At 36.0% G+C, this 115,343-nt stretch carries 121 protein-coding genes, 2 pseudogenes and 1 riboswitch (1 of these 124 running past the window's edge); of the genes and pseudogenes, 18 read left to right on the top strand and 105 right to left on the bottom strand.

Annotated features, from left to right (window positions below):
- Positions 1 to 115 precede the first annotated feature (115 nt).
- The 4 genes from Bccel_RS20150 to Bccel_RS20170 form a co-directional block, all read right to left on the bottom strand.
- Positions 116 to 556 carry an NUDIX domain-containing protein gene (locus tag Bccel_RS20150; RefSeq protein ID WP_036937544.1) on the bottom strand — a complete coding sequence of 147 codons (441 nt, stop codon included), beginning with the start codon at positions 554 to 556 and terminating at the stop codon, positions 116 to 118.
- Between the two features lie 53 nt (positions 557 to 609).
- A complete protein-coding gene (locus tag Bccel_RS20155; protein WP_050753668.1) occupies positions 610 to 1,080 on the bottom strand; it encodes a GreA/GreB family elongation factor in 471 nt (156 codons plus the stop codon).
- Between the two features lie 658 nt (positions 1,081 to 1,738).
- The gene (locus tag Bccel_RS20165; protein ID WP_036937541.1) at positions 1,739 to 2,449 is read right to left on the bottom strand and encodes a YiiX/YebB-like N1pC/P60 family cysteine hydrolase; all 711 of its coding nucleotides are present in this window, start codon (positions 2,447 to 2,449) and stop codon (positions 1,739 to 1,741) included.
- A complete protein-coding gene (locus Bccel_RS20170; protein ID WP_050753669.1) occupies positions 2,446 to 3,693 on the bottom strand; it encodes a macrolide family glycosyltransferase in 1,248 nt (415 codons plus the stop codon). The genes Bccel_RS20165 and Bccel_RS20170 overlap by 4 nt, the downstream gene beginning before the upstream one ends.
- 116 nt (positions 3,694 to 3,809) lie before the next feature.
- Here Bccel_RS20170 and Bccel_RS20175 point away from each other — a divergent pair, with 116 nt between their 5' ends.
- A complete protein-coding gene (locus Bccel_RS20175) occupies positions 3,810 to 4,415 on the top strand; it encodes a TetR/AcrR family transcriptional regulator C-terminal domain-containing protein (RefSeq protein WP_242853062.1) in 606 nt (201 codons plus the stop codon).
- Here the strand turns inward: Bccel_RS20175 and Bccel_RS20180 are convergent.
- The 9 genes from Bccel_RS20180 to Bccel_RS20220 form a co-directional block, all read right to left on the bottom strand.
- Positions 4,362 to 4,997 (bottom strand): hypothetical protein, encoded by a 636-nt coding sequence (locus tag Bccel_RS20180; RefSeq protein WP_036937540.1) that lies wholly within the window; start codon positions 4,995 to 4,997, stop codon positions 4,362 to 4,364. The two genes, Bccel_RS20175 and Bccel_RS20180, sit on opposite strands and share 54 nt — an antisense overlap.
- Positions 4,981 to 6,126: an ABC transporter permease gene (locus Bccel_RS20185; RefSeq protein WP_036937538.1), complete on the bottom strand. Its 1,146-nt coding sequence runs from the start codon at positions 6,124 to 6,126 to the stop codon at positions 4,981 to 4,983. The genes Bccel_RS20180 and Bccel_RS20185 overlap by 17 nt, the downstream gene beginning before the upstream one ends.
- Before the next feature lie 2 nt (positions 6,127 to 6,128).
- Entirely contained in the window at positions 6,129 to 6,995 is an 867-nt protein-coding gene (locus tag Bccel_RS20190; protein ID WP_036937535.1) for an ABC transporter ATP-binding protein, read from the bottom strand.
- Complete coding sequence (locus Bccel_RS20195) at positions 6,976 to 7,284, bottom strand: hypothetical protein (protein WP_036937532.1); 309 nt, start codon at positions 7,282 to 7,284, stop codon at positions 6,976 to 6,978. Before Bccel_RS20195 ends, Bccel_RS20190 begins: the two co-directional genes overlap by 20 nt.
- On the bottom strand, positions 7,277 to 7,810 hold the full coding sequence (locus tag Bccel_RS20200) for an RNA polymerase sigma factor (protein WP_081926770.1): 534 nt from the start codon (positions 7,808 to 7,810) through the stop codon (positions 7,277 to 7,279). Before Bccel_RS20200 ends, Bccel_RS20195 begins: the two co-directional genes overlap by 8 nt.
- Positions 7,811 to 8,200: 390 nt before the next feature.
- Positions 8,201 to 9,121 (bottom strand): DUF2935 domain-containing protein, encoded by a 921-nt coding sequence (locus Bccel_RS20205; protein ID WP_036937523.1) that lies wholly within the window; start codon positions 9,119 to 9,121, stop codon positions 8,201 to 8,203.
- 82 nt (positions 9,122 to 9,203) lie between these two features.
- Positions 9,204 to 11,129 carry a substrate-binding and GGDEF domain-containing protein gene (locus tag Bccel_RS20210; protein ID WP_036937521.1) on the bottom strand — a complete coding sequence of 642 codons (1,926 nt, stop codon included), beginning with the start codon at positions 11,127 to 11,129 and terminating at the stop codon, positions 9,204 to 9,206.
- A 534-nt stretch (positions 11,130 to 11,663) separates the two neighbouring features.
- A complete protein-coding gene (locus tag Bccel_RS20215) occupies positions 11,664 to 13,529 on the bottom strand; it encodes a cellulase family glycosylhydrolase (RefSeq protein WP_050753670.1) in 1,866 nt (621 codons plus the stop codon).
- A 427-nt stretch (positions 13,530 to 13,956) separates the two neighbouring features.
- On the bottom strand, positions 13,957 to 16,596 hold the full coding sequence (locus Bccel_RS20220) for a methyl-accepting chemotaxis protein (protein ID WP_036937519.1): 2,640 nt from the start codon (positions 16,594 to 16,596) through the stop codon (positions 13,957 to 13,959).
- 543 nt (positions 16,597 to 17,139) lie between these two features.
- Between Bccel_RS20220 and Bccel_RS20225 the strand changes: the two genes are divergently transcribed.
- Positions 17,140 to 18,747, top strand: a complete 1,608-nt coding sequence (locus Bccel_RS20225) for a PilZ domain-containing protein (RefSeq protein ID WP_036937516.1) — start codon at positions 17,140 to 17,142, stop codon at positions 18,745 to 18,747.
- Between the two features lie 111 nt (positions 18,748 to 18,858).
- On the opposite strand, the gene Bccel_RS20230 is transcribed toward Bccel_RS20225, so the two are convergent.
- Entirely contained in the window at positions 18,859 to 19,725 is an 867-nt protein-coding gene (locus tag Bccel_RS20230) for an SPL family radical SAM protein (RefSeq protein WP_036937770.1), read from the bottom strand.
- 178 nt (positions 19,726 to 19,903) lie between these two features.
- Here Bccel_RS20230 and Bccel_RS20235 point away from each other — a divergent pair, with 178 nt between their 5' ends.
- A complete protein-coding gene (locus Bccel_RS20235) occupies positions 19,904 to 20,698 on the top strand; it encodes a hypothetical protein (protein ID WP_050753671.1) in 795 nt (264 codons plus the stop codon).
- Positions 20,699 to 20,882: 184 nt separating this feature from the next.
- Entirely contained in the window at positions 20,883 to 22,820 is a 1,938-nt protein-coding gene (locus Bccel_RS20240; protein WP_050753672.1) for a glycosyltransferase, read from the top strand.
- A 118-nt stretch (positions 22,821 to 22,938) separates the two neighbouring features.
- Here the strand turns inward: Bccel_RS20240 and Bccel_RS20245 are convergent, their stop codons facing one another.
- From Bccel_RS20245 to Bccel_RS31715, 5 genes are all read right to left on the bottom strand, one after another.
- Entirely contained in the window at positions 22,939 to 24,285 is a 1,347-nt protein-coding gene (locus Bccel_RS20245) for an APC family permease (protein WP_036937762.1), read from the bottom strand.
- 23 nt (positions 24,286 to 24,308) lie between these two features.
- Positions 24,309 to 24,926, bottom strand: coding sequence for a GNAT family N-acetyltransferase (locus Bccel_RS20250; protein WP_036937514.1), 618 nt, complete (start codon positions 24,924 to 24,926; stop codon positions 24,309 to 24,311).
- 285 nt (positions 24,927 to 25,211) lie between these two features.
- The gene (locus Bccel_RS20255) at positions 25,212 to 27,389 is read right to left on the bottom strand and encodes a lanthionine synthetase LanC family protein (RefSeq protein WP_036937511.1); all 2,178 of its coding nucleotides are present in this window, start codon (positions 27,387 to 27,389) and stop codon (positions 25,212 to 25,214) included.
- Positions 27,390 to 27,684: 295 nt separating this feature from the next.
- Positions 27,685 to 28,410 (bottom strand): LytR/AlgR family response regulator transcription factor, encoded by a 726-nt coding sequence (locus Bccel_RS20260; RefSeq protein WP_036937510.1) that lies wholly within the window; start codon positions 28,408 to 28,410, stop codon positions 27,685 to 27,687.
- A 14-nt stretch (positions 28,411 to 28,424) separates the two neighbouring features.
- On the bottom strand, positions 28,425 to 29,189 hold the full coding sequence (locus tag Bccel_RS31715) for a sensor histidine kinase (protein ID WP_242857036.1): 765 nt from the start codon (positions 29,187 to 29,189) through the stop codon (positions 28,425 to 28,427).
- A gap of 361 nt (positions 29,190 to 29,550) precedes the next feature.
- On the opposite strand from Bccel_RS31715, the gene Bccel_RS30675 reads away from it, so the two are divergent.
- Positions 29,551 to 29,730, top strand: a complete 180-nt coding sequence (locus tag Bccel_RS30675) for a hypothetical protein (RefSeq protein ID WP_162490605.1) — start codon at positions 29,551 to 29,553, stop codon at positions 29,728 to 29,730.
- Positions 29,731 to 29,871: 141 nt separating this feature from the next.
- On the opposite strand, the gene Bccel_RS20270 is transcribed toward Bccel_RS30675, so the two are convergent.
- From Bccel_RS20270 to Bccel_RS20415, 32 genes and pseudogenes are all read right to left on the bottom strand, one after another.
- On the bottom strand, positions 29,872 to 30,051 hold the full coding sequence (locus Bccel_RS20270) for a hypothetical protein (protein ID WP_036937505.1): 180 nt from the start codon (positions 30,049 to 30,051) through the stop codon (positions 29,872 to 29,874).
- Positions 30,023 to 30,646, bottom strand: coding sequence for an accessory gene regulator B family protein (locus Bccel_RS20275; protein ID WP_201782032.1), 624 nt, complete (start codon positions 30,644 to 30,646; stop codon positions 30,023 to 30,025). Before Bccel_RS20275 ends, Bccel_RS20270 begins: the two co-directional genes overlap by 29 nt.
- Before the next feature lie 163 nt (positions 30,647 to 30,809).
- A complete protein-coding gene (locus Bccel_RS20280) occupies positions 30,810 to 31,283 on the bottom strand; it encodes a hypothetical protein (protein ID WP_036937501.1) in 474 nt (157 codons plus the stop codon).
- Positions 31,284 to 32,097: 814 nt separating this feature from the next.
- Positions 32,098 to 34,443 carry an insulinase family protein gene (locus tag Bccel_RS20285; RefSeq protein ID WP_036937499.1) on the bottom strand — a complete coding sequence of 782 codons (2,346 nt, stop codon included), beginning with the start codon at positions 34,441 to 34,443 and terminating at the stop codon, positions 32,098 to 32,100.
- 53 nt (positions 34,444 to 34,496) lie between these two features.
- Complete coding sequence (locus Bccel_RS20290) at positions 34,497 to 36,257, bottom strand: B12-binding domain-containing radical SAM protein (protein WP_036937496.1); 1,761 nt, start codon at positions 36,255 to 36,257, stop codon at positions 34,497 to 34,499.
- Positions 36,258 to 36,287: 30 nt separating this feature from the next.
- Positions 36,288 to 37,943 (bottom strand): ABC transporter ATP-binding protein, encoded by a 1,656-nt coding sequence (locus tag Bccel_RS20295; RefSeq protein WP_036937493.1) that lies wholly within the window; start codon positions 37,941 to 37,943, stop codon positions 36,288 to 36,290.
- A gap of 15 nt (positions 37,944 to 37,958) precedes the next feature.
- Positions 37,959 to 38,885, bottom strand: coding sequence for a radical SAM/SPASM domain-containing protein (locus Bccel_RS20300; protein ID WP_036937490.1), 927 nt, complete (start codon positions 38,883 to 38,885; stop codon positions 37,959 to 37,961).
- A gap of 34 nt (positions 38,886 to 38,919) precedes the next feature.
- Entirely contained in the window at positions 38,920 to 39,678 is a 759-nt protein-coding gene (locus Bccel_RS20305; RefSeq protein WP_154673432.1) for an ABC transporter permease, read from the bottom strand.
- Positions 39,679 to 39,748: 70 nt separating this feature from the next.
- On the bottom strand, positions 39,749 to 40,519 hold the full coding sequence (locus Bccel_RS20310; RefSeq protein WP_036937484.1) for an ABC transporter permease: 771 nt from the start codon (positions 40,517 to 40,519) through the stop codon (positions 39,749 to 39,751).
- Positions 40,520 to 41,422, bottom strand: a complete 903-nt coding sequence (locus tag Bccel_RS20315) for an ABC transporter ATP-binding protein (protein WP_036937481.1) — start codon at positions 41,420 to 41,422, stop codon at positions 40,520 to 40,522.
- A gap of 87 nt (positions 41,423 to 41,509) precedes the next feature.
- Complete coding sequence (locus Bccel_RS20320; RefSeq protein ID WP_036937478.1) at positions 41,510 to 42,904, bottom strand: radical SAM/SPASM domain-containing protein; 1,395 nt, start codon at positions 42,902 to 42,904, stop codon at positions 41,510 to 41,512.
- Between the two features lie 15 nt (positions 42,905 to 42,919).
- Positions 42,920 to 44,350, bottom strand: coding sequence for a radical SAM/SPASM domain-containing protein (locus Bccel_RS20325; RefSeq protein WP_036937476.1), 1,431 nt, complete (start codon positions 44,348 to 44,350; stop codon positions 42,920 to 42,922).
- A 16-nt stretch (positions 44,351 to 44,366) separates the two neighbouring features.
- Positions 44,367 to 45,728 carry a radical SAM/SPASM domain-containing protein gene (locus Bccel_RS20330; RefSeq protein WP_036937473.1) on the bottom strand — a complete coding sequence of 454 codons (1,362 nt, stop codon included), beginning with the start codon at positions 45,726 to 45,728 and terminating at the stop codon, positions 44,367 to 44,369.
- 158 nt (positions 45,729 to 45,886) lie between these two features.
- Positions 45,887 to 46,036 (bottom strand): hypothetical protein, encoded by a 150-nt coding sequence (locus Bccel_RS30360; RefSeq protein WP_154673431.1) that lies wholly within the window; start codon positions 46,034 to 46,036, stop codon positions 45,887 to 45,889.
- 92 nt (positions 46,037 to 46,128) lie between these two features.
- Entirely contained in the window at positions 46,129 to 46,278 is a 150-nt protein-coding gene (locus Bccel_RS30365) for a hypothetical protein (protein WP_154673431.1), read from the bottom strand.
- Between the two features lie 357 nt (positions 46,279 to 46,635).
- The gene (locus Bccel_RS20335; protein WP_050753674.1) at positions 46,636 to 48,783 is read right to left on the bottom strand and encodes a peptidase domain-containing ABC transporter; all 2,148 of its coding nucleotides are present in this window, start codon (positions 48,781 to 48,783) and stop codon (positions 46,636 to 46,638) included.
- 13 nt (positions 48,784 to 48,796) lie between these two features.
- On the bottom strand, positions 48,797 to 48,982 hold the full coding sequence (locus tag Bccel_RS20340; protein ID WP_036937470.1) for a hypothetical protein: 186 nt from the start codon (positions 48,980 to 48,982) through the stop codon (positions 48,797 to 48,799).
- Between the two features lie 12 nt (positions 48,983 to 48,994).
- Entirely contained in the window at positions 48,995 to 51,148 is a 2,154-nt protein-coding gene (locus Bccel_RS20345) for a peptidase domain-containing ABC transporter (RefSeq protein ID WP_050753675.1), read from the bottom strand.
- Between the two features lie 57 nt (positions 51,149 to 51,205).
- Positions 51,206 to 53,212 (bottom strand): FtsX-like permease family protein, encoded by a 2,007-nt coding sequence (locus tag Bccel_RS20350; protein WP_036937467.1) that lies wholly within the window; start codon positions 53,210 to 53,212, stop codon positions 51,206 to 51,208.
- A gap of 3 nt (positions 53,213 to 53,215) precedes the next feature.
- Positions 53,216 to 53,968 carry an ABC transporter ATP-binding protein gene (locus tag Bccel_RS20355; RefSeq protein ID WP_036937464.1) on the bottom strand — a complete coding sequence of 251 codons (753 nt, stop codon included), beginning with the start codon at positions 53,966 to 53,968 and terminating at the stop codon, positions 53,216 to 53,218.
- Positions 53,969 to 54,029: 61 nt separating this feature from the next.
- On the bottom strand, positions 54,030 to 55,364 hold the full coding sequence (locus Bccel_RS20360) for a lanthionine synthetase LanC family protein (protein ID WP_050753676.1): 1,335 nt from the start codon (positions 55,362 to 55,364) through the stop codon (positions 54,030 to 54,032).
- Positions 55,365 to 55,387: 23 nt separating this feature from the next.
- Positions 55,388 to 57,157 (bottom strand): type 2 lanthipeptide synthetase LanM, encoded by a 1,770-nt coding sequence (gene lanM, locus Bccel_RS20365; RefSeq protein WP_050753677.1) that lies wholly within the window; start codon positions 57,155 to 57,157, stop codon positions 55,388 to 55,390.
- A gap of 152 nt (positions 57,158 to 57,309) precedes the next feature.
- Positions 57,310 to 57,519: a salivaricin M family lantibiotic gene (gene slmA, locus Bccel_RS20370; RefSeq protein ID WP_036937459.1), complete on the bottom strand. Its 210-nt coding sequence runs from the start codon at positions 57,517 to 57,519 to the stop codon at positions 57,310 to 57,312.
- Positions 57,520 to 57,561: 42 nt separating this feature from the next.
- The gene (slmA, locus tag Bccel_RS20375; protein WP_036937457.1) at positions 57,562 to 57,771 is read right to left on the bottom strand and encodes a salivaricin M family lantibiotic; all 210 of its coding nucleotides are present in this window, start codon (positions 57,769 to 57,771) and stop codon (positions 57,562 to 57,564) included.
- A 42-nt stretch (positions 57,772 to 57,813) separates the two neighbouring features.
- The gene (gene slmA, locus Bccel_RS20380; RefSeq protein ID WP_036937455.1) at positions 57,814 to 58,023 is read right to left on the bottom strand and encodes a salivaricin M family lantibiotic; all 210 of its coding nucleotides are present in this window, start codon (positions 58,021 to 58,023) and stop codon (positions 57,814 to 57,816) included.
- A 206-nt stretch (positions 58,024 to 58,229) separates the two neighbouring features.
- On the bottom strand, positions 58,230 to 58,484 hold the full coding sequence (locus Bccel_RS20385) for a hypothetical protein (RefSeq protein ID WP_036937448.1): 255 nt from the start codon (positions 58,482 to 58,484) through the stop codon (positions 58,230 to 58,232).
- 96 nt (positions 58,485 to 58,580) lie between these two features.
- On the bottom strand, positions 58,581 to 59,003 hold the full coding sequence (locus tag Bccel_RS20390) for a GerAB/ArcD/ProY family transporter (protein ID WP_152966061.1): 423 nt from the start codon (positions 59,001 to 59,003) through the stop codon (positions 58,581 to 58,583).
- Positions 58,922 to 59,209 carry a Ger(x)C family spore germination C-terminal domain-containing protein gene (locus Bccel_RS32850; RefSeq protein WP_476748376.1) on the bottom strand — a complete coding sequence of 96 codons (288 nt, stop codon included), beginning with the start codon at positions 59,207 to 59,209 and terminating at the stop codon, positions 58,922 to 58,924. Before Bccel_RS32850 ends, Bccel_RS20390 begins: the two co-directional genes overlap by 82 nt.
- A pseudogene (locus Bccel_RS32855) lies at positions 59,204 to 59,979 on the bottom strand (Ger(x)C family spore germination protein); the annotation flags it as partial. The pseudogene Bccel_RS32855 and the gene Bccel_RS32850, both read right to left, overlap by 6 nt.
- Positions 59,924 to 60,688 carry an SAM-dependent methyltransferase gene (locus Bccel_RS20405; RefSeq protein ID WP_036937434.1) on the bottom strand — a complete coding sequence of 255 codons (765 nt, stop codon included), beginning with the start codon at positions 60,686 to 60,688 and terminating at the stop codon, positions 59,924 to 59,926. The gene Bccel_RS20405 and the pseudogene Bccel_RS32855, both read right to left, overlap by 56 nt.
- Before the next feature lie 96 nt (positions 60,689 to 60,784).
- Positions 60,785 to 61,396, bottom strand: coding sequence for a class I SAM-dependent methyltransferase (locus Bccel_RS20410; protein WP_081926767.1), 612 nt, complete (start codon positions 61,394 to 61,396; stop codon positions 60,785 to 60,787).
- A gap of 137 nt (positions 61,397 to 61,533) precedes the next feature.
- Positions 61,534 to 61,627: riboswitch (NiCo riboswitch) on the bottom strand.
- A gap of 111 nt (positions 61,628 to 61,738) precedes the next feature.
- Positions 61,739 to 62,854 carry a 4Fe-4S binding protein gene (locus tag Bccel_RS20415; protein ID WP_036937753.1) on the bottom strand — a complete coding sequence of 372 codons (1,116 nt, stop codon included), beginning with the start codon at positions 62,852 to 62,854 and terminating at the stop codon, positions 61,739 to 61,741.
- Positions 62,855 to 63,099: 245 nt separating this feature from the next.
- Here Bccel_RS20415 and Bccel_RS20420 point away from each other — a divergent pair, with 245 nt between their 5' ends.
- Positions 63,100 to 63,606, top strand: a complete 507-nt coding sequence (locus tag Bccel_RS20420; protein ID WP_036937428.1) for a hypothetical protein — start codon at positions 63,100 to 63,102, stop codon at positions 63,604 to 63,606.
- Between the two features lie 117 nt (positions 63,607 to 63,723).
- Here the strand turns inward: Bccel_RS20420 and Bccel_RS20425 are convergent, their stop codons facing one another.
- From Bccel_RS20425 to Bccel_RS30370, 9 genes are all read right to left on the bottom strand, one after another.
- A complete protein-coding gene (locus tag Bccel_RS20425; RefSeq protein WP_036937425.1) occupies positions 63,724 to 65,178 on the bottom strand; it encodes a nickel-dependent hydrogenase large subunit in 1,455 nt (484 codons plus the stop codon).
- Entirely contained in the window at positions 65,175 to 66,077 is a 903-nt protein-coding gene (locus tag Bccel_RS20430; RefSeq protein ID WP_036937422.1) for a hydrogenase small subunit, read from the bottom strand. Before Bccel_RS20430 ends, Bccel_RS20425 begins: the two co-directional genes overlap by 4 nt.
- 1 nt (position 66,078) lies before the next feature.
- A complete protein-coding gene (locus tag Bccel_RS20435) occupies positions 66,079 to 66,567 on the bottom strand; it encodes a cytochrome b5 domain-containing protein (RefSeq protein ID WP_036937415.1) in 489 nt (162 codons plus the stop codon).
- 75 nt (positions 66,568 to 66,642) lie between these two features.
- On the bottom strand, positions 66,643 to 67,107 hold the full coding sequence (locus Bccel_RS20440) for a hydrogenase maturation protease (RefSeq protein WP_050753678.1): 465 nt from the start codon (positions 67,105 to 67,107) through the stop codon (positions 66,643 to 66,645).
- Between the two features lie 350 nt (positions 67,108 to 67,457).
- Positions 67,458 to 67,919, bottom strand: a complete 462-nt coding sequence (locus tag Bccel_RS20445) for an HD domain-containing protein (RefSeq protein ID WP_036937412.1) — start codon at positions 67,917 to 67,919, stop codon at positions 67,458 to 67,460.
- A gap of 97 nt (positions 67,920 to 68,016) precedes the next feature.
- Positions 68,017 to 68,385 (bottom strand): hypothetical protein, encoded by a 369-nt coding sequence (locus Bccel_RS20450; RefSeq protein WP_050753679.1) that lies wholly within the window; start codon positions 68,383 to 68,385, stop codon positions 68,017 to 68,019.
- 560 nt (positions 68,386 to 68,945) lie between these two features.
- Positions 68,946 to 69,131: a type Z 30S ribosomal protein S14 gene (locus Bccel_RS20455; protein ID WP_036937407.1), complete on the bottom strand. Its 186-nt coding sequence runs from the start codon at positions 69,129 to 69,131 to the stop codon at positions 68,946 to 68,948.
- 21 nt (positions 69,132 to 69,152) lie between these two features.
- Positions 69,153 to 69,845, bottom strand: coding sequence for a manganese catalase family protein (locus Bccel_RS20460; protein ID WP_036937405.1), 693 nt, complete (start codon positions 69,843 to 69,845; stop codon positions 69,153 to 69,155).
- A gap of 88 nt (positions 69,846 to 69,933) precedes the next feature.
- Positions 69,934 to 70,110 carry a hypothetical protein gene (locus Bccel_RS30370; RefSeq protein WP_154673430.1) on the bottom strand — a complete coding sequence of 59 codons (177 nt, stop codon included), beginning with the start codon at positions 70,108 to 70,110 and terminating at the stop codon, positions 69,934 to 69,936.
- A 207-nt stretch (positions 70,111 to 70,317) separates the two neighbouring features.
- Between Bccel_RS30370 and Bccel_RS20465 the strand changes: the two genes are divergently transcribed.
- From Bccel_RS20465 to Bccel_RS30375, 4 genes are read left to right on the top strand one after another with little or no spacing between them, the layout of a single operon-like run.
- Complete coding sequence (locus tag Bccel_RS20465; RefSeq protein ID WP_036937400.1) at positions 70,318 to 71,853, top strand: spore germination protein; 1,536 nt, start codon at positions 70,318 to 70,320, stop codon at positions 71,851 to 71,853.
- Positions 71,850 to 72,956 (top strand): GerAB/ArcD/ProY family transporter, encoded by a 1,107-nt coding sequence (locus Bccel_RS20470; protein WP_036937397.1) that lies wholly within the window; start codon positions 71,850 to 71,852, stop codon positions 72,954 to 72,956. Before Bccel_RS20465 ends, Bccel_RS20470 begins: the two co-directional genes overlap by 4 nt.
- Positions 72,944 to 74,212, top strand: a complete 1,269-nt coding sequence (locus tag Bccel_RS20475) for a Ger(x)C family spore germination protein (protein WP_036937395.1) — start codon at positions 72,944 to 72,946, stop codon at positions 74,210 to 74,212. Before Bccel_RS20470 ends, Bccel_RS20475 begins: the two co-directional genes overlap by 13 nt.
- Positions 74,212 to 74,376 carry a hypothetical protein gene (locus Bccel_RS30375; protein ID WP_154673429.1) on the top strand — a complete coding sequence of 55 codons (165 nt, stop codon included), beginning with the start codon at positions 74,212 to 74,214 and terminating at the stop codon, positions 74,374 to 74,376. Before Bccel_RS20475 ends, Bccel_RS30375 begins: the two co-directional genes overlap by 1 nt.
- A gap of 414 nt (positions 74,377 to 74,790) precedes the next feature.
- Here the strand turns inward: Bccel_RS30375 and Bccel_RS30380 are convergent, their stop codons facing one another.
- The 6 genes from Bccel_RS30380 to Bccel_RS20500 form a co-directional block, all read right to left on the bottom strand.
- The gene (locus Bccel_RS30380; protein ID WP_154673428.1) at positions 74,791 to 74,946 is read right to left on the bottom strand and encodes a hypothetical protein; all 156 of its coding nucleotides are present in this window, start codon (positions 74,944 to 74,946) and stop codon (positions 74,791 to 74,793) included.
- Between the two features lie 50 nt (positions 74,947 to 74,996).
- Positions 74,997 to 75,191 carry a hypothetical protein gene (locus tag Bccel_RS20480; protein WP_036937392.1) on the bottom strand — a complete coding sequence of 65 codons (195 nt, stop codon included), beginning with the start codon at positions 75,189 to 75,191 and terminating at the stop codon, positions 74,997 to 74,999.
- Between the two features lie 119 nt (positions 75,192 to 75,310).
- Positions 75,311 to 75,859, bottom strand: coding sequence for a permease (locus Bccel_RS20485; protein ID WP_201782033.1), 549 nt, complete (start codon positions 75,857 to 75,859; stop codon positions 75,311 to 75,313).
- Positions 75,859 to 76,335 carry a permease gene (locus Bccel_RS20490; protein WP_036937747.1) on the bottom strand — a complete coding sequence of 159 codons (477 nt, stop codon included), beginning with the start codon at positions 76,333 to 76,335 and terminating at the stop codon, positions 75,859 to 75,861. The genes Bccel_RS20485 and Bccel_RS20490 overlap by 1 nt, the downstream gene beginning before the upstream one ends.
- Before the next feature lie 353 nt (positions 76,336 to 76,688).
- Positions 76,689 to 77,243, bottom strand: coding sequence for a hemerythrin domain-containing protein (locus tag Bccel_RS20495; protein WP_036937386.1), 555 nt, complete (start codon positions 77,241 to 77,243; stop codon positions 76,689 to 76,691).
- A 4-nt stretch (positions 77,244 to 77,247) separates the two neighbouring features.
- Positions 77,248 to 77,874: a hypothetical protein gene (locus Bccel_RS20500; RefSeq protein WP_036937383.1), complete on the bottom strand. Its 627-nt coding sequence runs from the start codon at positions 77,872 to 77,874 to the stop codon at positions 77,248 to 77,250.
- A 337-nt stretch (positions 77,875 to 78,211) separates the two neighbouring features.
- Between Bccel_RS20500 and Bccel_RS20505 the strand changes: the two genes are divergently transcribed.
- From Bccel_RS20505 to Bccel_RS20525, 5 genes are read left to right on the top strand one after another with little or no spacing between them, the layout of a single operon-like run.
- A complete protein-coding gene (locus tag Bccel_RS20505) occupies positions 78,212 to 78,994 on the top strand; it encodes a formate/nitrite transporter family protein (RefSeq protein ID WP_036937381.1) in 783 nt (260 codons plus the stop codon).
- Between the two features lie 44 nt (positions 78,995 to 79,038).
- The gene (gene asrA / locus Bccel_RS20510; RefSeq protein WP_036937378.1) at positions 79,039 to 80,061 is read left to right on the top strand and encodes an anaerobic sulfite reductase subunit AsrA; all 1,023 of its coding nucleotides are present in this window, start codon (positions 79,039 to 79,041) and stop codon (positions 80,059 to 80,061) included.
- Positions 80,054 to 80,845, top strand: coding sequence for an anaerobic sulfite reductase subunit AsrB (gene asrB / locus Bccel_RS20515; protein WP_036937374.1), 792 nt, complete (start codon positions 80,054 to 80,056; stop codon positions 80,843 to 80,845). Before asrA ends, asrB begins: the two co-directional genes overlap by 8 nt.
- A 12-nt stretch (positions 80,846 to 80,857) precedes the next feature.
- The gene (gene asrC / locus Bccel_RS20520; protein ID WP_036937371.1) at positions 80,858 to 81,844 is read left to right on the top strand and encodes a sulfite reductase subunit C; all 987 of its coding nucleotides are present in this window, start codon (positions 80,858 to 80,860) and stop codon (positions 81,842 to 81,844) included.
- Positions 81,845 to 81,854: 10 nt separating this feature from the next.
- Positions 81,855 to 82,316: a ferritin family protein gene (locus tag Bccel_RS20525; RefSeq protein ID WP_050753681.1), complete on the top strand. Its 462-nt coding sequence runs from the start codon at positions 81,855 to 81,857 to the stop codon at positions 82,314 to 82,316.
- Positions 82,317 to 82,540: 224 nt separating this feature from the next.
- Here the strand turns inward: Bccel_RS20525 and Bccel_RS20530 are convergent, their stop codons facing one another.
- From Bccel_RS20530 to Bccel_RS20570, 11 genes and pseudogenes are all read right to left on the bottom strand, one after another.
- The gene (locus Bccel_RS20530; RefSeq protein WP_036937367.1) at positions 82,541 to 82,945 is read right to left on the bottom strand and encodes a hypothetical protein; all 405 of its coding nucleotides are present in this window, start codon (positions 82,943 to 82,945) and stop codon (positions 82,541 to 82,543) included.
- A gap of 18 nt (positions 82,946 to 82,963) precedes the next feature.
- A pseudogene (locus tag Bccel_RS31720) lies at positions 82,964 to 83,640 on the bottom strand (HsdM family class I SAM-dependent methyltransferase).
- A complete protein-coding gene (locus Bccel_RS31730; RefSeq protein WP_242857038.1) occupies positions 83,624 to 84,448 on the bottom strand; it encodes a type I restriction-modification system subunit M in 825 nt (274 codons plus the stop codon). Before Bccel_RS31730 ends, Bccel_RS31720 begins: the two are co-directional and overlap by 17 nt.
- Positions 84,441 to 85,478 (bottom strand): PDDEXK nuclease domain-containing protein, encoded by a 1,038-nt coding sequence (locus tag Bccel_RS20540; RefSeq protein WP_036937360.1) that lies wholly within the window; start codon positions 85,476 to 85,478, stop codon positions 84,441 to 84,443. The genes Bccel_RS31730 and Bccel_RS20540 overlap by 8 nt, the downstream gene beginning before the upstream one ends.
- Positions 85,475 to 85,978, bottom strand: a complete 504-nt coding sequence (locus tag Bccel_RS20545) for a restriction endonuclease subunit S domain-containing protein (RefSeq protein ID WP_050753682.1) — start codon at positions 85,976 to 85,978, stop codon at positions 85,475 to 85,477. Before Bccel_RS20545 ends, Bccel_RS20540 begins: the two co-directional genes overlap by 4 nt.
- 79 nt (positions 85,979 to 86,057) lie before the next feature.
- Positions 86,058 to 86,186, bottom strand: coding sequence for a hypothetical protein (locus Bccel_RS32190; protein WP_276326128.1), 129 nt, complete (start codon positions 86,184 to 86,186; stop codon positions 86,058 to 86,060).
- A 302-nt stretch (positions 86,187 to 86,488) separates the two neighbouring features.
- Positions 86,489 to 87,925 (bottom strand): HAMP domain-containing sensor histidine kinase, encoded by a 1,437-nt coding sequence (locus tag Bccel_RS20550; protein WP_036937358.1) that lies wholly within the window; start codon positions 87,923 to 87,925, stop codon positions 86,489 to 86,491.
- 9 nt (positions 87,926 to 87,934) lie between these two features.
- Positions 87,935 to 88,627, bottom strand: coding sequence for a response regulator transcription factor (locus Bccel_RS20555; protein WP_036937355.1), 693 nt, complete (start codon positions 88,625 to 88,627; stop codon positions 87,935 to 87,937).
- A gap of 179 nt (positions 88,628 to 88,806) precedes the next feature.
- On the bottom strand, positions 88,807 to 90,177 hold the full coding sequence (locus Bccel_RS20560; RefSeq protein WP_036937353.1) for an ABC transporter permease: 1,371 nt from the start codon (positions 90,175 to 90,177) through the stop codon (positions 88,807 to 88,809).
- Between the two features lie 11 nt (positions 90,178 to 90,188).
- Positions 90,189 to 91,529: an ABC transporter permease gene (locus Bccel_RS20565; protein ID WP_036937350.1), complete on the bottom strand. Its 1,341-nt coding sequence runs from the start codon at positions 91,527 to 91,529 to the stop codon at positions 90,189 to 90,191.
- The gene (locus tag Bccel_RS20570) at positions 91,519 to 92,199 is read right to left on the bottom strand and encodes an ABC transporter ATP-binding protein (protein ID WP_036937347.1); all 681 of its coding nucleotides are present in this window, start codon (positions 92,197 to 92,199) and stop codon (positions 91,519 to 91,521) included. Before Bccel_RS20570 ends, Bccel_RS20565 begins: the two co-directional genes overlap by 11 nt.
- A gap of 284 nt (positions 92,200 to 92,483) precedes the next feature.
- On the opposite strand from Bccel_RS20570, the gene Bccel_RS20575 reads away from it, so the two are divergent.
- Positions 92,484 to 92,669: a hypothetical protein gene (locus tag Bccel_RS20575; protein ID WP_036937346.1), complete on the top strand. Its 186-nt coding sequence runs from the start codon at positions 92,484 to 92,486 to the stop codon at positions 92,667 to 92,669.
- 346 nt (positions 92,670 to 93,015) lie between these two features.
- On the top strand, positions 93,016 to 93,933 hold the full coding sequence (locus Bccel_RS20580) for a Fic family protein (protein ID WP_036937344.1): 918 nt from the start codon (positions 93,016 to 93,018) through the stop codon (positions 93,931 to 93,933).
- 118 nt (positions 93,934 to 94,051) lie between these two features.
- Here the strand turns inward: Bccel_RS20580 and Bccel_RS20585 are convergent, their stop codons facing one another.
- From Bccel_RS20585 to Bccel_RS30395, 9 genes are all read right to left on the bottom strand, one after another.
- Positions 94,052 to 95,281: a hypothetical protein gene (locus tag Bccel_RS20585; RefSeq protein WP_036937342.1), complete on the bottom strand. Its 1,230-nt coding sequence runs from the start codon at positions 95,279 to 95,281 to the stop codon at positions 94,052 to 94,054.
- Entirely contained in the window at positions 95,274 to 96,122 is an 849-nt protein-coding gene (locus tag Bccel_RS30385; protein ID WP_036937340.1) for a hypothetical protein, read from the bottom strand. The genes Bccel_RS20585 and Bccel_RS30385 overlap by 8 nt, the downstream gene beginning before the upstream one ends.
- Before the next feature lie 8 nt (positions 96,123 to 96,130).
- On the bottom strand, positions 96,131 to 96,277 hold the full coding sequence (gene tnpA, locus Bccel_RS30390; protein WP_154673426.1) for an IS66 family insertion sequence element accessory protein TnpA: 147 nt from the start codon (positions 96,275 to 96,277) through the stop codon (positions 96,131 to 96,133).
- 303 nt (positions 96,278 to 96,580) lie between these two features.
- Positions 96,581 to 96,940: an MmcQ/YjbR family DNA-binding protein gene (locus tag Bccel_RS20595; protein ID WP_036937338.1), complete on the bottom strand. Its 360-nt coding sequence runs from the start codon at positions 96,938 to 96,940 to the stop codon at positions 96,581 to 96,583.
- 77 nt (positions 96,941 to 97,017) lie between these two features.
- Positions 97,018 to 97,350 carry a hypothetical protein gene (locus Bccel_RS20600; protein WP_160317749.1) on the bottom strand — a complete coding sequence of 111 codons (333 nt, stop codon included), beginning with the start codon at positions 97,348 to 97,350 and terminating at the stop codon, positions 97,018 to 97,020.
- Between the two features lie 87 nt (positions 97,351 to 97,437).
- Positions 97,438 to 97,839, bottom strand: a complete 402-nt coding sequence (locus Bccel_RS20605) for a helix-turn-helix domain-containing protein (RefSeq protein ID WP_050753683.1) — start codon at positions 97,837 to 97,839, stop codon at positions 97,438 to 97,440.
- Between the two features lie 142 nt (positions 97,840 to 97,981).
- Positions 97,982 to 98,185 (bottom strand): hypothetical protein, encoded by a 204-nt coding sequence (locus Bccel_RS20610; RefSeq protein ID WP_036937332.1) that lies wholly within the window; start codon positions 98,183 to 98,185, stop codon positions 97,982 to 97,984.
- Between the two features lie 138 nt (positions 98,186 to 98,323).
- Complete coding sequence (locus Bccel_RS20615) at positions 98,324 to 98,659, bottom strand: hypothetical protein (protein WP_036937330.1); 336 nt, start codon at positions 98,657 to 98,659, stop codon at positions 98,324 to 98,326.
- 206 nt (positions 98,660 to 98,865) lie between these two features.
- Positions 98,866 to 99,039 carry a hypothetical protein gene (locus tag Bccel_RS30395; protein ID WP_154673425.1) on the bottom strand — a complete coding sequence of 58 codons (174 nt, stop codon included), beginning with the start codon at positions 99,037 to 99,039 and terminating at the stop codon, positions 98,866 to 98,868.
- A 319-nt stretch (positions 99,040 to 99,358) separates the two neighbouring features.
- On the opposite strand from Bccel_RS30395, the gene Bccel_RS20620 reads away from it, so the two are divergent.
- Positions 99,359 to 99,577 carry a hypothetical protein gene (locus Bccel_RS20620; protein ID WP_036937327.1) on the top strand — a complete coding sequence of 73 codons (219 nt, stop codon included), beginning with the start codon at positions 99,359 to 99,361 and terminating at the stop codon, positions 99,575 to 99,577.
- A gap of 90 nt (positions 99,578 to 99,667) precedes the next feature.
- Here Bccel_RS20620 and Bccel_RS20625 read toward each other — a convergent pair whose 3' ends face one another.
- From Bccel_RS20625 to Bccel_RS20705, 19 genes are all read right to left on the bottom strand, one after another.
- Positions 99,668 to 101,257 carry a recombinase family protein gene (locus tag Bccel_RS20625; RefSeq protein WP_036937324.1) on the bottom strand — a complete coding sequence of 530 codons (1,590 nt, stop codon included), beginning with the start codon at positions 101,255 to 101,257 and terminating at the stop codon, positions 99,668 to 99,670.
- Entirely contained in the window at positions 101,236 to 102,564 is a 1,329-nt protein-coding gene (locus Bccel_RS20630) for a recombinase family protein (RefSeq protein WP_036937322.1), read from the bottom strand. The genes Bccel_RS20625 and Bccel_RS20630 overlap by 22 nt, the downstream gene beginning before the upstream one ends.
- A 65-nt stretch (positions 102,565 to 102,629) precedes the next feature.
- A complete protein-coding gene (locus tag Bccel_RS30755) occupies positions 102,630 to 102,785 on the bottom strand; it encodes an SHOCT domain-containing protein (protein WP_162838935.1) in 156 nt (51 codons plus the stop codon).
- Entirely contained in the window at positions 102,766 to 103,191 is a 426-nt protein-coding gene (locus Bccel_RS20635; protein ID WP_036937319.1) for a hypothetical protein, read from the bottom strand. The genes Bccel_RS30755 and Bccel_RS20635 overlap by 20 nt, the downstream gene beginning before the upstream one ends.
- A 130-nt stretch (positions 103,192 to 103,321) precedes the next feature.
- The gene (locus Bccel_RS20640; protein ID WP_036937317.1) at positions 103,322 to 103,606 is read right to left on the bottom strand and encodes a DUF6809 family protein; all 285 of its coding nucleotides are present in this window, start codon (positions 103,604 to 103,606) and stop codon (positions 103,322 to 103,324) included.
- On the bottom strand, positions 103,591 to 103,989 hold the full coding sequence (locus Bccel_RS20645) for a hypothetical protein (RefSeq protein WP_036937314.1): 399 nt from the start codon (positions 103,987 to 103,989) through the stop codon (positions 103,591 to 103,593). The genes Bccel_RS20640 and Bccel_RS20645 overlap by 16 nt, the downstream gene beginning before the upstream one ends.
- Before the next feature lie 254 nt (positions 103,990 to 104,243).
- Positions 104,244 to 104,390, bottom strand: coding sequence for a hypothetical protein (locus Bccel_RS30400; RefSeq protein WP_154673424.1), 147 nt, complete (start codon positions 104,388 to 104,390; stop codon positions 104,244 to 104,246).
- A gap of 105 nt (positions 104,391 to 104,495) precedes the next feature.
- Positions 104,496 to 104,693 carry a holin gene (locus tag Bccel_RS20650; RefSeq protein WP_036937312.1) on the bottom strand — a complete coding sequence of 66 codons (198 nt, stop codon included), beginning with the start codon at positions 104,691 to 104,693 and terminating at the stop codon, positions 104,496 to 104,498.
- 2 nt (positions 104,694 to 104,695) lie between these two features.
- A complete protein-coding gene (locus tag Bccel_RS20655; protein ID WP_036937310.1) occupies positions 104,696 to 105,406 on the bottom strand; it encodes an N-acetylmuramoyl-L-alanine amidase family protein in 711 nt (236 codons plus the stop codon).
- Between the two features lie 12 nt (positions 105,407 to 105,418).
- On the bottom strand, positions 105,419 to 105,721 hold the full coding sequence (locus Bccel_RS20660) for a hypothetical protein (RefSeq protein WP_036937304.1): 303 nt from the start codon (positions 105,719 to 105,721) through the stop codon (positions 105,419 to 105,421).
- 23 nt (positions 105,722 to 105,744) lie between these two features.
- A complete protein-coding gene (locus tag Bccel_RS20665) occupies positions 105,745 to 106,032 on the bottom strand; it encodes a hypothetical protein (protein WP_036937302.1) in 288 nt (95 codons plus the stop codon).
- A gap of 12 nt (positions 106,033 to 106,044) precedes the next feature.
- Positions 106,045 to 107,217 carry a hypothetical protein gene (locus Bccel_RS20670; RefSeq protein ID WP_036937300.1) on the bottom strand — a complete coding sequence of 391 codons (1,173 nt, stop codon included), beginning with the start codon at positions 107,215 to 107,217 and terminating at the stop codon, positions 106,045 to 106,047.
- A gap of 14 nt (positions 107,218 to 107,231) precedes the next feature.
- The gene (locus Bccel_RS20675) at positions 107,232 to 108,344 is read right to left on the bottom strand and encodes a hypothetical protein (RefSeq protein ID WP_050753685.1); all 1,113 of its coding nucleotides are present in this window, start codon (positions 108,342 to 108,344) and stop codon (positions 107,232 to 107,234) included.
- Between the two features lie 12 nt (positions 108,345 to 108,356).
- A complete protein-coding gene (locus Bccel_RS20680; RefSeq protein ID WP_036937297.1) occupies positions 108,357 to 110,816 on the bottom strand; it encodes a hypothetical protein in 2,460 nt (819 codons plus the stop codon).
- A 4-nt stretch (positions 110,817 to 110,820) separates the two neighbouring features.
- Positions 110,821 to 111,339, bottom strand: a complete 519-nt coding sequence (locus Bccel_RS20685) for a hypothetical protein (RefSeq protein WP_050753686.1) — start codon at positions 111,337 to 111,339, stop codon at positions 110,821 to 110,823.
- A complete protein-coding gene (locus Bccel_RS20690) occupies positions 111,303 to 112,244 on the bottom strand; it encodes an NHL repeat-containing protein (RefSeq protein WP_050753687.1) in 942 nt (313 codons plus the stop codon). Before Bccel_RS20690 ends, Bccel_RS20685 begins: the two co-directional genes overlap by 37 nt.
- Positions 112,245 to 112,263: 19 nt before the next feature.
- Entirely contained in the window at positions 112,264 to 112,614 is a 351-nt protein-coding gene (locus Bccel_RS20695; protein WP_036937291.1) for a hypothetical protein, read from the bottom strand.
- Between the two features lie 11 nt (positions 112,615 to 112,625).
- On the bottom strand, positions 112,626 to 113,597 hold the full coding sequence (locus Bccel_RS20700) for a phage tail protein (protein WP_036937288.1): 972 nt from the start codon (positions 113,595 to 113,597) through the stop codon (positions 112,626 to 112,628).
- Positions 113,598 to 113,623: 26 nt separating this feature from the next.
- Positions 113,624 to 115,343, bottom strand: partial view of a phage tail tape measure protein gene (locus Bccel_RS20705; protein ID WP_050753688.1) — the 3' portion only. The gene runs 113 nt beyond the window's last position; the window shows 1,720 of its 1,833 coding nt (coding positions 114-1,833); its start codon lies beyond the right edge, outside the window — the gene reads right to left on this strand; the stop codon is at positions 113,624 to 113,626.

The raw sequence follows: 115,343 nt of genomic DNA on the forward strand, positions 1-115,343 counted from the left end.
GAATGTCGAATATTGTTTCGGCATTCCCTTTTTATGTACACTTAATTCTACTACATATAAGTATTTTATTATATTTTGCAAAAATCAATAATCACTTCTAAAGATACCAACTAAATTACTTACCATATATTTCAGCATTGCGAGATAACAATTCATTGTATTTTTTATAGGACATGTCAAGCAATGCCTTATCCTGACTATATGTTACAATCTGCAAAGCATGCTCAATATAAAAGAACCCCCCGTCTGAAAATTTTTCCTTTTCCGAGACATTGAACTTTTCACTTTCTGTGCTCATAATAAACCAAATAATTTTATTACAAACAGGCTTACGCCGTGTAATTGAATAAAATTCATAACTTGTCCTACCGGCTATTGTAACAATCTCCGCAGTGACCCCACCTTCCTCCATAACCCTTTTTATTGCTACATCGGCAGGTACTTCATTATTTCGGATTAAACCTTTGGGAAATACCCATTCCTCTTTCTCATTTTTAAGTAAAAATACCTTTTCTCCAAAAAACACAACACCGCCAGCACAACTTCTTTCCAGCATAAAATGCCCTCCATATACCTCATTTTTTTAGCATAATTTATAAAATAGTTGACTTATCCTTCATAACGTATTGATTTTACATGGTATGAACTACAAACATCTTTATTAATCTCATTTTCTACAATATCTCCTGGTCTTTTCAGCATTAGAGCTCTTCCTAGTGTTGAAATATATGATAAATCCTTATTAGATTTGGAATCATCATAAGGTGAAACAATTCTATAATAGTATACTCCATGTTCATTATTACTCTCAAGCTCCACAGTACTTCCAATAATAACATAGGGTAAATAATTAAGAGACTTTAATTTTTCACGGGTTGGCCTATCAATAATTTGGGATGTTTTAATTAGCTCTTCCAGTTTTTTTAAGTAGTTATCTAAAAAAATGTTGAAATCATCACGCAAAACCGATGGTTCACAGTAAATATCATTTACTATTTCATTCTTCCGTTCCTCAAAGTCGACAAGATGCTGTAAAATAGCCCTATAGACATATGTAGTCAGTTCAATGATTGAGTACATGGAACACTTTCCCCTTTCGAATGTTAAATAGGACAAAATCATACGCAATGAAGCTTTTATACTTGGAAGAATGGAAACAATTCGACATAATACATGCAATCTCTTTTCGTTTGTCAATTAAAAAAACCTTATATGTAAGTGACTGAATTAAAAAATTGAAACAGCTTAATTTTTGAATGAGACATTGAATTTTAAGAATAGATATTTTGACTGAGGATTTTCTATTTTCCCGTCCTACAGCCAATATATGTGCATTAACCACATCAGCAATTATTGATTGTGATTTGGAATTGTTTGCACCATCCGAAAACCAATATATGTCGCTTGCAAAAAACGAACATATTTGGACTATAAACATAAAAATCAAAAAATATGAAATTATTTTTATATTTCTTTTCTTTGCCAAGGTAACATACCTCAAATCTATCTCTTTTTACCAATGTTATTAAATGGAAAATAGCAAAAAAATAGAACAAGGCATCACGCAAATTATTTGCGAAACGCCTATATTATATATGGTAACATAAATGTAAATGGATGTCAATCATGTTCCAATTTTCCACTTAATTACTGACTGAATATTAAATGGATTTGATTCAATTAACTAACAGTGCAGCCTCTTGAATGTTTGATTAGTAGAGCTGTTTTCTATTAGGTTCTATCCCTGTTTATAAACAATAGAAACTTTGTCACTTCTCATAAAATCATATGGGAAAACGGCTTTCCCGCCATTTCCATCCAAGTCTACTCCGCTGTTCATGTAACAGTTCCATACATATTGTGAACAATAGAATTTATCTGTTTTAGTTTTATTAAATAAATTACTAAAGTAGCTAAATGGTGTGCCTATTTTTGTATGCCCGTATGAAATGGCATCCGCAATAACTTTTTCATCTACCTTAGGACGTACGACGACAACTTTTTTATATCTTGTCCTCCAATCATTTTCAGCATTTTTAACACCATCCTGAAAGAGTTCCAGAACTTTTTGCGGATCAGAGTCTACAAACGCAGAATGTGTAGTAAGTGAACCCATCATAATTGCATTTATATCACTATTATCCTTATCAATTACACAAATCAATATGTCTCCAGGCTTTCCAAGATATTTTTCATTGGAATTGTACAAGTCCATATCCTTCTCCACTACCAAGTTGTCCCAGTTTTTTTCTATGTATGTTTGAAATTTTAAAGTATCTATCATTTCCTTTGAAATTGCATCTACCTCATTTATGCCACTTTTTATACTGTCATAAAAAGACTTAACATCCGGATTAATTGGTTTGGAAAACGAAAATGCACTTGCATAGTTAACATTAACAGCTATTATTCCTGCACATAGTAAAGATAAAATTAATTTCTTCTTCATAGTATTCCTCCCATCTGCGTGCTTAGCACGTACCACCCTTCATTCCTTTGTGATAATGCCGATTTACTTATTATTTTAAAGATTTCGTCAACTCCTTTCTTATACCCCCCTGCTTCTCTAAGTGACTTTCCTATCTTTTCACTGTTTGTTTTGTAACTTTTGTCAGATAAGATATTAACTACAGACTGCTTTAACAATTCAGGGGTAACTTTATATTTTTCAATAACAATGCCTGCACCAAGTTTAGCAACTCTATCAGCAACAATAGGCTGGTCAAAGAATTGAGGTACAAGGATCAATGGAACAGAATAATACAGTGCCTCATTTACACTATTCATACCGCCATGGGTAATAAATACATCTGCATGTTTTAAAATCTCAAGCTGGGGTACATAGTTACGGATAATAAAGTTTGATGGAACAGATTCAAATTTATCGACATCTATATTTTGACCTACAGACATAATAATTTTTATATCCATATTGCAAAAAGCTTTAAAACAACTTTGATAAAACTCAATAGACTCATTAAATATTGTGCCTAAAGATATATAAATAATTTTTTCATTATTAATCTGTAAGGATGGATCTAATTTTTCTTTTCTATCAATTATAGACGGACCAATGAACTTATAGCTCTCATCGAAGCTTTCACCATACATTTGAAAGTACTTGGAGGTATAAACGATATTCATATCATTTTTTATTGTACATAGTGATGAAAGATCAGGGAGCATTAGTTCATACTTTCCCCATAAATATTTTATAATATCAACAATCTCAGATCCATTTAGAAGCCTACTTAATACCGGCATACACCCATTAATAAAAACTGAAAAGTAATCTGTTTTATTATTAGTTGCAAAAGTAGAATTAGAGCTAATTGCGGGTATCCCTAATACTCGTCCAACTTCACTGCCAAAGAAAAATAATGAGTCATAGATAATGTAGTCAAACTTTTCTTTCAAACTAAATATAATATCTATTATTCCTTTGTAAAGTCGACCTATCTCTATTAATTGAGGTTCAATATCCTCAAAGTTTATGTTCCCGTTTTGGAATCCCGACTCGTCAAAATTTTTATACCCTTGAAACTTTGCACCTAAGCTTTCAATTTTTTCTTTAAATTCCTCACCTGCTATATAGGTCACTTTTTCTCCTCTTTCAATTAATTCTTTAACTAAACCTAGCGTGGGATTAACGTGCCCATAACCAAATACATTTACAAATAATACTTGAGACATATTTACCCCTCCTTAATTAGAAAATATTTACTATTGAGAATTATATTACCTATTAGTATACTATTAAATAGACAAAACACCATAAATGTCCAAATTATAACAAGGAGTGAAAATTAGTGAAAAAAAGACTAATAAATAAAACCAGAACTAGAAATGCCATTATTGAGGCGTTCCAATATTTGATGACAACAATGCCATTTGATAAAATCAGAATTCAAAATATCACGGATATTGCCGAAATAAACCGTCATTCCTTCTATAACCACTTCAACGACAAATACGATCTGCTATATGAGATCGTATTTCAAATGCTTGTAATTGATTATGATATTGGAATCAGTGAATCATTAATACAACAAACAATAAACCAAGTTCCTCGAGTTTTACGTTATTTTGAAGAAAACCGGAGATTTTTTAAAAGTGCTTTTAAAGATGACAGGCAGCAATCATTTAATAACTTCTTTCAAAATATGATTGTGGATTGGTTTACCACCATATTAAACAATAATGAAGATATCAATGATGCTAAAGAAGATTCATTTCTTAAAGCACAAGCCAGATTTTATGTTGCCGGATATAGCCAACTTATAATGTATTGGTTGTATAATGAACCTGATAAACCCGCAGATGTAATGGCTGATGAAATTAAAAGAATCTTTGAAAGTGTGTCATATAAAAGACCTTCTTTTCCCAATATAGACCAAACTAATTCCAATAAATAATATTGCAGTCCCAAATAAAAACCATTTTTCCTCAACAAGAAAGCCTCTTTGCAAGCTAAACAGATAAAAATCCTTTGTGTACTTCCCTTTTGATAAAAATTCAAAGCCGTAGTAGGCAAACGGTATAAGATAGGCAAGTGCAATATTACCCGTAAAACATCCCACAATATACCCGGACGCCCCTAATATCAATGCAGAGATAAAGACCCCTGCGATTATTGACAACTCGTCAAACACACTTCCCTGTATAACAGCAACCGCTACAAAAATTACGGTGCCGGAAAGCAGCAAGAAAACTGAATATAATAGCCTTATTAATGATGGAATTACAGGGGATACAGCCTTTGAATAAACTGTTTCCTTTATGCCCGAACTTTCTTCAATAAACGCAAGCCCTGGAATAAGCATTATACCTAGAAGTGAAACAAATAATTCTCCGATGTTTGCCATAACCCTGAAATCCACCATTTTCAGACTAAAGAATATTTGTACGGCACAAATGGCCAATATGCACATTAAAATATTTATTTTAGGCAGCAATCTAAAATTATACCAAAGCATACCATTATTTAATCCTTTCACCGATACGCCTCCTCTTTATCTCCCAAAGCCATGCGGTAATTAAAGTAAATATAATAGACATTAAAAATATAAAAATCCTGTTCATATAAAATGCTTGAGGATCCGCAAGGGGTTCCATGGTATTATGGCGGATAAATACCTTGTAAAGGCTATAATCACCACTCAAAGGATAGACAGATGATACAAAAACCAAAAACTGTACAGCAAATGCCGGGATAGGGTTATTGATCAGGATTGTTACCAACATGGTAGCCGCTACAATAAACATTACAGCTGGGAAAAGCCATATGGCAAATGTGGTAAAGTAAGTAAAGACATTCACATCAAATCCATCCATCTTCATCTTAACCGCAAAAACAGTTGGAATTGCTGCTATTAGCAATATACTGGCAAATATGGGCATGCAGGTTCCTGTAAACTTTGAAAACACATATGTGAAACCACTCATAGGTCGGCTGCATACCAGCTCCAATATCCGGCTGCGTTTATCACGATAAAATATAAAGGCAGCAAGAAAAACAGTCAGCATGGCAAGAGCTATCCCATAGTAATCTGCAAACAATTGTGCAACCAGTGGAGTAAATCCCATTTCAACTATGCGTTTTTCTTCTGCAGCAATTTCCTCATAAGATTTTGGAATGGGCATCCATCCATTACGGCGTTCTTTGGTAAATGCAGTATGTCCACCAAGTGCATCATCAAGATCATTAATGATCTTTTCAAATTCCTCCATTGTAAGAATCATATCAGATCTTTGGCTGATTCCTTTTCCATTTGGAGATATCTTTTTCATTGATTCCTTTATTAATTCTATTTCGTTTTCGGAAAGTGCTTCCTCCTTATTGATAAAACCCCTTACAGCCATAATTTTTCTTTCACTCACTGCCCTAGAGAGCAGTTCATATACACCCTTTTGAGTTTCCACATCCTTATCAACAGGTCCTTCTGTCATACCTGGCATTTGAACTTTTATCTGCTCCAATCTTTTTACAGCATCAGGATGCTTTGACCATCTATCTAAGCTTCCAATCTGACTAAATACAAATAAAGCTGTCAGCAAAACAAAAACGTAGAAAGTAACACTTTTAAGCTGATATTTGATTTCAAAACCGCAAAGCTTTATAAACATTCTTATACCACCCCCTTAATGATTTTCATATAACCATCTTCAATGGAGGGTAACACGTTTTCAGCTGTTTCAAAGGGCTTAATGCCTGACAAAATACGAACCCTTATACTGTCGCTTTCTCTTACTGAAGAAAGCAGTGTAAAACTTTCCTTAAGAGATTCCATCTTATCGAACTCTACCAATCCACCCCACACGAAATCGCCAGCCATCTCCAACAATTTGCCCACGCTCCCTGAGTATGCAATTTTTCCGTTATCAAGTATTGCTATATGTTCACATGTTGATTCTATATCCTCCACAATATGAGTTGACAAAATTACAATACGTTCTGCCGCGAGGCTTCCAAGCATGTTCCGAAAACGTATGCGTTCCTCTGGATCCAGTCCTGCAGTAGGCTCATCAACAATCAGAACCTTAGGATTAGCAAGTAAAGCTTGGGCTATTCCCAAACGCCTTTTCATTCCTCCTGATAAGGCTTTTACCTTAACTTTTCTAAATCTATCCAGATTTACCCTTTCCAAACGCTCATTGATAATGGTTTTCCGCATCTTATTATCATTTATCCCTGATAAAACAGCAAGGTAATCCAATGCCTCATAAACCGAAAAATTTGGATACACAGAAAACTCCTGGGGCAGGTATCCGGTTATTTCTCTTATACTCTTACGGTTCCCGATTGGAACGCCATTAATATCTATCACTCCTGAAGTAGGCGCGATAAGTGTTGTCAGAATTCTCATCAGAGTGGTTTTACCTGCACCGTTAGGTCCTAATAGACCAAACATACCATTATTTATTTGCAGGTTTACACCATCTAGTGCTACCTTTTTACCATAATTTTTGCAAAGGTTATTTATAACTATACCCATTTTCTCTCACTCCCATCTCAATATCTTTAACCTCAAAGTCACTATTCTCTGCACATACTGAAATAATCAGCAGTACAACAGAGGTAAATACTAGAAATCCCAAATCAATAGAAAATATCACTGCATATATGATTAAGCCCAAAATAGCAGAAAACAACGTACAGCAAGTCTTGATCTTCCTATACAAATGCCTTTTTTGCTTCTCTTGAATAATTTCCAGCATGTCACGCTCATACTGTAATAAGTTAATTTTCATATGTACTCCATTTAGAAATTCCTGCTCATTCATACTCAAATCCACCTTTCACCAATTGTGCCTGAAGCTTTTTCCTGGCTCTGAAATTCAATACTCTGGCATGGACTTCGCTTATACCAAGGACCTTTGCTGCTTCGCAAATTGTCATACCTTCATATTCAACCATCTGAATTATAGCCCTGTAGTTTGGTTTAAGTCTTCCGATCTCCTGTTCCAAAACTATTTTGGTATCAAGTCTTTCAAACAAGCCTCCTGCAATGGCTTCATCCTCAATACTAAAACTCTGGAGTTCTTTATTTTTTCGTATATAATCTACACACTTGTTATGTATGATGGAAAACAGCCAAGTCTTAAAGGACATATCAGGGTTATATTTATCCCTGTGTACAAATACAGTGGCAAATGCTTCCTGTGCAATATCCTCGCAGATTTCCCGGTCCTTTATATATCTCCTGGCAAAATTTATTGAGTTTTGACGGTATTTTAGCACAATTTCTTCAAATGACCCGATATCATTAAAAAAATAGCCCTCGATATGCTCTTCCCTTGACTTCATCATACACCCCCTTTTCCTCAATTTATTAATTTTTCACTATTTATTCGTATTAAGTGCATGAAAAGTTACACTATATAAAAAATATTTTTTGGATAGACCATCTATATGTTTTGCAATAATCATTAATCATTTTACATTTTTAATTATTGCAAAACATTTTCCTTGATTCATATGTTACGAAAAATTCATTTTTGTAATGCAAATACAGACGATTCAACTGCATTTGCTAATGTAAAATCTTTTTCGTAACATATCTATTAACAATACTAACACATATAAGCAAAAATCTCCTAGACATTCAAAAAAGCCTGGAAAACCTTTAAATGGTCCATCCAGACTTATGTTGATTGTAATTATAAAACACGTCATATTACGACCTTAAGAGATAAATACTTACCTTTGGAACATTTTTAAAACTCGAATATAATGATTAGCTTCACGCAAAACATGATCACCAAGCAGCGGATATGCTATTGCCTTTATGCTGCAATCAATAAGGCCTTTGGTACCGGCAGTTTTAAAATCTTTTAGCTTCGTTGCTGCCGTTAAGCTTTCGCTTGTTATATTTGTCGATACCATTGTTTGATCTAATGCCGCTACAGCTTCATTTGTCAGCTCGGAAAATTCATTTCCAAAGTTGTTTGCCGTTCTGATAAGCTCTACTTCAGAAGGATCAAGAAGGCCTCTGATAAACATTGAATGTTCTGCCATTATCCTATTCCAGAAAACTTCCTGCTCAAGCAAATCTTGCTCTGTAAGTATCTCTTCCCTCCTTTGCAGCTTTGTAAGCATTCTTAGGTAAAACTGTGCCTCCCTAATAATATGCTCAAGCAGTAAAGGATAGTTTGTTGTAAACATCTTACAAGAAATAACATTGTTTAAAATAGTTGATTTGAACTGTGCCAAAGACGATGCTAATGAAATAGCTTTTTGGTTCAAATTAAAAACTCGCTGCTCAAGCAAAGGATTTGCCATCATACCAGGATTACCTGCTAAGCCCGCTTCTGCTTGCGTTAGATTGGAGTTAATCTGAACCCCTGTATAGAAAGCGGATACCTGTTCCGCACTTAAAGTTAATGGAGTCACTAATTCTTCTGACATTACCACTTCAGGGCTTATAACACCATTAGATAAAACAATTGTTTCAGCTAATAACCCTTCAAATTGCACTTTAAAATTGTCAGCTTGCTCGGCAAATCTTGCATCCCTTCCAGTAAAACTAGTCTCTAAAAATATTGAGTGTTCTTTCGCAATTCTTGCAAAGAATAAATTAAGCTCCAAGGATAATCGTATATATTCCTCCCTTGACAACATATATGACCTCCCTCAAAAAAACAAAAAATCTTCATGTTATTATTGTATTGAAAGGATACATAAAATGTTACCAATAATTTCACTATCTGTAACTATACAGATTCTTATTCTTTCTTTCATTCTTTTTCTGATACATAAGTCTATCACTGATTTGGATGTAATCTTTTACCTGTATTCCCGTTTCCGGCTGCAGGACCTGATATCCATAACTTGCAGTAATACAGAATTCAAGCCGATTATCCCTGCATAAAAGATCCAGTATGGTTGTAAACCGCATTACAAAGTCGTCAAATTTATCCTGTGAATAGTCATTACCCATAATATAAAACTCATCACCACCAACCCTGGCAATAAGCTCATTTTGATGAGAAGCCTTCTTCAATGCATTAGCCAAAAGAACTATAGCTTGATCTCCAACTGAATGTCCGTAATGATCATTTATGTATTTAAGACCATCCATATCCATGACCATAAAAAGCATTTCTTTCTGATTTTGAACAGCGTTCTGATAGATGTCCTCTGAAAGAAGCTCATATCCTCTTCTGTTGTATACTCCTGTCAATTGGTCTCTGATATTCAGCTCCTCCAGATTGGAAATTAGTGAATTGATCTTATTCTTGTTTAACATAGCCTCCATTGATGTTGCCAAATTTACTGCAAACAATGCAGCAAAACTGGTAGAAGTCGCATAATTTTTGTATGAGATTGTCAAATACCCGAACAGATGTTTCTCAAAATGTATATCAATAAATTGGCATATTATTGGTTCATCCTTGAAGCTACTTATATCAAGTATATCTTTTGCTGGAATGCAAAAATCTTCCTTATGTATAGGTTCTCTTGGATTGGTACGGTCTATGGAAGCCGCCACATAAATTGTATCTGTAACCTTTTCAATTGGTTCCTCATATGACCTTACACCTTTGTCATTCTGATATAGACAAAGACTTACCCTATGAGAATCCTTGAAATCATGGACAGAATTGTAAAATATCTTTCGAATATCCATGATTGTATCTGCCTTCATATGCTCCAAAATAATAACAAACATATCTACAAATGTAGTATCCATTAGATAACTGTATTCCTGTAATAATGTACTGCGTTTTTTTAATGCTTCATGCAAATCTTCAGGCTCACAGCCGCATGAGTTATTACAATAGAGAGCAGGTTCAACTTTAATTATTTTTTCCTGAGGGTAGCCGTTCAACACATTATCAATAATGTGTACAGATTGAACTGCGATGTCTACTATTGGAAAACCTACTGTTGTTATTGAAGGGATATGAACAGATGTCTTCCAAATATTATCAAATCCAGAGATTGCAATATCCCCTGGAATATTAATTCCTCTTTTAATCAATGCATCACAAAGTCCAATAGCCATATAATCATTGGCACAGACTATGGCCTGGGGCAGTTCCTCTTCAAGCGTCAAAAAATAATCTGCCGCTTCATTACAATAAGTGGTCCAAAAATCACCTTCGAAAACATACTTGTCGTCATATGGCAGTTGATATTTTTCCATAAATTTTTTGTAGCTTGCAAGCCTGGCAATGGCATCAGTATGATTATATGGACCGGACATGTAGTAAATCCTGGTAAACCCATGCTCCAGGACAAAATGTTTCATGACCATTTCAATTCCCTTTCCATGATCAAGCTGGAGCTGATAGCCGCCTTCTTTCTTAGCTGCCTTATGCACTACCGGACAACTTGTCCTATTATCAATTCGATTATATATTTCATCAAGAAAACTTGGAATTACAAAGATATCATCCAGTATAATAATACCATCCAACCGTTCAAATGGTATTGTATCTAAAAGTCCTATTTCCCCTTCTCCATACGCCTCAGACAGAGATATTCTACCAACAAAATTAAACACCGCCACATTATAACCCAACTTTTCAGCTTCCCTTGAAACAGATGGAATAAACAAACTTGGGTATTCGTTATGAAAACCGCTTACAAATAACCCTATAGTTTTCCTGCCGTTTTGATACAATGTGCCACCTCCCTTCATACAAAAGGTATTTTAGTTGAAGTAAGCACAAATACTAGCTCCAACAAAATATATCTAAATATAATCTTATAATTTCCTCATGCTAAGATTCACATTGTAGAAGTTCTTTATAATCCTCTTTTGTGCTTAATAATTGAAAAATAAAATTATATATACATATTCGATATTTTTTAAAATAATCCTTCTATTTAAGGTATGGTGTAGATTGTCAAGTAAAGTTTTGCTTGATAAACTTTGTGGAGTTATCCAACCCCTAGGGCCTTCACCTTGATGAAGATATGGTCCTCCCGGTGCATCCCACGACACACAGAACTCTGTTCCCATCTGGTGAAAAACATGCTACCTCTATTTCCTGACCATATTCACCAAAATTAAGATAAAGGCTCTCGTTTTTGGATTTCCAAAACTTCGGGTGAATCTTTTCAACTTGATTATTAATTCTAATTTTTTTTGAGCAAATTTGAAATAAAATCTTTCATAATAATAGCCCCATTCTGTTCACTTTACTTTCTCACCCTAATAACTACTAAGTGTAATCCCATTCTTCCCAAGGGGTATTTGATGGTCCAACCCCACAAACTTCCCGTTCTTCTGCCATAAAACATCCTTCACAAACTTATACTTTTGCTCATCCCATGTAACAAAGTCACCAAGCACAAGACCTCCGGTATCACCTGAATTGGAATTGAAGCACCAGAAGGTATGATTTAGCTTGTTGCTTTTAATTAACTTTCTTAAGTGTGTCATCCAGGTTAGATTGGGCTCTTTCATGAATCCTCCCCACTCTCCAATTAAAAGAGGTGCGGTATTTTTTTCATGAATATACATCCAGTTGTCCTTCCAGCAATCTTTATATAAGCTTTCATATGTATAACCGCTTTTGAACCAGGGCTGTTCAAAAACCGATGGGCCATAATCATGGGGTGAATATACCAACTGATCCTGGTTTTTACCCAAATCTATGGGGTAATCTTTAACACCTCTTAAATTTCCGCCCCACCAATTAAAATAGTATTCTGCTTTATTAGTAGACTTATAATCGGAATTTTTCTTAACATCAATTGGATATATCTCTATTCCTTCCACCATTATTAAAACATTGGGATTCTTTGAAAGAACTGCATTCGCAGCCTTCTCTGCTATGTACTTCCAGTTGTTCGGGTCCTTTGAATTATTCCAAATTGCACGAGGTTTTTCATCAGGTTTTCCATGAGGTTCATTTTTCAAATCAAATGCTATGATGGTGTCATCCGACCTATAACGTTCTGCCATCCAGGATAATGAATCCAGGTAATCCTTCTCGGATATATCATCTTCATACCAAACCGGTTTCATATGCCCCATGGCATCGGTTTTAGCCGAATGAATGTCTATCATAATCTTTATTCCGTTAGCCCTGCATTGTCCTACTACATAATCAAATATTTCCAAGCTGTTCATTCCAACGAGATATGAATTTGCTGCTTTATTAAAATTAGCTTCCGGTGCCTTTCCGGTTGCCCACTTTAATATCAATTCAGATGATATGGGTATTCTTAAAAGGTTAAACCCTCTGTCTGCAATTGCTGTAAGCGATGTATTAAGATCAGCAGCCCAGAGTCCGTCAAATACATTTGTTCCTGTGTTGTATCCAAACCAGTTAACACCTGTAAGCCATACCTCTTTACCGTTCTTGTCCACTATTTTGTTGCCTTTGGTATGAAGCCAGTCATCTGTTGATGGAGGAGGAACGCCCTTAGCGTTTACTTTTGAGGGTTGCACATATTGAGCAGTATTACCGGATGCATTGTTCTGACTACTGTTATTCTCCGAATTTCCATTTCCCTGCCCGGTTGTTGATGCCATCAAATCATCCACTTTGCATTCAAGCTTTGCCAACCCGGTATTAATGCTGCCTGCATCTATCAATATACAGCCAAAACTGATATTGCCGTTAGATGGTATCTTGTCATTATGTTGGGCTGGCTTAAATGTAAGTTTTCCATTCTCCAGATTATATACAGCATTCCAGATCTGGTCCACTTTTGCATTGCTTGCTACAGGAATATCAACACTCCAGCCGGAGGCTTCACTTGCATTGTTATTTTTTACAATAACATCTATTTGAGAATACTTTTTACCCCCATTTTCCCAGCTGTTTCCCAGCTTTATTTCCAGATTCAACTTTGATTTATCTTGGGAAATCCCACCTTGGGATTTATCTGTTTCTTCAACTACAGCAGCTGATGTTGCTAAACTTGCCGGATTTATATCTGCACCTTTTTCAGCAACATCCTGCTTGTCTCCTTTTATAAGTTTGTCATATGCAACAATTGAGATAAGAACAAGCATGACAGATAAAATTATAATAAAATAAACCTTTGTCAATTTACTTTTTAGCATATTAACCGATACATAAATACTGTAGCGGTTTTCACCTACCTTCCAGTTAAGGCATGAATCAAAAATTACTTCCGCTTTCTACGCGGGCGTTGACGAGTTAAATCAACACAAAAGCCAAATTATTCGGGAAGTTATATTTTCAACATGCCTAAAGTTAATTCCATTATTCAAATTATCTCATATTTTATGACATAACTCCATTAATTTCTTTACGTTGTTGGAATCCAAATTAGACAAAAAAAGGCTGTTGCAAATCAATTTAATCATAATATTGTGCAGACTTAAAAGGATTTAGCACAATATGAAGTGTTAAATTGATTTAGCAACTGCCTCATTTTCAAAGTGTACTACTATATTTTCATAGATCTAAGTCCTTTATGTGATAACAAGTCAAAGGTGAAACATGATTTGCAACTACCCTTGAAACTCAATACTTACCGAATTCCTTATCACTCAAAAGTATTTTTGCCTTTATAGAATCCAACTCTGATTTTGTATTACCCGTTCCCATGTGCCCCTTCTTTTTTGAAGGTGCATTGTCAAACATTTTCGGTACTTCCGGGTTTGCATCATTGAAGTTATTAGCTGCAGAATTACTTTTCTTTAGTGTAAACCTGCCAACCATCTCCTTAAGAACTTCTGCCTGGCTGGAAAGTTCTTCACTTGCGGCAGCACCCTCCTGGGATGTAGCAGAATTTGTCTGGGTTACCTCGGATACCTGTATAATTCCCTGGTTAACTTGAGCAATACCTGATGCCTGTTCATTAGAAGCTACTGCAATATCACCAACAAGTGCAGCGGCCTTTGTAACTCCTTCAACAATCTTAGTAAGGGCTTCAGCAGTATAATTAGCTATCTTTGTACCGCCTTCCGCCTTCTTAATAGAACCTTCAATAAGCATTGTGGTTTCTTTAGCAGCATTGGCCGATCTTGCAGCTAGGTTTCTCACTTCCTCCGCTACAACTGCGAAGCCTTTGCCGTGTTGTCCGGCTCTTGCAGCTTCCACAGCAGCATTGAGAGCAAGTATGTTAGTTTGAAATGCTATTTCATCTATAACTTTAATAATCTTGGATATATTCGCAGAAGATTCATTAATATCAGCCATAGCCTTTAACATCTCATTCATTTCTTTATTACCCTTAATAGCATCATCTTTTGCTAATAGTGCCAGCTCATTTGCCTCGTTTGCATTGACAGCATTCTTCTTTGTCTGAGCAGAAATTTCCTCCATGGAAGCCGTTAATTGTTGGATTGAACTTGCCTGTTCTGTTGAACCCTGTGAAAGGACCTGTGCGGACTGGGACATCTGCCTTGACCCTAAAGCCACCTGTGAAGCAGCATTGTTAATATCATTGAGCACATCATTAAACGACTTAATTATGTTATTTAATGAGTTTTTGATTTCTATAAAATCCCCTCTATAATCGCCATTTAAAGCAACTACAAGATTGCCGTTTGCCATTTCAGTTAAGGTATTGGATATATCAGACACATATGACGAAAGAGTTTCTATACTGTCTCCAAAACTCTTATTAATCTTTTCGAACAATTCTCCGATGGCTTTGGTGTCTTCATCGGTTGCAGCAACAGATATGTCGCACTCAAGCTTACCCTGTGCCAATTTTTCTATGTTTACCAAAAGCTTTTCAACCTCATTCTCCTGAAACTGTGCTTGCTTTTTGGCTACTCTTGATGCTGTTTTAACTGCTGTCTGGTCCATAATTAGTTCCAATGCTCCGATTATATTTTTATTCTCGTCCCTAAGAGGGAATGCAGAATATGCAATATCCATATTCATTCCCATTGGATGTGCATCCGTCTCCCGGGTGCATTGACGGGACTGCTGCATTGCTATTGCACAAGCACAATTAGAAGTATGGCAATCTGATGTTTTAAAGCAGTCATAGCACTTCCTGCCAATTAATTGACTTTGGCTTGATGCAAGCAATTCCGCACCTTTAATATTCATGTACTGAATTGTAAAATCCTTATCAATAATCATAACAGGTGTAGGTATGGAATCTATATGCCCCACAAGAGTGTTCAGCATACTGTTTAAGCCGCTGATCATTGTCATCCATTCCCCATGGAAACCCTGGATATCTGCACGTTTATCCAATCTCCCAACTACAGATGCATCAACCAGTGTATTTATTTCCCCCTTAAGAGATCTAAGGGTTTCAACAACTTGCAGCATACTCTTTGAAAGTATATCTTTATCGGATTTAACCTGAACCTCAACATTAAGATCACCGGAAGCAATCCTGTTTGCTTCCTCTGCTTGTACACGGATATTGGATATCATTTTTGCAAAAGAGCCTGTCAGTTGTCCAATTTCGTCTTTGCTTTTCACCTCAACATTAACGTCAACTTCACCCAAAGCAAGTTTTTCAGATACTTCAACCAATTCTTTAATTGGTTTTCCGATTAACCGTGCTACATAAAAACCTCCTCCAATTGCCAGTGCAATTGTTATAAGTATAATTATCGATATAATTATTGTTTGTGTCTTAAAGTCTGACGCATTACTAATATTTGCTTCGTCTGCAAAAGTCTTATTTAATGCAATCAACGTCTCAATGTCTGTCGCCATACTTGCTCTGGCAGCTTCCATTTCCGGATACTTATCATTTGCAGTCTTTAATTCCCCTTCTTTTATATGTTTAAGTACTTCATCCCTTTTATCTCTATATTTTGTACGATTTTCTTTAAATACTTTGTAGACATCACTTTCCCTCTTATCAGTTATCAATTTTTCATATTCTGCATATATTGCATTATTATCTGAAATTGCTTTGTCTACTATCTTTTGCCTCTCTACATTTTTGCCTCTATCATTGTCATAAAGCATTAAAATTATGGTAGCACGGGCATTTTGGGTATTGGTTATTACTTGTGAAAGCATCCCAATTGGAGTTAAGTTATCTTTGTACATACTTTGAGCCTTATCATTTAATATGTACATATCACTTATTCCAATTGCCCCCACAATTGCTGTATACATTGCTACTGTAATAAAACAAAATAACAGTTTAGACTTAATCCTCAAGTTATCAAACCATTTCATTTGACTTCCTCCTTAATTTGTTTGCATCAGTTTGACTATTGCTGGGTATTACTAGAAAGCTATTTCATGATAGGCTCCCTCATTTACATATGACATTATGTTAACTTTCGACACTTTAGACAGTCCTAATAATAAAAACCTTCGTACAGGTTAATTAGAAAACTAAGCTAATAACTTGATCCTTCAAGTGTTTCAATGACCTTATCATTATTTTTGCCTGACTTTAAAAAATTTTTTTAAATAAAGGATATTGAAACATAAACATCGAATTAAAATATAAGAGAATTAAACTCTTCTATTACTAAAAATCCTTCTTAAGATATCAAACATAATTATCAATTATTAATCAATATGATTATAGATACCGAACTGTAAAGTTATATATCAGTATTTACTTTCCATTCTGCTGTGCAATCTTTTAATTTTAAAGTAAACATCAAACCACACTATGTCGCTTTTACATACATTACTTAAATATAACTTCAATAATAACAAACTTATTGAAAGGAGGGCTATTCCTCTAATGGGGATAGCATTATAAGTATGTTGGAAGTAAAGGAACTTGAAATAAATGATATAAGTGATAGTGAATATATCGAAAAGCTCTTCAAAAAGCTTTCCAAGAAGAAAAACATGGACATCATGGTAACTCTGGAAGATGAAAAAACAATAAATACTACATTAGAGTTCACGGACAACGAAGTATTTATAACCAATGCCATGTTCAGAAATCAACGAATTAAAGTAACCTTTATTTATAATGATTATGCCTTTTATTTCTTTACACATATTGACAGCTTATTAAAAATGGGTATGCCTAAAACTATATACCAGTTGACAAAACGGCAGCTTGAGCGTTACATAATACAGGAAGATGAGAATGCATATATAATCATGAACAAGCAGAAGTATCGAATTGTTAACATCCACACAAAAGGGTTATCCTTCCAGGGATCTAAAAAAGATCTGGCGGTTGGAGATTTATTGAGGAACTTTACAATAAGTTTGGATGATGTAGTAATTTTTGTTGATGCAGAAGTCAGGCATGTTCAAAAGAGTGAGGATATGTATATTTACGGTCTGGCTTACAAAGACATATACTGGTTGGATAAAATGCAAATCATAAAATATGTCCTTAAAAACAGTCATACAAACTTAAAAAATATGAGCGATTACTCACAAGATGAGATTTATGAGCTATTTGATAAATCTGGATATCTTGAACTTTCAAACATAGGAATTGAAAGCAATTTTCCAGAAATGATCAATGTTTTGCGAAAAATGGACAATATGCCCCACATATCAAAAAGCTTTGTATACGTAGATAAGAATAATCATATTCTTTCAGGTGCAAGTATTATTAAGCTTTATAATTACACTTTCCTCGCACATCACCTTGCAGTTAAGAAAGAAGCCAAGCTTAACATGACTTGCAAGATGGATATTTATAAAGCAATTCAAAACTACATTTTAAACCATGATTATTTCAAATATTACTTGGCATATTTCGATCGGGATTTAGATTGGCACAAGGGGCTACTTCAAAGGATAAGCGAGCACATCAACAACCCCGGAAAGTTCTTATTTGAAGAATTGATATGGTTTGTTGCATCGATATCCGACAGCAATTCCAATGAAAGAAATGTCCCATATATGGTCGAAGAGTTATATGACGCAAATGAATTTATTAATTATTCAGACAGAAATTTAAGAGAGATAGAAAAAGGCTGTTACTGCTATAATGAGGATATACATCTGGATAAAATCAAAAATATCTATAGTGTTAAAGATCTCTACGCTGAAAGAAAGATATTCAGGGTTATTGAAAAAGGTGATATAGTTGCATATGTGGTTGCAGAAGCTTACACTTCGGGCTTAAACTTATTTAACTGCGTAGATTGTGCAAAAGTTTATTTTATCCATACAAACATTGATCAAAATGCTTTTCTTAAAGCTATTTGTGTTGGTTTGAGCAGTTTTTACCAAAAACTCAATAAAAAATATTTCCACATTTTGATCAATTCAGACTACAGCATAAATTTCGATAATATAAACGTTGAAAACCTTAAAAGGATCATTGCTGCACGTGTTATTGCCAATAACGATGGTGTAAGAGAATACAAAAATTACTTTAAAACCATGATGGGCTAAGATCCCGGAATGTATACAATAATAAAGACGTAGAAGCTGAATTTATTTCAACAATTTTGAACGCACAAAAAAGGGCACAAACAATTTGTACCCTGACTGGCTTTTATAAAATCATTTGAGCTTTTCCTTCATGGGCTTGGTATAACTGTTTGAAAGCTTGTACTTTTCACGGAGCTCATTAACTGTCTTGTATAAGGAATTCTTATATTCCTTATCTGCACCTCCGGACTTATAAAGTTTTAATAGTTCATCATACAAATGAGGAAACTCTCTTTTTGTGAAGTCAAAAAACACTGTCCTTGTTTTACCCCTCAAATATAGAGTTCCGGGCAAAACATAGTGAACATCACTGTCTTTTGCCCTGCTGAAAAGTGAATCGAAATTCTCAAAACTATCTGTCAGGTAAGGAATGATAGGCATTACGTGCAATCCTACAGAAGCATTTGTTTTTCTGAATGTTTTTAGCATTTTAAAGCGTCTATCCGATTCAACCCCACCCGGCTCAATAAGCTTTCTTATATTTTCATCCATGGTTGTTATAGTTGCAGCAACATTAACATAGGTTATATTGGATAATTCATCAATCAAATCATAGTCTCTCAGTATCAAATCAGATTTGGTTGAAATAATGGCAGGAGTTTTATATTTAATCAACAGCTTTAAAATGTCCGGCATTAGCCTGTAATGTTCCTCTGCAGCCTGGTAGCTGTCTGTAACACCACCGATATTTACAATCTCACGCTTCCATTTAGGATTACTAAGCTGTTTTTCAAGCTGCTCCAATATATTTATTTTAACATAGATATCACCAAAGTAATTATCAGAGCCGAGATATTCATGGGAATAAATTGCATAACAATACTTGCAGCCATGCTCACATCCACGATATATGTTTAAATCCCAGCTATATGGAATCCGCCTTTTCAGCTGATTCATTGCAATTTCACAACTAATTTCCTTATATTTTAAATTTTCCATAATATCATCCTTCAAAATTTTATTTTTTGTCATTCCATTAAGGATTTCCATATGATTATATCACAGCAAACTTGACACTATTATGTCAAGTTCACCTAAGTTCACCCTGAAGGACATTGTTTATTTTGTTTATTTGCTATAGAATTATAGTATCAGTGAAAGGAGCAATAAAACAAGCATGAGCCAGGAAGAAATTTACTACTTAACAATAGACAATATTCTAGACCTACATTTAATGTATTCAGGCATTTATCCAAACACACAATTACATCTATACTGGACTGATGATTGGTCTGAAGATTTCTATATAGAAAGTGCGTATGCAGGCTTTATAAGTACATGCCTTAATGTATCAGGTTCGGAAATACTGTTGCCTGAAATTCAGGCCCATTATGCCGTACTTGACTGGAATAATTTAATCATTAATAAAAAGGTGAAGAAAATTATAAAAAGCCAGGCCTTCATAAATAATGATTATTGTATTCGCATAAATGGAAGTCTAGAAAATACAGTTGATAAGATATCCAAATATCATAAAGATAACTGGTTAAGCAGCAAATATGCAGATCTATTGCATAGATTAACTATCTGTAATGATAAAAAAAGAGATTTTAAAATCGTAACTGTTGAACTTTGTGATTCAGCTGATGATGAAGTTATTGCCGGTGAAATAGGATACGCAATAGGGGCTACCTACACCAGCTTAACCGGTTTTTGTGATAAAAACAATAAAAAGCACAATAATTTTGGCAAGCTTCAATTGGTACTGCTTGCTAAAACTTTACAATACCACGGCTATCATTTCTGGAATTTGGGCCATCCATATATGGAGTACAAAGTGGAATTAGGTGCCAAAATTACGCCACGGCTGGAGTTTCTTAAAAAATGGCTCAGTTCAAGAGATCAACATCCTTCTCAAAAGCTGCTTTCAGAATGTCGGTTTGATTGCCGATTTTATAGGGAACTATTATAGTTCGATTAAACATATGAAGGTAATAAAATATTATTAATACTTAAATCACTTTCCTATTTTTCAATTAAAATTGATTAAGCTGTTGCTTTTATGGGTATCAATTAGAACATAAAAATAACTGAACAGGGATATAATGGATCCAACTTGTACGAAACAACAAATACAGCTATTAGGAAGTGATCATATGTTTAATATATACAATAAAAAAGTTATTCACCTTTTAGTGATAATTACAGGAATTTATATTATTTATTATATGTTCTGGCGAGTTACCGAAACAATAAACTATTCAGCTTTGTTTTTCTCTTTAATTCTACTTGTAGCGGAGTTTTATGGATTTATTAATTACTTTCTGTTTGCACTGATGACTAAAGATATAGAAAAAGGAGAAAGAATTCCATCTTCTGATGGAAAAAGTGTTGATGTTTTTGTTCCTACATATAATGAGGATTTGGAAGTCCTTGAAGCAACTATGATCGGTTGTGTAAACATGAATTACGAGCATACAACCTATGTTTTGGATGACGGGCGAAGAGATGAAGTAGCTGCTCTTGCAAAACAGTTAGGCTGTATTTATCTTACACGATCTGACAACAGGCATGCAAAAGCCGGTAATATCAATGAAGCACTTAAGAAAACAAGCGGCGAGTTTATAGTTATTTTAGATGCTGATATGGTTCCGCAACCTGACCTTATAGAAAAAACATTAGGGTATTTCAATGATCCCAAAACGGCTATTGTACAAATGCCTCAGGAATTTTACAATTTGGATTCGGTACAGCATCTAAGCAATACTACTAATTGGCATGAACAACAACTTTTCTATCATGTTATTCAGCCAGGAAGAAATTCCATTAATGCTCCTTTCTGGTGCGGAAGTCCATCAATAGTGAGAAGAAGTGCTTTGGAAAGTATAGGCGGAGTGGCTACCGAAAGTATAACTGAAGATTTTCTGACATCGATTAAACTCAATGGTAAAGGGTGGAATATAAAATATCATAATGAGGCTTTAGCTTTTGGAATCGCACCTCAGTCAATACACGCTTTTAATCTGCAAAGGCTCCGATGGGCTCAGGGTGCTATGAAAATTCTAAAGAGCAAGTACAATCCCCTTATTGCTCCGGGGTTGAGCGTCAAACAACGATTGGCTCATTTTTCAGCAATATTCACTTATTTTGAGTCATATCAAAAATTGATTTACTTGTTGGTTCCTGTTATATATTTATTTACAGGAAGCATGCCTTTGAAAGTAAACTCAGGATATGAATTCCTTATTCATTGGGCACCTTGCTTTCTATTACTCATTCTTACTAACAAGGCACTTGGAAGGGGTTACTTCAGATTTATAGCAGTAGAAGAATATAATATTCTTAAAATGTTCACTTTCATAAAGGCTTCATTTAGCTTATTCGGCTCAGGACATATGACTTTTCGTGTTACTCCGAAGTCTGTTGAAAGCTCAATTAGATCAAAAGAAAAGCATGAAGTTTATCTTCATGGTATCATCCTAACTGCTATATTAATGTCTATTCTCTTTGGAACAGTTAATTTGTTAATGGGCACATTTTTATCTTACGCCTCAGCTGCATGTACAGTTATAGCCATATTATGGTCTGGTTTTAACAGTTACCTGCTATTCACAGCAATACGGGAAGTATTAAGAAGAATATATTATCGTCAAGACTACAGATTTAATGTCCAGTTGAGCAGCAGGTTTGTGGAATTAACCGGAGTCCAGCTGCACGCTACTGTAAATGATATTTCCAGAAGTGGTATAGGCCTTACAGATGTAGATGCAAATATGATTGATAGTTCAGGTAAAATCAGAATTTGCTTACCGGATGGAATATTGGATGTTACCGGCTTAGTAGAATATAATCAAGTTTCGGGGGATGGATTTAAAAAAATCGGAATAAAATTTGATCATTTATCTTCAGAGCAAAGAATGCGTTTATTTAATTTTCTTTACGTAACTGTCCCACGATATATTTACAATTCGACAAACATATATAGCAATATTGAATTTTTGCCTGATAAAGATTCTACTAATGATATTGTTAGTTACTGTGATTTTGATTTGGGAATTGAGTATTTGGAAGGTGAGCTTGTAACAGTAAAATAGAAAATATCTACTAAATAAATTAATCATGTCCCAAGACTCTTGTAGATAAAGAGTGTTGGGACAATTCTATTTAAATCAAAAGACAATGATTATTGATACTCTTAATCAAGATTGTTATTTATGCCCTTGACTTATCGAATAACTTTCCGATTATCATAATAACTACAAAAGTAATAAGATACCACAAAACCTCAACTTTATGGGAGAAGCATGCTGCGATAATCATAAACACACAGCTCATTATGGCAAGAATAGGGGCAATATAACGTTTGAATAGACCTAAATCCTTTTCCTTTTTAATGAGTATAAAGAAAATAGGAATATATGCAGCATAGATTGTAATGATGGGCAATTCCGTTATATCAAAATTAAAAAAGCCGAACCATGACTTGGTAAGCTGTGAACCATAAAAGTAAAGCAGCCATATCCCACAGAAAAACAATCCTAGAATCGCCGAGTTAGTGGGCATATTTGTTGCTTTGTCCACCTGTTTAAACACATTAGGCGCTGGTCCCATATCACGAGCAGAAAGAGAGTAGATTCCACGGGTACATCCTAACATTAGGCCATTAAGAGTTCCGAGGCAAGATATTACAACAAATACAAGCAACGCAGTTCCCCCAACTTTTGAGAAGACCGTCTCAAAAGCTAACTTTGCACCTTTCTCACCGCTTTCCATCAGAGCTTTGTTGCTCACCGCACCTGAAAGTCCGATATAATAAAGTATATAAGTAATAACTACAATAAACGTTCCAATAACAAGAGCTTTTGGCAAATTCACTTTAGAGTTCTTTAATTCAGCATTGATGGAAGTTGCTATAATCCACCCCTCATATGCAAAAGCAGTGGCTACAACAGCAGTAAACAAGGCATTGCCTGTACTTACCTGTTTAGTTATAGATGTAAAGTTCTCAACTGTCATACCGCTTGCCAAACCTACTATTGTGCCTATAACAGCCATTAGAAAAAGTGGGACGAGTTTAATTATGGCAGTAGTTACTTGGAACTTACCCGCAAGCACGGGAGATAATGCATTGAGTGCGTAGCTTAATACCAGATAAAAACCGGTGATTGCCAACGCTTCGGATCCGACAATAGAAAACCCGAACAAAACACAGGTGTAGCGAGCGGAAACCCATGCCAGTGCTGCAGTAAGAGTGGGGTAGTATGTAGTAGACATAAACCATCCCAAATAATAGCCATACCTTTTTCCCATAGAAACCTCTGCATAGTCCACAATACCATTAATATATTCATATCGCGTCGCCATTATGGAAAACGTATAAGCACATACAACCATGATTGCTCCACCTATAATCCATGCCATAATTCCTAATGGCAAATTCCCTCCGGTTGCAGTAAGCACCTTCTCTGCCTTAAAAAACACACCACTTCCGATAACAATGCCTACTACCATAGCGATAGCTGTAATTAGACCATATTTCTTGTTAAGACTTGAATCCATTTCAATTTCCTTCTTTCCACACTTCAAAAATAATACTTCCATTTTTCCAACCTTAATTGTTGCCGTGAAAATTTCAATTTATGTATATAGCGTTTACCCATAAGCTGAAGATATATTTCATACATGATATTTCCAATAGTCTCGTTTATGCTCTCAATCGGTACTGAAAGAGGCATTGCCATTAAGTGCATAGGGACATCCCATATTGAGTAATCTATATTGGGAATCAAACAAAACCCTGCCTTTTTGTAAAATTCAATTCGCTTTTTACGACAATCTCTTTCCTCTTTACTTGAAGATTCCTCAGGCTTTTCAACCTCCACAATAATACCGGACTTATTGGAATATTTACTTCCCAATTTGTTAAGGAAGACAGACCCAATGCCTTGACATCTGAACTGTTCGTAAACTGCCAGCAAACTGATAAGAACGAATCCATTTGGACTACTGCCCGCACAGATAGCATATGCAACGTCCTGTTCATCCTTGCATAAAATCATTCCTTCCTGCTCACCATTTTGAACTTGGTGATATAAAACTTCGTAAGGAGCGTATTCATCCGGTGCGAAATCCTTCTTTATATGTTTATATACATCTATCAATTCTTTATCATTAATTTTACGAATACTATATCCGGTCATAATAGTTAATCCCTTTTTAATTTTTAATTACCCCATCGTTCCGATTCTAGACATATTTTAGAGTATTTCTTACAAGATAGACATGTAACCCTATACTATGATACTTTCATAGTCATATTATTTATCTTTGAAGCTGTGTTTATCCAGAGCCCACAATTATATGTAAAAAGGCCCCATAAACACAGCTGTTTGTATGCTGCGATCAGGGGACATTTATAATTATTCAAATATTCATTTTTACAGGCTCAATCATTCGAATCTTTATTAAACTTAATTTGCCATAAGCTATTGAAGCCATAATATTTGAGGAACAATACTACTGCATTTTCTCAATAGCATATAGCCACATCCTGAAATTCCTTTCATAAGTGACAATGGCTTGTTCCCATAATCTTTTTCATGGTTAATATAGGGCTCTATAACTTCTGCAAACAGTTCACTAAAAGTATTGGTACATCTGTTTTTCAATTCCGCATTGTTCAAAACTTCAGCTGCATATTCAAGTATCTCAAGATTGCCCATATCACCATTGTAATAATAAGGACTGTTACCAAAACCATTTATTATTGTATAGTCCAAAGCCTTATATATTTCTGTATCTATTAATTCATCATTATAGCCACATTCTTTAAGAATTATTCTGCTCAGAAGTATCCCGGGCCAGCCGCTTTGCCAACTGGGTTTTTCGAAAATCATTTCACAGGTGTTAAAGTCTCTTTCTTTTTTTAATAACTCTTTAATGGTGTTTTCAATAGCAAAATTGCCTGTTATTGCCATAAATCTCGCCAATACAGCTATTACTCCATCATTTCCATACCCAAAGCCGAAATTGGTATTTTCACAACTCACCTGGGAGGATATTCTTTTATAGACCATGTTTGCAGTTGCTATAACTTTATTTTTGATATCACTGAAATCTTTGTTTTCATATATTGAAATTAATACTGCCAAAATCCCTGAAGTTCCATTAAAAAGGCTGGTGTTTACTTGCTTTTCTATAAACGTTTGAATAAGTAACAAGCCCTCCTTAACAATCTCTTTTATAGCTTTATCCTTAGTTATGGAATATATTTTTGAAAGAGTATACAGTTCTCCCGAAATCCCTCTAAAAGCTCCGATTTCTATAGAGTTATTTTTATTCAGGTTCCTGATAAAAGTAATAGACTCACCCATGGCTTCCATTGCAGTATTTATAAAATAGTCTTTTTTAGTTACAGCACCTAAATATAATAAAAATAATGCAATGCCGCTATTGCCCTCATACAGGTCATAGCATCCTGGAGACAGTGCAATTTTTTTATCAGCCTTAACAGTAGTTATCCAGTTTCTGCTTATAGTCGAACCATTAAAGCCTATTATACTTTTTTGTATAATATGATCACCCAATCTAGCACTAAGGCTTAAGAGACGGTGTTTTTCTATCTTGTTAAAAGAACCGTCCTCAGAAAATGAAATCGGGGTTTTGATTATTTGCTTTTTTGGAAAACGTACATCCAAAAAATATAACTGTCTTTTCAAATCACCTTCGTTAAGCCCATATACCCTGGTAGTTATAATAGCCAGGCATGAAGAACAGCTATTTAATAAGAAGCGTAGTAAATCAATAAACTCCATCTTATTATTTATTACCAAATTATAATGCTGCACAAATCCATACTTTATGGAATTTACATAAGTTTTAGCCAAAGGCTCCAGACGTCCAGGAAGAAAACCAATTTTATAAACTGAAGATTCAATAATATCATGAGCTATACTCTTTGATGAAATATTGAAATTTAATTTTTTGTTCATAGAAACAAATATATCATCTACATCCTTCAATGCCGGATATCTGGGTTGGGGAATTATGCTTATATTTTTATAATCCTTACAGTTTAATATATAAAGAAGAGCCAAAAGCTGTCCTGAGTGTAAAAAATAATTGGCAAGATCTTTTTCGTCTTTATACTCAAAGGTCTGCATATAGTCAATAAAGCTATGTGTATCACGTGATATCATCTTTCTTATATTTAAATGATGATCAGCAGATACCTTTGAATTAGACCATTTTATTATGTTATTAAATATCTCATTATTTTTTAATGGATCGGCTTTAAACACGATTTTAGCACTATTAGAAAATGTTATAACAGCACTTTTTTTAATCAAACTACATTTGATATTTGCTATCTTTATATCTTCTGCTGTATTTAGGAGGTAATTTTTTATTTCTTCAAAACTACTATTAGTTAAATTCACTACCTCAAGGATAAATTTCACATAGTCTTCTAACTGTTCTTTATTTGTGAAGTTTTTATAGAAACTTTCCATCAAAGATATTAAGAAATTCTTTTTATCCTGTACTATATCCGGTAAACTTTCATAAAAAGTATCCAAGATTTTACTCATTTCCTTAGAAGAGCAGCCATATATCATAATTTTATCTTCTATATTATCATGTTCCGTTATTCTAAATGATGACATACGCTTACCTCCTTAGTTACAATGTATAAGTACAAAACTCACCCTTATAACAATAACATAAATTTTTACATAAAATTTATATGTATAATAATCGTTGAATTCCATGTAATAATTTGATTTTTGAAACATTTCAGATCATACTACATCTTTGATAAGAAGGTAATTAAAGAAGGGTTTTTTATGAGGCCTGTATAAAATTGGGTTTTAAAAAACAGGCCTCCAGAATAATCATATTAAAAGTGACAAATTCATGATTAATAACACTTTTAATATAGTAACGATTATAATATAGCTTTTACTTCACTAAACCTTTCAACATTCTGGTTGATATCAAACATGTTTGCCCGTTTACCATGTTCAAACATCTATTATTCAAATCGATCTCACGTATATTATCCTTATTAACTATAAAAGATTTGTGACATCTGTAAAAACGGCCGTCCAGCTTTACCTCAATATCTTTCAATTTGGCATAGAACTCAATTTGCCTGTCTAGCGTATGTACAATAACTTTATGAATTGTAGGCGAAGTCTCAAAAAATAAAATTTTGCCGTATTCAACGTTTATAATTTTATCGTCAACTTTCATACTGAAAACCTTTTGAAGCCCTGTTGCTTTAGCAGAGTACTTCTTATGAGCATCAATTATACACTGATGTATTCTTTCCTTTATGTTATTATAATTATCTTTTATAATATAATCCATTGCTTCTACTTTATATATGAAAGTTAAGTAACTCATTTCCGAATGGGTAGTGATAAAGACAATAAATCCTCTAGGGTCATATTGTCTTATTTTTGATGCCAATTCAATACCATTTATTGATGATTTTAAGTCTATATCCAGAAAATATAGTCCGGAAACGTCATTTTCATTCAAATAGTTTATTATGTTATCCGGTTTTGCTGTAGTCATGGTCAATTCCATGTCATAATTCTCAATCATTATTATATCTTGAATTATTTTAGCAAATTTTTCTCTCTGTTCATTATTATCTTCACATATAAATATACTAAGCATTATATTACTCCTTTCTATCTATTCGCTATTTCTACAAGTTGCTTAAATTCACCGTTCTCTATTATAGTATCCAAAGAAACATTATCACATTTCCCGGTAATTTGCTTAAGGTTATAAAGTCCTAACCCACGGTTTACTCCTTTTGTCGAAAAACCCTTTTCATATATTTTATATATTGGAACTTCCTCATATATGCTGTTTATTATCACGATAAGCACAGAGTTCTCTTTGTTGATAACCGCTACCTTCATAAAAGGTTCGTCACATTTAATTGCAGCCTCGATAGCATTATCAAGAAGGATGCCTATTACCCTGCTCAAATCGATTATATCCATATTTATTTTCTCAATAGGTTCTGCAATATCAATAAAAACATTTATATTCAATTCCTGTGCTCTAATTAGCTTTGATGAAAATATCCCTTTAATCTCAGTAATTTTTATATTTGAAAGTAATCCTAATTTGAAATTATTTGATGCCATACCTTTACTTAAAGGAAATATTTTTTCATTAAAGTACTTTTCAAGGCTTTCAATATCCTTGCTTTCTATATATCCGATCATTGATGACAAAATGTTTATATAGTCGTGCCTGAAAGCTCTCATATCTGTGTAAAGCTTTTCCAAGCTACATGTATATTCCTGAAGGCTTTCAAACTGGATCTGTTTATTTTTTAAGTCCATTTCCTTTGTAATGCTTGTTATAAGAATATATATTATTATCATCAAAAGTAAGAAGTATGAAAAAAATAAAATTCCATTTACTCTTATAATTTTCAAGCTCGCACCCTGATTAGATTCAAAAATAATGTTTATATAAAAAATTACAAAGGTCAACAACAAGCTTATAACTATAAGGAAGCCGGATTTACCCTTAAGCTCCAATGTTGAAACTTTAATTTTTTTATTAATTAACAGCCCTATAAACTTAGTTAAAACAAACAAAAAAATCCAGTTAATAACAACAAATATATAATACAGTTTAATATTTTCCCTCACCTGGATTGAATTAAATCCTAAGATTGAAACAGCAATAGTACTAATAAGATGGTCGGATAATATAAAAATAATAATAGAAATCAATGAAATCGAGATACCTCTAATAATGCTTTTACTATCTCTATATATAAAAATAGCGGGTATGATTAACATTGGGAAAATTGCAACAAACTCACCTGCATTGAGCAGAATTAGTGAAAATGCCTCAGTTAACCCAATCATCAGCAAAAGATCCTTCGTTTTAAATTTGAATGAATTTATGTTAAGCAGTGCTGTAAAAAAAGCACAGCAGACCCTAGCTGCATCAAGTACATGTCCATAATATAAATGCTTCCTCTTATGTTATTTTTATTATATTATAACATAATTATGGATTAAGTCTATTGCCGACAATTTAATATTGAAAAAATACAAGACTATAATCATATTTATTGATTATAGTCCTATATTACAGTTGTCAATTTTAGTCCTCAATTTTTTCATATAAAAGTTCCTTTGGAACTTTTGGCTCGTACGAAAACAACAGAATACAGAATCCTCTTGATTGCTCACCAATTTTTACTGTTGCATTACCTATTTCTCCCAATATCTTACTTCCGATCTTTTCCCTCATACTAACTATTTGCTCTTTCATATTTCTCATAATTCTTGTACCCCCTATTTAAAATTTTATATGTTATTGGTAAAATGCTGATAACTTCATAGCTTACAGACAATGTTATTAAAGATTTTATCAATTGACTTGGTATAATCATTGCTAAAATCATAAGTAGAATCCCAACAGTTACCGTCTGTTTTCTAAGTTTTTCCCTTGTTTTTTTGCCTAGAATGGGATGATTTTCGGTATCTCCCGGTGCATATTTGAACAACAGAAGATTTAATAATAAAAACATTCCAAACACAAAGTAATTATTTAACTTAATGCTATAACTTATGTAAGACCCACCTATAAACATTAATAGTGTAACTAATGTACAAACTGTACTGTTTTTAGCATGAAGCCCAAATCCACTTCTTCTCACACTTCCAAAAATCAAGCACATGAATAAAGCTTCTTTCAAAAGATTTAATAGTGCAGCTACAGTAAACACAACAATAAACTTGGTTATATTAATGAAAACTATCTCTACTCCTAACTTCATCTTCATGAACTCCAGCCCTTCTTTTTTAAGGTGCTTGTTCAATTTCAATGTAAGTATATTCGCTAATTTTTCAGTAATATTTGTTTCAAACATCAGTCTGTTTATCATTTATATCACCCAAAATAAGTATATTATATTTAAAGTTACCTGGCAAAATCAAATAGCATATAATGTATTTACAGTAACAAATGAGCTTTAACACAAACTCAAAAATAATAATCGCTTGATTTTTTGTAAAAACCGTTTAATCCATATACTTTTATAGTTCGTATACAGAATCAAACAGCTTGCAATTATCTATAATTGTTGTTTTGTTACCCATTACGCAGTAGGTATCTTTTAGTATAGTATCCTTAATCATCCCTGCATATCTACGAAAGTCTTCCTCGCTTGTACTAAGAATTCTTTTCTTCCTTTCCATAAATGGTATATGTTCTACACCTGCAAGCTCATGAATTGTATAGTTATCGCCTTTTATATTATTATGATTCTCCATCATACTATTCATATATATTTCTTTTATTATATTTAGTGTCTCGGATCTGATTTTCAGGTTTTCCAAGTACTCAATTGTTCCATTATAAATATCCAAAGTTTCTTTTATATAAGGGTCCCTTAGAGAATATAAGATTATCCTGCCATCTCTCATATAATTCACAGATGAAGCATACCCATTATTCTCCTGCCTTATTTTTTTATGAATATAATTTTGAAGAATACTTTTGGAAAACATTAAAAAACTCTATAGGAATAGGTAAGGTTTTGATACTGTCTCTACCTTTTCCCCTCCTCCACACAGTGCTTGTGGCTTTCACCACACACTGCGTTCCATCAATATTATACTTACCTCTCCACTGTAATAGACAACTCTATGCAATGAAAATTCTTTGTAATATTGACTTGTGGCTATCCCTCCACTATGTTTCCATAGCTTCTACAGTACTGTGCCACTACTTTCACTGATACTAAAGTAAGTTATAACTATTCATTGCACTGCAACAAACACATTTTTCCTTACTACCACTTCACAGGAAATAAGTCCTCCATGTTATCAGCTTACCACGTTCCAATAATCCTATCCTTTCATATATCCTTAGGTAATTCCTATGGGCCTGCTTGCAGAGATTGTTGCACAATACATACTGTATATTACAACAATCTCGATACTGCCTGTAACAGTATAAGGATTTTCATAATGACAATTTTACTCATCCTCACAAGCCCCACAACTTTAGTGGGTAGAGCATTTCTGCTCTATTGAATTTTAGACCCTTAAATTCAGAATTTTGTCAGTCCCATTTATATATAGGAACATACTTACCATAGATATTTTATGGACCCCCGGCCTATCATACACTCGACCACCTCTGGTTCGCTTTTCCTCAACTTTACTTGTTAGGGTGTAGTCTCAGCCGTCTTCACCGAGCTTATAACATCGTTATTCTTATTAATAATAATGCTATTCGGAATATCAGAGAAAGCCCTTCAAGCTGTTACACTATCATTTGACTTTTCGGATTATTAGTTCTTAGAACAGTCTTTGCTATTCAGGCAATACTTTTCATATTGCAACGTGTCGCACCATCATATTCATAACCTAGTATACTAAAATCAAATCCTTGTATTACATAATTGACGTTTGAAGGTATAATAATTCCTTCATTTTTAGGTATCAACTTATCCAGTTTATAACTATCACGTAAATCCCGCTTGATTTTACTATTATAGTATTTATCAATAATACAGCTCATTTCCTCAGAGTTATTTGAATATACACTTATTGTTAAATTATTTGAATTGAACAAATATTCAAAAACATATTCTAAATTTTCTATAACATCCTGCTGCATTTCGTCATAATTCTTGCATATCCTATCAATAAACTTATAGAACAATATCCCTTCTATATTATCATTTTCATATCCTTCAACAGAAAAATATGCTGTAATTCTTGAGACAATTGTCTTGTGCACCTTTACATGAATGTTATCTTCAAAGTTGTTTTTTACTTCCCTCAGGATTTCTCCAATAATACTGCTATTCTTTTTAAGATCAACTATTTTTTTTAAATCGGATACAAACTTGAAAATCTCTTCTTTTTTATTCTTATCACTTGATCCTTTGATTACAAATTTTGAATTAATAAATATATTGTCTTTAGGATTAATCAGAGGAAGCATATAACAAAATATTTCCATCTTATTTCTTTTTATATAGTGCTCAACCTCCGGAATATCAAAAAGTATAAGAGATAATAATGTAATATATTTTATATATTTAGGATTTATCTTTGAAAGGTCAAAATAAAAATTAATATAATTATTATTATCAATATCACTATAATAATTATATACAGTAATGCTGTTTATATTTTGTTTATCCAAGCAATAATTATCAGTTGAAAACCTGTCATCACATTTTGAGAATGATAAATCCCTACTATTATGAAAATTTACCAGAGTATTATCTTCCTTAAGCAGCTCTTTCTTGATATCCTTTATCTTCTGAAACTCTTCTTTAGTAATACTTGATAATTTTTCACTTAATTTTCTGTTCAAATCCTGTTCTTTTCGGTATATCAAGCCTTTTTCAGGTATTAATACTATAAATGAATAATTCTTGTTTTCAATAAAATTCCTACAGATAAAGCTTGAAATTTGAGTACTTAAAAAGGATTCACTATTCTCATATTTTTCTTTAAAGTCTACTAAATAAGCAAAAGAATTTAATCCATACAAGGTCGCTTCTAAAATCCTATTGCAGAATTCCAGTTTGGATAAATTACAATTTCCTTTAGAAATGATATCCTCTTCAAAGATTTTATTCATACAGTGCTTTGTTAATTTTATCATTTCCTCCTTTATCAATTTGAGCATTAAATCTCTATTAATTATATCATTACCGGCCATTATAAATGAAAAATAGGGCTTAGGCATACCATTATTAAACTTTGTTATTACCTTCAAATTTTTAACATTATACTCTTTACTGTTAATCTTGTTTTTATTGAAATAACTTTGTATGATATTGTATATGCCATACTCAAAAATATCTTCAGGTTTCTTAACAGAAAAATTAACACTAATAAAGTATTTATCCATTAAATCCTTTTTATTAAATGCCTGATAGGCCATTTGCAAATCATTGCGTTGTACTTCTACCTTTATACCCTTTTTTTCATAACTTTTTGGGTTATTCTCATAAATTTTTAATATGATCTTTTGAAAATAGTTCCTCATTACATTTAAATCAAAATTACCAATCACGATTATAGTACTGTTATTGATATTATAAAATTCCTTATAGTAAAGGTCTGCCTCTTTATATTCAAGAGAAATTATTTCGTCCGGTATCCCTCCACTAATATATCCATAATGAGAATTTTTATAAAGGGAAGATGGTATATACTTAGTTATACTGGCTATAGGTGAATTAAATACGTCTTTCATCTCATTATATACCACCCCGTTAATTATGAGCTTGCCGGTTTTGTCATTAAATTCATATCTCCAACCTTGCCTCATAAAATCAAGCTCATCAATTTGGGAATTAAATATTGCATTTAAGATATCATAAATATATTTTGTATTGCTTTGATGAAAACCAAATTTATAAAGTGTTTTGTCAATATATGTGCTTTGTTTTTGATAATACAAATCATGATCTTTTTTCAACTTATAAAGTTCGTTCGATACACAATGCTCCACTATATGCGAAATACCTTTGTTGTTATTTACTGGAGTATTTATACTTATGTTAATTTCAATATCTTCTGCATCATCTTTTTTTACTAATATAACATTAGTACCTAATCCACAAACATATTTTGCACATATAGCATTTATATGAGGCATTTCATTATACAAGTCTAAAATGAGCTCGTATTTTTTCATTGTCCTACCTCCGTAATAACAAAAATATGCTTTTAATATAATATATATATAAGCTATACGACTATTTTTTCAACTATAATTTCCTTAGCATTATTATTTTTAAACCTTACTGCTGTCTTTCCTATGTCTATCTCTTTAAATCCAAGGTTACGAGTTTCAATCTTTAATACATTAAAATCATACTGGGCTAATTTTTCTTCATCACAAACAGAATTGTTTTTAAACTCCAGGTAATCCAACTCATACTTAAACATTTGTCTGATTATATCTTTATATATTCCAAAATCCTTTTTATTAATATATTCAGCCAATTGCTTTCCATGCTCCAGTTCTTTTGCTTGTACCTCATCATTTATGGGCACCAAAATATCTTTGCATGTTTCTTTAATATCATTATATATCTTTATAAGTTCATTGTTGAAATAGGTCCTTAATAGTCTATAGGTTTGAGGCATTGAGAGATTGAAAAACTTCATCTTGTGGCACACAAACTCATCTAAATATTGGTACCTATATATGTTTGGAGCTATTTCTTCGGATAGGTTATAAAAATGAGGAAACACTGTTGGATATCTTAATATAATATCTTTATACTCATCAATATTATTATTATCAACAGTATCCGGTATAATTTGTTGATATACCAAATCTTCTTTATAATTATTGTACATTTCTGTTCCTGCTAATATTGAGCATTGGTGAAGTTGAACCTTTTTAAATCCATAACTATATATCTTTTGAATCACCTCCATAGTTTGCCTTAAATCTTCATCATTTTCTTCCGGAAAACCATATATAAATGAAAAAGTAATCTCTAAATTGTACTTTTTAAACAATTTTAGTTTTTCATCCAGGTGATTTAAGTTTAAATTTTTATGAACTATTTTTTGCATTCTAGGTGAGCCTGTTTCTATACCGATATATATCTCGATGCATCCGGCCTCAACCATTTTTTTCACCAGTTCTTCATCTAATGTATCTATTCTGGCACTGCATCCCCAGCGTATTTTTAATCTTTGCCCAATCACTTTATTACAAAAGTCTAAAACTATATTTTTGTTTACTGTGAAAAGGTCGTGTACAAAATTAAATTTGGTCTTATTATGTTTATAATACAGTTCCTTAATTTCTTCTATTATTTGGTCTACCGCTTTTATTCTGAATTTTCTTTTCCAAAAGGTTTTGGTAGAACAATAGCTGCATTCAAAAGGACATCCTCGTCCAACATCTATTTCCACAAGGGAAATCTTATCAAAATAAGGTAACAAGCTATAATCCAATTTAGGAACGTAATCTAAGTTTTCAATAAGAGTGCTTTTTTTAATTATAATCTCATTGTCTTGCCTATAAGCAACTCCAGTTAAATCCTCAAAGCCGCTGTTGTTTTCAAAAACATTCATTATATCTACTATACTTTTTTCTGACTCGCCCATTGCGATCAAATCAATCCAATCAAAAGCCTTCAATGTTTCTTCTGCTGTTAAGGTTGCTTGTGGCCCCCCAAAAAGAATTTTAATATTAGGACTTTTCTCCCTAATGTATTTAGAAAGCTCAATGAATATATGGTAAGAATTACACATACAACTAAACCCCACAATATCCGGTGCCTTAGAAAGAATGTAACTCCCCATACTATGTATATCCTCTTGTTTATTATGTTTCTTTTTCACTATTCCCATTTTAAACAGATAATTAAAGTCTGCAATTTCAGCATTATGACCATTACTATTTAAGATGGTAGCTAAACTTAAAGTACCAATTTGATTAGTTACTTTACCATCATGAATAGAATTTATAAAAAGTATTTTCATCATTTTGTCCCTCCTTTTACCAAAATGGTCTATCTATATACATTCTTCAAAGGCTAAATCCGGTGTCAAATTTACTATTTTAGTAGCATATTTTAAAACATATTTTCTATGAGTTATAAATATAATGGTATTCTTTTTGAAATGATTAAATATATTATCACAAACTATTTCCTCAGCTTTTGCATCTAAAGCCGAGGTTGGTTCATCTAAAATTATTACAGATGGGTTTATAAAAAAAAGTCTTGCAAGTGCTATTTTTTGAGCTTGCCCGCCTGAAAGTGCTATACCCTTTTCTCCAATTACCGTATTTAATCCATCCTTCATTTTTAAAACATCTTCATATAATAATACTTTTTTTAGCACTTCATATATTTGATCTTCATTAACATCAGTATTTGAAAATATTATATTTTCTTTTATGGTTCCACTAAATATAAATGTTTTTTGACTAACCCCTACTACACTGCTTCTAAAAGCTTCTGAGTTATAATTTTCTATTTTCTCCCCATCAATTAATATGTTCCCTCCACTATAAGGTACTGTTCTTAACAAAGTATTTATCAGACTAGTCTTTCCAGATCCATTATCACCTAAGAATGCTACCTTATCACCTTGTTTAATTGATAAATTGTAATCTTTAAATAGCGTTAGATCATCAAAACTTAATCCAAATTCTTTTAATTGTATATTCCCACAAATATCTTTTTTTACATCCCCGTAGGCCACTCTATTTTCATCATCAATAATACTAAAAATCCTTTGCATATTAACCTTCATTTTTTGAAATTCAATATAGCAATTGGACGCTCCGGTTATTGATTCATATAATCTTTGCACATATATATTTATAGAAAAAAGAGAACCTATTGTTATTATATTTTTCGCAACATAGACTCCTCCTAGACCAAAGACAATCATATATCCTATTACGCTAACAATTACAACTATCAATTGATTAAAAACATTTGTCAGCCTATAATCATATTCTTTTTTGAAATATTGTTGTTGTTTTGATTCATATCTTTTTAAAAAGAAATCGGCTACATTAAAAGTAATAATCGCTTGAGCTTTAGAAACGTACTCCTGAATTATAGAGTACAATTCTCCATTTTCAGCATTTAGCTTTCGGAATCTATCCTTAACAACTTTGCCAAACCTTTTTTGCAAAAATGTAAAAGCAACAATAAGAATGGTATATGATATGGTTATTTGATAGCTTAAGTTAAATAGAATCACTAAAAAGCCAATAACTTTTGAAACATTAATCAGCAATTGGCTAAACATTGTTACACCAATTTCTTTTGCACTTTCAACTTCGTTTCCCAATATGTACATTATTTCACTTGATTTATATTTGCTAAAAAACTTTGAATTATAATTTGATATATTATTGAATGCAAGCTTTTTTAAATTAAGCACAACAGACTGGCCTATCTTGAGACACTCCATAGTATTTAAATAGTAAAATATTATCATTACTATACCATCTAAAAAAAGAGCAAGTAATAAATAATATAACAAATCTAATCTTTTTTCCCCTATTCCTATATCAATAATATATTTTATTATAAGCGGTGATATAACAGCGGCTGCAGTAAATATTAAAAGATATGCCAGCGATTTTATCTGCTTCCATAGATGAGGCTTAATAAAGATGCTATAATACTGCTTAAGGAATTTATTTTCCATGTTAATTGCCTCCCCCTAATTATGATCTATGTAAGCCTTAAGAATCTCAATATTTCTATTGTCATTTAATATTGAATAGCATGCGTCACAAACATCTACATAATTATCTTCTATCTTGATATCAAGTTTTTCTCTTTCTATGGTATCAAAAAACCACTTTACACCTTCATCCATAGTTATCCTTCTCAATGGATCATTTTCCGCCTTTGTAATCAGTTCCTCCAAGGTTTGCTCCTTGGCATTTCCCAAAAGTCTCGTAGGAATGGTTCCGCAGCATGATCCACAAGGATATATGCCTCCATCAGGCATTATGGTAATTGTATGCCACTCCTTGCATTTGCCGGTATAAGGCTTGTATTTCAACAAAAACTCTTCTCTATTGTTATTATCTCTAGCTTTTCCTATAGGGTAACAAGGAAATTCCATTAGCGAAAATCCTTCAAGTTCATCCTCTAAAATTTCCGCAACATACTTTAGTCTTTTGCTGTTCTTAGTTGCTGTGCATCCTATGCTAATAGGGTATTCTAATTTATATGCTGCTTTTAATACATTCTTTATTCTATCTATTGGTACAAACTTTTCATGAAAATCATCTACACTAAGCTTCATATAACTTAATCCAGCTTCTTTTATTTCTGAAATTATCTTCAACGCATTCTCTTCACTCGTTCCCCAAAATCCGTTAGTTGTACATGATACCTTCATCCTGTTTTGTTTTATGTATTTTACCAATTCAAGCAGCTCGTCATAATAAATAAAGACTTCTCCTCCAGCAATTCCGATAGTAGTAATATCCTTTATCTTAGCAGCCTGATCTACATAATCCTTAGCTTTAGCTAAATCCATCTTTTCATTTATTTTTGGTGAACAATAAAAGCAGCAAATATCACATTCTGCTGTACATTTAGTTGTATATATTAGTGTTAAACAATGATAATCCATATAATTTCATCTCCTTTAAAAATTTTATAGGTATTTATGCGGTTATATCTTTTTTCCTGTATACATATGCACTTAACAAAAATAACAAGGCACTATAGATCAAACACACTAAGGTTCTTCTGTACAAATTGGAAAAGTCCGGCTGATTAACCAGCTCTCTAAATACATTATTGGAATTAAGCGGGATATAGTTCACTAAACTAAAATATCTTTTTACCATATTTAATGTATCTAGTATCATAATAAAAATTGTTGTTGCAATTGGGGTAAAAATAATATTATTAAATATGATAGAAATAAAAAAGCTTACACTAAATACAAAAATCGAGCATAAAAATTGAAAAAAATACACTTTAGCTATAAAGGGAATAGCCAGCTCCTTTGAAAGATGCATTTTTAAAAATGTTACATCCACACCTTTTATTTCATAAATCAATGAAGCTATTGCTGTAGTACCGATTAATACAGTTAAAAATAATATAAGCATACCTACAATCCCTACCAAAAACTTTGCAAATAAAATCTTAGCAGGCTGTATGCTTTTCATCCTTAATATTTTTATTGTTTTATTTTCAGTTTCAAGTATAAATGAATAACTAAATATAGAAACCACTATAGCCATTATATAAGTAGTATTTAATAATTGAATTGCACTAATCGGAGTAAATAATGCAGACTTTTGATTGTTTGATAAAATGCTGAGTAAAGAAAATAACATTGTAACTAAATATACAATATATATTCTCCTTAAGCCTAAAAATTTCCTTAATTCATTTTTAAATAGCTTTATCATTTCAAGCTCCTTTCTTAAACATATATTTGTAACTTGTATCAATTTGAGTTTTCCAACAAGACTTAATTTTCTAGGCATGTTTAGTTATTCTAGTCCAATATCTATAACAAAGTACAAATACTATTAATAAGAAAATTGCCTGCATAAAAGTGTAATACATAAAGTAGTCTTTAAATATATTGAACTTTTCTTCAATATACTTTGTCATAACTATATAAGGTATAACTGACATTTTTGTTTGGAAACTTCCAAAGGTTACAGTTAAGTTCAAGAATATACCGATGAAAAACACCACAAGAGTACTTATAATAGAAATCAGCTGATTCTTACTAATCAAACTAATGAGAACACATATTATTATGGGAAGAAAAATACTAATTAAACTATTTACATAAAACAATGCCATCTTTAATATACTGTCAACCCAGTTAGCATCAAAGTTAAAGTATTGGAATTTAAAAATGATCAACCCTGGCAGCATGGGTATAAAAAAGCACAGTGTCATTATTTTAAAAACATATAAGGCAATCGCAAAAATTTTATTCAAGAATAATTTGCTGGCTTTTATGGGTCTAATTAATACATATATTATAGTTCTATCTTGAAACTCTCTTGCAAAAAGCAGTGCAGTTAGTGTAACCGCAATAAAACTAAAAATGTATAGTAATGATACTCTTTCAAAAACCTCTGCTGAATAACTGAGAAAGCTTTGATTTTTATCTAAACTTACCCCGTATATAACCATATAAATAATTGTAAGGGCGATTGATATAATAAATGATGCTTTCCCAAGAATAGAGTCATTAATTTTGGTATACTCATTTTTTATACTTTTTGGCATTTACTTATCCTCCAACACATTGAAAAAATATTCCTCTAAGTTGAGGGTAACAGGATAATATGCTTTAACTTTTAAGTCCTCATAAATAAGTAACTTTAATAGTTCCTCGGGCGTAATATCGTTGATTCTTAACCTTACACTTTTTTCTTCTATTATATTGAAATAATCATACTTAGCCTTAATACTTCTGAGTTTATCGATATCATCACATATAATTTCATATAAATTTTTCTTCTTGATCAAATCTTCAGTTTTGCCTATAACAACTTCTTTTCCTTTATTAATTATTAGAACCTTATTACATATCTGTTCTATTTCCGAAAGTATATGGCTTGATATCAGTATGGTAATTCCCTGTTGACTTAATGACTTTATAAGTTCACGCATATCCTTTACTCCAAATGGATCCAGGCCATTGGTAGGTTCATCCAGAATTAATAATTTAGGATCATTAAGCAACGCTTGAGCTATTCCTAATCTTTGTTTCATACCAAGAGAATAACTGCTTACCTTTTCATCAGCCCTATCTTCAAGATTGACAAGCTTCAAGAGACTGCGAATTTTCTCATTGGTTACACCTCCTGAATATTCACCGAATATCTCGAGATTTTTTCTAGCTGTTAAATAATCATAAAAGGCCGGCCCTTCTACCAATGCACCTACTTTGGATATAGCATTAAAATAATCCCCTTGTATTGAAGCATTATTTATAAAAACCTGCCCATCATTAGGTTTTATCAGTCCCAATATCATCCTGATTATAGTCGTTTTACCGGCTCCGTTAGGTCCTAAAAAGCCAAATGTATCCCCATGTGATACATTAAAGCTGATATTATCAACTACCTTTACTCCTTTGCTAAATTCCTTTTGTAGTCCTCTAACCTCTAATACATATTCGGACATACATTATCCTCTCTTTCTATCACTTAATTTATTAATAAACTTTCCCGAACACACGGTCAAAACGGTAAGTAATATTTCAATCATGCCTTACCCACAAATATTTGCCAATGCATTTTCATATGAAAGTTTTGTATATAGTTTTAAAACTTCTGCAATTACAATCTTTCTTTGATTGCAATACACCTCGAAATTATCCTCTTTTTCTCCGCTATGAGTGATCTCCTTGCACAGGCATCCGCCTCCGCATATCCTCTTAGCCCAACATGCTCTGCACATGTCATCTTCCTTATATACCCTGTCTCTTACACTTTTACATATGCCATGTTTAATCGTCCCTATCTTATGTTCTTCCTTTCCAAACATCCAAAAGCAGTTGTATATTTCCCCTTCAGGGGTAAACATCAGAGTATAGGGACTATAATAAGAACATTCTGTACCTATGTTTCTTTTATGGATAATATCAAATTTTTTAGTTAAATTTAATACTTCCTTATCTATACCTGAAATTATATTTTTATAGGTTACTTCAGCAACTTCACTGAGCTGCTGTCTGAATTCTTCCAGATCTTCTCCTGTTACTTTTAAGTCGCTCATTGATGTTGATACCATTTCAAAAAAAATATAAGAAAATCCCCTATCCCACAATTCGAAAACGCTTTTCTTAAAGTTTCTCATTGCGTCCTTTGTCAGAGTCATTCTTGCTGTAACTTTCTTATTTAATCTGTTAAGCTTTCTAACATTATTCATTATAATTTCAAAGGAATTTCCTTCTATTCTTAATGGCCTATTTTTGTTTTGAATTTCTTCAACCCCATCAATACTTATTATTACTTCAAAATTGTTTTCAATAAAAACATTGATTATTTCATCATCCAGCAAAGTTCCATTAGTATCTATCAAGTACTTCACCTTGATACCTTTTTTAACAGCCACTTTATTTATATAGTCCACAGAATATATAAGAACTTTTTTATTGGTTAATGGCTCTCCGCCAAAAAAATTAACCTTTATTCTTTTTGTGTTATTATCTACTTTACTAAAAAACAAATCTATGGATTCTTTTGCTGTCTCTTTTGACATCATTGTTTCCGGCCCTCCATAATTACCGCCCTGCCCAAAACAATAAATGCAATTCATATTACAAGTATGTGATATAGATAACCAAAGAGTATTACAAGTCTTGGTATCATCCGCTAAGTTTTTTACTTGAGCTTTCTTTCTAGTAAACTGTACTCCATTGTCGCATAAATAATCAGTGGACTTAATTAATTTTTCCAATTTGCTAATATACTTATAGGTTTCTATGTCTTGTTCCTTCATTGCGTTGTTTTTAATTGTATCAATATTTTCATGTTTTAATCTTTCTATCGTGCTATTGAGCTTAATTGTAGATTCAGATATAACAGAGGTAATGGAATCGTAGTAAAAATACTTATCATCTATTTGATATGTATAAAATCTGTTTTCTAAAATTTTATCCATAAACTTTCCCCCTTTCTACTTTATTTTTTTAAAGAATTTGTCAAAAGCCTCTTTATTATTTAAAAGAAGCCTTGTATACAATCTTAAACTTTTTTCTATAATAAATTTATTATGCTTACACCAAAGATCATAAGGTGCATTTAAATTATTGTCATCGCTATATACATAATTTATATGGCTGCAGCCATCCTGACACACTGCTCTAGCCCAACAACTCTTACATTTTTCAATCTCCGGTTTGGATAGTTTCTTACTGAATAGCTGCCAATCAACACCACTATCTAAATCACCAACTTTGAAAGAGTTATCCCCTGCAAGTCTATGGCACTTATACATATTTCCCTTCGGATCAAAAATTATAGTTGTAAGTCCATAAAGACTGCAGCTTCCATTCATACTTCTATCATTTATTTTGACTGCTGGCTTTAAAAGGCTCCATAGCACTCTATTTTTATTTGATATGATGTTATTATATGTTATTTCTGTAAGTTCGCTTATTTGTTTGTTCAAACTCTCCATATCTTCTTCTGTAACTCTTAATAATTCTGCCTTGGAAGCTACAACATCGTACATTACATATTCTATACCCATTTCCCAAATTTCCTCAACAGATTGTTTGAAGTATTTTACATTTTCCTTTGTTACAGTCATTCTAGCCCTTAAAAAATTAAAATGCTCTTTTAGTTTCAGAACATTTTTTCTGACTGCATCAAAGCTGCCTGCTCCTGAAGCAAAAGGCCTGTTGCAATTCTGAACTTCTTTTATACCATCTATACTTATTAGTGGATTTATATTATTTTTTATAAAAATATCAATTATTTCATCGTTTACTATAGTACCGTTGGTCGTTATACTATAAATAACTTCAACATCTTTACCCTCAAAATACTTATTAATATAATCAATGCTAAACTTAAGAACGGATTGATTAAGTAAAGGTTCCCCTCCAAAGAAAGTAACATAAACAGTCTTTGCATTTTTATTTAAATGCTCAAACCAATAGTCTATACACTTTTTAGCTACATCTAAAGACATGAGTTCTTTTTCAAATCCGTAGCTTCCTCCATCGCCAAAACAGTACTTGCACCTTAAATTACAGTCATAGGAAATGTTTAACCAAATACAGATGAGCCCATGACCTTTGCTCCATTCTTCCTCAGTCACTTCACTATACTTTTTATATTTTGAATAGACCACATCGGCTTTAGGACTAAATAACCCTTTTTCAACAAGGCCTTCCAATTCAATAAACTGGTCATTTATTTCATTTTCTTCATATCTTTTTCTTAACTCTTTTACTATATATCCATATTCTTTATCACAATTTTTAAATACTTCATTCATTAATGGAGTTGTTTCTGAAAGCACTCCATTGTTTCCATCATAATAAAAAGATTTTCCTTCTTCTTCAAAGGTTAAGAGATTCAATCCTTTAGGTAATTCCATATACAAAAACCTCCTACTATAAGTTATCTATATATTCTTTTTTGCCGCCCAACTCACTAAGCATATAAAGCTTTAATCTTACGATGTGCTTTTTTATACTACATCGGTAGCTTCTTTGCTCTTTATCTTTAATCAATTCTCTTTCTCCTAGACACTGCCCTCCACATATGTACCTGGCCCAACATTCATTACATTGAAGATCTAAATCATGATTTATTATTAAATCATTAACTTTATCATAATTTATTCCTGTACTAATACTGCCTAATTTATAATCACCCCACATTAACATATCGCAAGGATATAAATTCCCATCAGGTGATATTCCAATCATATTATTTAATACTCCGCATTTTTTAATTTTTAATCTTCTTTCATTAATTCTTTTTATGTCATCAAGCAGAGGGTAGCAGCTAACCTTTTGATTATTTTTTATTTTCTCTAATAAATAAAGGCTTAATTTTTCATATTCCTTTTTCAATATGTCCACATCTTCTTTAGTGAGTTTAAATTCATCCTGTTCGGAAATTACCTCTTCAAAATGAACATGACTAAAACCCATTTCAAAAAAATTTTTACCAATGTCATAAATGTTTTTGTTAAAAGGAGTTATTGTCACATGTACTTTACTCTTTTCTTTGGAAGAACACTGATATTTAAAGTAGGAATTGTTTATCATATCGTAGGAACTTGTGCCTGTATTTGATGGTCTTAAATAGTCTTGGGTATTTTTATCATGGCTGTCCAAACTCAACATAGTGCTTACATTGTTTTCTTTGAGCACACTTGCGATTCTTTCATTAATTAAAGTTCCATTTGTTGTGGTTATAAACCGTATATCTTTGCCTTGGGCTTTTCCCTCTGCTTTTGCACAATTAATAATTTCTTCAAAGACCGGAAAATTTAATAATGGTTCTCCCCCAATTATTGTCAGACTTAATTCATCTTCACCAATACCTTCCTTCAATAAGAAATCAATAATATCTTTTACCATGTGCTTACTTAGTACATTATTCTCACCATGACTGCCGTCCTTAGCAAAACAATACTTGCATTTTAAATTGCATGCATTTATTGTGTTAATTTGAGCAGCTTTTAACTTTAACTTTGATATAGCATTATTGCTTTTATTATTTTTTATCAATTCTTTAGATTTTTCTTCTAAAATCATTAAATCGTTTAACTGATTCAAAACAATTTTGGCACTTTCGATATCTTCTCCCACAGAATTCAGTATAAACTCTTCACTTCTTTTTTTAGAAAGTAATAAGACCAATTTGTCAATCAAATCATTACTTTCAAAAAAAATAAGTGAATATGGAAAAAATATAAATTTCTTATCTAATACATTTATCGTTCTAACATTAAAATTATCCATATCTAACCTCTACTTAAAACCCTATTCCGTATTTATACAATCAGTATCCTACCTATACATAAGGAGCCTGTTTTAAAATAAATCAACAGCTTATTGCCGGTTTAAAATTTATTTTAAAACAGCTCCCTTTTTTAGTTTAATTAGTTTAATTAGTTTAATTAGTCTTTCTTACAAACTGATGGACAATCTGCACAAGTATCTCCATCACATAAATATGGCACATCACAAAAATCAATATTAAAACTTACGAATGCATCGTCATGATCATAATTTGCCTGATTGATTGGCTTTATAATTTTATCTTCCATTTTTATTCCACCCTTCTTTTAATTAGAAAATATTATTTTTGATTTAACTTAAAGCTACTACACGTTGATGATATGTATCCCTGGCCTTAAAATTAGTCTTTCTTACAAACTGATGGACAATCTGCACAAGTATCCCCATCACACAAGTATGGTACATCACAAAAGTCAATATTAAAACTAACGAATGCATCATCATGATCATAATTTGCCTGATTGATAGGCTTTATTATCTTATCTTCCATCTTTATCCCTCCTTTCATTTAAGTTAGTGTAAAAATATATTACACTTTTGTTTTGCAAAGTTATATATATCAAGGGTTTCAATATTTTTCTGTAGAATAACATTGCTCCCCTCTTTGCCTGTATGATTTAATTACTTTGCACAATTTAAGTATACAATTATAATGCGGTATAGGCTGCAAATGGTAACAACATGTGTTAGTTGAATAGCTAATGATAAATCCTTTATTAAAGAATATAATTACTGCTAAAATATTAGTCATTAACGATAAATGTTGAATTTTGTGCAATAAAAAAAGCTCTATCGAGCTAATGATAAATAAAATTCAATAAAAGGAAGATTATCCAGTATAAATGCATTATACTGCAATACTCTGTTCCCTGCTCATATAAAGGCTTGCATATAAACCACCTTGTTTTAATAATTCTTCATGCGTACCTGTCTGAACAATTTTGCCTTTATCCATTACTACAATACAATCTGAATCTATTATGGTAGACAATCTATGAGCTATTATTATTCTAGTGCAACCTACCTGTTCAAAATATCTTGATACTTTTTTTTCATTTATATAATCAAGTGCACTGGTTGCTTCATCCAATATCATCAATTCAGGCTTATTTAATAATGCCCTGGCTAATATGATCCTTTGCCTTTGTCCACCGGATAAATTCATTCCCATATCAGATACCAATGTTTGATACTTCATTGGCATTTGCTGTATTTCTTCATCTATCTGAGCAATCTGAGCAACTCTTCTTACCGTATCATTACTTACTTTTTTATTAATACATATATTATCATATATAGTCTTGTTAAATAGAGACATATCCTGCGGTACGACCCCTATTTGGCGTCTTAACATTCCTTTATCCAAATTCTTTATATTAATGCCATCAAATAGAATCTCTCCGTATTTAGGTTCATAAAGACCTAAAATAATCTTTACCAAAGTGCTTTTTCCTGAAGCTGATGCCCCTACAACCGCAATTTTTTGACCCCTTTTAATATCCAGATTAATATTATCCAGTACATTGTCTGAATTATTAGTATAGGCAAAAGATACATTGCTTAATTGTAGATTTCCCGCAATTCGCAGTTCAATCGGTTTATCCGGTACCCTCTCTTCTTTTGCATCTATTATATCGGTTATTCTTTCTAAATATGATGTCGCCAAGACAAAAGAGTTGTAAATATTAAATACTGAAATACCGGTAGAAAAAAGATTACTTGCTAAAGTATAAATGGCAATAACTTCTCCCATTGTGATGAGCTCATCCATATACTGGAATATACCCAATGCCAACATAACTAACGGAGCCAACATTTGAAGAACTGATAATACCGTATCATTTATATTTTTGATCATATTTTTTTTCTTATATGCAGTTAAACTTTTTTCATATCGGCGGGTCCAATTCTCTAAAATTTCATCTTCCATCCCCGCAATTTTTATTCCAAATGCAGAATAAACAGCTTCAACCTGAACTCCTTGCAGTCTCGTATCTTCAACAATTTCATTTTGATTGGCTTCCATTAATGTTGGCTTCATTTTAATAATAAAACAAATATTAATTACTAAAAATATCAAGGCTACTACCGTCATTATTACAGATTTGGACAACATATATCCTAAAATACAAACCATCATACCAACCTGTAAAATACCTTGTATTATCTGCTCAGAAACTAAGTCCCTTATTACTGCCAAACAATTTAGCCTGAATAACAAATCTCCATTAGAACGGCTTTCAAAAAATTTATATGGCAAACTAAGCATTTTCTTAAATGTACCTTTGGTTAAATGCTTATCAATATCTATTTGCAACTCAATAATCTTCATTCCTCTTAAAAATGAAAATCCCCCTAATAATATCGCTATGCTGACTGCATAATAATAATAGTTGCCCTCTAATCCGCTTTTTGTCATCCCAATATTATCGGTTAAATGCTGAATTAGAATAGGAATTATCATCTGGGTAACATAAATTACAGCAGATATAAGTGCTAGTTTTACATATAGCATCTTCTTTATTTTTATGTTTTTAAATGCATTGATCCACAAATTTCTTTTCTCTTTAACCGGTATAAATTCTTCTGTAGGTTTTGCAGTCAGGATAATCTCTGAATAATTTTGGCAAAAATCTGAATACTTCAATTTTCTCCTGCCAAATGCCGGATCTACTATTGTGGCACTTTTGTCATCTATTTTTTCCAGAACAACAAAATGATCATTATGCCAGAAAATTATTGCCGGAAGTTCCAATTGCGGTAACGCCTCTGCATTAGCTCTATATACTTTGGTTTCCAATCCTCTGCTTTTCATATATTTTGCCAAAAGAGAAATTTTCAAACCATCTCTTCCGACTTCTAAACTTTCACGAATTATATGGATTCCATCATAACTTTTATAATACTGCATTATCATTGCAACACAGCAAAGACCACATTCTGTCTGACGCATCTGCTGAATGTATGGAACCCTTCTCATATGAGCTGCTCTCATGCTCTTGTTCCCCCTACTTCATATGTAATTTAGACAAAATTGACCTTGTTTCATTTACCCGGCTGCTATAACACTCTTTCATATAATCAATATTTGAATTATAAAAACCAGTTGCCACAATTCCGTCTACCTCTGCATCTGACAACTCTACTAAAACAGTCTTTAATTCTTTATCCTTATCCTTCTTTTTTCTAAACATATTTTTTCCCCCTTATGCTGACTTATAGGCATTATTTTTTTTGCTATTAAATAGTTTTGCATAAACCTTATTTTCCTGAAGCAATTCTTTGTGTGTCCCATGCTCAACTAAATATCCATTGTCTAGAACCAGTATCTTATCTGAATCAATGATTGTTGACATTCTGTGTGCTACTACAATACGGGTACTACCGTTTTTCTCAAAATATTGAGATATCTTTCTTTCATTTATAGTATCCAATGAGCTGGTTGCCTCATCCAAAAGAACAAGCTTAGGGTTGTTTACAACTGCTCTTGCCAGAACAATTCTCTGCCTTTGTCCACCTGAAAGGTTCATTCCCATATCCGACAGCAATGTGTTATATTTCATTGGCATATCGTCAATCTCCCGGCTGATATGGGCTATATCCGTTGCATTTTTTATAAGTTCCATATCAATTTTTTCACTATTTAACACAATATTATCCAATATTGTTTTATTAAATAATGTCATATCCTGAGGAACTACACCAATTTGTTTTCTTAACTCTGTTTTATCTATATCTTTCAAATTAACACCATCATAAAATATCTCTCCTTCTGTCGGTTCATATAAACCTAGCAGAAGCTTTATCAATGTGCTTTTTCCTGACCCTGATGTTCCAACAATTGCTGTTTTCTTACCTTTTTCTATTTTGAAGCTTAAATTTTTGATTACATAATCAGATGTATTTGTATATGCAAATGATACATTTCTGAACTCTACCTCTCCCGTGATATTAATCATTATTGGTTTTTCAGGTTTTACCTCTTCTTTTGCTTCTGTAATGTCATTAATCCGTTCTAAATAAGAAGAAGCTAAATTAAAATCATTCCACATGTTAAATAATGAAACGCTTGTTGAAATGAATATACTTGCCAACGAATAACTGGCAATTACTCCACCTATCGTTAACTTTCCCATAGTGCATAATTTCAATCCTAACAATAATACAAAGAATGGTCCTACAGTTTGGAATATGGAAATAATTGTTTGATACACATTCAATATGACATTCTTCTTTTTATACGCTCTCATACTTCTCTGGTATTTGTCATTCCAATTGTTTTCAACATCAGACTCCATACCTGATGCCTTAACGCCAAATATAGAATATATTGTTTCGGTCTGAATAGATTGCAGTTTTGTATTTTCTATTATTTGATATTGGTTGGCTTCTAAAATCCTAGGACGCATCACAAATATAAACAATCCGTTGCCGAGAAAAATACCCATTGTCACCAAAGTTAACATAACGGATTTATCCAGCAAATAACCTATAATTACAATAGCATAGCCTAACTGAATCACTCCTGTAATAATATGATGGGAAATAAGATCTCTAATGATATTTAAGCTATTCAGTCTAAAGAGTAAATCTCCATTTGCCCTACTCTCGAAATATTTATATGGAAGCCTCATTAATTTAGTAAATGTTCCTTTTGTCAGATGGGTATCTATTTCCATTTGCAGGTCTATAACACTTTTTTGTCTTATAAATGACATAACTCCATATATTAAAATAGTTGCCAGAACAAAATATATACAGTATTTAACCTGCATTTTATCTGTTCCTTTCGTCGTTAAGTCAATCATACTTTCTATCAAAATCGGTAAAATAAGCTGTATACTATAAGTAATTATTGATATTACCGCTGTTTTCAAAAAAACTTCTTTCCTCTGTCCTACTCTTTTTAGCAAGCTGCCCCAGACCCAATGCTTTCTTTTCTTTGGTACAAACATTTTAGTCGGTGTTACAGTCATCACCACATTTAAATATTCATCTTTAAATTCTTCAAATGTTTTTTTGATTTTTCCATACGCAGGATCAACTATTACCGCCTCTTTTTTATTTATTGATTCTAAAACAACATATTGCTCTTTATCCCATAATACAATAGCCGGCAGTTTGACTTGCAATAACTCATCACTACTCATTTGTAATATGTTTGTTTCAATTCCTCTTTGATGAAAAAATCGCTCCATATGAGCTAATTTCAATCCATCTCTGCCTACCTCTAGTTCATCCCTGATATTTCCCAATGTTTCATTACTTTTATAATATTTCAGAATCATTGCTATGCAACACAGACCGCACTCGGTTTGCTGCATTTGTTCAATGTATGGGACTTTTCTTAAATGCTTCACCAAATTCACCTTCTTTTTTCCGTTTGAATGATCTGAACACGTAACTTATTTCGGTCATTACTTACCGTTTATCATATTACGACAACTAAAGTAAGTTACTAAAAAATATCCGCCATATATTATCAATAACAACACGATGATATATCCTACATTTACACCAATATCCAATCCTAATGAAACACTGGCTTTGGATATAATACTGGGAAGAGCTACGATAGAATAAATACTTGCAAGCATCAGTGGTGCTCCAAAATAAATAGCTATTTGTTTTAAGATTGTGTGGTAGCAAAGCTTCTTTTCTACACCCAACTTCTGAAGTAGATTGTAACGATACACATTATCAAATGTTTCCGTTAACTGCTGCAAAGACAATATTGCCACACAAATGATTAAAAATATAATTCCGATATAACAGCAAACAAATGCAGCCATGGCAAACATTCCGTAATATGCCTCAAATACAAGTGTTTTTGTTAGAGATTGATAGGGACTTTGTGGATCTCCCATAAAACTCACCAATAAATTATCGAATTTTTGTTTATTGCTGTCTTCTTTAAATATTCCATTCAAAATAATACTTGTTTTATTTAAATTTGCAATAACTTTATCAGACACTACAATTGTTCCATGATCGTTATTGCCTACACTGGACAAATAATACACCACTTCATTGATTCTACCCATTTCTGGCGTAAGTTTCCTACCTGCAATATTTATTGCTTTATTGCTTTCTACGAAAGACTGCAATAATTCCTTAGTTCCTCTATATTTACAATTTATCAGGTATGTGCTTTCCTTTAAATCAATCTTATCTTTGCCCTGACTTTCCAATATTTTATTGTAATCAGAGATGGAGATTATCGGAACTGTCTCTTCCAGTAAGTCAGCATCTGCTTTAAACAATTTATCCGGATCTGCAATAATATTATTATAGGTAAATGTTTTTTCTTCATATATACTTATTTCAATCTGTTCTTTCAGGTATTCGTTTAAATCCACTTTCTTTTTAGAAAAGTATTGTTGAAATGTTTCACTTTTATCTGCTTTCTTATTTTCCAAATCCTTTAGAACAATAAAATCATAGGGTGTTTCATCGGCTGCATTACTATTTAAGGAAAGTGCTATTCCCATTCCTGTTGATACAATGCATATTGTAGCCGCCAATAATAAACATACTATTGTTATGGTTAAATAATTCGTTTGGATCTTGGCACTGATTTGACGAATTAAAAATACATTAACATCTTTGAAATACCATTTCACATTCTTTTGCAGTGTATAAAAGAGCACTCCAAAAAACGAGTACATAATACATGCAGTTCCAAGAATTCCAAGTACAAAACTTATTGAAAAAATTGCTGAATTGGAAATTGCCCCGTTCTTTTTATAAATAAGCAATGCTACTATAGCAAGCATACAAAGTCCAACAAACAGAATACCCGCTAAAGCCTTTTTACTTTTTACAGCGAAATTTTCATTTTTTCTGCCTGCATTTAATAGATCTATTAATTTAACTTTTGCAACTGTTCTTACATTAAAAATAATAACAACAATAAATATTATAGAAAAACAAATTAATGTATTTATCAGTGATGATATAGAAAATACAAAACGATATTGAGATAAATCAATGGCAAACATTTTCAGTGCAATAGCAGAAACTCCTTGAGATAAAAGACATCCAATCGCTATGCCGGATATAAATGAAAATATACCGATTAAAATTGTCTCCCCAACAAAAATACCGGATATGCTGCGGTTTTCCATACCTAAAAGCATATATATGCCCAGTTCTTTTTTTCTTCTTTTTAGTAAATAATTATTCGCATATATGATAAGAAAAGCCAAAATAAATGCAATAAATTTAGAAAGAACTGACAGGACAGAAATCAGCTGCCTGGACAAGTTACTTGTTGCATCGCTTGTGGCTGTTTTAAATGCAGTTTGTGAATCCAGAGAATTGAATGCATAAAATAATGCTACTGCAATCATTAATGTCAAAAAATAAATACTATAATCTTTAATATTCTTTCTTACATTATTAAATATAATTTTAAAATACATCTCCTATTCACCTCCAATAGCAGCAACCACATCCATTATTTTGTCAAAAAAGACTTTTCTATCATCACTTCCACGAAGTAATTCTTTATAAATCTTTCCGTCCTTTATAAAAAGAATTCTTTTGCAGTAACTTGCTGTATTGGAATCATGAGTTACCATTAATATAGTAGCCTTCATATCATCGTTCATAGTTTCCAAGTTATTAAGAAGCATTTTTGCTGAACGAGAGTCTAATGCACCGGTAGGCTCATCTGCCAACACCAGGGATGGATTGCATACAATAGCTCTTGCTGCCGAAACCCTTTGCTGCTGACCTCCAGACATTTGATAAGGATATTTTTGCAGTACTTCTTCTATGCCTAATGTTTTTGCTACTTTAAGTATTTTTGCTTCCATCTCAGATACAGGACTTTTCATAATGGATAAAGCTAATGCAATGTTTTCATAGGCTGTTAAGGTATCCAGCAAATTGAAGTTTTGAAATATAAACCCTAAATTTTCTCTTCGAAAAGCTGCAACTTCTTGATTTTTTAACGTTGTAATATCCCTGTCATTTATTTTAATCTGTCCTGCCGATATGGTATCAATTGTGGAAATACAGTTTAATAAAGTAGATTTCCCCGAACCTGATGGACCCATAATTCCAAGAAATTCACCTTCTTCTACTTCAAATGAAATACCATTAATCGCTTGTGTACGGTTTTCTTTTGTTCCATATTCTTTGTAAATATTTATTACCTGTAATACTTTGCTCATTTATCTGCCTCTTTTCTAACCAAAAACTTTATAATGTTCATATTCTAAATGTCCTAGGGTATTATTTGAAACTTAGTAATTCTGCAATAAAATTATTATGATTAAACTCATCCAGCAATCCTAATCCTATCCCAGCCTTACCCGCCATTATCCCCCAATCTTCAAGGGTATAAAGGCTTTGAGCCTGCTCAACAAGATAATTCTGTATAAATTTATTAAGTGTATATGTGCATTGTTTCATCAATTGAGTATCATTCATAAATTCTGCAGCGTATCTTAAAATGCTTATGCTTCCGATATCACCATGACAAATGCTAAAATCATTGCCAAAGCCATATTTCTTTAATTGCTCAATAAGCAGTTTTATCTCTCCTATTAGTTTTTCATCTTTCGCATTTGACTGATATAGCATTATTTTAGATAGCAGTAATCCGGCTATTCCATTGCACCATGAGTAGTAATGAGCCTTCTCTCTGATCATCCACATATTATCGTTTTTATTAAACCGTGTATTTCTTTCATAATTAAGTGACTTATAAATCATTTCTAAAATGTCCGGATCTGATAAAATTTCATAACATCCAGCTAAATGACACATAATTCCTGCATTTCCATGAGCATATCCAATATCTCCGTTATCTGTCCATGAAATCTCTTCAGATGATATGTAAATTACTTCCTTCTTTAACTTGTCTACAATTTTACTTAATACCTCTTTCACAACTTCCTGATACTTTATATCCAGGGTTTTATATATGGTAGTTAAAACCCCCATAATACCGCTAATTCCGGAAAGAACATCTATCCTGTCCTGCTTGCCTATATTCTCATTTGTAAACTCAAATATTTTATAAATACGTTCCCATACTTCTTTGATTTCAGCTTCATTATATAGACCATATTGAATAAACTTATACAAGGTATAGACATAAGAATATATTCCTGTAAACACGCCAAATCCCATTGCTTCAATGTCTTTCACATTATTAATATTTATCATCCTGTCTACTGAATTTAGAGTGTCTTTTGCATATTGGATATAAGATTCTTTTTTTAATGTCTTTCCTAAATACATAAAAAATACAGCCATTCCACAATTGCCTTTATATAAATCCCACCCTACCGGGTTAACGGAATAATAATCATCTCCAAAACCTGTGTAACAGATCCAACTATTTTCTTTTTTATTATTTACTACAACCGAAAAGCCCCTTTCAATGATTTTTTCACCAATATTACGGGCTTCTTTTAAATAATCATAATTTACTCCGCAATCATCACCGTCTGAAAATTGAGTTTCTGTTTTATCCGGTAAATCCGTTTCCATTTTACACCCTATATAACTCAAATAAATAAGTGCTACCTGCCTTTCTAGATCAATGGCATTTAGCTTCATAATTTTTTCTTCTAATGTTTCAATTATACTTTTTTGTATTTATCATAAACAACTTCATTTTTATGATTTATTGCTTTGTGGCTATCTGCATTAATTATAAATGAAGGAACATCTCCATTAAGCATAGCTTCGATTTCTGTCTGGTATAATTTCTGCTCATCAAAATTATCAATATCTTTAATCAAGATACCTATTCTATGGAAGTAGACTATCCGATCCATTCCGTTATGCAATAAATCAGGATGGTAACTTGTTGATATCAACTGGTTATAGTCATTTGTTGCTTTATATATCACTCTGCATTCCACATTATTGAATAATTCTTTTATTTTATCTATATACTCATCTTTGTTTTCCAAAATCCATTTGTACGTACTTACAAAACCTTGCCTTACATATCCGATATATCCATTTCCTCCAACCTTTTTGCCATCATAAAGAGGATAATTTCCAGCATCCGATATTTCCTTATATACATTTTCTACTGAAATATTATCACTATCAAAGTTTGTTATTTTTTGAGTTTTAAAGGGAGACTTCTTTGCTTTTCCCGATCCGATAGCTCCTATTTCCATTACCTCATTTGTATTAAAGTTCTGTAACAATGCAGGTAATATTAACACACTATTAACAGAGTTTTGAATATAATTGTCTATATAGGCCTCTACAGAATCAATTTCCTCGTTCTTATGGCATTCATCCGTATGAAGTACTGTCTCAAGATCAATTAATATGGGATATTTCCCATTAGCAATTATATTTTCACAATGACAGTCCTTTGAATTTAAAGTATAAAACAAACATAGCAGTTCTCCCATCTTAAGGTAAAATTCATTTACCTCTTCCATGGCTTTACATTCACTATGTTCAATGAATTCCATCCACCCTGCAGCTTTGATGCCATATGTTTTACAAGTATTCAAGGGACTAAATCCAGGTATTCTATTATTAACCCATTTTATGAACGAATCATATGCTTTTTCCATAGAAAAGCTCCTGGGCTTATACATAAGAACTTTCCGGCTAAACTTAATGGTTGCTACTGTTTTTCCATTGTTATGCGTATCTCCGTTCCCCAGCATAATGCTTTGTATCTTACCTAATGATTTACCATCCTTAAATGTCTTTTCCAATTCATTCAAATTGGACTTTATATTTGATATAATCTCCTCAAAATAACAAACATTATACAAAATCGTTCTTTTTAAAACTTTATATAATTCCGGATATACAAAGTAAACTTCTTTGAGATAATCCATATCCCTTAAAAGATTATGTGTGTAATACTTTCCACGTTCTAAACTTGTTTCACCCTTTAATCGTTTATCTAATTTAGCGATATTTGTCTCTACAATAATAGTTCGATAACTTAATGCTGTTAATTTATCTAGTATATTATCTATCATATTTTCTAAAAATAAGTCCCCATCTTCTAAAATATCGCTTGATTGGGCCAGTTTCATCAATCTATCCATGTATAAAAGCAATACCGGTTTAAAGAAAAATGACCACATATTTTTTTTAGTCTGTTTCAACAATATTTCGTCCAGTATTTTCGTGTAACAGCTTTCATTTAAATCAGAAAACGTCTTATCTATTTCATCTAAAATTTCTTCTTCCTTATTATAATTTTGCAAGAAATAATCTAATGTTTTTCCGGATATTTTCCCCAAAAGATCTTCGATTTTGTATTGTCTCTTTTTTTCAGGAAATAGACTTCTCCAGTAGTTAATAATTTTATCCTCTTCAATTATTTTCTTACATTCCTGATTATACTGTAAACTGTTATTCATGGTACTTTCCTCCACCTAGTTATTCCTTTTATCAACCCTAAATTACAAGGCTAGATTATTTTAAAACAAATAGTCCAGCCTTGTAATTTATAATTATTGTTCATATAGCCTCAAGATTAATTATTTTATGTATACTCATATGATTGCCGGAATTAGCAAAGATAAGGATTATTTGTACAATCGTAAGATATTGTTATATATCTTATATAGCACCTATCGTCTAAAGTCAGTTGGATTGCTGATGTTAATCCTGCTCCTGCTTTTTCATCCAAATCTTGATCTATGATTTCTTCTATTACCCCATTTATTGGACCCGGTACTCTTTCATCAGTTAATTGATTTCTCAATTTTTCTTTTTTCATTTTTCATTACCCTTTAAATTTATTTTTCACTTCACCTTACCATTAACCGCAAGATACATGAGGTGATGAACATTCATATGATACTGTCAGCATTCTTCCGCACTTGCCGGCTAAAGTCATCTGGATTGCTGATGTCAATCCTGCTCCTGCTTTTTCATCTAAGTCTTGGCCTTTGATTTCTTCTACTACTCCACTAATTGGACCTGTTACTTTTTCTTCAGTTAATTGATTTCTCATTTTCTCTTTACTCATTTTGTTTCCCCCTTCTATAAAATATTTTTTCTTCACTTTCCATTAACCACATGATACATGAGGTGATGTGCATTCATATGAAACTGTTACCATTCTTCCGCACCTACCAGCAACAGTCATCCTTATTGCTGTAGATATTCCTGCTCCTGCTTTTTCATCCAAGTCCTGGCCTTTGATTTCTTCTACTACCCCGTTAATTGGGCCTGTTACTTTTTCTTCAGCTAATGGATTTCTCATTTTTTCTTTACTCATTTTTAATTACCCCTTTATCTAAAATTTTTGTTTACAACGAAATTATATCAAAGGAATAAACTTAAAAAAGAAATTAGCCTTAAACGTGAAATATTTCAGCATAAATTTATAAATCTACTATGAAATCAGTAGTATGTGCACTGTATTTTAGAATTAACGCAAAAGAGGTGAAAATATTGCAGCTCTAAATACCTAAATAGAGACTACTATGCCTTCTGCTTTTTCTTACTTTTAAGCCTTCCCCTTAACAAAGCTGTTATGTACAGAATAATTGGAAGACCTATTCCAAGTACTGCACTGATTTGAGCATATGGGAAGGATAAAAAATTAATATAATCATTATGGTCCTTTGCCATGAAATAGGTTACAGGAATTAATACCACGGTAAGCGTCAGTATCATTATCCAATCCTTTTTAATACCTGTAAGCTGCTTAATACTGTGCTTTGCACAATGAAACATTACCACCGACTGTACAAACACTGTAAATGTGAAGAAGCTCACCATGATAAGTTCGTACCTGGGAAGGTATTTTGTAAGCTGGGCACATCTGATTTGCTACATACAAACCACCACATACTGTTTCATTAAATCAGGCCCTAAGACCATCGTCTCGTAAAGCGGCCAAATTACAACAAGGCATGCCCCAACCAACATTGACCAGAAGGAAATACCAAGTACCTTCTTCTTTTTGTTCAGCATGGGATATATAACTCCCACAGCAAGCACAGCCATTGATATATCTCCAAACAAATACATACTCCCTACTGTATTCGCAAGAAATCCTCTATCCATAAGCGGGAATAAATTAATCGTCTTCAAATCTTCTATAGTACTGGTAACCATGGTAAGAGTTATCATCACCAACATTATAAAACCGACCAGCGAGAACCTTACGACTACTTCCACTCCAAGAAAAACACCATAGGCACAAAGCAGTGTATAAAGGATACTGTATTTTGTGTTTGGTTTAAAATCCATGCTATGCCTCTACTTTCCTCGGGTGTCAGTGATCCAACCATTTTATCCTTCTTAAATACAGCAGTACCTTCCAGTGCAATGGTTTCATTATATTTTTCATCAGTTTGCTTGTCGCTTTCAGAGAGCATGGAATCCTTTTTAATTTTAACTTCGGATATCATAGGGTTTCCATACTCACTTTTAAGTGCCGAACTTATCTCAAGCATACGGGATTGAACTGTTTCAACTGTAATTTGTCTGTATCCCTCGAGTAAAACAAAAGATACTCCCGATGGATTTTCCATCCCTATCTTTGAAATAATGTAGTCCTTAGCATCACCTTTTGCAATAACGACAGCCGCCTTCATTCTAAGCTCGGGATTATGCATAAAATAGTCAACCACAGGTATAATACCCTCCTTGGCCAGTGCTTCTCCAATAATCACAACATCATTGTGACCCACATAATCCTTCTCGACGATATTTTTACCAGTTCCCTTGTCGCATCAAACAGAGATGCTCCTTCTTTTGAACCTATCCAAACCGTGCTCTTTGCTTTACTTTCACTCCCACTGGTATTCTCACTAGTCGGATTGGCTATCTGAACAGTCACAGAATACTTGTTGTTTCCGGTTCCTTTGTCAACCGCAACAGCTGTAACAAGACCGATTTCATTGATTTCCCTCATGTCCCAGCAGCCGATTAAAGGCAAAATATTCAAAAAAACAAATATTGCAAGAATAATTCTGAGTTTTTTCATAGTATGGTCCTCATATTCAACGTGGTTATTTTTTGGTGGGTGGCTTTGGCCTTTGATTGGCTGCCTGCCGAATTCTATCCTTTGATCTGGCAAAGGTCGGTCTTTTGGAAAGCTTCCACCATGGTGCCTTAACAAATACATCATTAATCCCGCTTCTGTTAAATGGTATAACAGGTGCGAGTTAATGATTACCCTGCAAAAGCATCGTAACCCCTGATATTTCATTCTCAAGTTCATCACATTCAGCCTGCTGGCTCCTTATATAGCTTTCAAACAGATATGTCTTATCTGGATGCTTTTCTTTCAGTTCATTGGCTCTCTTTTCAATAAGCGATTGCTGCTCATGGTTAATACTTATTATTTCATCTTCATCGTTTAACCTTTCATCAAGAAGCCTTACTCCCGCATTTTGAAAGCACGTAAGCCACTTTTCTCTTGTAGGATATCTCCCATCTGAATCGTCATTTCCATAAGCATCATCTATAAATATGTACCCACCGTTTTTCACCGTACTTTTTAACTTTAGTATTGTTTCTTCCTGATTTCCTAGCACATCTCCGACAGCACCAAGTATAACAATATCATAGTACTTTTCTATTTTTACCGCCTCGTTTATGTCTCCCACCTTAAACTCACACAAGTTTTCAACACCATATTCTTGAGCCTTTTTGTCAGCAAAATCAATGAACTCAGGAATGATATCTACACCCTTAACCCTACAACCTACTGCCTTTGCTACTTGAACACTTACAGCTCCTTTTCCACAAGCCAAATCAAGTACCCTCGTTTCCCATGATACCTTTATATGCTTTAAGATCAGATCAACAATAACATTTGGAGATGAGCCCAATTCCCATAAATCCTGTAATAGATAAGGCAGGTACGGAATCAGTTCTGTGGTTTCTGCAGTCAATGACTTTGCAAGCTTTTCTTCTACATTTGACATTTTGTTTTCCCCTTTCTACTTCAGACTTGCTATATATCTTTACATCCCCCATTTTAAGGAGTGGTAAAAACATCTATTGCCATAATTATCTATCTTTTAACTCTTCTTCACCAACAATATATTCCTATAAGTTCCTCTAAAGAAAGACGATTCGTCTTTGATAATCTCTAAAGGAACGTCACAAATATTATCTTCAAAACATCTATTAATGTCTGTACCTATAAAAGAAGTAACTTTATTGACTCCCAATCTGATACGGGAAATCTTTTTGCTTTTATTTGCGAACTTGTCAAAAACTAAAATTTGCCCATCACCCTTCAAAACTCGAATAGCTTCATTGATAACCTTTTGTGGATTCTCAGCCACGCTAAGTATAAGGTTGAGTACTACATAATCAAATGAACCATCCGGAAATTCCAATTCTTCTGCATTCATATTATATAGTACAACACTTTTGTTCTCAGTCTTTTTTCTTGCTTTATCCAGCATAGGCTGAGAGATGTCTATCCCGACACACGTACAACGGTCAGGAATATACTTAAAATCTTCTCCTGTTCCAACTCCCATTAATAGAACCTTGCTGCCATCAGTAAACTGAAGTAAATTAAACGCTTTTTTTCTTGCACTGCCAAGCAATTTGCTAAACAGCACATCATATATGGGTGCAAGTCTTTTGTATTTAATAATATTGGTAGAGTTTCTCATCATAGAATGCTCCCTATCCTTTCAATAATATATCAAAATAAGATTTAAAGCTCTTGAATGCCCATATGAGTAGCTTTCTTGATTATCACCTCTCTTATGCCCAACAAAAAATACCTATGGCACCATAATTTTTACTGAATTATAGTCCCACAGGTATTTTTTCCTGCTGCCAGCTCGCTTGCCAGCCCAGCCCCACACACTCAAAGAGTGCATCGCCTGCTCTATTTGTAAATATTTACTTAATTGACTTTAATATAGTGTACGTTAGAACAGGCTGATTTGTCAATAGTTTTTGTGTAATTTAATTAACCTTTAATTAAAACAAAGTCACACACAGTACTGTTTTCAATCAGAACCTTTTTTTGCTTTCATCAGATGGAAATCATACCCCGGTACATATTGATTGACGTATTTCAGCAGCGTATCCTTTGGTACATTGGTTGGTATCTCCATTATTTTATAAAAATCTCCAAGCTCTTTTCCAGTATAGAAAGCTCCCTGTTCTATTGTCATCGACCCCCTCAAGTCGCTGATTCCAAGGTATTCTGCCTTTTCTACAATTTCTGCCTCTGTAGGAAGTGACACCGTATAAAGACCCGCTGCATCCAGAAGAAAAATACTTCCAAAAAAAACTGTCACACTTACTATTACAGAAGCCAAGGGTTTGAAATTGAATCGGGCCAATTTTGTATAAATCATTGAACCCGCCCCCGGGCAGACCTCTACACATCTATTGCAGGAAATGCATTCAGCTGTTGTTACTCTTTCACAGCTATGAACCTCAATATCCATAGGACATTTTTGAGTGCATACTCCACATTTTATACATTTTTTCGGATCACGGGTGACTTTATATGGACTAAGTTTTCCTATCACAGCATAAAGTGCCCCTGCAGGGCACAAGTATTTGCAAAATGCTCTGCTAATAAATAATGAAGCAATAACAGTCGCTACAAGGACAATAGTCCCTATAAGGTATTCTTCAATCATCTCTTCCCCTTTATATATGTGAGCAAAGGCAGCCCAAGGGTCAAAGGGTGAAAGCCACAAGGACAGAGTGATCCATGCCATAAACACTGACAGGATAAGTATGATGTACTTCACTTTTCGAAGATGCTTGTCTACTACTTCCGGGATTTTGACTTTTTTCGGTGAGATTAAGCCCAACAGCTCCTGCAATGCACCAAAAGGACAGATATTTCCGCAGAAGCTGCGCCTGAAAATAAGGGCAAAAACTATTGTGAGGAAGAACAGTACCATGGTTCCTGAGAATATTTTCTGTATGTTTGCCCTACCAGCCAACCATGCCCAAAGATTTTCAATCCCTCCATAAGGGCAAATGGAATGTACCGAAGGGTACCTTACCCCACCAACTAAATGAAGGTAGTGAATCAACATAGACCCACCAAGAATAATCCCTAAAACTGCCCATCGAATAACACCGGAACTTTTCTTACCCATCACAAATTTCAACCACCTTCCAAAACATTTATCTAAGTTCACTTTTCATTCTATTATTCAATTGTGACAAAACTATGAAAAACAGAAAATTTTCTAGCACCATTTATATTTTGTTACTCCAATGAATAACGCATATATCTTTCTTATATGAATCAGGCTAAATCCAGTACACCAAATATATTAACATAATATACTAATGTTTCATATAATATTGTAGAGTATTTATATGAGGCAGAGGAAGAAAAATGGCAAGTTTTGGTTCTTTTTTCGGCATAGTTACCATGATCAGCGATTTCTGGACAGGAAGTGAATCACCATCAGTATGTTATAAATTAATGACAGTCCAAAACAGAGATGGAAATACAGTTAACTTCGTAATAACGCCAACCACCTACTTTATACACCATGTAATGATATCAGTTGGAGATCTGGTAATCGGATTTTATGATCTCAATGCCCCAGTCCCACTAATATATCCCCCTCAATATCGTGCAATTGTAATGGCAAGGGTTACACAAAATCAGAACATAAAGGTAGATTTTTTTAACACCCAACTAGTAAGTAGTGATGGTACGTTAAAGCTTTTAATTGGTCCCCTTACTCAAATAATACAAGAAAATGGGCAACAGTTTACAGCTAATGTTGCAAACAGGAATTTAATTGTAGTTTTTGGAGCATCAACAATGAGTATTCCTGCCCAAACTGTGCCTTATGAGATTATTGTCATGTGTCAGTGGAATAATTCATTCTAACCTTATTATAACGCATTAATTATAATACTTACGGATGCCCCAGTTCTCAAACCGGTTATACTCCGGGTTTGTTGAGTAAAAATGTATCTATATGTACAATATCAAGAAAAGTGCTGTTCAAGGAATAACCTGTATGGTATTAATGTGCTTTCCCCCAGTGTAAATATGTGTTGCACAAGAAACACAAGGATCAAAAGACCGTATGGTTCTGCCTAATTCTACAGGATTATTGATATCTCTCACAGCTGTACCGATAAGTGCCTGTTCCGCAGTTCCCTTCAAACCGTTACTGCTTCGGGTTGAAAGATTCCAAGCAGATGGAGTAATAATCTGGTAAAACGAAATAACCTGATTGTTGATTTTGAGCCAGTGTCCCAGAGTGCCCCTTGTGGTATCAATCAAACCTTTTCCTTCAGCTGTTTCTGGAATGGAATATTCCTTTTGTACAGATATGCCGGGAATAAGATTCTCAAGTAGAGTACTTATAATTAATGTTATCTTTCTAGCTTCCAGAACCCTGGCGATGGTTCTATCCATGGTCGATATACCATTTCTGTATTCACCGGAGAGCCATTGCCTTGCCAGTGGACCTGTCTCAAAAGGCAGATTATTATACCGCGGAGCCTTTACCCAAGAATATGCCTGGGGCTTATTCATATCAGCTTCCGGCTGGTCGTTACACTGTGCTTCACTGCTCGCCATGCGTCCCAGGTCAGATTCAAAGGGTTTACCGCTGCTTTGTCTATCCTTATACCAGGCATAATCGATTTTTTCAGTAATATAATCCGGGTTGAAGGTGCTTATTCTACCATCTGTATAAACAAGCGGATTCACATAAAGAGTGCCTAGAGTCTTATAGTTGTCAAAGCAACCAAAGCTTAAAAGATTCCCATATCCCCTGCCAATAGCGAAATAGTCCTTATAATATTCAGAAATTGTATAAACATCCGGGAGCATTCTATCATGAATAAATTCACGGATGGAATGGAGGATGGATTTTATTTTGATGATTTTGTCGGTCGTTGCCTGTGTGGAAATACCACCAATAAACACACCATGGTTATGCGGAACTTTTCCACCAAGTACAGCAAGCATCTCGTGTGCACTCCGACTCAAGTCAAGTGAATCAAAGTAATCCTTGACCAATCTGTCATTCTTTTCTTTTGGCAATCTGAAATCACTATGCTCTAATTTAAACAAAGGATAATCTTCGGGCAGTTTTACAAAGTCGGGAATAGTGTACTGATAAAAATGGCGGATATGGTTTTGAAGAAATTCACATCCATGGAGGATGTCTCTTAAATATCTACCCTGTTCAGTCGGAACAACCCCCATTGCATCCTCCAAGGCAAGGGTAGATGCCATGGAATGGGCTGTTGAACAAATCCCGCAAATACGCTGCGTAAAATACACAGCATCAAAGGGGCTTCTGCCTTGGAGCATTTTTTCAAACCCACGAAACAGAAGTCCTTCTGTTTTAGCATCTACTATCTGGTTATTTTCAATATCCGCTTGAATTTCCATGAATCCGCTTATCCTGGTAACAGGATTAATAATAATCTTCTTTGTCATCTTCTAACCTCTCTTGTGGTATTGTAGCTGATAAAAGGTTCCATTGCGTCAGGGAATCCGAATTGTGCACAACCAATGCAAGGGGTATCATCCTCAATAGGCCAGTTCACATATTGATTCCACTGCCTGATTGGGCAGTCTATACGCGTTACCGGCCCGCGGCAGCCCAATTTGAACATACAGGTTTTATCTCCTAACTTTTCTGCAAAGATTCCTTTATCAAAATATGATCTACGGGGACATCTATCATGAATTAAGGTGCTGTAAAACAAAAGAGGTCTATCCCTTCTGTCAAGTTCAAGTTCCCCGTAAAGTAGGATATGAGCCAATGTGCCCATAAACCAATCAGGATGACATGGGCACCCAGGCAGCTTTATTACCTTTCTGTTTAATACACTCTGCACACTGACACATTCAGCAGGATTCGGTCTTGCTGCAGAAACGCCTCCATGAGTTGCACACGCACCTATGGCAATAACAAATGCAGCCTTCTCACCAAGCGTTTTCACCGCTTCAAGTGCAGTTACCAGCTTTCCGTTCAGACGGCCGATGATGTTGTAGAGGCCATTGTTTTTAGTCGCAATAGCTCCTTCAACTGCAAGGATATAGTCACTTCCCAGAACACTAAACAGCTGCTCCATAGCATTCTGCCCTTCGCTGGCTGAAAGACTGTTATTATAGATAAAATGAGTCATCTGGGAAATCAAGTACTTGAAATCAGGATTCGATCCATCCAGAAGTGATATGATATTTCCTGAACAACCTGTCAATTCAAGCCACACAAGATTCCTTTTCTTTAAAACACCTTGTCTGACTTGTGTCTTAACAGTTTCAACAAGACTCGCGGCTGTATTGAGCCTTGCTTTATATTCAGGGCAGGTAAGGCTTCCATTGCTCATTTCACACCAACTTTCCCACTACTTTTAATTTACTCAGTATAGGCTGACCTGCATGACAGGATGCAAATTCATTGGTCAGGTCCTTGCCTGCTGTCAAGCCAAAGTGTGTTGCAGCTGCCCAGGCAGCATTATTTGTAACATCATAAACAGTACCATTTACCGCTACATATGCAGGATTACCGCCTTTTCCATCAAATTTGGATAGTTCTTGCAGTGTAAATGTTGTTTGGTTTCCCGGCGTCGTTGGTTGCTGTGGTGCAGGCTGACCAGCTATAGAACTAACCCCCGGTTGAAGTGGCGGCAGTTGCTGCTGCACAGTCTGGCTCATAGCTGCAGTAACAGATTCAACCATAGATATTCTGTCTCTTAAATGATTCAATATCAGATTTCTTGTATATACACATGGTATTACATATAATAAGTTTATATCATAATTAATTTCCGCCATAATACGGTCAAGGTTTTTGCCTGAAAAATCTTGTACTCTCATTTTTTCCCCTCCGGCAATAAATCTACTATATTAAGTATATTCCGAAGGAGCATCTTTGGTGATTTACATAATTATTCACTCAATAAAGGCTGGATAGCTTCTAACCATTTCACAAATAATTTTCTCAACCTCAAGACAAATACCATCGAATTTCCTCTTCAGGGTTCCACTTATCTCACATCCAAATTCAGCTTCTGCTATTTCAATCCCAATAATATGGCCTTTTATTGGCTTTGAGTATAATCTCATTAAGTCATAAACGCTCATGTCATGCTGAGAGTTGGTTTCTCCATATGCAGTAATCGCTTCCTCCAGCTTGCATAAATGAATGCTTCCAGCTACTGTGCCTAAGTGTGCAGCATCTAGAATAATTACAAAATCATCTTCCTTTAGCTGGTGAAAGCAAAACTGAAAATCGGTTTCTCCTATAATGACTTCAATTCCCATTGATTCCAGAATGTTTTTTATATTTTCCAGAACTGCTATGGCAATACCATCATCCATCATAATCCTGTTCCCAATACCAATAGCTTTTATCATGCCATAAACACCCCATCGAATTGTTCCTGAATAATTGCACCACTAGATATATATGCAGATACTGGTGCGAAAATTTGAAAACCTTTAAGAATAGCTATAATATTCAAAAAATGTTCCATAATTAATACAGATTCAAAGAAAAAAGTTGCTTTCTGCCCCTAAAAACAACAAAAGCCCTTGAAATCAAGGACTTTGCATTGTATTAAAATATAGTCAACACCATCTACACTCTTTTCAATTATTCCCCCTACGCCAGGTATCGTAAATAGTTCCATTCTCAAATTACTCCCTTTGTACTGTTAAAATTTCAGTGCCTGAATATAAATATTGTATAAGTTTTTATAATACTATTAAATACCAAATTCAAGTTTAAGTTTTTCATACCTGTCTTTTTCATGTTCCTTGATTTCAAGCATTGGATTATATAGACAGTGTTGAAGAACATCCGCATCCTTTAAGATTTCATTAAAATCAGAATGCACGATTTCTTTTTCACTATGGGTATAAATGGCATCACAGATTATTTTAGTTTCATCATCATTTGTTAACCTTAATGATGACAAAATTTCTTTTGCCAGGATTGCACCTTTATGTGCATGGTCTTTTGTATCCATTTTAGCATATGAATATATATCATGAAGCATACCCGCCATTACTGCAAGTTCAGCATTTTCTCCACGCTTTAACGAAATTAACGAACAAAATTGGGCTACACCATATAAATGCAAATAAGCACATCTTCGTTCTTCAACATCTGACATATTCAAAAGGATTTCATCTATATTTTTTCTTAAAATCTCAATTCTGTTCATAAATTGTTTCATCTCACCAAATATTACCTTTCTTCGCAATTAAAACTTGTCCGCATCTTATGAATAGTGTCAATAAACTTAACTTCCAAAATTGAAATTAATTTTCTTTCAATTTGAATTCCGCTTTGTCTGTTATATTAATCCCAAATCTATCATCCGTCAAATTTACCGCTGATGACTCGTTTCCCTTAAAAAGAAGTTTATCCCCATCTACTTGAAATACATACTTGTACCTTCCATCATGTGTTATCATAGTTAATATATCGTTCTTTATTGTATAAGTCCCGATTGATAAGTAACTGCTTAAAGCATCAAATGAAAACGAAATATTCTCATCAGAGATTGTAACTGAAGGAACTACTCCTGTATTTGTTCCTGTATGTTCCAACACATAAGTCCCGTACTTTAAGTTGATTGTATCATTATTGAAACTACATCCTGTTAATAATGACAGAACCAAAAACATAATCAAACTAGCCGTTATTCAATAACCCCAACCGGATTTTGATTCATCAAATCACCCCTAAGTTTAGAAATGCTCAAATGATACGGTAATTCTCAATCAAACTTCAATTAATGCCATTCCTATACTTTCCACAGTTTCTCAACAATATTTTAAATGAGCGTCATTGATACAATTTAATTTTTCCTCATTTGTTGCACCCTAGGGGGGTGCAAATTGTATATGGGAGTGCATCCAAAATTACGGTTACCCAAAGTTACACAAAAAATTCTGAAAACTACATTTCATGGGGTTTAATTTCAAATCCCGAGTAATGTCATCTGACATTCTTGTGTACCGATTAGGTTTTTGCAGGCTATAGCACTTTACTTTGTTTTATGGGTAAGCCCAAAGACAAACTTGAAAAGTAACTATTTTACATGTTTGGAATATGTCGGTTTATAGTCTCATATTTACTGACAACTCCATAGGTTTTTTCCAGTTAATCATCTTTCATAAACCACATGTAGTATTAAAAAGGGTATATATGAAAGTTCTCATATACATCCATGAATATAGCTTCTTTACCAACTAGCCTTTTTAACTCCGGGTATTTGCCCTTTATATGCTAAATCTCGAAAGCACAATCTACAAATTCCAAATTTCCTCATATACGCATGTGGTCTACCGCATAGCTTGCATCTGTTATATTTTCTCACTTTATATTTTGGTGTTCCAAGCTGCTTTAAAACCATTGCCTTTTTTGCCAATTTTCATCCCCCGTCTCTATGCTAGTGTTGTGAAGGGTTCTGCGGGTTTGGATTACTAAAGCTTGCAGGCTGTGGATTATCCGCATTAAAATATTGCCCACCTGGAGTAGAAAGATTAAAATAAAGTTTTGAATCTTTTGTAACACCCCAATCTTTTAACGAACCTGTATCCTGGATTTTATTGAATGCTTCCCTGAACATTGTATTATGTGCTTCTTCACGGTTTAAAAGGAAATCTATCGTTTCCCTTACACCTTTATCATTAATTTGCCTGTGAAGATATTCATAAACCACCTTAGCTCTTTGCTCCGCTGCTATATTGGAAAGTATGTCCGCAGCCAAATCACCAGTTTCGTTTACATATGCTGCCGTCCAAAGCTGGCCTGATGCATTCGTCAACATCGGTGTAAGTCCGCTTAATACGTGGGCTTCGATATTGCCAACTGTAGCATTGTGTGCATCTAATTTATGACCATTCAACATATTGACTGTAGTTGCAACCATCTCCATATGGCTTAATTCTTCTGAAGCGATATCCAAAAACAGGTCTTTTATTGCTGGGTCTTTTATTCTGAAACTTTGTGACAGGTATTGCAGTGCCGCCTTAAGCTCTCCTTGCGGCCCACCTAGTTGTTCCTGCAACATTGCCGCATAATTAGGATTTGACGCATCGACTCTAACTTCATGCAATAACTGTTTATCGTGTTTAAACATAAAATTATCTCCTCCAAGGTATATTCTTATCAGTTTAGTTATTTACAATTATTAATTTTCTATTCTTTTAGCTTCGGAACGGGCTTTTTCATCCCTTTACTTTTTTGCCCTTGTGAAGGGGTGGTATTCTCTTTAGTACCTTTACTTTTATCCTGTTGCTTTCCAATTTCGTCGGCTTCAGGAATATAGAATTCTTTAACTTGTTTTTTTCCTTATAGATCATATACGATAAAAGCTTTATTAGGGCATTTTGTTTTTTAGCCATATGTATCACCTTTAGTATTAATTCATAAATTTATACTACATCAAATAATTTACAATAATGTAAATTAAACGCGAATTGGTATCCTCACCTTTATTGAGTGATCTTTACTTCCAACGCCGCATGTTTAACATATTCATTTTCTGTTAATAATCCAATATATCCAAACATAACCAAACATCAATATAACATTAAAGACGGTGAGATAATATGAAAAGCTTTTTCAATAGAAAAAAGAAAAATAACAATAATCAGTATAAAGAAGTTCCTATTTCAAGTTGCTTGGAGATTAACCTTGAGAAGGTTAAGGAGATCTTTGAATATCCGACAAATATGGATTTTATAATGCGTGAAATTTATATAAAACCTCTGAACAAAAACAGCACCTTAATTTATATACAAGGAGCTGCAGACAAAGCACAAATAGAGCAGCACATTATCGCTCCCCTTCTTGAAAATGTTCAAATCGAGATTAAAGAAGGTCAACTGGCAGATATCATGAGCAAGGTACTTCATGCTGCTGTTTTAAAAAAGATAACCACCCTTTCAGATATCACAAACAACATAATACTGGGTAATACCATACTATTCGTTGATGGATATGCAGAAGCCATCTCTATTGGTACATCAGGGTTTGAATCAAGAAGTGTTGAACAAACAAAAATTGAGAACGTAATAAAAGGTCCAAAGGAAGCATTTGTTGAATCTCTGGAAATGAATCGGTCATTAATAAGAAAGTTTGTACAAAATGAAAAACTGGTGGCTGAAAGGATCAAGCTCGGCGAAAAGTCGTCCTATGAAATATCAGTCATGTATATAAAAGATATAGCAGACCCGGAGCTAGTCGAAAAGGTAAAAAAGAGAGTTAGAGAAATCAAGGTTGACGGAATGATTGGTATAAGTCAATTAGAGCAGCATATAGAAGAAAGACCATATTCACTGGTACCTACAGTTCTTAATACAGAGAGGCCTGACAGGGCTGCCTCCTTTTTGAATGAAGGATATGTTGTGTTGATTGATCATAGCCCCGGATGTTTGGTGCTGCCCGTTACTATATGGTCTTTTTTTCATTCTGCTGAAGATCAATACCAGAGGTGGCCTTATGCTAATTTTATACGTATAATACGCTTAATTTCCTATATGATTGCGCTTTTTACACCAGGTGCATATATTGCCTTGTCTGTTTTCCATGTTGCAATGGTCCCTACAGACCTTCTGTTGTCCATTGCCGCAACAAGAGAGCTTGTCCCGTTTCCGGTCTTTCTTGAAGTGCTTATAATGGAGATATCCTTTGAGCTCATAAGAGAAGCGGGTGCACGAGTACCATCGCCCCTGGGTTCTACCATAAGTATTGTTGGTGCTCTGATACTTGGCCAGGCAGCTGTACAAGCGGGTATTATCAGTCCTATTCTGGTCATTGTAGTAGCCATTACCGGACTAGCTTCTTATGCCATTCCTGAAAATAGTACTAACTATATGATACGTATCGGAAGATTTGCGTATATGCTAATTGGCGCATTTATGGGTTTTTATGGACTAGCTTTATTCTTTGCTGGTAGTCTGGCATACATGGTGTCAATAAAATCCTTTAATGTACCCTTTTTTGCACCAAAAGCCCCCTATTATCCATCATCAAAAGATACTTTTTTACGCCCGCCAGTTTGGAAACAATGGCTTCGACCGTTCTTTACAGATCCCCAGGATAAAGTAAGGGCAAAAAACCCAAAGGAGAGGTCAAACCAATGATAAATAAAACTGACGGCAAGATCGGTTCCAGAGAAATATTCGTGTTGGTTATGTATATGATAGCAGTTGAATTATCAGATATGACACCTACCTTTCTATTTGATAAAGGCAAAACAGCTACCTGGATGATCCCTGTCCTTGCTGGTGCTGTAATAATCCCTCCATTTCTTGTTCTTTCAGTTTTACTGAAGAAATATAAGAACAAAGGGCTGATTGATATAATATATACTGTAACAGGGAAATATGTAGGTTTCATTATCAGTATGGTTTTATTTCTGATCATGCTTTTAGCGACAACTGTTAACAGCAGAGATTATGTCGACATTATTCAGACATTGTTTTTACCCAGAACGCCTAGATTGGTTATATATATTCTATTAATGGGGACAGCATGGTTTATTGCATCACGTGGACTGGAGGTTATTGGCCGTACTGCATGGTTAATCTTTCCTTTACTCACCCTGATTCTGTCAATCTTCGTATTTTTAGCCCTAAAGAAGGCCAATCTGTCTTTTCTATCACCTGTTTGGGGACCGGGACTTATAGAACTAACAAAAACTTCGGTAAAACATAACGCAATCGTCGGAGATATTATTTTGCTTGCTGCACTGTTTCCTCATGTAAGAACCTATAAGGACTTCAAGATACCTGTTATATTTGGACTAGTCGTAAGTGTAATAGAAATGGCAGGCTCTTATGCAATATATGTTGCAACTTTTGACTATCCATCAGTCAACCATGTCATGTTTCCTTTTCACCAGACACTTACATTAATCCATCTGGGAAGATTCTTTATTAACGTCGAGGCATTCTATTTTGCCTTTTGGGTCATAGCTTCAGTAATAAGATATGCAATTTATCTTTATCTAACAGCAGCTATTTTTGCTTACACATTGAGGCTGAAAGAGTTTGAGCCATTGCTATTGCCATTTACTGCACTGGTTTTACTATTGGGTATGATACCAGGGAATATAATGCAAACAACATTAATTTACCGCCAGAGTATTTTACTCAAAAGTACATGGTTAATCTTCATTTTACTTCCTTTCGTACTATGGCTGCTATCAAAGATAAGAGGTGATAAATCTAAATGCAAAGTATAGATTTTTTAAAAGTAGTAAAAGGATTTCTTCTATCAATTTCACTGATGTTTATAGTTACTGGATGTTGGGATAGCATTGAAGTGGAGCAATCGGCATTTGTTTCTGTTATCGGTCTTGATAAGTTGGGAAGTGATAAAATAGAAATCACATACCTTATATCCAACCCTCAAGGCGGAGGCTTCAGCAATGTTGTAGGAAGCAGTCAGAAAGAACCTCCTGCTGAGATTATAACACTTAAGGTCCCTGATATTTTATCTGCAAGAGATCTGCTTGGTGCCTCGGTAACCAGACAGATTACCTTTACCCACACTAAAACTCTGGTTGTCAGTGAGGAGCTTGCAAGAAGTGGTTTGTTTCTTTCTAATATAGAAGCTGCTTTAAGAGATAGGGAAATACGGCGTGATATGTTTTTGGTTGTTAGTAAAGAAAAGGCATCAGAGTTTATACGCGGAAATGATCCCAAGCTGGAGACGCGGCCGCACAAGTTTTATGAGTTTATGTCAGAACGGTGGAAAGATACCGCTTTAGTGCCACTCTCCACTATGCATACCTTGCTGGAGCGAACAGAAGGGAAAGCTGGTTTATTTTTAAATATTTATGGCACTACACAAAAATTTAACGCGAATGAAGCCGCCAATGAAGACGAGTACCTGGCAAGCGAGATTAATAAGTCCGGCGGTAACCCTATTCAAATGATTGGTTCTGCTGTTTTTAAAGACGGGAAAATGATAGGTACACTAAATGGTGAAGAAACCAGATTAAGCCAACTTCTTCGTCCAAATTTTCAAATACCTTCGTTATTATCTACCTACCAAGATCCATTAAACAAAGATTACAGAATTTCTGTCAGAATTATTAAAGAGGAGGATACAAAAGTAAAAATCGTTACTCAAGGAGATTATCCCAAACTTGATATTAAAGTATCTGTTTTATTTGATATACTTGCAGTACCCAGCGGTATTGACTACATTAAAAACTTTGAAAATCAGCAGCTCCTGGAAAGCTATGTTTCCAAGGCTATAAGTGAGAAGGCCGAAAAACTGGTAGAAAAGACGCAGGAAGAGTTTGGAGGTGATCCCTTCATGTGGTCTACTGCGGTGAGGAAAAAATTAAGTACCTGGGATGAGTATGAGAGGTATAACTGGATGGGGAAATACCCTCAGGCTCAGGTATCTGTAAGATTTGAAGCAAAAATCAGACGATTAGGAAAACAGGGAAGTCCGTCTGAAGCAATTCGAACAGGAGATGATAAGTAATGTTTGACTGGCTTGTTATGATTGCGCCTGTATATCTTACCTACTATACCTTTATATATGCAGTTACGGTATGGCGGAAAGAGCGGAATATGCTGGCATGCGTATTTATATCAATACTGGCTTTAAGCCTTACCGCCATACCAATCTGGCTGAAGATCAGGTGATTGGCTCACTTGATAAAAAGCACCATTATTGGCCCTATTATTCCGACTGCAACAAGTAAGCCAACTCCAATTCCGCTTCATTAAGTCATAAACGCTCATGTCATGCTGAAAGTGGGTTTCTCCATATGCAAGGACTTTGCATTGTATTAAAATATAAATGCTCCCATTAAACGCTAATATCTTCATAGATTATTCTTCCATAGTTATTTATTAACGTTTTTTTGACTTTAAGTACTTTATCAGCGTAAAAATATGCATAGGATAAAAACAGCTCTCATTCTTTTTAACATATGAACTAAGTTCCTCTAAGGAAATCCATCTGATGTTTTTGCTCTCATCAGTTCTTTGTAATAACTCTCCGCGGACTTTACAAATAAATACTTGGACCATTATCTGAGGCAATCAAAATTGAAATTAATTTTCTTTCAATTTGAATTCCGCTTTGTCTGTTATATTAATCCCAAATCTATCATCCGTCAAATTTACTGCTGATGACTCATTTTCCTTAAAAAGAAGTATATCCCCATCTACTTGAAATACATACTTGTACCTTCCATCATGTGTTATCATAGTTAATATATTGTTCTTTATTGTATAAGTCCCGATTGATAAGTAACTGCTTAAACCTGTATTTGTTCCTGTATGTTCCTTGAGATCATAATATAGGTTTCCAAACGTCCAACGCGTATTACTGAATAAAGGCAGGCTATCACAACTGTGAACGCAGATATCATTAGACTTGCAACAGCCAGTATAATTAATGAACCTATAGTAGGCTGCATATTGGGAAGCCCAAGTGATGTTGCTATTACCATACGAAATTCATATATAATGAAAAATGCCGCTATTACTCCGCAAATCGCCCCCAATATGCTTATTATTGTATTAACAACTTTAGTGGCATCTACATTGTCCTCTAATTTTAAACTCTATGTCAGTTCTTTTTATATATTTCGCCATCAGCCATCTCATATATAAAGGCTTTGTCTTGCTTTGACAAAAGTTTTTCTGTAATATAGGCTATTATAGCAATACCCGGAATATCAACCAAGAACCTTATCCCCATAAATTTCCACCCCATTGCCGAAGCCTCAAAAAGCAGCATTGGAATCTTTGTTGTTGACCAGGCACCTATAAATATGAGTACATTGGAAAACTTACTTCCCTTTTTCAACAGAACACCGGCTACCGGAAAAGCAGCATAAAGTGGACCGGCAGCTGCCGATCCTAGTAGAAATGCAATAGCTACACCGATAAAACCTGACTTATCACCCATAAACCTTATCATTGTTTCCCTCTGCACCCATACATCCAATAATCCAAGCAGAACAAAAACCGGAGGAATTACTGCAAGCATTTCAAGGGTGTTGCCCCATGTAATCTGAAAGGCTTTCTGACCTGTTGCAGGAATGACTGCCAGCATCAAAATATTTACTATCAAAAGTACGATAAAAAAAACATATCTTTTTAGAATATCTTTCATCATAATACCACCCCAATCACAATAGCAACGATAAATGAAAAGACAAATGCCAAACCATTTCGCAATAATGTCGCTTTCCTTCTAAAATATTTAATCTCCACAGGTATAGTCACAATGCCAACCATCATGAGTGTTGATAAAAAAACTGTTATCTGCATAAAGCCAGCTCCGCTTTTCAATAGTGCAGCAGCCAAAGGAAATGCTACAAAACCAGGTATCAAAGTGATTGAACCGATAACACCGGCAATTATCAATCCAAGCCATCCTGATTCTTGTCCTACAAGCTTTGATATAGTATCTGGACTTAGTATGGCCAACATAATGCCTATGATTATTAGAATAGATAGGAACTGGGGAAGAATATTTTCAAAAGACTTCCACGCTTTTTTCAATGCCTGCCCAGTTTTTTTCTTATCCTTAAAAAAAGATACAGCAAGCAAGCTAGCTGCCAAAATATACAAAATGTATGTAAACATATTTTCCTCCTGCTTATTTATAAAATATTGCTTTTTTAGGGCATGCATCTGGACATGCATTTTTGCAAATCCCACATTTCATGCATTCTCCCATCTTTACTTTATAGGATTTCCTTGCCAAAAATCCGGTAAAATTAAGTAAAGTTCAATATGGGCACAGATATCTATGCCACAATTGCAGATCAAAGAACAGGGAGTTAACCCCGAAAGGTATGACTGTTCTAGACAAGTACATGTTGGAAAATACCAATAAATAAAAAGAGCACTGTACATTCAACAGATTTCTGTATATTCCTTCAATACACCCGTTTTTAATATTTTAACAGTACTCTTTAACAAAAGAAGTCCATACCTTATTTGTACTTCCTTTCAAGAAACTCAAGTGTTCTTATATATTTATCTTGTACACCTGATCTTTTCATATCCTTTTCAAAATCATCACATTCTAGGTCTATCTTTTTTAGTGTTTCAGATGATAATTCTCTCTTTGCAAAAGGATATGCAACATTATCTTCCTTATCAATATGTCTGTATAGTAGGTGAGTGTAGGATACTGCATTGGCAATGACATCCACCTTTGCATCTTCATCACCATTTCGAACTGCTAAAAGTGCTTCCTCAAGGTTTTTCATAAAAAGCCTGCCCAGATCATGCTCAACCAACATCCCAAACCTGACTAACTTTTCGGCCGCTCCGCCAATTTCATCAATCATCTTGTTAAAAAGTATTTTTTCCTCTTTTCCGTGATGGTGATTATCAGCATAGTTTCTAACAAAATCAATCATCTTGTCAAAATCAGTATAATCAATATTTTTGCCGTTCATTATGCCAATACAGGCTTTTCTTATAACTTCAAGCATTCTTTTTATAAATTTATGCTCATCTATCATTAATTTGATTCCTTCCATATTTTCACACCCTCTCTATTGTATTAACAGCATCTTCTGTTCTATTATACCTGTAATTGATTCCACTTGCACCTAAAAATCCATTGATCCATGAATCCCTGAAAAAGTAGAAATTATTTATATTTCCGCCAACTGCATTCCAATAACCTTCATGAAGGCACATTGTCGTTTTCCATGATATTTTTGTACTGTTATTTTCAATAATCTCATTGACTCGATCACAAGGCATACCTTCAAGCATATAATCAAAAATAAAAGTAAAAATATCCTGTGGAGCTGCATCATGAATGTCAATCTGATTCATAATTTCCTGTGCATTCTTTCTGAATATATCTGCAATATCCTCTTTGCTTAAGATACCTGACTTTAATAGTTCTGTTGTAACATAAGCCAGTCGCTGTTCAACTCTAATAATTTTTTCTTGAAGCCATCCATGAATGTTTGAATGCTCAATTTCATTTTCAAGATTACCTTTTACAGGGTATCCAAATTCTAAATAACTTTTTTCTAAAAGCTCCTTGGCATTAAAACCTTTGTTAGCCGATGATTGAGCTACTTCCTCGATTAAAGCCTCATGAAGCTGTATTTTATTATACAACCAATAATGTATTTTACCTAAAAATGCACTCATATATAATCCGCCTCCTTATCATACTGCTTCATTTAGTGCTTTAAAAACCAAATAAAACTTTTACACTTTCAGGATAATTTCTCACTACCTCACCAATCGTCATTTCTTTTGAAATCTTCATAATTATAATCCTCCATTTCTTTTAATTTATTTGTATTGAAAAATTACTAATCTTTCCTTTTGTTTTTTCTTACACTTAAATTATATTAGTTATTTTTTTTACATTCGGTATCCCTGGATACGAAAAAATATAATAATTTGATATATAATTTATTCAAATGTAAAATTCGTACGATAAATGCTTTATATGAGTTTGCCAAAAAAGGGGTTGATTTATTTGGAAAAAGAAACAATCGTTAAGTTTTCGGGATTAGCTAAAAACAAGGCTGACTTTCTTAAAACCTCTCATTTTAGGTACTTTATTTATTCAATGCTTGCCGGAATCTATGTCGGCCTTGGAATAATACTAATTTTTTCTATTGGTGCACCACTCAAAGAAGCTAATGTTCCTTTTTTAAAAGCTTTAATGGGAGTATCTTTTTCAATTGCACTCACACTTGTTATTTTTGCAGGATCTGAATTATTTACAGGGAATAACATGGTTATGACAATAGGCAGTCTCGAAAAGAAGGTTACTTGGTTAGATACAGGAAAAGTCTGGACCATGAGTTTTTTGGGCAATCTTACTGGTTCGCTGCTTCTTGTAGGAATAATGACTGGAACAGGGTTTCTCTCAAAACAACCATTTAATTCATTTATTGTAGAAACATCTGCAATGAAAATGACAACACCTTTTCTCGAACTTTTCTTTAGAGGTCTTTTGTGTAATGTACTTGTTTGTCTTGCCGTTTGGATGTCAGGGAAAGCAAAAGAAGAAACTGCAAAACTGATACTAGTATTTTGGTGTCTTTTTGGTTTTATCGGTTCAGGCTTTGAACATAGCGTGGCAAACATGACTCTTCTTGCCATGGGGATTTTTTCTCCCCATGCCAACGAAAGTGTAAACTGGTTAGGCTTTATCAATAATCTTATACCAGTAACACTGGGGAATATTGTCGGGGGTGCCCTTTTTGTAGGGGCAGCTTATTGGTTTGTTTCATCTGCAAAAAGCAATGAATAACACATTTAATATTTGTGTTTAAATAAATATGAGGGAGGATAAAAATGGGAGTTGTACTGGATATAAAATCATTCAATGAATATTTAAGTGAATTATCCGAAGAATTCAGAATTTTTGCTCCTGCTCTAAAGAAGGGCAAGGGGAAGTTTTCAGAGACGGACATAGTTGCTTATTCAGAGATTAAATGCCTGGAAGACATGGAGCTGAAACAAAAATCATATTTTTCGCCAAAAGAAATTCTTTATCCGATAAGGGAGATCTTATTTTACTTTAAGGGAGATTCAGCAGAAGTTCCTTCTATCGATGAGAAACCTGCGTTAATCTTTGCCAGACCCTGTGATTTGAATGGAATCAGCCGTTTAGATACCATCTTTCTCAAAAATGGCAGTAGTCCTGATTTCTATTATAAGCGTCGCAAGGATTTGGTCAAGTTTGTAATGATTGAATGTACTGATAGCTTTGAAACTTGCTTTTGTGTATCAATGAAATCAAATATATACAACGAATATGAAGCAGCTATTAATTTTAAAGACAACCACCTATATATGAAAATTGTTGATCCTGCTTTGGAAACGCCCACTATTAAGGCTTCAAGGGTAATTGATTATGAACCTGAGTTTATTAATTCAAATGATGTTCATGTATCTATTCCTGCTGTAGAAAAGGTTACAAACGAAGTTTTTAATCACGAAATATGGAAGGAATATACCTCTAGATGTATAGGTTGCGGGTGCTGCAATACTTCTTGTATAACATGTTCATGCTTTACCATGCAAGATGTCAAATTAAGCGATAACAATGAAATAAGCGAGAGACGCAGGGTCTGGGCAGGATGTCATATTGACGGATTCAGTGATATGGCAGGCGGTCATACATTCCGTGAAAAAAACGGTGAGCGTATGCGGTTTAAAACAATGCACAAAATAAATGACTATTACAAAAGATTTAGTGAGCATATGTGCGTTGGCTGCGGGCGATGTGACGATGTATGTCCTGAATATATCTCCTTTTCAAAATGCATTAATAAATTAAATACGATTATTGAGGAGGATACTGTTTGTGAATAACGCTTATCTGTCAATTCCATATGAAATTATAAATATAAAAAAAGAAACAGATATTGACTATACCTTTAAAATCGCTTACAAGGGAGAATTAATAGGCGGACAATTTATGGAAATTTCAATTCCCGGAGTTGGAGAAGCACCTATCTCTATTTGCAATTTTGATGATGAGTCTTTAGAGATGACAATACGCAAAGTGGGACGCCTGACAGAAGAGCTGTTTAATTTTAAACCCGGAAGCAAATTGTTTATGCGTGGTCCATATGGGAACGGATTTGATATCAATTTATTTAAAGGAAAGGATGTCGCGTTTATAGCAGGCGGAACGGGACTCGCTCCCGTGAGAAAGACAATTGACTATTTTGTTCGTAATAAAGGTGAAGCGGATAACATTGAAATCCTTATCGGCTTTAAAACTCCTGCCGACAGGTTGTTTATTGATGACCTTTCAAGATGGTCAAAGAATGCCAAGGTTACAGTCACTGTTGATAAAGGGGATGAGAATTGGGAAGGCCAAACAGGCCTTATTACAACACATATTGACAAACTCGATTTGACAAAGGTTGAAAAAAAGGTTGCAGTTGTTGTTGGTCCACCAATTATGATGAAATTCACGACACTTGAGCTTCTTAAGAAAGGCTTCAAAGAAGAGAACATATGGGTATCATTTGAAAGAAAAATGAGCTGCGGTATAGGGAAGTGCGGTCATTGCAAAATTGACGAAACCTATGTATGCCTTGAAGGTCCTGTTTTTAACTACACCAAGGCAAAAAACTTGATTGATTAGAAGGGTGATAATATGAGCATAAATCGCAAAAAAATTACTAAAAATGCATACAGGATAACAAAAACACGAGGCAAAACTGCTTTAAGAATCAGAGTACCCGGTGGTCATCTTGAAGCCGAATTTTTAACTATTATAAAGTCCATTGCCGAAGAATATGGGGACGGGACGGTCCATTTGACAACCCGTCAGGGTTTTGAAGTTCCATTTATTGACTTTGAAAAAATTCCTGAGATCAATAAAAAAATCAGACCATTAATTGAGTCTCTAGGTCTTGATATAGAATCAACAGATTATGGCTATCCCGCAGCAGGCACAAGAAATATTTCTGCATGCATCGGAAATCGTGTATGTCCATATGCAAACGATGATACCACAAGATTGGCTAAAACAATTGAAAGAGCGTGCTACCCTCATGATTTTCATTTTAAAATCGCTGTCACCGGCTGCCCAAATGATTGCATAAAAGCTCATATGCAGGACTTTGGTATTATTTGCACAACTGAACCCCATTATGATGTAAGCCGTTGTATCAGCTGTGAAGCCTGTGTGAAAAACTGCAAGAAAAAAGTTACAGGTGCACTGGCTATAAAGAACTTTAATATAGAAAGAGATACCGATAAGTGCATTGGCTGCGGAGAATGTATTTTGCAATGCCCTACAGGAGCATGGACAAGAAGCCCAAAAGCATATTACCGTATGGTAATAATGGGGCGGACGGGCAAAAAAAATCCCCGTTTGGCCATGCCTTTCATAAAATGGGCCTCCGAGGATGTAATTGTTAAGGTAATCAAAAACACTTATGAATTCGTTGATCGTTACATTGACAGGACTTTGCCAAAGGAACATATAGGTTATATCGTTGATCGTGTAGGCTACCAGGTTTTCAAATCCGAGGTTTTAAAGGATGTGGAGCTGAACAAGGAAATTCAAATTGCCGAAAACATTCAATGGAGCGGTTATTATTACAAGCAGGATGATCAATTTCATTCCATATATTAAGGAGGTAGCCATGAAGGAAGTATTTTCACTTGAGGATATATTCAATGTTATGATTGAGCTTGAATCAATGGGTTCAGTTCATTACAGCAATATGAAAAATATGACGTACAATTCAAATCTGATTGTATTATTTGATAAACTGTCAAAGCAGGAATTGGCACACAAGGAACTTTATACTAGATTTAAGACTGAAACTATAACCTTTTCGGCACAAAAGGTTGATGATGAATACAAAGCTTATATGGATTGCCTGTTGACTCAGACAATTGGCTTTTTAAATGGGGACCGAGAAGTAACGGACTTTGAAAAGGGATTTGCTATAGCGGTTCAGCTTGAGAAAGATACAATCATGTTTTTGAATGAATTAAAGGAAATTATAGGTTCCTCCCATGCAGAAGAAATAGACCGGATCATATTACAAGAAAAAGCTCATTTAAGAGCATTGTACGAATATTCTCAAAAAATTTTATAGCATCTGCTTTTATTCGATTTCGCCATCAGGTATAAAGCTGGTAAAAGCCTCACTTTAATCTCGATCCATGATAAATCTGTATTTACAAAAGTTGATAATACACAAGGAGCACGTTGAAGTAATTATCAACGTGCTCCTTGCTTTTTCCGGCTTAAAACTGTGCCACAGCCAAAAAGTGTGGCTTTATTTGGTGGAGGCGAACCGCAGCCTTGCAAACCCACGAATTACTCCTCCGAATTATTTATTACCCAAATCCTTTTCAAAGGAATTTCCAATTTTATATCATGGTCCATCCTATCATAATTTGCAAGGAACTCATCAACAATTTCCTTGTGAGTCCAAAGCCTAACCTTAAAAAACTGCCTTGCCGTTTCTTTAATAACGCTGCTTTTAAAACCACTCCAAGATACGAGTAAGCCGTAATCCACTACTTTAGCCATTCCATGGCCTTTGAATCGTCTTATTAGCATTTCTTTTATTATATCAAAAGCATCAAGCTCAATGTCTCTTTGGATTAGCTCATCAGCTTCCTCTGTTTCACAATCGGTTCCCTTTATTAAATTTTCAACCTTTGTCCCAGTAACAACACTTTTAATACGCTCTTCCTGCTTGATTCTGCATATAGTCATAATTCATTCAAATAAGTTTCAACTCAGTTTACCCATTATCTCCCTGAAGCTCTCCAAGGCAGCTTCAATATTCTCCACAATATCATTTGCCAATTCATCAGGATCAGGTAGATTATCTAGATCAGCAAGGCTTTTATCCTTGATCCAGGTAATATCAAGGCTTGTCTTATCCCGGTTTACAATATCCTCATAAGAAAATTTTCTCCATCTGCCTTCCGGATTTGTATCAGGGTTCCATGTTTCCTCTCTATTATGCCTGTTTTCTGGGTTATAGCACTTTATGAACTCATCCAGGTCATCAACCTTTAAAGGATTTTTCTTTAATGTAAAGTGAATATTGGTCCTAAAGTCATAAATCCAAACTTCCTTTGTCCAAGGGGCTTTACTGGCTGGCTTATTATCAAAGAATATCACATTAGCCTTTACCCCCTGCTTGTAGAATATTCCGGTTGGAAGCCTTAAGATTGTATGGAGCTCTGTAGTTTCAAGAAGCTTTCTCTGACTGTCTCTCCAGCTCCGCCTTCAAAGAGCACATTGTCTGGCAATACGACAGCAGCACTTCCATCAGATTTGAGAAGTGTACGGATATGCTGCACAAAATTCAGTTGCTTATTGCTTGTGGTAGCCCAGAAGTCCTGACGATTATAAGTCAGGTCATCAGTCTCCTGTTCTCCCTCTTCATTGGTGAAAGTCATACTGCTTTTTTTTACCAAAAGGCGGATTAGTCAGGACATAATCGACACGAAGTCCGGTATCCGCTATGAGTGAGTCTGCAGAAGAAATAAAGTTGTCGCTGTCAATATCACCTATGTTATGCAAAAACATATTCATAAGTGCCAACCTTCTTGTATTTGCGACTATTTCATTACCGAAGAAGGTTTTATATTTTAAGAAATGCTTCTGGTCTTTATCCAAAGAATGGTTTTGCACAATATAGTCGTAAGCTGCCAGCAAGAAGCCTCCTGTTCCGCAGGCAGGGTCGGATATAGTCTTCATAGGCTCAGGCCTTAAGCACTTTACAATACCTTTTATAAGAGGTCTTGGGGTAAAATACTGTCCGGCTCCACTTTTTACATCCTCTGCATTCTTTTCCAGCAGCCCTTCATAAATCTGACCCTTAATATCAGCACCCATGATGCTCCACTGTTCTTTATCAATCATATCTATGAGCTTTGAAAGCTTTGCCGGGTCTTGTATCTTATTTTGAGATTTGATAAAAATCTGCCCCAATATTCCCTTATTCTTCCCAAGCTCACGTAAGAGTTCATTGTAATGAGACTCCAGTTCAGCTCCTTTTATCTGAGTAAGGCTGTCCCAATTATATTTTTCAGGTATAGGCAATGCCCTGTTGTAAGGCGGCTTTGAAAACTCATATGCCATCTTTAAAAACAAAAGGTATGTAAGCTGCTCCAGGTAATCTCCATAGCCAACTCCGTCATCCCTTAAGGTATTGCAAAAGCTCCATATTTTCGACACAACACTTGATGTGTTATTTTCACTCATTAATTTCTCCCCCTGCCAGACTTGTAAAATTCTCTTCAATCTCCTCTATAGTAGGTAAACTGCTCTTTAATTCTTCCGGAATTTCCTGCAGCAACTTATATTCGCTTACTCCCATTGGTTTTGTCATATCTTTTAATGCGTATTCTGCAATCAGCTTATTCTTTTCCTTACACAGGATTATACCTATGGAAGGATTGTCATAATCAGTTTTTAATTTATTGTCAACAGCCGAAAGATAGAAATTGAGCTTACCTGCATATTCCGGCTTGAACTTTCCTGTTTTAAGCTCAATAACCACATAGCATCTTAGCTTCGTATGGTAAAACAGCAAATCAATATAAAAATCTTCTCCACCAACTTCCAGGTGATATTGGTTTCCAATAAAGGCAAAGCCTGTACCAAGTTCTAAAAGGAATTTGGTAATTTTCTGAACCAATTGTCTTTCAATATCCCTTTCATCCATTCCTTCTCTGAAAGATATAAAATCGAAAATGTATGGGTCCTTTAATGTTTCTGACGCCAATTCACTTTGATTGGCTGGCATCAGTGATTTAAAGTTTGTAGTTTTTTCTGCCAGAGCCTGTCTTTTATATAGATTAGTCTCTATTTGATGAACCATTACATTACGCGACCAGCCATTTTCTATAACCTTTTGAATATACCACGTTCTTTCCTCTGTATCTTCAACCTTTTCAAGCAATGTTATATTATGATACCACGTAATTTGTGCAAGCACCTCTTGCACAAATTCAATTTCTTTATATTCCTCAGCAAACTTTCTCATATACTTTAAGTTTCTTGCTGAAAAGCCCTTTAAATCCGGAAACTCGGAAGCCAGATCCTTTGCAAGCCTATCAACGATCTTGCTACCCCAACCTTCAAGATTCTGATGTTTTAAAATTATATTACCAATATTCCAGTAGCGAGTTATAAGCTCTTTATTTGCAGCAAGAACAGCCCTATGCCTGCCTTCTCTTATTTCAGATTTTATTTCCTGAAGGATATTGGTATATTGGCTAAGCTCACTCATTTGACTGCTCCTTTAACTTTTTTCTTTGTAGATTTGGGAGTAGGGTTTTGATTTTCTAATCGTATCCGCTCAAGAAGTTTTTCAGCATGTTCGTCATTGGGGTCTTGGGGTACAAGCTTGCCTTCAAAGGCTTTTTTAAGGATGCTTTGGCGAAGTGCTTCTGCTTGTGCCAGGCTATTCTGTATAACCTCTTCCATTTTGCCACAGACAGATAAGCGGGATTCGATTTCTTGGACTATTTTTAGTGCCACATGAACTTCTGGATAAGTAATTAAAACATCTCTAATGTCATCTAAACCAAGTCCTTTTTTAGTCGCACCTCTTTGATACGCTAGTAGTCTTTTTCTGCCAGTTTCACTTTTTAGAAACCAAGCTACAAACTTACTGTATCTTGAATCATTTAATCGTACTACCGCAATATGCTGATTAATATATGCTTCTCCAAAATTACTTGGTACAATTCCAATGCTACCTAAATCAGCAGTTATATATATCAGCAAATCTCCTTCTTGAAGTCTGCTTCTCAGTCCTTCTGCTTTCTCTGGCAGTCTAACATACTGAACTTCCGACAGATCAATATCAATACCAACTCTGGTTAAATTCCCAATTCTTATAAATTTCGCCCCTTTGTCCGAATAGTACTGTGCCCAGCCTCTTGAACCACTTGTCTATAATATCCCTGGCTCTTTGCTCTGGATTTTGATTCATCAAATCACCCCTATTTTTAGAAATGCTCAAATGATGCGGTAATTCTCAATCAAACTTCAATTAATGCTATTCCTATACTTTCCACAGTTTCTCAACACTATTTTATTTGTTTTATGGTTAATATACAATATGTTTAAGTTGTTTTTCTTATTGTTTTCTTACTTTGTAAATTAAGACTCAATAATTATTTGGTGGAGGCGAACTCTTCTTACTTATTCCCCTTTCCGTTAGCTTGAAGAGCATATATGAAAAAACAGCTATATAAAATCTATTACGGAAAAGGTCTCAAAAGGCGGTTTGTTCTATATTGGCAGTTCTATGGTAAAGTTGCTTCCCTTTCCCTCTTCTGTTTCCAGATGAATCTTACCGCCGTGAAGTTCCACTATTTTCTTGGCAATTGCAAGTCCTAGTCCTGTTCCACCGTCTGTCTTCCTAGCACTTTCCCCTCTTACGAAGGCATCAAAAACTGTGGCCTTTAAATCTTTGCTCATGCCCACGCCTTTATCTCCTATACGGATTTTAATTCCTTCTTCTTCTACAAGTTCAATGAACGCCTCCGTACCTTTTGGATTGTATTTTACCATGTTTGTTATTATATTTGTCAGTGCTCTGTCCAACTCTACTTTATCGAAGCTATAAATTATTTCCTCTTGCGGTAAATTAATATCCAGTTCTATTTCCTTAACCTCGATTTCTCCGTAATTTAAAGCAATTACTTCTCTCAGAAATTCAACTATATCAGAAGGTTGTTTATTCAGTTTAAATTCGCTATCCTCCATCTTGGAAAATCTGAAAAGGTCATCTATAAGTCTTGTCATTCTTATGGATTTATCATATATATAGGATAAATACTTCTTCCTGCTTTCCTCATCTAAAGCCATACCTTCACATAAAGCCTTGGAGTATCCGGTAATGCTTGTTATAGGGGTCTTCAGATCATGGGATATATCCATTATCATTCTCTTTTTGCTCTTTTCCGCTTCCTCCCTTTCCCTCTCACTGGTTTGAAGCCTCTCTGCCATATAGTTAAAGGAATCCTTAATCTCTGTAAATTCATAATGTGCATCGAAATGTATTCTTGTATTCAAGTCTCCTTTAGTCATTTTATCCAAACCTTCTCTAATATAGGTCAGTGGTTTAGTAACTGTCTTTGAAGTAATTTTGCTGAACAAAATGAAAAACAATATGGTCATAAAGAGTAGAAGCAGTGCACTTTCCGCTAGGGCATTTATTATAAGCCTGTCTACCGGGTCTTTTCTATTAAAATTTAAGTTTATATGCGGTTTAAGTGCTTCATTAACCTGCCCTGATAAGGATGAAAATTTCACTATACACAGGTAATCTCTGCCGTCCTTGCCTCTGAATGCATAGACACTGTTGTATGTAGCTCCTTTTGTTTTATCATCTTTTAGAAGGCTGTTTATCAATTCATTTCTATCATACTGAGTTACGCTGTCATTTTTTTTGCCTTTTGTGAATATTACCTTATACTGATCATCTAAGACTTCAACCCAGCCTCCCTCCCTCTCCAGGTCTTTGGTATTCATCTTGCTGAAGTCTTCTGCAAAAATATCCCTTGCAGACAGCTTAGGGAGAAGATTATCTTTGTCAACGCCATTAATGTAAAAACTTAGTCTGAAAAACATAAACACAATAGAAAGAATAATAATCCCCAGCATTCCAAAGGCTGCTATAGCATAGTTTCTTGTTAAAGTAGATTTATATCTTCTCTTTCTCATACTGTCACCTTAAACTCCATTAAATTTATATCCGAGCCCTCTTATAGTTTTTATATATTTCGGTGCCTTGGGGTTATCTTCAATCTTATCTCTCAAATTGCTTAAGTGAACCATTACTACATTATCATCATTATAATAATTGTCTTCCCAAACATACTCAAATATCTGTTTTTTTGTATATACTTTGCCTTGATTTTTCATCAGAAGATATAATATCTTAAACTCCTTTGAGGTAAGCTCAAGCTGTTTGTCACCTTTGGAGGCAGTCATACCATCCTCATCCAGCACTATGTCGCCTATTTCTATAACTGACTTTTCCATAAGCTCGACACTTGGGCCAAGCTTATGGTATCTTCTAAGCTGTGACTGCACTCTGGCAGTAAGCTCTAAGGGATTAAAGGGCTTTGTCATATAGTCATCTGCGCCCAGGCCAAGCCCTAGGATCTTATCTATATCCTCGCTCTTGGCTGAAAGGATGATCACTGGTGTATTATATTTTTCTCTTATTCTCTTTACCAGCTGAAAGCCATCCAGCAAAGGCATCATTATATCTAGTATTGCCAGATCTATTTTCTCTTCACCAAACTTATTGTAGGCCTCCATGCCGTCGTAAGCTTTTATTATGTTATAGTTTTCCTTGGAAAGGTACAACTCAATAAGCTCAACAATTTCTCTTTCATCATCAGCAACAAGTATATTCAAAGATAATCCCTCCAGTACCAAGCTGTTATTATATTAATATAAAAAGCAATTAATCTTTTACATTTGCCTATCACAAAATAACGTTAAAGCGTTCGTTATTTTGCTCCGTCAAATGTAAGATTAATAGTGCTTTTTATATAGTATAGTACATTTTCAAAGCTTTGAAAAACATTTACTTTTTACTCACAGGCCAGCAGTTCTACAGGGTCAAGCTTTGCTGCTCTTCTTGAGGGCATGGTTCCCGCAAATACAGCCATAGCTACAGTAAACACTATTGCTGCTGCAATGTACCAGTAGGGCAGGCTGATAAGCTTTAAAGGAGATTCTACACCCTTGGCAATTTGATTATATTTTGAAACCAGGTTAACCAAAAAAGCGACGCCTACTCCTATAATGCTTCCTAATACCCCTCCTAAAAAGCCCATCACTGCAGACTGCATAAGAAATACTACAGTAATATTGCTTCTTGAGGCTCCCACGGCTCTCATGATTCCTATGGACTTTTTCTTTTCCTGTACAGACATGGTCATGGTGTTCACCAGGCTCAAGGTAGCTACAAACAGTACTATCACTCCTGCCGCAATAAAGATAAAGTCCATAACCTTGATCTTCTTATTTAATTGGTCAATGGTATCTACAGCAGACTTAAATTCATAGCCCATGCTTGAAATTTTATTTGTTATTGCCCTAACACTGTCCACACTCTCAGCATTTACTATAACATTTGAATATCCCTGGTGCTTCAAGTAATCACCTTCTCCAAAGATTTGACCTTGAAGCTCTGCTGCCAGCTCACTGCTCATAAGGATGCTTTTTCCGTAGCTCTGTGGATAATCACCATTCAATACTCCAACGATAACACCTTTGACTGACGCAATCTTTGGCTTTATTCCCTCTTCCATGGAAGGAAGAACAAACTTCAATTCAATTTCCTTGCCTATTACACTTTTGTAGTCCTTTATGTCCATCTTATCCAGATATTTTTGCCCAACTATAACCTCATCCTTGGAGGCCCATTTAAATTCTGAGCCTGCGATAATTGCTTGTGAAGTAGCCTTGTTATATCTCTTCGTCTCTTTGATTTTACTTAAGGACTCTATATCCTCATTATTAAACACGGCATAGCTTGGGTTAAACCCTATGATATCAGCACTTTTGCCTTCCTTATCTCCTATTTTGCTGAAGGTTGCCTTGCTGTTTACAACTGCAGCTATATCCTTTACTCCACTGATACCCTTAAGCTTTGTCAAAACCTCATCATCTATTTTCTTTTCCTTTGGCTTGCTTACATCTGTGGCTTCTTTTCCCATGTCTATAACGATCTTCAAATTGTGATCTGACTTTTCATAAGGCATTACAGTTATCAGGTTTGAGCTGCCAAGCACCTCTTTAACCTCTGTATTTATCTTGCTGGTAAGTCCGTTGCCTATGCCTGCCATAATGATAACCAGCATGGTTCCAATACTTATGGACAGTATAGTAAGAAAACTTCTTAACTTCTTATTCCTTATATCATTAAAACTCATTTTAATTAAATCTTTACTAGTCATTACACATCCTCCTACCTTGAAGCCAATGCTTCTACTGGGTCCATTTTTGATGCTCTGTTAGCTGGATACATCCCTGCCAAAATGGCAATTGTCATTGAAAAGATCAAAGTACCCCAGGTGAGCCACGCCGGTGTTCCAAAGCTTATGGTCTCTGTTAAGCCGCTGCTAGTCATAAAATTGCGGAGCAGCACCTGGATTATTTTGTTTATTCCTTTTCCTAAAATTATCCCGATGATTCCTCCTAGAAAGCCTATTACTCCTGCTTCTGTGACGAAAATAGTGTTGATATTTACATAAGAAGCTCCCACCGCTTTCATTATTCCAATGGATTTTGTTCTCTCAAATACTGACATTATCATGGTGTTTACAATGCCGATTGCTGCAACAAACAACACAATGATTCCCAGTATGGACAGCACCATCTCTACCTGCATAAATATATCTGATATTTTTTTTGCCATATCGTCAAAGGAAACGTAGCCATAGTCCATGCTCTTTAATTTTTCCGTTATGTCTTTTACGTCTTCAGCATTTTGAGCATGGAGCTTTACATAATCATAGCCCTTTGCATTACCATAATCATTTGTAAAGCTTTCCCTGCCCTTTAGCTTGCCTGCTACCTCATTAGACACCACTATGCTGAGTCCTTCAGAAAAGCTTTCATCCACCACGCCTATTACTGTGAGCTTCATTTCCATTGGTTTGACCTTAACCAATTTGTTGGAGGTGGATTCCTGAATAATGGTTATTTCTTTTCCTATAACCTCCTCATAGTTCTTTATTTCAAGCTTTTTCAAATACTTTTCGCCTATTAGTGCACTGTTTCTATCCCTCTCTTTTAAAGTCCTTCCAGCCTTCACTGGCTGCAAATCCTTATTATTTTTTTTAGCCCTAGCCATTTCTATATCATCCTTGAAAAAGACACTGTATTTAGTATTTATCCCTGTTATATTGAATCTGCCAGACTTTTCTTTTCCCTCTAACTTTATTGTATCAACTGAAGTGTCCATATAAGCCTGCACTGAGGTTACCCCGTCAATGCTGCTAAGCTTGGCTATTGTTTCATCATCAAGCTTTTTAAAATTCTGCTCATAAAACTCATTCACTTCTTCCATATTCATATCTGAAAGCTTGCTCGTATCTATATTTCTAGTGTTATACACCGTCACAGTCTTGGCATTATTCATTTGCTTCAGCTGATCCATTAAATAACCCTTGACGCTTGTTCCCATGCTCACCATAGTAATTATTAGCATGCTCCCAATTGCAATCCCGAGGGAGGTCAAAATCGTTCTGCCCTTTCTTTTTCTCAAATCTCCAAAGGAGAATTTTACTGCATCCTTAAATCTCATCTCTGTTTACCTCTCTTGTTCTTCCATCACATATGCTCACTATCCTTGCTGCCTGCTTTGCCTGCTCCATGTTGTGAGTTACCATGACGATGGTATAGCCCTTCTTGTTCAATTCATGAAGAAGCTCCATTATTGCCTTACCATTCTTGGAATCAAGATTTCCTGTGGGCTCATCAGCAAACACTATATGAGGATCGTTAACCAAGGCTCTTGCAATACTTACTCTCTGTCTCTGCCCTCCCGACATCTCCATGGGCCTGTTCTTTGTCTTGTCCATCAAATCTACCAGCTCAAGAGCCTTTAACGCTTTTTCCTTCCTTGTCTTTTCCTTAACCCCAGCAAATATCAAAGGCATCATCACATTCTCTAAGGCAGTTAAAGTGTTTTCCAGGTTAAAGGACTGAAATACAAAGCCTATTTTTTCATTCCTGTACTTTGACATTTCCTTATCCTTATAGTGGCTGATATCTTTCCCATCCACAAATATCTGTCCTTCTGTAGGAGTATCCAGTCCCCCTATGAGATTCATCAAGGTTGACTTTCCTGAGCCCGAAGGCCCAACTATGGCTACAAAATCTCCAGCATTTATCCTAAGGCTCACATCATCCAGTGCCTTCACTATCTCTTTACCCATGCTGTAGGTTTTATTTACCTTTCTAACTTCTATCATTTTAATACCCTCCAGAATTTATATTGTTTTCTTTTTTCTAGCTGTCATTTAAATCAACCATAAAACTAGCTTTGTTTTCCTATTTTCTATCATAATATAATCCTAACATGCTAAACTTAAATCCAGTTAAGGCGAACCTTAAGATTACCTTAAGAAAATTTGCTTCGTAACAGATTATAGAGTATGCAAAAAATCATGGGACAGTAAGCCAGTAGGAAAAGAAAACTATAGAAACCCACCTTACACAGGTTAACTCCAGAATTGACAAGCTTGTGGATGCAGTAATGGAAGGTACACTTGATAAAAATATTGTTAAAACAAAAATGGAGACTTTGAAAGAAGAAAAAGCAAAGCTTGAAAGCAGATCAATAGAGCTTGATATAAAAACTTATGAATGGCTGGACGAAGATAAAATAACAAAATATATCTTGAAGTCAAAAGAAGACTTAAATCCGTTAACAATATCTTAAAAAGAAAAGTAGTTGAAACTTTTGTACATTAAAGTTTATATGCTCTCCTCTCCATTGATGGAAAGGGGCAAAGTTGGTGGAGGCGAGGGTGATGGTAAAAACGCCACACCATTGCAAAGGGTTAATTGGTTTGACCGGTTTGTGGCGGTGAAGGAGTTTTTAGGGTTGGTAAGGCGGAGTTGTTTAAGGGTTATAGGGAGGAACGGGTTCTGCCTGGCGGGTTTACTGTGTGACTATTGGGACAGAAAGGACATTATGAGATTCCGGAAATATGTGTTCGGAAATCATACTTTTTCATTGATATATTTCCGATATCGGAATATAATATTCCTTGAGGTGATTTTGCATGGACTTTATATCCGCAAAGCAAGCGGCAGCAAAATGGGGTATATCCGACAGGCAGGTACGCATCCTATGTGCTGCCGGAAAAATAAAAGACGCAAAGCGGGCAGGACACTCCTGGCTGATTCCCGCAGATAGCCCAAAGCCTGAAGATGGACGAGTAAGCCGCTTTAGAAATAGTAAACTTAAAGAACTGATTTCCCGAATCGATGAAAAAAAAGTTGCTCTTGATACACTACGCCCTCTGACAGTTGGAGAAGTGGCACGACTTAAGGATGAATTTTTAGTTGAATTCACTTACAACTCAAATGCTATAGAAGGAAACACGCTTACTCTTCAGGAAACTGCCATGGTACTTGAAGGTATGACAATTGACCGCAAGCCTTTGAAAGACCACCTTGAGGTTATAGGACACAGAGATGCTTTTGAATATATGCTGCAATTGATACAGGAAAAGGTTCCTCTGAGCGAACGGGTTATTAAAGAAATCCATAGCCTTGTTTTGAACGACAGGCCTGAGGATAGAGGCGTTTACCGTAGGATTCCTGTTAGAATCATGGGTGCCAAGCATGAGCCCCCTCAGCCATACCTTGTTCCTGTACAAATGGAGCAGCTTATGGCAAGGCATGAAGAAATGGTAAATACAATGCATACGGTAGAACGGGTATCTTTGTACCATCTACTTTTCGAGGGTGTTCATCCGTTCATTGACGGAAACGGCAGAACAGGGAGGCTGCTCCTCAATTTTGAGTTGAGTTCGGCAGGTTTGCCGGCAATCAATATTAAGTTTGCTGACCGCAGAAAATACTATGACTGTTTTTCCTCTTATTATGAGACCGGCAGTCATGAGCAAATGGCATTGCTTGTGGGAGGTTATGTTGAGGAGATGCTGGACAGGTATTTGAAGATATTGAAGGGTTGAGGCAACAATCCGGTTTTTCAGGATTGTTGACCAATTTTTATTCACTCTGTTTTTGAACTACTCGAAAAATTCGAGTAGTTCTGTTTTATTGTCCGGTCAACTGAAAGTCACTCTGAAATCATTTACTCAACTTCTTTTTCAGTCCAGCAAGTTCCTCAATCATTGCCGGTCTACGCTGATACATTCCGTTTAATCGGTCAATCATTTCTATAGCCTCGGTCTTCGCACCCGCTTCATAGAAATTTTTAATTATTTTGCATACACTTCTATATTTCCCTCTATCTGTGGCTTCTTTAGCTTCTTCCAGAATATATTCTTTATAAATTTTATAAGTCTCCTCCGGAAAGCTTTCTGCAAGCTGCTTCCCGTGATCCGTAATATAAGATTTATGTTTCATAATTACATCCAACAGTTTCTGAACTTCACCCTCCTGAGCAAGTAACATCGCGTACAGGTGAGGCATATAGACCTTTGATAGCTCTTCAAGCAGTAGCTCTCTTTCCAGATCCCATCTTCCCTTCTGCAGATATATTTCCTTCAGCTTTTTAAAATATGAAGAATCCCAATGCAAGAGTATGAAGCGTACCATTTCTGTAAGCTTCTCTTCATTAGCAGTTTCGGCATATAGTCTCTCAAGATAGTACGCCCAGGGAGCAGGCTTATTAAAATGGCCTCTTGGATTCTTCTTCAAAGCTTCAATACAAAGCTTTTCAGCTAGTGGATAATTCTTCACAGCAAGAGCATTTTCAACAGCAATCATCCTAAGTTCCGGCACATCAATATTATCCATCAGGTATTTGTCTGCTGCCTCCTTACCCTCCAGCTTTTCTATGATGTGAAGTGTAATTAGCAGCTTGTCCGGATAGTCCTTGCCGTCATACATTGTTCCGAGGGCGGGAAAAACCTCATAAACCTTTTGCGCCTGTTTCTCGTTGCACACAAAACAGACTGTAGATTTTAATAGCCTGTAGCCATCTTCAGGCCAATCCTTGAAAGCTTTATTCTTGGCAGCTTTAATAATAGTGTCAAAGAAATGCTTATGATTCTCTTCGGCAACAGTTTGACACAACTTGTCTATCTCGCTCAGGCAACCATGGATGACGTCACCCGCAGCTCCCGAAGATGTATCTGCATGGGAGATTAGCTTGATTGCCTCCTGTAACACCATGATGTAAATTTCAAAGGCTTGTAAGGCATCGTTGTTGGTTTCCGCCTGCTCCATGATGGACATCATTTCAGCACATACCCGGTTACAACCGCTATAAGGAATAAATCCCCGGTCGGAGTTCCGGCGAATAGAGGCTTTTATTTTATCTTTGAGTTCGGTTAGTTGTTGATTTCTATTCATTCTTCTGTTCTCCACTTACATTCTCTTGGCTTTCTAGCTCGGATTCACCACTATCTATCCCATAGTCAAACGAAATTAAAAATCCATTTCTTTTTGAGATTGTCGTTTTAAAAGCTATTGTAATACCAATAACTTGATGGCTTGATTTTATAAGCCTCATTGCCTCACTTTTATTTACAAAAGAACCATCAATATTATAAAGCCCGTTAGCAGCTTTGTATCCTTCTGTATATGAATCGAGCTCATCTTTACTTAACAATCTATTTTGTATTTCCAAAATTTCTATACTAAATGCAAAATCTTTAGAATTTATATATAGATGATTTCTTATTTGCTGCATATTTTTATACTGTATATTTTTTTCTTTCTCAACCAATTTCTTATATTCTGGTGTCTCCCTTGTTTCACGGGCTATAGCCCAATCTCTTGTGAATGTATAATTACGAATGTCTGCTGTATAATTCTTTATTGCTCTTAAAAGAGTTCTTACCCCTTTTATATCAAAAGAAAGTTTTATATTGGGTAATATTTTGCTGATATAGTCATTGAGATAGACAAATAAGCTATGTTTTACCATATCTGCTACCACTTTATTACTGATATACTCTTTTCTATGCACTGTTGGATTTATATATAGGCGTTTAGCTTCCTTTTCCGGCAAGATTTGTTGATTAAAGCCGAAAACATCTCTTAATTGTTCGTTTAACAAAAAATTAGCTTCTTTTAAATTAAAGTCAATTACACTATTTGCTTTGGCAGTAATATTTTGTTTTACGATTTCAACCATCTCATTGTTGAAATGCTCAAACAAAATTTTTAAGTACTCATTATTAATACCCAATTCTTTATTTATCCATTTACCCAGCTGAAGTAACTTTGTTTTAAAGCTTTAAGTCCGGTCTCTTTACACCAAGCATTAACGCTTAATCCACTTTTTTTGTACTCCTCAAACCTAATTTTCCATTCATTTTCTAATTGCATATCCCTAACTGGCACTAAAAACCCTCCCAACTTGTATTTGTTATTCCTAATAATACTATCAAGTATGAGAGTGTTTTACACTACGGTATTTATTCCACCGCTTACCAATTGATAGCACTGTATGTGCAAAAGGTCATAATATTCAAAGAGCAGGTTGAAGTAGTCCTCAACATGCTTAATTTTTTGGGTGAAAATGAAAGTAGCCACCACTCACAATTAAATGAGTGTGGCTACGATGTCTAATAACTAACTTTTTGATACAATTTATCGCTATGACAAACTGCTGTCGCTTGGAATAGCGTTAAAAAGTATCCCTACTTAACCCCCGACCACTTCTTTTTGAAGCTTTTTACTGAGAGAGGACAAGACCAATGAATAAGATTTGTCCAACATGTCCTTAACAATCTCATCAGAAACCTCGCCTTCTAAATAAATCGAGTTCCAATGTTCTTTATTCATATAATATCCGGGTACAATATCCTTGTACTGCTGCCTTAAAAATTCACCATGTCCAGGTTCTAATTTTACTGTAGCAATTGGTTTTCCTTCTTTATCACCACCCAGTAAAACAAACATTTTACCTTTTATCATATATCTCGTTGCATCCCATTCTAATTTATATTCTTTTTCCACGCCTACTTTTGACAGGCAGTATTCATCCATCCAAGCGTATCTCATTTGCTATCCTCCAGATATTTTTATTGTCTTGCTCTTCCGAAACTATATGCTCCACAATATGTATAAAAACTATAAATTTATTCTTTATTTATATACTTTTCAATTAGCCATTTGGGGCAAGGTGTTGATGCTTGAATGTACTTTGTATAGCCGCACGAGCATATCTGCACCATAAGATTTTCTCCATATAAAGCAATCCCCGTTATAGATTGCTCTAAGTCTGACTCTTTCAGAAAATAGACCTTTACAACACTGCAGAGTTCATGCCAATTATATAATGTAAAGTGTCCTGGGAATGAATCGTCTTTAGATATAAAAGAAAGCACCCTTTTATTATCAATTATCACTTCACCTAGATCGAATTCATTTGACCTAAATACATATGGAACATTAATTATCTTGTCTGCCATACAAAATACAACCACACCCTTTTCAAAACAAAACATAGTTAGGGAAGAGAAGCCAACCTTCTTCCCAACTTGATTCTGTTTATAACATCATTTTGTATCTCCTATTTTTACACCATAAAGTTTCTCCATGGCATTCATTGTAATCAACCACACCTTGCCGCTTTTCCTATAATCAACACCTTCAATAAGTTTTTCGCCAGTAACCTTGTGCCTTAGAGTGCTAGGATCAATACCCCAAATCTCTGCAGCTTCGGAAAATGTAAGTACCTCTGAGATTATGCTAGGGCAGGAGGGACCTTGCGTGGCATTTATCTCTACATGATGCACTTTAAAATTTGAATCAGAAACAGACTCAAACATGATTGCTTGGTAACCATCTTCCTTTATGGCATTAACCTCTCCTGAAATGCTTCTATTGTTTATATTATTAATAGTAAGCTTATCTCCAACCTTAACTACTATTTCTGATATTTTTTGCCTCTTCCCCACTTTTCCTCCACAACCATCACGCAACCGTGAATATTTATTATATATTATCACTCAATCGTGAAAATCGCAATGCTGTTTTCACGAAAAAATTAAAGCTACAGGCATAATATTAACACTCATAGCTGTAGCATTTAAACCATTTTTAACCAACATATTCTTGGCAAAGCATTATTTCTTCAATTTCATTTAATGGTAGCAATCCTAATCTTAACAGTTTTTTAAGTATTTCTGTTGAGGTTTTTCTTCCATTTATAAAATTTAATTCTGCCCTTATACCTGTGAATTTATCATGATAAATGAGCTGATAGCCATTAGTAAGTTTTATTATATTAAACTTGCTATTCACTTTCTAACCGCCTCCAAATATTCCAATAAAATTACTGGATTATATCATCTTTTCACCTTAATTTTACAACAAATCATATCAATTAACGATATTTAATAACAAAAAACTCCCGGCTTTAATTCGAGAGTTCAACTATCTTTATTCAATAAACCTTATGTACTGTTTTAGCCCATCATTTTCTTCTGTTATGTCGATATAACCCTGTTCCTCATAGAAACTACATAGTTTTTTCGAAGGCTTGCATTCAAGCAAAATTAGTCTTCCTCCAACAATATCTCTTGCCTCACTAATAAGCCTGTAGCAATCCTCAAGCATCCTTGTCCCCGGAAGCATACCCTTTGTGTAATGTGTATCTCTTCCCAATTGCCCAATCAGGTATACCACAAGGTTTTGCTCTTTATCCGACTGATTACCCAGCCTTTTTCTGAGCGTTTTAGACATCGTTTCAAAAACAGGAATTTTCATTGTTTTCATTGCGATTGAAAAGTAGCCTATTATTTTAAACTCGCCTGTTTCTTCAAGCCTTGCTTCATCAAAATATACATAAGTACGGCACTTATCCCTTTTTTCATACTCTACCGCCTTATTCCTTATAAAATCTGTTATATCATCATCCTTATCACAACAAAAAAGAGAGAACGCGTCTCTCCATAAATCCTCATTAATATCCTCTGCTTTTATTAAGCTTTGGAGCGAAGCATACCCAATAATTTTTCCTCACTCCTTCTCATATCAGCAATGGCATTTTTAGAATCTATATGCAAAGGCTTTGTAGTGTCAACAGCCTTTTCAAGTCTCTCAACGGTCTCTTTTTTTGTTATAGCAAAATCCTTTGTAAATGAAACAGTAGCCATTTTAAAACACCTCTTTCTATCTTGTGGCTCTAGTATTATTATACGCCAAAGTGAAGAAAAAATCAAAATTTTTATTAATAAATCAAATTTCTTAAGGTCGGTTATAAAAGCACCTCCCTAATTGACGATCATGCTTTTACTTCAATTTATAAAAGCATGATTGTCAAAATAATTTTATGCAATTGCTAAGGCTTTTTCCAGCATAAATACATCAAAAAACTTCTCAAGGAATTCAATACTTGAAACCGCCATTGAAGAATTTGTCCTATCCTCAAAGGAGAAAAAAATCAATTACATTAAATATGTTGCTTGCTACAGGATGTCTCCTATTCAAGCTATAACCCATTATGCAAAGGTAAAGAGCATAGAAGCATCACCCATTAAACCTTCTAAAAAACTGATTACATTTGATGGCTGTCCAATAGAACTTGACTTACCTATAGTTCTTGGGGAGGCAAACGCAAATTCAATGAGGTCTCCAAGATATACTACTCTTGAAAGGCTTATGAACCCAAAGGAAATCTCAGACCTGTTATGAAGCAGAACATTCTAACTCAAATGACCGCAAACGAAAAAATCACCCGCAAAGACGTTTTTGTGTACCATCTTTGCGGGTGATTTTTTCGTTTTATATTTTCCATTCCAGTTCAATACCGTTTTTAAAGGCGAATTTAATCTCACATTCAGAATATACGGTAACATTTTCAACAGTGTTATTCCAAAGTTCCTCGTCAAAGTCGGCCAGAAGCTGGTCACTCTGCCTTATGCTGTTTATAAAGCTTCTCATGCTTTCACGCTTTGCATTACGCTCCAGCCTTTTATCATTGATTTTTGAAAGACCTGTTCTGGCGGTTTCATACCGGTTCGCAAGGGCTGTATATCTTCTCTGGTACTCTTTCTGGTCTAAGGCTGAATGTGCATTTTCCTCCACACATTTTCTTAGAAGTTCAGCCACAACCTCGCATTCACTCTGAAGCTTGGCAGTTTCCTTATCAAGCTCTGAGGTATCCGCCAAGACATTAATTATCTCTTCATAGCACTGTAGTATTTCATCCCTGTTTTTTATTAGGCTGTTGAAAGCCTCCAAAAATGCCCCCTTGATTTTATCCTCATAAAGATGCGGTGTCATGCATTTCCTGTCATTCTTAAACTTGCTGTTGCACTGCCAGATTGTCCTTCTATATTTGCTGGTGGAATGCCACACCTTGCTTCCATAGAAGCTTCCGCACTCACCGCACACAATTTTACCTGAAAAGCTGTTTATACCAGTCTTATAGCCCTTTACTTCTTTTCGTTTTTTAATCTCGTGCTGTACAAGGTCAAAAGCCTCTGCAGAAATAATGGCAGGATGGCTGTTTTCAACATAATACTGTGGAACTTCTCCTTCGTTGAGTTTCTTTTTCTTAGTGAGAAAATCCACTGTAAATGTCTTTTGAAGCATAGCCGCTCCTTTGTACTTCTCATTTTGCAGGATGCTCATAACGGTGCTTTGCTGCCAATTATCTTTACCGGAAGGCGTCGGGACTCCGTTTTCTGTTAAATATTTTGCTATGCCCGATGAGGTCTTTCCTTCAAGGAACATCTTATATATCAGTCTAACAACCGCTGCTTCCTTCTCCACTATTTTCGGCAGGCCGTCTTCGCCCTTTTCATAGCCGAGGAACTGTCCATACGGAAGCATCAGCTTACCATCAGCAAAGCGTTTCCTGTGTCCCCATGTGACATTTTCCGAAATGCTTCTGCTTTCTTCCTGGGCAAGGCTGGACATAATCGTTATCAGCAGTTCACCCTTGCTGTCCAAGGTATATATATTCTCCTTCTCAAAATACACCTCAACGCCCTTTTCCTTAAGCTGTCTGACTGTGGTAAGCGTATCAACGGTATTTCTGGCAAACCGGCTGACCGATTTGGTTATAATAAGGTCTATTTTGCCATTTAAAGCATCGGCAATCATCCTGTTAAAGCCGTCACGTTTTTTAGTGCTGGTAGCTGAGATACCCTCATCGGTGTAAACCTCTACAAACTTCCATGCGGTATTTGACTGTATATGCTTTGTATAATAATCAACCTGTGCTTCGTAGCTTGAAAGCTGCTCATCATTGTCGGTTGAAACCCTTGCATAGGCGGCCACTCTTTTTAACGAAGCCCTTACAGCCGTTGCTGTCGCTAACCTTCCTGTTGTGGCAGGTATGACCGTTACTGCTCTTGCTGGCTGCATATTGAATTCCTCCTCTCCAAGTAATCCAGCTGGCGCATCCTTGCCTTTTCCCGGTCTTCCTCACTCCAGCTTTCACTCCGTGATTTATGCTGCCACTGCTTGTCAATCATTTGTCCGTCTTGAAAAACAAACCTGACCAAATTATGCTCTAATACTTGAATTTCTTTAATTTGCTTCAAAAAATATGTATCATCAAACTCCTGTAGCTCCAAAACCTCTGTCGCTATTGAAAGCAGTATGTCCTCTGGTATTTGTCTGGCATTGCAGGCTTCCTTCCCAAGCTTCAAATAAGTAGAACAACTCCAAGAAGCCTTTCCTTTTCTGTTTTTCCGTTTATAGTTCTTACCGCAATTGGTGCAAACAATCTTAGATGTGAAAGGGTAAACACCTGCAACATTTTTCCCTGCATTTCTTTTTCTATTCCTATCCATAATCTCTTGCGCTTTTTGGAATGTGTCGGGGTCTATAATTGAAGCATGCGTTTCTTCAGCATAGTATTTAGGAAGAACACCTTTGTTTTTCAGTAGTGATTTTGTCAAATGGTTATCTACATATTTTTTCTGAAGCAGGGCATTCCCTGCATATTTTTCATTTTTAATAATATCCGCTACTTTATTCGATGTCCAAGTACCTCCCCTGGGTCTATCAACATTCATTCCCCGGAGTTTCTTGGCTATCAGCGTACAGCCCATTCCGCTGATATAGTCATTAAAAATCATTTCTACAACCTCTGCTTCTTCAGGATTAATTTCAATCTCCCCATTTTTAATATGGTATCCAAAAAGAAAGCGCAGGTTTACTATTTCACCTTCAGCAAAACGCTTGCGTATCCTCCACTTGCAATTCTCGCTGACCGATCGGCTTTCCTCCTGCGCAAATGAAGCGAGGATGGTTAGCATCAGCTCTCCATCCCCGCTCATTGAATGAATATTCTCTTTTTCAAAAAACACATCGACTTCCAAACTCTTTAGTTCCCGCACTGCTTCCAGCATAGTGACCGTATTTCTCGCAAACCTGGAAATCGATTTAGTAATCACCATGTCTATCTTGCCGTTCCTACAGTCTTTCAGAAGTCTTTGGAACTCAGCCCTGCTCTCCTTGGTTCCGGTTACCGCCTCATCCGCATATACTCCTGCATACTCCCAGCCACGGTGTTTTTGTATAAAGTCACTGTAGTAGCTGACCTGTGCCGAGAGGGAGTGCAGCATGGCATCCTTCCCGCTGGACACTCTGGCATATGCAGCAACACGTTTTTTTGACGGGAGCCTTGCTGCCAAAGGCTCTATTTTTCTCACTGTTCTTAGCATAAAAACCACCCCCTTGCTTGCTCCAATGATAACTCTGTTTTTGATACAAAGCAAGCTAAAAAGGCTTATATTCCGCCTATTACAGGCTTATATTCCGTTAAAAGAATTTTGTTGATCCTTTTAAAATCATTCATGGTAATAATGCCTTTTGCCAGCATTGCTTTTGCTATTGACATAGAAACTCTGTAATTTTTCTCACGTTCAAACTGCTCCTTTGTCACATTCATCCCTCCTCGTACCAAACCTGCTGGCTATATAGCATTCATGCCCGCAGAACTTTCGTTTCTGATTGCCATAGCTGTCAAACTTCTTTCCGCAGCAAGCACAGTCAATGGTATACCATGCTCTTTTCTCAATAATTTCTGCATTTGCCTTCCACCATGCTTCCCGGCACTTCTGTGAACAAAATTTTGACGGGTGGCCTACTTTGCCTTTTACCAGCAGCCTTCCGCACTGTTTGCAATAGTCACCCTTTTCATTTAGTTCTCTTCTAACAGAACCAAGATTGTTTCGTATACAATATGATTTAATTGTGTTTTCAGAAATTCCAAGCTCTATAGCAATCTGCCTGTAGCTCTCACCCATGTGCCTCATCCGGCTAATTTTTTCTTTTTGCAAATCAGTCACTTACCTCACCCCCAAAACGTAAAAAAGAAGGCACTAAGCCCTCTCAACCAGATTTCAGACAAAAAAATAGAGGGGTTATTTAAAACCTCTCCAGAAAAGCTTCCTTATTAATGCTATTCCTAATATATTATCATTTACATTTAAACATCATCCTTACTGCTTTGACCCCATCCCTGAATGCATATCGATAAAGCATATCGTGGACAATTCCTGACTGTTCGCTTTCAAAGTCTTCAAGCTTTACAAACATTCCCTGCTGTTCTTCTGTCAGTGTCGCCATGAACTCCTGCTGCAATTCATATGCTTGCACTTTTAACTTTTCATATCTGTTGCTATTTTTCCCAATAAGGTAGCGCAGCTCCTCTACCCTCTTATCTGCAATTTCTTCAAGATATTTTTTTAATCCGCCAGGCATGGTTGAATCCCTCCATTCCTTTTGGATTCAATATTTTCATTATATATGATTAGATGATGGTGTCTGACTGTTCCCTTCATTTCTTGAGCCATAATCACACGAAAACATATGCCTTCCTTCGTTCCATGCAGGTATATGATCTCCGACATGGTGCTCTCCGCTGCTTTCAACCTTTCATTCAAGCTCTCAAAAAGAGCGTCAAATTCAGCTGCAGTTCCTTTGAAATCAAATGCCTTTACGTCTTCTCGCTGCTTATAAAACTTAAGATTTTCCCGGTTCTCCGTTATAAGGCATTTGTTTGCATCTGCCCTCATTCGGTTTACAGCCTTCTCCTCCAGCATTTCCCTAAAGACTTCCTCAAAGCTTTTTAAAATGTTCTGCATAAATTCACGACCCCTTTCATTTTTTATGAAAGGAAAATAAGCAAGGCGCACTGCAGGATTAATGGTAACCCCACACTGCGCCTGTAGTATCATTGTGAAAATTGATAGGATAAAGTATAATATTTACAGGGTCGTTGTGGCAGCAATAGCTGTCGGTGTTAGGTAGTTTGGTTACCTGCATTGGCTTCCGGGTGTTCCTGCACCCGCAAGACACGGCGGCCTTATTTAGTTTCCTTTTGATGCGTTACCTGTTTTCAAGCCATCAGCCTCTTCAGCAAGGCAGGCTTATTGGCATTTGCCAGTGCCCGCCTGAGCCTTAATGACTCTTCATCTGTTTTCTTGTTTTCATTAATTTGGGCTAAAGCTTTTTTCACCAGCATATCCACAAATGCCTGTTTCATGATAGAACACCGTCCTTTATTTTCGCAATTTACATATCCTTCCTGATATATTACTGTACATGATAACTCTTAATGCCTTACAATGCAAGCGTTTCATGACATTTATCAAAAGCTGTCCTTGCTGGTTGGATCATTGAAAAAGGCAAATGCCGAAAGAACACCAAATATTAAAGCAGTAAGCTCTTTAAAGCTATCCTCCGTGAGTCCGACAGGTGCCAACAGTCCGTAATTTTTCAGTACAAATAAAACCAGTGCCACTACGGCACTCCATGCAACAGGGCTTCTCCATCTTGATTGGTTCATTACTAAATTCCTCCCTTCATTAATAAAGCCGCTACCCTTTGTATCAGGATAGCGGCATATTCACCAGCTACATATTTACCTTTTACTGCATTTTCACTCCAATAATCCGGCGACTTTATGATACCGAATTCCTGAAGCACCTCAAGTTCTTTGTCCAAATTCGGACTTTCTTCCTTATATAATATACCGAAGTAATTCAGTATCCCTTTGGCAATGGCAGTCCCGATTGCCTCTATATGGGATATAATCCACTTGGCATCCTCCTGGTTATCATGGTAGGCTGTTTCCACCAATGCGGCAGGCGCTTTGGTATATGCCAGCTCATACATATGCTTGCCCTGTCCATAAAAGTTGTACCCTTCCTTGACTCCTCTATCCGCTGTCGGTGTCAAAGGTGAAAGCTCCGCATATACAGCCCTTGCCAGCTTTTCGCCGTTGCCTCCGAACCTGTGGCAGTAAACCTCGCATCCCCTGCCACCGCCCGCATTGCTGTGAACGGCAAAATGGATGTCGGGATTCTTGGAGTTGCTATCGACCACTACCTGTGAAAGCGGCCACTCCGGCTTATTCCTGTAGACTGTTACGCTATGCCTCTCAAGCACCTGCTGTGTGACATCCGCCACCTGGTTCATCCGCTGCTCTTCTGTGCCATAGCCGCCTGCACCTAGATTGTTTTCCTGTGTAGACGGGCTTAGATAAACGCTTTTAGCCATTGCCATCTCCTCCTATTCATCCGAACCTCGTTTTTCAATAATGTCAATCCTGCGATGTGCTGATTTCGTGCTTTCCTCCACCCTTGTAACCCTCTCTGAAAGAATGGATACGCTCTTGTTGGTGTCCTTTTGCTCCAGAAGGACATCGTCAATCCTTCGTTTGATATACTCGGTATCAGCTTTCAGTTCCCCACGCTCCCTTCCCATAGTGTCACAATCCTTCTGCACCGACCTTTTTAAAGTAATGCCTCCAAAGATGATGCTACATAATGCCGCTACAGCTGCAATAATTGTATAAACCACCTCCGGCTTCATCCTCATCCCCTCCCGTCTTTACGTTACTTTCGCCTTATCCTGAGTCCTATTATTAGCCCGTTGTTAAATCCGTTATTGTAAGCACCGGTTGTATCACCGCCGCCTGAACCAACCTGCGGCATCATAGGAGCAAACTGCTCACCAACAGTCCAATTGCATAGTATGTTATCAACATACTGCTTCAGCCATTCCCTGTAGGAAAAATTATTCTCATCCCACTGGATTGCACCTGTATTTTGTAAAAACCATAAATAAATATCAACAGGACCAGTCTCAAGGGCTGTCTTGCTCTGGTTCACATCATATGCCACAATGCATCACCCCTAAGCTTTAAGAAGGACACGCTGACCGACATTCGCTCCACCTCCAGGCAATTGGATATGGTTGTCGAAGGTGCCCAGCCCGTAATAGCTGTCCCCGTTGATGGTATAGTACTGGTTGCTGACAATAAAGGATTGAGGCACAATGACAAGGTTGGAGGTATACCCTCTCATTCCAAGGTCAGCAACTCCCGCCCAAACCCTCGCCAGCGGAATCTTCTGATTGTAGAAGTTCTTAGTAAAGTTTGTTCCTTCCGGTATAAGAGTGTCACAGGTTATTTCGCATATCTGCCCGAGAGCTTCACCGTTGAACTGTCTGGTAAACCTAGTTTTTGTAGCATCATTCTGTCCAAACATAAACCATGCGTTGGTATCGGTTGCCTCAACAGGCGAGTCCAGCTTAACCACACCATAATAATAGGTGTTGCCGGAGGTCGCTGAGGGATTGGCATCCTTGGAAATAATTTTGTACCCGTTGCTCTTGTCTGCAATAAGTAAAATAATCGTTTCATTGTGATTCAAATATACATTGTCTATGGTATCGGGCTGATACCTTGTTATCTCCCCGTAAACCACCTGCCCGCTTGCTGCATTATTCCTTATCCCAACAACAATAGCGCCATACTTGGTTGTCGAGCCGTCATAGGTTGTGCAAATAACCCAATCAGACTGGCTTTCTGCATGCGTGAAAGTAATTACACCTGTAACAAACCTGTAGCTGCTTGCATCAGGGAATGCCGCTTTAAGCCAATCAGGTACCCAAGTTTCCTTAATGGAGTAGGTGGTTGACGAGGTGGGTGTTGCGCTGAAGTTAGTGTCTACTGTGGCAATCTTGGTAGTACCGTCATACGCTGTTATATTCCTTACATCACCGGCACCCGGTCCTCCCGTCAGGGTTATTTGCTGGCCGACATAGAATCCGTTTGTTGACGAAGCACCCGAAGCAAGCTTGATGGTATTTGCAGAACCTCCATTCTGAGCGGTTCCTGTCACTGCATTCCAAGCCCTGCTTACTGTATCTACATTGGGTGTCTGCGTATTTTTTGTCATGGTCTCCCCACCGGGCATATTGGCATAAAGCCAGTCAAGAAAATCCTTCCCAAATTCAATAATTTTTCCTACTGTAGAAACCCCCACATCTATGTTAACTGTATGTGTATATTTGGTTATAGCCACCTGTCCATCCCTCCTTATGGTTTGTTCCCTGAGTTATAGCTGATGCTTGTGGTCTCGTCAGGGTTTGGTGTTGTATTTACAAGGCTTGTGATTCTTCCCTGGTCATCCTTTACCCAGGAATAATTTGCAGTTGATGAGTCTGAAAAGGTTATAACCACTCCATCCTCATAAAAGTCAATGTCGGCTGCATATACCTTTAAGTCTGCAGAAGCGGCAAAATATGATGCAGGATGCCCTTCAAGCAGGGCCGCATTTGAAGCGTTATCTGCAGAGCCTGCAAGGTCAGCGGTATCGGCATGGCTTGCGTTGTCAGCGGCTAATGCATGCTCTGCATTCTCAACAATACCATCCTCGTCAGGGTCATACACCGATTTTGTCATGTCGCCCGAGCCTGCCCCGCCACCCTGGTCTATATTTTCAAACACTATATTGGTGTTGCCGATTACCACCGTTCCAGCCGTTGTCATATGGAACAGCTTCTTTTTATTTACTGTACCTTCAGATATATAAACAAAAACACCGGCTTTAAAGTCGGAGCTATCATTGAAATCATCCGCCCTTGCCCATGAACCGGAAGATACAATATATACGCCGTTTTCCTTCTGGTCCGTCTGGTTCTTCACAAGCACCCGGTCTCCTGCAGATAAAGATACGCCATCGATGGTTTGCAACCCTGAGAGGCTAATATTGGCTGTAGCTGCCACTCTGCAGCCTAAATGAAGGTGAGCCCCGCTCTCCTTCATATGGTCTGAAGCATCCTGGAGCGAAATCTCGGGAGCAGTCCTCCAATTCCCCTTTCCAGTAATCGTCTTTACCATAGCGGCAAGCCAGCCAAGAAGTGTAGTCAACAGCCCTGTGTTTCCTGTTGGGGAACTGCTGTCATCAATTGTCCTTTCAGCTATCATGCTGTCGGATACGGCTATGGTATCAGCTCCGCCATCCTCGTGGCCGGCATGATGATATTGCGAATGGTGGGCGTCAGGATTGGACACATGGGAGGTTAAGTCAGTAAAGCCTGCCTCCGGCTCCTCCTGCTCCGATCTTACCGGGACAGCCACAGTGCTTTTCTGGTCTCTTGCCCCCATAATTTTAATAATCTCACCCGCTGCATTCCTGTGTCCTGCCAATTCCATCACCTCCTACGTTGTAAGCGGGGTATACCCAACATGAAATGTCTTAAGCTCCATCGTGAATCCATCCGTGGATAAGTCAAAGCTGATGCTTAATATCTTGTATACCTCGGATATAGTGGTGCTGGATTCAACAACCATGATATTGTCGCCTACCTGAAGCCACGGGTTACCTACAGCCACAAATTCGGCACAGGTATACCTCCTGACCATGTCCTGCTTCAAGCGCGCTGCACATTCGTTGCATTCCTCCTGCGAATCAAGGTGCTGGTTGTCTGCAAACAGAACCTTGCTCTTATGGACCTTGCTTGTGTCCCACATGGTAGAAGGAGAGGTTGCAACACCCTCTTTTTTCTTTCCTGCCACCCTTATGGTTCCATAGATATTTCTCCTGCTTACTCCGAATTTAAGGCTGAATATATCCTCACCCTCCCGGAAGACCCAGCCTGCATACACATAGCTTGCCTTTACTGTTGACCCGCCAGGAATACTACTGCCTGAAAGCCTCCGTATTTTTCCGTTTTCAAGGTCTATTTCATAGTCAACATCCCTTGAGTAGGTTACAGCTCCATTTGAAGAGGTAACTTTGTCAGAGCCGGATACCAGATGGTTGTGCTCCAATGACACCCAGGCCGTTCCGTTTAGTGCATGCTGCTCGTTTGTAACCGAAGGCTCCCTGTCTGTAGGGAAGTAAAACCTTGCTATGCCATCCTCGTCAATAAAGAACTCAAAGCCTGAAACGGTACACATTTCATTGATTGCATCCATGTAGGTGGTCTTTTCAAAGGTTGGATCAAGCTTTATTCCTGTAGCCTCTACAATTACATCTGCCGCCTTAAACCCTGCCCTCATGCAGAGGTCTTTGACAATATCGGCAACATCCGGCTTTGTGGACCCTCCTGGCGTAATCCAATACTTTTTGACACCTGAAGGGAGAGGGTACTTAATGTAGTATTTTGTTTTGCCCTGTATGACAAGGCTTATCTCCCTGTCAATAAACCAGCAGGCCAAATCCCTGCAGTCAGCGCTGATATTGTAATCCCTTGGCTGGGCGGACATGGTAACATCATCTATTTCTCCTGTAAAAACTGTGGCAAGGTCTATACCGTATCCTATTTTTGCTACCACCCTGCGGCTCGGAATGATAACGCAGTACCATTCATTCAATGCCTTGTCAAACTCATGCCCGCCACGGTAAGGTGTGTAATATCCCGCATCGGTCGGGTCTGACGGATTGATATTGGGCAGGGAAAAGGTAAGCCTCTGGCTGTCGGCGGCTTCCTCCCTTTGTACGCTTATCTGCTCAACCTGGAGCTTTGCAGCTCCTTCTGAAAGCTCAAACTCAATCAGCCTTGGTGTATAAGACGGTGCCGCCTGGCCGATTCCATACAGCTTGCCTGTTACGCTGAACACAAACAGGTGCTTTATTGCAATGCTCTGCTGCTGGGGTATGTTCATCTGCACCAGCCTTGAGCCGTTATAATAGTCAAGATTTAAGCCGGTTCCTCCAACTTGAGGCGCAATATAAAGCACCTTGTTATGGACAACCGTATCTTCAACCAATGGAGTATATCCGTTTTGTGTTACAGAAACCTTTGATATCGTGCCATCCTCATTTACCTTGTAAACATCGCCGGTATCTCCGTCTACTGCATGAAGCCCGCTATCCAGCCATGCAAAGGTGGAATTCCCTCCCCTGCCGTCCCTGAACACATCCAGCCCCTCAGCGACAGTCTCCCATCCGCTTCCTCCATTGGTGTCATACCTTACAATTGTTACCAAAGAGTCTGCATCCTCCGGATCACTTCTTCCAAAAGCGTAAAGGCAATCATCCTCTGTATTGAACCAGAGCCTGCCGGGAAAGGTCTGGTTTCCCGTTGTGCCGCACACCTTGGACCATCCACCACCAGAGCTTGTATAAAGACAACCTCCCCATTCTTCACCATAGTGGTATATATTAGACAAAGCCCAAAAGGCTCCGTTGGCATATACAAGCCCGACCAAGGGAAGCGAGCCTGAGCCTCCGCTCCCATCAGGATAAGTTGGTGTTTCTGTGATTTCGCTCCATGAGCTTCCACTTTTTACATAGAATTTGTTATCATGAGCACTCAAGCCGTTTGAGCTTAACAGATATATTCCTGTACCATCACTTGCTATCCATAGGTCCGCTGTTACCATGGACGGATTTGCAAACACAACCTGTGCAAGCGAAATATTTCCGTCCCATTCCCACAACCCTCCGTTTTTAGGGAATGTGTCATTGTTGGTGGCTGCTATGTATATCCTGCCGTTATGCTCTATAATATTCCGAAACCATCTGTAATCGGCACTTCCTTCACCCACTGAATCAACTCCGTCAATGGTTGACATGGCTATTTCGGGAAATTCAATCCTGCCTGTCGGGGCATCGCTGCCGATCATGGAGCGTGACTTAAGAAGTGTCATTGTATTTTCCGGCATTATTCTCAAAGGTCTACACCTCCAAAAAGGTTATTTCATAAAAAACAATTTCCGTCCCCTGCTGCCTTGTACCCGAAAGCTCCTCTATTATTGCAGGGTTAATTACCGTACCGTCATGAAACTCCGCTTTGTTTTTCACAAATGCCTCATAATCCGCTTCAAGGCTGTCAAAGTCTGCTTTTAAAGCCCAGCCAGAAACAGTTCTCCTTTCACGGAGCCGTCCTGCCGAAAGGAGCCTGCTCTGCGGCGCTGTTACGGCGGTAAACGGAATCAACTCCTTTTCTGAGGCAAGCATCGCTATTTCGTCACGGTTATACTCGGTGATGTTCAACCTGAGGCTCCCCCACCTGTCGGAATATTCCGCTGGCGCACCTCCTGCAAACCATCCGCAGATATGGGTGTAGTCGTAGTTCATTGCCATTGCGCCGCATACCGTTGAATCCGCCCACACTACCGGATAAGCCCAGCCGCTTAAAGTATCATCGTTGGAGACATTTATTGACTGTTCCCATCCCCCGGCTTCATTAGACATGAGGAAAACCTGCTGGTTGTCAAATCCGGGTGTCGGCGATTGCCCCAGGCAATGTATATCTTATCATTTGCCGATATGTGGATATTAGGATGAATATTATCTGGCATACTGCTTATCTGCTGCTCCGACCATGAGGCAGATTTCGTAAACAGTGACAGTTCGCTTCCCCTTGCGATGACAATATATGGCTTGCCTGTGCTGTCCACTCCAATGTCAGAGCCGTTTGCATCGTTACCTCCAAAAACCATCTCCCAAGGCAGCCACGCTCCGCTTTTTCCTTTTGTGTAATAGATGTGAAAATCACTGAAGCTCACCATGGTGATATGCATATTATCGTCCTTGTCAATTGCAGCACTGTCCAGGTAGTACCTTGGAACCGAAGGCTGTACTGCCTCATAATTGCTCCATGCTCCCGATACCTTGTTTGAATAATACACCTTCCCACTGGAGCCGCCTGTGGCAAATACAACATGGGGCTTGCCTGCGCTGTCAACCAGCACAATAATATCGGCATCCACATACCCGTTTCCCGGAAGCTGCGGAAGTGTATCAATCGTTCCCCACGCTCCGTTTTCATAAACACAATACTTTATCCTGTTGTTTGAACTGTCATTGGCGGCAAGGTGAATCCTTCCTTCGCTGTCCATTGCCATGTTGGGGTATGCAAAGCTTACCCCTGCTCCCGGTGTGAAGGGAAAGCCGGTATCCTCCCAAGTAACGCCGTCCACACTTTTCATTACAACCGTCTGGTACTGCCAGTCATCATCCCCATAGCGGTCAAAGCAGGCAAACCAGTATCCACCGTTATGGACTAGCTTGCGGTGACCGTACCAGGTTGCATTTGCAAGCGTATATGGTTCATCAGTCCAGATATCAGTTCTTTGCTCCGTTCCGTTCAATACCATTAGATTTGCCTCCCTCCCGCTATGATTCAATAAAGGTCGCCTGGTACCAGACCAGATCGCTTCCCTTTTCCTCTTTGCCTGACAGCTTCCACAGCCTTGCCGTCATGGTAAAGCCGTCATCAAAAGCCAGGGGCTTTGCCTCCGAGCTATGATAGTCTATAAGCAGTTGACTATACTCAAGCCGGGTGCAAAAACCCTCCACCTCTCTTGTTTTTCTCTTTCTTCCTGTTCCCATAAGCACTGAATTGGGTGTCTTTTTATCCCTTGCATCATAAGGAGCCAGAAGCTCCTTTTCGGAAAAATATCTTTCGGCCCCGGCTCTCTTGTATGCTGTTATATTGAGCTCCAATGCTCCCCAAACATCCGCCATTGGTTCACCTCCTACCTGAAGGCTTTGTGTGCGCTTGGATTTTTACCATATCTGTCCTTGTTTGCCGCCAAATCCGCTGCAATTATTTCAACCACACCCATCAGCTCGCCCTTGTCATTGACACCTTTCACAGTAATTGTGCCTGTGTGGTCAACCACCATGCTGCCGTTTGCTCCCCCACCCGCCCCTTCAAACGCAGGCCGGTTGAACTGCGGGTTCAAAACAGCGTTAAGGTTTGCCTCCAAAGCAGGAACACCCGCCTTGATGCCATCCTTCAGCATATTTATTAAATTTGGCGCCCAAGTGTCGGCGTTTGAGCCCGGACCTTCTTTAGTTGGGGAGCCAAAGCCAAGGAAATTCTTGATTTTGTCCGCCACTCCACTGACAGCATCCTTGACTCCTCCAGCCATGGATTTGATTCCATCCACCAGATTACCCATCATGTTTTTGCCCCAGTTCCATGCACTGCCTACAACATCACCTACTACAGACCCTATCTTGCCAAATGCACCGGACACTGCTCCCACTAGGTTACCTACAAAATTGGTGACTCCTGAAACCATATTGGAGAAGCAGCCAAGGACACCGTTTACAAGGTCAGGCACGATGGAGCCTCCGACCAAGGTATACCATAAGCCCTTAAAGAATGAAATGATTCCTTCCACAAAGCCCTTTACCAGATTTACTATGGTCATAAACAGGTTTGACAGCATGCTCCATGCCGCCTTTGCCGCTTCAACAAGGAAATTCCATGCCCCAGCCCAGTCACCGTTAATGATGGCGATGACAAACCCGATAAGGTTGACTATAAAATTCACTGCGCCGAGCACCGCTCGTATGAACGGACCAAGCGCCTGTATGATCCCATTCAGCACACCGACTGCTATTCCGAGTATTACGGCAATAGCTGCTCCAAGGGCAATGAACACCGGTTGAAGCAGCGTCCAAAGCTGTTGTATTACTCCCCATAGCGAGAAAATCAAGGTCTTTATGCTCTCCCAAATCGGGGTCAGATAGCCTGCGAACTGTCAAAGGATGCAAAAAGCTGTGCAAGTATTGGCTGAATAAAGGCAAGGATGCCGTTGAATATATTGACCGCGGTGTCAATTATCTGCTGACCGTAGGTGTTCCAAAAGTTCCATATGCCTGTAACCACATCGCTTACTATCTTAAAGATTGTCTGCATGACCGGCTGGATTACCGATACCAATCCGTTAAAAATGGTGCTTACTACAGAGCCTATACGGTAAAATGCCGTCTCCCATCCGCTTGCCATGGCTCCGGGATCTCCTGTTCCCTTAAAGCCGTTGATAAACATTTGAAAGGCTTTTATTGCATTTGCCGCAAAATCCTGCAGAAATGCCAGTACGTTGCCAAGCACCTCGGTGAATTTTGCCTTTATACCCGGCAGTACCTCTGCGGTCTTGCTCTGAATGAAGCCAAGCGCTTCCTTGAACTTTGACTGTATTTGCTCCCAAATGGCAAGCACAGAGTTCCTGAAGCCCTCATTGGTTTTCATCAGCCACACAAACCCTGCCACCAATCCTGCAATTGCCACCACAACAAGCCCTATGGGGGAAGCAATGGCGGCAAAAACTCCTGACAGCACCGAAAGCCCTGTTGAAAGTCCTCCCAGCACCATAAGCAGGGGACCGACCGCTGCTACTGCGGCCAGTATGATTGTTACCCATTTGCGTACTTCAGGATTAAGCTCCATATATTTATTGACTAGAATGGTAGCCTTGTCTGCAAGCATCTTTAATATTGGAAGGAATGCCTTGCTGGATACAATCTGCAGCGTTTCAATGGAGCCCTTCAGCTGTTCAAGGGAGCCTTTTAGGTTGTTCATCCTTTCGGCTGCCACCTCTTCAGCGGTTACCTTTCCCATCTCCGACTGCATTTTATTGAAGCCGTCAGCACCTTCCTTATATAAAATATTTGCTGCACGGATAGCATCAGAGCCGAATAGCGTCTCCATTGCCTGCAACCTTTGCGCATCAGTTAGGTTTTTCATGCTTTTTTGCAGCAAGCCTGCAATTTCAGCCATGCTCTTCAGCTTACCCTGAGCATTATAGAAAGCACTTGTACCTTGAGCGGTTGTAAGCCCCAGCTTTTTGAAAAGCTCCACCTGCTTGTCAGTGGAAGGCTGGAGGTTCATCAGCATGGTTTTTAATGATGTGCCTGCATCAGAACCCTTTAGCCCGTTTTGGGCGAATACCGCAAGCGCCGTGCTGGTATCCTTGAAGGACAACCCAACCGCACTTGCTACAGCAGAACACATGGAAAGACTGAATTTCATCTCCTGTACGCTTGTTGCAGATGCATTGGCCGCACCGGCAAGGATGTCGGCAGCCTGTGCAACATTCAGCCCATCAGCCTTGAAGGAGTTTAATACTGTAGATGCTATTTCAGCTGCATCGGCAAGCTCAATTTCTCCTGCCGCTGCAAGAGACAGCGCTCCCTTCAAGCCTCCGCCCATGATATCCTTCACACTGACACCTGCTTTGATTAGTTCTTCAATACCCGATGTGGCTTCCTTTGCTGAATACTTGGTTTCCGCTCCCATTTTGAGCGCCAGTTCTTCAAGCTGTTTCATTTCTTCGCCTGTAGCGCCCGATACTGCTTTTACACTGCTCATCCCGGCTTCAAAATCGGCTCCGGCTTTCAAAGAAGCTGCCGCCATGCCTGCAAGAGGTGCGGTCAATGCAGCAGACATCACCTTTCCTGCT

Origin of the sequence: Pseudobacteroides cellulosolvens ATCC 35603 = DSM 2933 (assembly GCF_001262605.1) — a bacterium.
GTDB classification, from domain to species: Bacteria; Bacillota; Clostridia; order Acetivibrionales; family DSM-2933; genus Pseudobacteroides; species Pseudobacteroides cellulosolvens.

Bases quoted from the DNA above. Each gene is read 5' to 3' on its own strand.
- Bccel_RS20350 (WP_036937467.1), bottom strand. From the start codon at position 53,212: ATGTATTTTAAAATTATATTTAATAATGTAAGAAAGAATATTAAAGAT.
- Bccel_RS20335 (WP_050753674.1), bottom strand. From the start codon at position 48,783: ATGAGAGCAGCTCATATGAGAAGGGTTCCATACATTCAGCAGATGCGT.
- Bccel_RS20195 (WP_036937532.1), bottom strand. From the start codon at position 7,284: ATGAATGAGCAGGAATTTCTAAATGGAGTACATATGAAAATTAACTTA.
- Bccel_RS20445 (WP_036937412.1), bottom strand. From the start codon at position 67,919: ATGAACAGAATTGAGATTTTAAGAAAAAATATAGATGAAATCCTTTTG.
- Bccel_RS20460 (WP_036937405.1), bottom strand. From the start codon at position 69,845: ATGTTTAAACACGATAAACAGTTATTGCATGAAGTTAGAGTCGATGCG.
- slmA (WP_036937457.1), bottom strand. From the start codon at position 57,771: ATGAGTAAAGAGAAAATGAGAAATCAATTAACTGAAGAAAAAGTAACA.
- Bccel_RS20500 (WP_036937383.1), bottom strand. From the start codon at position 77,874: ATGAGTGCATTTTTAGGTAAAATACATTATTGGTTGTATAATAAAATA.
- Bccel_RS20355 (WP_036937464.1), bottom strand. From the start codon at position 53,968: ATGAGCAAAGTATTACAGGTAATAAATATTTACAAAGAATATGGAACA.
- Bccel_RS20630 (WP_036937322.1), bottom strand. From the start codon at position 102,564: ATGCTAAGAACAGTGAGAAAAATAGAGCCTTTGGCAGCAAGGCTCCCG.
- Bccel_RS20645 (WP_036937314.1), bottom strand. From the start codon at position 103,989: ATGCAGAACATTTTAAAAAGCTTTGAGGAAGTCTTTAGGGAAATGCTG.
- Bccel_RS20570 (WP_036937347.1), bottom strand. From the start codon at position 92,199: ATGATAGAAGTTAGAAAGGTAAATAAAACCTACAGCATGGGTAAAGAG.
- Bccel_RS20440 (WP_050753678.1), bottom strand. From the start codon at position 67,107: ATGATAAAAGCTATTGGTATTGGGAACAGGATTATGATGGATGATGGT.
- Bccel_RS20560 (WP_036937353.1), bottom strand. From the start codon at position 90,177: ATGACTAGTAAAGATTTAATTAAAATGAGTTTTAATGATATAAGGAAT.
- Bccel_RS20585 (WP_036937342.1), bottom strand. From the start codon at position 95,281: ATGAATAGAAATCAACAACTAACCGAACTCAAAGATAAAATAAAAGCC.
- Bccel_RS20305 (WP_154673432.1), bottom strand. From the start codon at position 39,678: ATGATAAAGCTATTTAAAAATGAATTAAGGAAATTTTTAGGCTTAAGG.
- Bccel_RS20415 (WP_036937753.1), bottom strand. From the start codon at position 62,854: ATGGGTAAGAAAAGTTCCGGTGTTATTCGATGGGCAGTTTTAGGGATT.
- Bccel_RS30395 (WP_154673425.1), bottom strand. From the start codon at position 99,039: ATGGCTACTGTTTCATTTACAAAGGATTTTGCTATAACAAAAAAAGAG.
- Bccel_RS20595 (WP_036937338.1), bottom strand. From the start codon at position 96,940: ATGAGATACGCTTGGATGGATGAATACTGCCTGTCAAAAGTAGGCGTG.
- Bccel_RS20600 (WP_160317749.1), bottom strand. From the start codon at position 97,350: ATGGCAGACAAGATAATTAATGTTCCATATGTATTTAGGTCAAATGAA.
- Bccel_RS20245 (WP_036937762.1), bottom strand. From the start codon at position 24,285: ATGGATTCAAGTCTTAACAAGAAATATGGTCTAATTACAGCTATCGCT.
- asrA (WP_036937378.1), top strand. From the start codon at position 79,039: ATGGGAGTTGTACTGGATATAAAATCATTCAATGAATATTTAAGTGAA.
- Bccel_RS20480 (WP_036937392.1), bottom strand. From the start codon at position 75,191: ATGGTAATAGCAACATCACTTGGGCTTCCCAATATGCAGCCTACTATA.
- Bccel_RS20240 (WP_050753672.1), top strand. From the start codon at position 20,883: ATGTTTAATATATACAATAAAAAAGTTATTCACCTTTTAGTGATAATT.
- Bccel_RS20485 (WP_201782033.1), bottom strand. From the start codon at position 75,859: ATGAAAGATATTCTAAAAAGATATGTTTTTTTTATCGTACTTTTGATA.
- Bccel_RS30400 (WP_154673424.1), bottom strand. From the start codon at position 104,390: ATGAAACAGGCATTTGTGGATATGCTGGTGAAAAAAGCTTTAGCCCAA.
- Bccel_RS20685 (WP_050753686.1), bottom strand. From the start codon at position 111,339: ATGTCTAATGAAGCCGGGGGATGGGAACAGTCAATAAATGTCTCCAAC.
- Bccel_RS30675 (WP_162490605.1), top strand. From the start codon at position 29,551: ATGATTAACATTGGGAAAATTGCAACAAACTCACCTGCATTGAGCAGA.
- Bccel_RS20290 (WP_036937496.1), bottom strand. From the start codon at position 36,257: ATGATGAAAATACTTTTTATAAATTCTATTCATGATGGTAAAGTAACT.
- Bccel_RS20320 (WP_036937478.1), bottom strand. From the start codon at position 42,904: ATGGATAAAATTTTAGAAAACAGATTTTATACATATCAAATAGATGAT.
- Bccel_RS20155 (WP_050753668.1), bottom strand. From the start codon at position 1,080: ATGTACTCAATCATTGAACTGACTACATATGTCTATAGGGCTATTTTA.
- slmA (WP_036937459.1), bottom strand. From the start codon at position 57,519: ATGAAAAAAGAAAAATTGAGAAATCAATTAACTGATGAAAGAGTACCG.
- Bccel_RS30370 (WP_154673430.1), bottom strand. From the start codon at position 70,110: ATGGCTAAAAAACAAAATGCCCTAATAAAGCTTTTATCGTATATGATC.
- Bccel_RS20410 (WP_081926767.1), bottom strand. From the start codon at position 61,396: ATGATGAGAAACTCTACCAATATTATTAAATACAAAAGACTTGCACCC.
- Bccel_RS20325 (WP_036937476.1), bottom strand. From the start codon at position 44,350: ATGGAATTACCTAAAGGATTGAATCTCTTAACCTTTGAAGAAGAAGGA.
- Bccel_RS20625 (WP_036937324.1), bottom strand. From the start codon at position 101,257: ATGCAGCCAGCAAGAGCAGTAACGGTCATACCTGCCACAACAGGAAGG.
- Bccel_RS20495 (WP_036937386.1), bottom strand. From the start codon at position 77,243: ATGGAAGGAATCAAATTAATGATAGATGAGCATAAATTTATAAAAAGA.
- Bccel_RS20315 (WP_036937481.1), bottom strand. From the start codon at position 41,422: ATGTCCGAATATGTATTAGAGGTTAGAGGACTACAAAAGGAATTTAGC.
- Bccel_RS20250 (WP_036937514.1), bottom strand. From the start codon at position 24,926: ATGACCGGATATAGTATTCGTAAAATTAATGATAAAGAATTGATAGAT.
- Bccel_RS20215 (WP_050753670.1), bottom strand. From the start codon at position 13,529: ATGCTAAAAAGTAAATTGACAAAGGTTTATTTTATTATAATTTTATCT.
- Bccel_RS20405 (WP_036937434.1), bottom strand. From the start codon at position 60,688: ATGTCAAATGTAGAAGAAAAGCTTGCAAAGTCATTGACTGCAGAAACC.
- Bccel_RS20235 (WP_050753671.1), top strand. From the start codon at position 19,904: ATGAGCCAGGAAGAAATTTACTACTTAACAATAGACAATATTCTAGAC.
- Bccel_RS30380 (WP_154673428.1), bottom strand. From the start codon at position 74,946: ATGATAACACATGATGGAAGGTACAAGTATGTATTTCAAGTAGATGGG.
- asrC (WP_036937371.1), top strand. From the start codon at position 80,858: ATGAGCATAAATCGCAAAAAAATTACTAAAAATGCATACAGGATAACA.
- Bccel_RS20200 (WP_081926770.1), bottom strand. From the start codon at position 7,810: ATGATGAAGTCAAGGGAAGAGCATATCGAGGGCTATTTTTTTAATGAT.
- Bccel_RS30365 (WP_154673431.1), bottom strand. From the start codon at position 46,278: ATGGAAGATAAGATAATAAAGCCTATCAATCAGGCAAATTATGATCAT.
- Bccel_RS20220 (WP_036937519.1), bottom strand. From the start codon at position 16,596: ATGAAATGGTTTGATAACTTGAGGATTAAGTCTAAACTGTTATTTTGT.
- Bccel_RS20360 (WP_050753676.1), bottom strand. From the start codon at position 55,364: ATGAAGCTAAATGCCATTGATCTAGAAAGGCAGGTAGCACTTATTTAT.
- Bccel_RS20280 (WP_036937501.1), bottom strand. From the start codon at position 31,283: ATGTTTTCCAAAAGTATTCTTCAAAATTATATTCATAAAAAAATAAGG.
- Bccel_RS20660 (WP_036937304.1), bottom strand. From the start codon at position 105,721: ATGAAGCCGGAGGTGGTTTATACAATTATTGCAGCTGTAGCGGCATTA.
- Bccel_RS20620 (WP_036937327.1), top strand. From the start codon at position 99,359: ATGTCTCCTATTCAAGCTATAACCCATTATGCAAAGGTAAAGAGCATA.
- Bccel_RS20285 (WP_036937499.1), bottom strand. From the start codon at position 34,443: ATGAAAAAATACGAGCTCATTTTAGACTTGTATAATGAAATGCCTCAT.
- Bccel_RS20470 (WP_036937397.1), top strand. From the start codon at position 71,850: ATGATAAATAAAACTGACGGCAAGATCGGTTCCAGAGAAATATTCGTG.
- Bccel_RS20465 (WP_036937400.1), top strand. From the start codon at position 70,318: ATGAAAAGCTTTTTCAATAGAAAAAAGAAAAATAACAATAATCAGTAT.
- Bccel_RS20430 (WP_036937422.1), bottom strand. From the start codon at position 66,077: ATGAGCAATGGAAGCCTTACCTGCCCTGAATATAAAGCAAGGCTCAAT.
- Bccel_RS20615 (WP_036937330.1), bottom strand. From the start codon at position 98,659: ATGAAAACAATGAAAATTCCTGTTTTTGAAACGATGTCTAAAACGCTC.
- Bccel_RS20230 (WP_036937770.1), bottom strand. From the start codon at position 19,725: ATGGAAAATTTAAAATATAAGGAAATTAGTTGTGAAATTGCAATGAAT.
- Bccel_RS32190 (WP_276326128.1), bottom strand. From the start codon at position 86,186: ATGAATCAAAATCCAGAGCAAAGAGCCAGGGATATTATAGACAAGTGG.
- Bccel_RS20295 (WP_036937493.1), bottom strand. From the start codon at position 37,943: ATGGAAAATAAATTCCTTAAGCAGTATTATAGCATCTTTATTAAGCCT.
- Bccel_RS20340 (WP_036937470.1), bottom strand. From the start codon at position 48,982: ATGTTTAGAAAAAAGAAGGATAAGGATAAAGAATTAAAGACTGTTTTA.
- Bccel_RS20450 (WP_050753679.1), bottom strand. From the start codon at position 68,385: ATGTTTTTGGTTCTGTCATTATTAACAGGATGTAGTTTCAATAATGAT.
- Bccel_RS20260 (WP_036937510.1), bottom strand. From the start codon at position 28,410: ATGCTTAGTATATTTATATGTGAAGATAATAATGAACAGAGAGAAAAA.
- Bccel_RS20300 (WP_036937490.1), bottom strand. From the start codon at position 38,885: ATGGATTATCATTGTTTAACACTAATATATACAACTAAATGTACAGCA.
- Bccel_RS20390 (WP_152966061.1), bottom strand. From the start codon at position 59,003: ATGGATTTTAAACCAAACACAAAATACAGTATCCTTTATACACTGCTT.
- Bccel_RS30375 (WP_154673429.1), top strand. From the start codon at position 74,212: ATGTTTGACTGGCTTGTTATGATTGCGCCTGTATATCTTACCTACTAT.
- Bccel_RS20310 (WP_036937484.1), bottom strand. From the start codon at position 40,519: ATGCCAAAAAGTATAAAAAATGAGTATACCAAAATTAATGACTCTATT.
- Bccel_RS20150 (WP_036937544.1), bottom strand. From the start codon at position 556: ATGCTGGAAAGAAGTTGTGCTGGCGGTGTTGTGTTTTTTGGAGAAAAG.
- Bccel_RS20385 (WP_036937448.1), bottom strand. From the start codon at position 58,484: ATGTTTCATTGTGCAAAGCACAGTATTAAGCAGCTTACAGGTATTAAA.
- Bccel_RS20575 (WP_036937346.1), top strand. From the start codon at position 92,484: ATGGAAGGTACACTTGATAAAAATATTGTTAAAACAAAAATGGAGACT.
- Bccel_RS20185 (WP_036937538.1), bottom strand. From the start codon at position 6,126: ATGTTTATAAAGCTTTGCGGTTTTGAAATCAAATATCAGCTTAAAAGT.
- Bccel_RS20540 (WP_036937360.1), bottom strand. From the start codon at position 85,478: ATGAGTGAGCTTAGCCAATATACCAATATCCTTCAGGAAATAAAATCT.
- Bccel_RS20650 (WP_036937312.1), bottom strand. From the start codon at position 104,693: ATGAACCAATCAAGATGGAGAAGCCCTGTTGCATGGAGTGCCGTAGTG.
- Bccel_RS20490 (WP_036937747.1), bottom strand. From the start codon at position 76,335: ATGTTTACATACATTTTGTATATTTTGGCAGCTAGCTTGCTTGCTGTA.
- Bccel_RS20640 (WP_036937317.1), bottom strand. From the start codon at position 103,606: ATGCCTGGCGGATTAAAAAAATATCTTGAAGAAATTGCAGATAAGAGG.
- Bccel_RS20425 (WP_036937425.1), bottom strand. From the start codon at position 65,178: ATGACAAAGAAGATTATTATTAATCCTGTTACCAGGATAAGCGGATTC.
- Bccel_RS20580 (WP_036937344.1), top strand. From the start codon at position 93,016: ATGGACTTTATATCCGCAAAGCAAGCGGCAGCAAAATGGGGTATATCC.
- Bccel_RS20170 (WP_050753669.1), bottom strand. From the start codon at position 3,693: ATGTCTCAAGTATTATTTGTAAATGTATTTGGTTATGGGCACGTTAAT.
- Bccel_RS32850 (WP_476748376.1), bottom strand. From the start codon at position 59,209: ATGCTTGAGATAAGTTCGGCACTTAAAAGTGAGTATGGAAACCCTATG.
- Bccel_RS20530 (WP_036937367.1), bottom strand. From the start codon at position 82,945: ATGACTATATGCAGAATCAAGCAGGAAGAGCGTATTAAAAGTGTTGTT.
- Bccel_RS20655 (WP_036937310.1), bottom strand. From the start codon at position 105,406: ATGGCTAAAAGCGTTTATCTAAGCCCGTCTACACAGGAAAACAATCTA.
- slmA (WP_036937455.1), bottom strand. From the start codon at position 58,023: ATGAGTAAAGAAAAAATGAGAAATCCATTAGCTGAAGAAAAAGTAACA.
- Bccel_RS20420 (WP_036937428.1), top strand. From the start codon at position 63,100: ATGGCAAGTTTTGGTTCTTTTTTCGGCATAGTTACCATGATCAGCGAT.
- Bccel_RS20435 (WP_036937415.1), bottom strand. From the start codon at position 66,567: ATGAGAGTACAAGATTTTTCAGGCAAAAACCTTGACCGTATTATGGCG.
- Bccel_RS20550 (WP_036937358.1), bottom strand. From the start codon at position 87,925: ATGAGAAAGAGAAGATATAAATCTACTTTAACAAGAAACTATGCTATA.
- Bccel_RS20690 (WP_050753687.1), bottom strand. From the start codon at position 112,244: ATGGTATTGAACGGAACGGAGCAAAGAACTGATATCTGGACTGATGAA.
- Bccel_RS20270 (WP_036937505.1), bottom strand. From the start codon at position 30,051: ATGAGAAATATGAAAGAGCAAATAGTTAGTATGAGGGAAAAGATCGGA.
- Bccel_RS20255 (WP_036937511.1), bottom strand. From the start codon at position 27,389: ATGTCATCATTTAGAATAACGGAACATGATAATATAGAAGATAAAATT.
- Bccel_RS20330 (WP_036937473.1), bottom strand. From the start codon at position 45,728: ATGGATAATTTTAATGTTAGAACGATAAATGTATTAGATAAGAAATTT.
- Bccel_RS31730 (WP_242857038.1), bottom strand. From the start codon at position 84,448: ATGAGTGAAAATAACACATCAAGTGTTGTGTCGAAAATATGGAGCTTT.
- Bccel_RS20525 (WP_050753681.1), top strand. From the start codon at position 81,855: ATGAAGGAAGTATTTTCACTTGAGGATATATTCAATGTTATGATTGAG.
- Bccel_RS30360 (WP_154673431.1), bottom strand. From the start codon at position 46,036: ATGGAAGATAAAATTATAAAGCCAATCAATCAGGCAAATTATGATCAT.
- Bccel_RS20190 (WP_036937535.1), bottom strand. From the start codon at position 6,995: ATGGGTATAGTTATAAATAACCTTTGCAAAAATTATGGTAAAAAGGTA.
- Bccel_RS20225 (WP_036937516.1), top strand. From the start codon at position 17,140: ATGTTGGAAGTAAAGGAACTTGAAATAAATGATATAAGTGATAGTGAA.
- Bccel_RS20695 (WP_036937291.1), bottom strand. From the start codon at position 112,614: ATGGCGGATGTTTGGGGAGCATTGGAGCTCAATATAACAGCATACAAG.
- Bccel_RS20565 (WP_036937350.1), bottom strand. From the start codon at position 91,529: ATGAGATTTAAGGATGCAGTAAAATTCTCCTTTGGAGATTTGAGAAAA.
- lanM (WP_050753677.1), bottom strand. From the start codon at position 57,157: ATGAATAACAGTTTACAGTATAATCAGGAATGTAAGAAAATAATTGAA.
- Bccel_RS20475 (WP_036937395.1), top strand. From the start codon at position 72,944: ATGCAAAGTATAGATTTTTTAAAAGTAGTAAAAGGATTTCTTCTATCA.
- Bccel_RS20205 (WP_036937523.1), bottom strand. From the start codon at position 9,121: ATGTTGTCAAGGGAGGAATATATACGATTATCCTTGGAGCTTAATTTA.
- Bccel_RS20165 (WP_036937541.1), bottom strand. From the start codon at position 2,449: ATGAAGAAGAAATTAATTTTATCTTTACTATGTGCAGGAATAATAGCT.